We start from the raw sequence: 113,724 nt of genomic DNA, 5'->3' as shown, positions 1-113,724 counted from the left end.
GCCTCGGCGCCGACGAAGCCGTCCTCATGGTGGATCACCGGCGGAAGCCCGCGCGCGAACACCCGCCGCGCCATCACCGCGTCGATCGCGGTCCAGTCGTAGGTGAGAACGAGATCGTGGCCGCGCATCAGCTTCGCCAGCGCCTCGTAGCGCCCGAGCGAGGGTTTGCCGGCGAGCGGCAGCACCTCCTGCGCTATCTCGTATCGAACACCTTTGCCGATACGATGCCGCGCCGTCAGCCGCGTGGCGTCAGCGACCATCAGTCGATGCCGCGCTCGATCGCCGAACGCGGTCATCAACCGCGCCACGCGCGCACCACGTGCGTCGAGATCGAAGCTCGGCAGGACATGCAGAAACGAGAGCGGCTGTGGCATGGTGGCCACATAGCGGCGCGAAAGCACGCGCGCATCATCTTGGCGGCGATTTTCACGCGATTCTCGTGCTTAAGGTAAATGGCGAGAGACCTGGCCCGTGCCGTCGCTCGCGGAACCAAGGGAGTTCTTTCTATGCTGAAGTCGATCATCGCCGCCGGCAGCGCGCTCGCGCTCACCGCGACCCCGGCGCTCGCCGCCGCCAACCCCGCCGCCTCGCTGTCGGTCGCCAAGTCGGCCCGCGCGTCGTCCGCTGGCAAGGGCAAGAGCGAGCTCGCCGGCCCCGGTGCGATCGTCGGCCTGGTGCTGGCCGCCGCGGTCGTGGTCGCCGGCGTGATCATCGCGGTCGATGACGGCGACGATTCGGACAGCAACTGAGCCGTCTGCCGGCACCGCCCCGCGCGGTGCCGGCCACGTCGGCGCGGTCAGCCGATCGCCCGCTTCGGCACGTGCGTGATCCGGCACGCCAGGTCCGCTTCCCCGCTCGCCACCACCCAGTGATCGCCGCCGTCGGCGATGCCCGTGGTGAAGACGACATTGTCCAGGTACATCTGCTCTTTCAGTGGCTCGGTCAGCGCCGGCGCCGGCTCCAGCAGCGCGTCATCGCTGGTGGCGAGCGTGCGCGACGGGTCGTCGCGATCCAGCAGCGTCCAATAGGTGCGGTAGATACCGACGACGCCCGAGGGCTCGACGCCGTGCCACAAGGTCAGCCAGCCCTCCTGACCGTTGACCGTCGTCAGCACCGGCGGCGCCCCTCCCCCCATGCGCGCGGTCGCCATCGTCTTGGCGTGCGGCCGGATACCGGGAGCGTCGAGCGGCTTCCAGTGGAGCGCGTCGGGCGACGTGGCGAGGTTGATCGACGGCCCCGCGCGCCACTCGCTGTCGGGCGGATAAGCGAAGTACAAATCGCCGAGTGGCCGCGTCTGCGCCCAAAACGCACCGCGCACCTTTCCCTCGAAGATCAGCATGTCCTTGTTCTGATGGTCGAGCACGATGCCCTCGAGCTTCCAGTCGAGCGCGTCGTCGCTGGTGTAGAGCGTGGTGCAGTGGCGCTCCGGACTGACCGAGCAGCTCGTCATGTAATAGCGCCCGTCGATGCGGCTGATCCGCGCGTCCTCGACGCCGTAGCATTGGTAGGCGGCGCGCGGCGCGATCGCCCGGTCGTAGTGGACCGTCTGCACGCGCGTGCCGTTCGCGTCGAGCTCGACCGGCAGCAGCCAGGAGAGCGAGGTCAGCGCCATCACCTTCCAGCCGCCGCCGCGCATCATGAACTTGCGCGGGTCGGAGGTGTCGACCAGCGACAGCGGCCAGGCGTCGAGCACGTAGCGGTCGCCGTCCCAGCGGATGGCGTGGATCTGCTGGTCGCGCACGGGATGACGCAGCGCCTCGGCGACTCGCACCATCAGCAGCAGATTGCCGTTGGCCAGCCGCGTCATGCCGGGGTTGAAGGCGCCGAGCACATAGGTCTCGGCGTCGAGATGCCCGGCCAGCGGGGAACGCGACAGGTCAACGTCGCCGGGGCCGAACACCAGGGAGTCGTGAGAGAAGTCGGTGGCCATGGCGGTCAGTCTCCATCCTGCACGCGCGGGCTGATCGTCAGCCGCTGGACCACCGCGCGGCGCGGCTGAGTGAGCAGGTAGTGCACGCCCACCGCGATGTCCTCGGCGCGCAGCATCTTCTCCTCGCCGATCATCTCCCGCTGCTTCTCAGGCGGGATGTCGGGCAGCTGCATGTCCGAGCCGGTGAGGCCCGGCTCGACCAGCGCGACGCGCACGCCCCTGGGTCCGAGCTCGCGCCGCAGCGCGATCGAGAAGCCTTGCAGCCCGCTCTTGATCCCGGCGTAAACGGTGGAGTGCGGCCCGAGCACATAGGCGCTGGTCGAGCCGATCATCACCACGTCGCCCTCCGTCATGTCGCGCGCGGCGCGCTGGGTCAGCAGCAGATAGTGCGTGAAGTTGAGCGCGATCGCGTGTTGCAGCGCGGCCTCGTCCATCTCGGTCACGCCGCTCGCGGCCTCGGCGGCGTTGGCCACGACCAGGTCATAGCCGCCGAGCGCCAGACTCGCGGCGTCCACGGCGCCGCCGACCTGGTCGGGACGACTGAGATCGAACAGGCCGCCGTCGCCCGCGCCGACCTCGCGCACGCGCGCCAGCGCGTCGTCGAGGTGCGCCTGATCGGTGCCGACGAGGTAAACGTGCGCGCCCTCCGCGGCGAGCAGCACGGCAATCGCTCGGCCGATCCCGGTGGTGCCGCCGGTGACGATCGCACGCCGCCCCTTGAGCGTCGTCTGCGCGCAATGCGCGTCACTGATCCCGGTCATGCTGGTCCTCTCGCTCACCCCGACCGAGCGAGACGAACCGCTAGCGCGCGGGTTCCGCGGTCGCGGCGAGCAGTCGATCGATCGCGGGCATGAGCCCCGGCTCGTCGAGCAGCGGGGCGTGTCCCACGCCCGGCACCGTCACCAGCTCGGCGCGCGGCAGCGCCGAGACCATGCGGCGCGCGGTGGCGTCGCTCAGGATGTCGCTGCGCTCCCCGCGCGCGACCACCACGGGTACGTCGCCCAGCGTCGCCCAGGCGCGCCACAGGTCGGGCCCAGCCTCGCCGCCGGGCAGCCGGAACGGCTCGGCGATCTTGAGGTCATAGTCGAGCACGATCCGCCCCGCGCTGTTGAGCCGATAGAGCCGCTTGGCCATTGCCAGCCACTGGTCGATGCGCCAGCCGGGATAGACATCGGCGTTCGCCTCCTGCAGCCCGCGCGCGGCGTGGAGCCAGGTGGGATAAACGCTGGGCCTGCCGACATAGCCGCGGATGCGCGCCAGCCCGCCGGGCTCGATCGCCGGCCCGATGTCGTTGAGCAGCGCGCCGGCGATGCGCCCCGGCAGCATGCCCGCGAGCAGCGTCGTCACGATGCCACCGAGCGACGTTCCCACGGCGACGACGCGCTCCAGCTGCTGGTCGGCGAGCAGCGCCACCACGTCCTGCGCGTAGGTCAGGGGCACATAGGTCATCGGGTCCTTGGCGTAGCCGCTCTCGCCGCGGCCGCGGAACTCGACCGCGAGCACGCGCCGCCGCCCGCCCAGCGCGGCGACCAGCGGCTCGAAGTCGCGGACGTTGCGGGTCAGGCCCGGCAGGCACAGCAGCGGCGGGGCGGCGTCGAACGCCGGGCCGGGATAGTCGCGCGCGTGCAGCCGCAGTCCGTCAGCGGACCACCAGTAGACGTCGCGAAATCCTACCATGCTTGCTTCCCCGCTTCCGCGCCCCCCATATCCACGCATGCCCTTCGACCCGCAAGCATATCGCCCCGAGCGCCGGATCCTGTCGCTCGGCGAGCCCTTCTACGATCCCGTCCGAGCCGCGAATTTCCCGGAGACTCGGCTGCGCTTCCGCAACGATCGCGCCGCGGCCGAAGTCGGGCTAGACGGCCTCGACGACGATGAGTGGATCGCGCATCTCGGCCGCTTCGCGCCGCTGCCGGACAACCTGGAGCAGCCGCTGGCGCTACGCTACCACGGGCACCAGTTCCGCGCGTACAACCCCGATCTCGGCGACGGTCGCGGCTTCACCTTCGCCCAGCTGCGCGACCGCGACGGGCGGCTGCTCGATCTCGGCACCAAGGGATCGGGGCAGACGCCGTGGAGCCGTTTCGGCGACGGCCGGCTGACGCTCAAGGGCGGGGTGCGCGAGGTGCTCGCGAGCGAGATGCTCGAGGCGCTCGGCGTGCCGACGTCGCGCAGCTTCTCGCTGATCGAGACGGGCGAGGCGCTGGAGCGCAACGACGAACCTTCGCCGACGCGCGCGGCGGTGCTGGTGCGGTTGAGCCATGGACATATCCGCATCGGTACCTTCCAGCGGCTCGCCTACCACCACGAGGAGGACGCCATGCGGCGGCTCGTGCGGTACGTGCTGACCGAGCTGTACGATGAATCCGGCGATGACCCTGTGCGGCTGCTCGAACTGGTGGTGGCACGCACCGCGGTGCTGGCGGCGCGCTACATGGCGGCGGGGTTCGTCCACGGCGTGCTCAATTCGGACAACATCAACGTCACCGGCGAGAGCTTCGATTATGGCCCGTGGCGCTTCGCGCCGACGTGGGACCCGGGCTTCACCGCGGCCTATTTCGACCATGGCGGTCTATACGCCTTCGGTCGTCAGCCCGAGGCGATCCTGTGGGACGTGATGCAGCTTGCCTCCTCACTGCGGCTGATCGCGGAGAGCGATCCGCTGGTGGCGGCGCTCGACCTGTTCGCGGAGGCGTATCAGCCCGCGGTGGCGGAGGCGCTGCTGTGGCGGATGGGGCGCGCGCCGCTCGGTCCGGCGAGCGACCGCGCGCTGGTGCAGGCGGTCGAGCGCGCGCTGCGCGCGAGCGGCGTCGGGCTCGACCGCTTCTTCTTCGACGTGTTCGCGCAGGAGCTGCCGGAAAGCTACGGCGCCGAGTGGGACGCGGTGCGCGCGGCGCTGGCGGACCACGCGCCACGCACGTCGCGCGACCATGCGTACTGGCGTGGGGAGCAGTGCGCGGTGCTGATCGACGAGGTCGAGGCGATCTGGGCACCGATCGCCGAGCGCGACGACTGGGGCGCGTTCGCGGCCAAGCTGGCGGCGATACGGCAGATGGCCGAGGCGCTGGGGTGAGACTAGGCGTGGGCGTCGCTTAGTGCTCCCGCATGCGCAGAAACATCGGCCGTACAAGCCCGCCCCGTCCTCGAGCGTCGTCCTGAACTCGTCTCGGAATCCACCAAGCCGCGAACACCGCGTCGTCCGTCCCGGCCGCTCGTGGATTCGGAGACGAGCTCGGGATGACGGCGGCAGAGCAGGGCGTGCGCCTTCCCCGCACCCGATTGGCAAGATACGCAAAGTGCGCGAAGAGAGCGGCATGGCAGAACTGATCTCGTACGAGCCCGCCACCGGCGCCGAGCTCTGGCGCGGCCCGACGAGCGACGTCGATCAGGAGGTCGCCGCGGCGCGCGACGGCTTCGTGCCCTGGGCGGCGCGCTCGCTCTCCTTCCGCATCGAGACGCTCCGCCGCTTCGCCAACGTGGTGCGCCAGCGCGCCGACACCTTCACCGAGGTGATCGCGCGCGAGACCGGCAAGCCTTTGTGGGAGGCGCGTACCGAGGTCGACAGCGTCGTCGCCAAGGTCGACATCTCGGTCACCGCCTACGCCGAGCGCACCGCGCAGCGCCGCATGGACGCGCCGATGAACAGCCGCATGGCGCTGCGCCACAAGCCGCTCGGCGTGCTCGCGGTGCTGGGCCCGTACAATTTCCCGGCGCACCTGCCGAACGGCCACATCGTCCCGGCACTGATCGCGGGCAATGCGGTCGTTTTCAAACCGTCCGAGAAGACCCCGGCGACGGGCCTGTTCCTGATCGAGTGCCTGCACGCCGCGGGCGTGCCGACGGAGACGATGCGCCTGGTGATCGGCGGGCCGGCCGAGGGGCGCGCACTCGCGGCGCATCCCGACATCGACGGGCTGCTGTTCACCGGCTCGGCGCGCACCGGCATCGCGCTTAACCGCGCCTTCGCCGAGAAGCCCGAGAAGATCCTCGCGCTCGAGATGGGCGGCAACAACCCGATCTTGGTGTGGGACACCCCCGACCTGCACACCGCCGCGGTGTTGGTCGCGCAGTCGGCCTTCACCACCGCGGGACAGCGCTGTACCGCGGCACGGCGGCTGATCGTGCAGGACACTCTGTACGACGGCCTGCTCGCGGAGCTGACCAAACTGACCAACCGACTGATCGTCGGCGCGCCGCACGACGAGCCGCAGCCCTTCATGGGCCCCGTGATCGACAATGACACCGCCGATGGGCTGAGCGAGAGTTTCCTCGCGCTGATGATGAAGGGCGGTCGCCCGGTCCGCCATATGGCACGCCCCGATCCCGAGCGACCGTTCCTCACCCCCGGCATCATCGACGTCACCGACGTGGCCGAGCGGCCCGACATGGAGCTGTTCGGCCCGCTGCTCCAGGTCGTCCGCGTCGACGATTTTGACGCCGCGATCGCCGAGGCCAATGCCACGCGTTACGGCCTGTCCGCCTCGCTGATCAGCCAGACGCCTGCACTGTTCGACCGCTTCTGGGCCGGCGCGCGCGCCGGCATCGTCAACTGGAACAAGCCCACCAACGGCGCCTCCTCCTCGGCGCCGTTCGGCGGCATCGGCTGGTCGGGCAACCATCGACCGAGCGCCTATTACGCAGCGGATTACTGCGCCTATCCGGTGGTCTCGAACGAGGCCGAGGCGGCGCGCGCCTCGATCGGCATCGGCCTCGCCGACGGCTGAGCACCCGCCGGCCCTCGACAGTCCCGGGCGCGCCGGGCATCAGCGCGCGCGAACAGGGAGATAGATGATGCCCAGCGGATTGGTCGCGTTGCTCGACGACGTGGCGGGCCTGACCCGGCTCGCCGCCGCCTCGCTCGATGACGTCGGCGCCGCCGCCGCCAAGGCCGGCACCAAGGCGGCGGGCGTGGTCGTCGACGATACCGCGGTGACGCCGCGTTACGTCACCGGCCTGTCCCCGCAGCGCGAGCTGCCGATCATCGGCAAGATCGCGCTGGGGTCCTTGCGCAACAAGATCGTCTTCCTGCTGCCGATCGCGATCGGGCTGAGCGCCTGGGCGCCCTGGGCAATCACGCCGCTGCTGATGCTGGGCGGCGGCTACCTGTGCTTCGAGGGCGCCGAGAAAGTCATCGAGGCGCTCTCGGGCCAGCACCATGACGACACCGCCGACGCCGCGACGGACCCGGCGGAACTCGAGCGTCAGAAGGTCTCGGGCGCGATCCGCACCGACTTCATCCTCTCCGCCGAGATCATGGCGATCGCACTCGGCGAAGTCTCCGACACGCCCCTGCTGACGCAGGCGATCACGCTGGCGGTGGTGGCGGTGGCAATCACCGCCGGCGTCTACGGCGTGGTGGCGCTGATCGTGAAGGCGGACGACGTAGGATTGCACCTCGCTAAGAGCGCGTCCTCGCCGCTGCGCGCGATCGGGCGCGGGCTGGTCAAGGGCGTGCCGGTGCTGATGCGCTGGCTCGCGGTGATCGGCACCGCGGCGATGTTGTGGGTCGGCGGCGGCATCCTGCTCCATGGCGCGGAGACGCTCGGGTGGCGCGCGCCGCAGCACCTCGTCCACCTTCTCGCCGAGCGGGTCGAGCACGGCGCGCCGGCGCTGGGGGCGGTGCTCGGCTGGCTGCTCACCGCGACGCTGTCGGGCGTGGTCGGGCTCGCGGTCGGCGGCGCGATCGCGGGACTGCTCCATCTCTTCCATCGCGGCGACCCGGCGGCGCACTGAGCCGCGCGCGCCGACGCCGACGCCGGCGCTTCACCGTTTCGCCCGGTCGCGCTAAGGCGACCGGCATGACCGACCCCAGCACCCTCCCCTATCGGCCCTGCGCGGGCGTGATGCTGCTTAACCGCGACGGCAACGTGTTCGTCGGGCAGCGGCTCGATAACGTGCTGGAGGCCTGGCAGATGCCGCAAGGCGGGATCGATCCGGGCGAGGACGCGCAGGCCGCGGCGACGCGCGAACTGTGGGAGGAGACCGGCGTCACCGCGGACAAGGTGACGCTGATCGCCGAGGCGCCGCAGGAATTCTATTACGACCTGCCGCCGGAGATGATCGGGAAGGTGTGGAAGGGAAAGTATCGCGGCCAGCGCCAGCGCTGGTTCCTGTTCCGCTTCGACGGCACCGACTCCGACATCCGCATCGACACGCCGCATCCCGAGTTCCGCGCCTGGCGCTGGGCCGAGCCGGCGGACCTGCCGTCGCTCATCGTGCCGTTCAAGCAGCAGCTGTACCGCGACGTGCTGCACGCCTTCGCGGCCCACCTCAATCTGCCGGGCTGACGCCCGGCTGGCCTCGCGCCGCCGACCCCGCTAGGCTGCCCGCCATGGGGGAACTCACGAGAGGGGAGAGCGGCGCGGTCGAGCGGCTCGACGCGGCGCGGATGCTGGCACGGGTCGAGCGCTGGTGCGCGATCAACAGCGGCACGCGCAACCTGGCGGGGTGCTCCGCGATGGCCGAGGCGCTCGCCGACGCCTTCGCCGCGCTGCCGGGCGAGGTGACGCTGGTCGAGCCCGGCGCGGCGGAGAGCGTCGGCGCCGACGGCAGCGTCGCTGCGCTGGCGCACGGCCACCACCTGCGCGCGACGGTGCGACCCGAGGCACCGGTGCGGCTGCTCCTCACTGGCCATCTCGACACCGTCTATCCGGTGGATCATCCGTTTCAGACACTGACCTGGCGCGAGCCGGGCGTGCTCAACGGCCCCGGCGTGGCCGACATGAAGGGCGGCCTCGCGCTGATGCTCGAGGCGCTGCTCGCGGTGGAGGCGGAAGGAGCGCGCTTCGGCTATGACGTGGTGATCAACTCTGACGAGGAGACCGGCTCCTTCTCCTCGGCGGCGCTGCTCGCCGAGGCGGCGCGCGGCAAGGTCGCCGCGCTCACCTACGAGCCGGCGCTGCCCGACGGCACGCTGGCGGGCGCGCGCGGCGGCACCGGCAATTTCTCGATCGTGGTGCGCGGTCGCGCGGCGCACGCCGGACGCAACCCGGCCGACGGGCGCAACGCCGTGGTGGCGGCGAGTGCGCTGGCGCTGCGGCTCCATGCCGAGCGCTCGCCGCGGCTGGCGGTCAACCCGGCGCGGATCGACGGCGGTGGGCCGAACAACGTCGTGCCCGATCTCGCCGTACTGCGCGTCAACTTCCGCCCCGCCGACGCGGGCGAGATCGCGCGCGCGCAGGCGCTGGTCGAGCGGGCCGCGGCGGAGGTGGCGGCGGTGCACGAGGTGTCGGTGGAGGTGCACGGCGGCTTCAACCGTCCGCCCAAGCCGATCGACGCGGGTGCGGCCCGGCTGTTCGAGCTGGTGCGCGCGAGCGGCGCCGACCTCGGCCAGGCGATCGCCTGGCGCGATACCGGCGGCGTGTGCGACGGCAACAACATCGCCGCCTGCGGCGTCCCCGTGGTCGACACGATGGGCGCGCGCGGCGGCGCGATCCACTCGGCGGAGGAATATCTGATCGTCGACAGCCTGAGCGAGCGCGCCGCGCTGTCCGCGGTGACGATGCTGCGGATCGCCGAGGGAGCGCTGGCATGACCTTCGTGATCCGCGCCGCGCAGCCGGGCGACCTACCCCACCTGTACGAGATGGCGAAGCTGACCGGCGGCGGCTTCACCAACCTGCCCCCCGACCGCACCGCGCTGGGCGCCAAGCTGACGCGCTGCGCCGAGGCGTTCGGGCGCGACGATGCGACGCTGCGCGACGAACTGTTCGTCCTGATGCTGGAGAACACCGCCACCGGCGACGTGCGCGGGACGTGCCAGCTGATCACGCACGTCGGGCAGAAGCATCCCTTCTACAGCTATCGCATCGGCACGCTGACGCAGCACAGCCGCGAGCTGGAGCGTACCTTCCGCGCCGAGATGCTGACGCTCACCACCGACCTGGAGGGGGCGAGCGAAGTCGGCGGCCTGTTCCTCCATCCCGGCGAGCGCGCCGGCGGGCTCGGGCTGCTGCTCGCGCGCAGCCGCTACCTCTTCATTCGCGCGCACCGGCAGCGCTTCGCCGAGCGGACGTTGGCCGAGCTGCGCGGCGTGATCGACGAGGCGGGCGGATCGCCGTTCTGGGACGGGCTGGCCGGGCGCTTCTTCGGCATGAGCTTCCAGCAGGCCGACGAGTTCAACGCGATCAACGGCCACCAGTTCATCGCCGACCTGATGCCCAAGCACCCGATCTACACCGCGATGCTGACCGACGGCGCGCGTGCCGCCATCGGCCTGCCCCACCCGTCCGGTCGCGCCGCGATGCGGATGCTCGAGCACGAGGGGTTCGCCTTCGAGAATTACGTCGACATCTTCGACGGCGGGCCGACCATGACGGCGCGTACCGACCAGATCCGCACCGTCCGTGATGCGCGCGACGCCGAACTGGTGACGATCGACGGAGCTGGCGACTCGGCCGCGAGCGGGACGGAGGCGCTGGTCGCGACCGGGCGGCTCGGAGCGTTCCGCTGCGCCTACGGCGCGGTCCGGGAGGTCGAGGGCGGGGTCGCGCTCGATCGCGCATGTGCCGCCGCGCTGGCGATCGAGCCGGGCGCGACGGTGAGCTGGATCGGACGGATATGACGGTGCTGCGCGAGATCAACTTCGACGGCATCGTCGGGCCGAGCCACAATTACGCCGGGCTCAGCCCCGGCAACCTCGCCGCCACCGCCAATGCGGGCGCGGTGGCGCACCCGCGCGCCGCGGCGCTGCAGGGCGTGGCGAAGATGCGCGCCAATCTCGCGCTCGGGCTCATACAGGGCGTGCTGCTGCCGCACCCCCGCCCCGATCACGACTGGCTCGCCGCGCTCCACACCGATTACGCCGCGGCGGCGCCGTTCCTGCGCGCGCGCGCGCTGTCCGCCTCGGCGATGTGGGCCGCCAATGCCGCGACCGTCTCGCCGGCGGCCGACACCGGCGACGGTCGCTGCCATCTCACCGTCGCCAACCTGGTGACGATGCCGCATCGCAGCCACGAGTGGCCCGCGACGCTGGCACAGCTGCGGCTCGCCTTCGCGCACCCGGCCTTCGCGGTGCACGCGCCGATCCCGGCGCCCTTCGGGGACGAGGGCGCCGCCAATCACATGCGGCTGTGCGCCCACCATGGGGCGCCCGGCGTCGAGCTGTTCGTCTACGGCGCCACGGGCGGCCCCTTCCCCGCGCGCCAACACCTGGAGGCGAGCCGCGCGGTGGCGCGCGCGCACCGGCTCGACCCCGCGCGCACCCTGTTCGTCGAGCAGGCCGAGGCGGCGATCGCGGCCGGCGCCTTCCACAACGACGTCGTCGCGGTGGCGAACGAGCGCGTGCTACTGGCGCACGAGCAGGCCTTCGCCGATCGCGCCGGTGTGCAGCGGGCGCTCACCGCGCTGCTGCCCGAGGCGGAGATCGTCGAAGTGCCCGCCGCCGAGGTGACGCTGGAGGACGCGATCGGCTCCTACCTGTTCAACGCGCAGCTGGTGACGCCTCCCGACGGCGCGACGACGCTGGTCGTGCCCGAGGAAGCGCGCGCCAACCCGCGCGTCTGGGGCTGGGTGCAGCGCCATCTCGCCGGCAATGGCGCGATCCGCCGCGTCGAGGTGGTCGACGTCCGCGAGTCGATGGCGAACGGCGGCGGGCCGGCGTGCCTGCGGCTGCGCGTCGCGTGCGATCCAGCGACGGTCGACCCGCGCTTCCTCGTCGACTCGGACCGGCTCGACACGGTCGCGGCGGTGATCGAGCGTTGCTGGCCCGAGTCGATCGCGCCCGACTCGATCGGGGACCCGCGGCTGATCGCGCAGGTCGAGACGGCGCGGCGCGCGTTGCTGGAGGTGCTGGGGCTGGAGGAGCTGGAGTGAGGTGGCCGCCACTCGGCATGCTGCTTGCGCCGTGCCCGGCGACGGCCGGGGCCGAGTCGGGTGGCACCCGTGAGCTTCACCGCCGCCTTGCTAGCTGGGCCCCGACCTTCGCCGGCGCACGATCAGCATATAGGCTATGCACCTTGTCGCCTCATCTTTGCGCTTGATTGACCTTCGACCTTTATGAGCCACGCGTGACCCGCCGCACACCGCCACGATCCCGAAGCGCACCCGCCCGCCCCTCCCTGTGGCGCCGCTTCAAGCGCCTGTTCGCGGTCAAGACCAAGTTCGAAGCCTTTCTCGTGATCTACGCGCTCGCCACCGGGGCGGTAGAGCGCGGCTTCGGCTATGTTCATCGCCTGCCTGGCGCGCGCGGCTGGCTGATGTTTGCCGCTTGCACCGGGGTGGTCTTCATCGCCGGCGGCAAGATACTCGATGCGGTGGAACGCGACGAGCACGACCGCGAAGCCGGTCTTGATATGTTGTAACATTGCGCTAGAGGGGTGGTTATAGTCGGAGTCGTTCATGAAGAAGATCCTCCTCGCCGCGGTCGCGCTTTCGCCGCTCGCCTCTCCCGCCGCCGCTCAGACCAACCCCTTGCCTGCCGCCCCGAGCGAGGCCGATGCGAGCGGCGGTGCCGGTACCACCCGCCAGCGCGATCCGCACCGCTCCGACGACGTGATCGTCACCGCGCCGATCCGCCAGAGCGAGTCGGACGTGCTGCAAGGCACCTCGGTCTTGACCGGCAGGGAGCTGACCCGCGAGCTTCGCCCGACGATCGGCGAGACACTCGCGCGCCTTCCCGGCGTCTCCGCCACCTCCTTCGGCCCGAGCGCCTCGCGCCCGATCCTTCGCGGCTTCCAGGGTGACCGCATCCGCGTGCTGACCGACGGCATCGGCTCGATCGACGTCTCGAACACTTCGGTCGACCATGCCGTTGTGATCGATCCGCTGCTGGCCGAGCGGGTCGAGGTGCTGCGTGGCCCCTCGGCCTTGCTGTACGGCTCGTCGGCGATCGGCGGCGTAGTCAACGTCGTGGACCGTCGCATCCCGCGCGCCATCCCCGAGAACGGCTATCGCGCCGACGCGATTGGCAGCTACGGCAGCGCCGCCGACGAGCGCTCGGTCGGCGCCGCGGCGGACGCGCAGGTCGCCGGGCCGCTCGTGCTCCACGTCGACGGCTCCTACCTGAAGAGCGACGACCTGCGTACCGGGCGCGGCTATCTGCTGTCGCCCCAGGCCCGCGCCGCTGCGCTGAGCCAGGTCGGTCTGCCGCAGGACAGCGACGAGCCGATCGACTTCGCCGCCTCGGCCGGGCTGCGTGACCGGCTCCCCAACTCGGCCGCGGAGACCTGGACCACAGGGGTCGGCGCCTCGATCATCACCGACACGGGCAACTTGGGCGTGTCCTACAGCCACTATGACAGCCTGTACGGCGTGCCGATCCGCTATGCCACCGAGGTCGGCCAGGAGCAGGAGGCGCCGCGGCTCAGCGTCGTCCAGAACCGGGTCGACCTGCGCGGCGAGGTGCAGACCGGCGGCGGCTTCCTCGATCGCATCCGCGTCCGCGTCGGCCACGCCACCTATCGCCACTTCGAGCTGGAGGAGGACGGCAGCGTCGGCACCGCCTTCTACAACAACGGCCTCGAGGGCCGGCTCGAGCTGGTGCAGGCCAATCGCGGCGGCTGGCAAGGCGCCAGCGGCGTGCAGTTTTTCAACCGCCAGTTCAACGTGGCGGGTGATGAGGCCTTCCTGCCGCGCAACGAGACCAACCAGGTCGGCCTCTTCACGCTGCAGCAGGTGTCGCTCGGCGGCTTCCGCGCCGAGGGCGGCCTGCGTTACGAGGCCACCGACCTTGCCGCGCGCGCGCCCGGCGTGGACACGCGCTTCTTCAACGGCACCCGCTCGTTCGACGCGCTGTCCGGGTCGCTCGGCGCCTCCTACGAGGTCGCGCCCGACGTGCGCATCGGGCTCAACGGCTCGCACACCGAGCGCGCCCCCTCCGCCGAGGAGCTGTTCGCCAACGGGCCGCACGCCGGCACCCAGGCCTATGAGCTCGGCAGTCCCGACTTCAGGCTGGAGAAATCCTGGGGCCTGGAGGCGACGCTGCACGCGCACGGCGACGGCTTCAGCCTCGACGCCTCGGCCTATTACAACTGGTTCAGCAACTATATCTCGGAGAACCAGGTCGACCAGTCGGTCTGTCTGGCCCGCTCGGACGATGTCGACCTGCCCTGCTTCCAATATCAGCAGCAGGACGCGCGCTATTACGGCTTCGAGGCGGATGCTTCGCTGCGGCTGGCGCAGGTGGGCGGCTATACAATCAACGCCGACCTGCTCGGCGACTATGTCCGCGCCAATATCGTCGACCAGGGGCCGGTGCCGCGCATCCCGCCCGCGCGCGTGCTCGGCGGCGTCGAGGCGCAGGGCGAGCGGCTCGGCGGACGGGTCGAGGTGGAGCATGTCTTCCCGCAGAACCGCACCGCCGCGTTCGAGACGCGCACCGACGATTACACGATGACGAACGCGTCGCTGTCCTTCCATCCCTTCGGCAGCGCCAGCGACCGCACCAGCATCCTGCTGTCGGCGAACAACATCTTCGACGTACTCGCGCGGCGCCACCCGAGCTTCCTCAAGGACTTCGCCCCGCTCGCCGGACGCGACGTGCGGGTGACGCTCAAGGTCGGGATCTGAGTCGGCGGGCGCGCCGGCGTGCCCCTGCGAAGCCGGGAGCCCAGCGCCACGAGCAACCCGCTTGTGGCCCTGGGCCCCGGCCCGCGTCGATCAACGGGGAAGATCGTCGCGCGGTCGCTCGTTGAGCGCGACCAGTGTCGCGCCGCCGCGCTCGTCGAGTGCCAGCGTCGTCACCGAGCCCGGATCGCAGCCGAGCTGGAACATTCGCTCGAACCCTAGCCCGAGCCAGTGCGCCACCACGCCGCGAATGATGTCGCAGTGGGTGACGCACAGCGTCGTCCCCTCGCCGACAGCGGCGAGGAAACCGGTCGCGCGCGCCACTGCCTCGCCCATCGTCTCGCCGCCGGGGCAACGCGCGCTGCCGCGCTCCGCGTTCCACTGCTGCCAGTCGGGATCGTCTGCCAGCGAGGCGAAGTCACGGCCGGTGAAAGCACCGAAGTCGATCTCGTCGAGCGACGGAGCATGGACCACGTCGATCCCGTGAGACTGCGCCACCGCCGCCGCGGTCTCGACCGTACGTCGGCGCGGGCTGGCGCGAATCGCGCTCACGTCGACGCCAGCGAGGTGACGCGCGAGCGCGGCCGCTTCATCATGTCCGCGCGTGCTCAGCGCGATCTCCGATCGGCCGCTGAGCACATGGCCGACCTCGGCATGGCTACCGTGGCGGGCGAGCAGCAGAAGGCGTGTCATGCCGCACGTCTACCACGACTCGCGCAAACCATAGGAAAATTTCGGTTGCGCAATAAGTTAGGGAACCAAGCTAAGTAGAAGATGTTCCTCTCCCTGTAACCAAGCGGCAACGTGGCCGCTTGTCGTTGATCTCGATCAGTCGGTCCGGGGCGGCCCCGATGATCGAGCGAGTGGGAGGGTGGAAATGGAGACGGTTCTCATCACCGGCGGCGCCGGGTTCATCGGTCGCTTCGTCGCCGACGAACTGCTCGCTCGCGGCAACAAGGTGCGCGTGCTCGACAGCCTGATCGAGCAGGTGCACGGCGATGTCGAACGCCCCCCGCTCCTCAACGACGAGGTCGAGCTGATCCGCGGCGACGTGCGCAACGGCGACGTCGTGACCAAGGCGCTCGACGGGGTCGACAGCGTCATCCATCTCGCCGCCGAGGTGGGCGTCGGCCAGTCGATGTACGAGGTCGAGCGCTATACCTCGACCAACGACGTCGGCACCGCGGTGCTGTTCGAGAAGCTGATCGACCGGCCGGTACGCCGCGTCGTCACGGCGTCGTCGATGTCGATCTACGGCGAGGGGCTGTACCGCGACGCCGACGGTGCGCTGGTGCAGGACGCCGAGCGCAAGGGATTGCGCGACGGGCTCAGCAACTGGGAGCCGGTCGACGCGCAGGGGCGCCCGCTCGCCCCCGTCGCCACCCCCGAGTGGAAGCAGCCGAATCTCGCCTCGATCTACGCGCTCAACAAATACGTCCAGGAGCGCACCACGCACATCATGGCAGCGCCCTACGGCATCGAGGGCGTCTGCCTGCGGCTGTTCAACGTCTACGGCCCCGGTCAGGCGCTCTCCAATCCCTATACCGGCGTGCTCGCGATCTTCGCCTCGCGCCTGCTCAACGGTCAGAAGCCGATGATCTTCGAGGACGGCGAGCAGCGCCGCGACTTCGTCCATGTTTCCGACGTGGCGCGCGCCTTCGCCGACGCGCTGGTGCTGCCACAGGCGGTGGGCGGCACGTTCAACATCGGCTCCGGCCACGACCGCTCGGTCACCGAGGTCGCCACCGAACTGGCACGCGCGATGGGCAAGAACGATCTCACCCCCGAGATCGTCGGCAAGGCGCGCATCGGCGACATTCGACATTGCTTCTGCGACACGTCGCTGGCGCAGGACAAGCTGGGCTTCGCGGCGACGCAGGACTTCACCCAGGGTCTCGCCGAGCTGGCCGAATGGGTCGCGCAACAGACCGCGGTCGACAAGGTCGCGACGATGCGCGCCGAGCTCGAGAAGCGCGGGCTGGTGGCATGACGACGCCGATCCTCGTCACCGGCGGGGCCGGCTTCATCGGCTCCAACCTCGTCGACCGGCTCGCCGACGACGGGCATGACGTCACCGTCTATGACGCACTCGCGCGCGCTGGGGTCGAGCGCAATCTGGCCTGGCTCCAAGAGCGCCACGGCCAGCGCGTCCGCTTCGTCCACGCCGACGTGCGCGACACCGCGCGCCTCGCCGACGAGGTGGCGCGGTCGCGCGCCGTCTTCCATTTCGCGGCGCAGGTGGCGGTGACGACCAGCCTCCACGACCCGGCGGACGATTTCTCGACCAACATCACCGCCACCTTCCAGCTGCTCGAGGCGCTGCGCACGCGAGCGCCGCACGTGCCGCTGATCTTCGCCTCGACCAACAAGGTGTACGGCGATCTCGCCGACCTCGACTTCGCACTCGAGGACCGCGCCTATGTCCCGACCGACGCCGACGTGCGCGCGCACGGCATCGGCGAGGCGCGCGCGCTCGACTTTCATACGCCCTACGGCGTGTCCAAGGGCGCGGCGGACCAATATGTGCTCGATTACGCCCGCAGCTTCGGGCTGAAGACCTGTGTCTTCCGGATGAGCTGCATCTACGGCCAGCGCCAGATGGGCACCGAGGACCAGGGCTGGGTCGCGCATTTCCTGATTCGCGCGCTCAATGGCCAATCGATCACGCTCTATGGCGACGGCCATCAGGTGCGCGACATCCTCGACGTGCGCGACGCGGTGAACGCCTATGTCGCGGCGTGGCAGCGGATCGATCAGGTCGCGGGGCGCGCGTTCAACCTCGGCGGTGGTCCCGCCAACGCGGTCAGTCTGCGCCGGCTGCTCGACCATATCGCCGCGCTGATCGGCCGCCCGGTCGACCTGCGCCTGTCCGACTGGCGGGCGGGCGACCAGCGCTATTTCGTCGCCGACGCGCGCGCCGCGATCGGCGCGCTCGATCTGCCGGCACGGCGCGACTGGCGCGACGGCGTGGCGGCGCTGGCCGACTGGCTCCAGGCGCAGCGCGACGAGAGCGGCGCCAGCGCGCAGCGGATCGAGGTCGCGGCGTGACACGACGATTGCTGATGACCGCGGACGCGGTCGGCGGCGTGTGGCAATATGCGATCGAGCTGGTGCGCGGGCTGGTGCGCGACGGCTGGGCGGTCGACCTTGCCTCGCTCGGGCCGGCCGCGTCGCGCGCGCAGCGGCTCGAGGCCGATCAGGCGGGCGTCACGCTGCTCGACACCGGCCTGCCGCTCGACTGGCTCGCGACCGACGCGCGCGAGGTGATCGCCGCCGCCGACGCGATGGCGCAGCTGGCGCGCGAGCGCGGCGCGGATCTGGTCCAGCTCAACCAGCCGGCGCTGGGCGTGGCGAGCTTCGCCATGCCGGTCATCGCGGTGGTGCACAGCTGCGTCGCGAGCTGGTGGGAGGCGGCGGGCAACGGGCCGCTGCCGCCGAGCCTCCGCTGGCAGACCGATCTGGTCGCACGCGGGCTGGCACGCGCCGACGCCGTCGTGGCGCCGAGCACCGCGCTCGCCGCGACCGTCTACCGCCTCTATCCCGAGGTGCCGATCCCGCTGGCCATCCACAACGGCCGCTCGCTGCCGCCTGCGAGCGGGCCGATGCACGACTTCGCCTTCACCGCCGGCCGTCTGTGGGACCGCGGCAAGAACGTCGCCACGCTCGATCGCGCCGCGGCGCGGCTGGGCATCCCGTTCAAGGCTGCGGGCGCGACCACCGGACCGCACGGCGAGCACGCCCGCGTCGAGCATCTCCACCTGCTCGGCCATGTCGGCGATGAGGTGATCGCGGGGTGCCTCTCGGCGCGCCCGGTGTTCGCATCGGCCGCGGTGTACGAGCCGTTCGGGCTGGCGGTGCTCGAGGCGGCGCTGGCGGGCTGCCCGCTGGTGCTCTCCGACATCCCGACCTTCCGCGAGCTGTGGCAAGGTGTCGCCACCTTCGTGCCGGCGGACGACGCGCTCGGCTTCGCCGCGGCGATCGAGGAGCTGGCCGGCGACGTGCCGCTGCGGGTCGCGCGCGGGGCGCTGGCGCGCCGCCGCGCGCTGACCTACACGCCCGAGCGCAATCGCCGCGCCATGGCGACGCTGTACGACCGGCTGATCGACGGCGGCTCCAAGGTCGCGGCATGAGAATCGTCTACCTCACGCACAGCCTCGACTCCTGCTGGAACCACGGCAACGCGCACTTCCTGCGCGGGGTGCTCTCCGAGCTGATCGCGCGCGGGCACGACGTCCGCGTTCACGAGCCCGCCGACAGCTGGAGTCGCGCCAACCTGGTCGGCGACCATGGCGAGGAGGCGCTCGCCGCCTATCGCACCGCTTATCCGGAACTCTCGTCGTCGCGCTACGCGGCGGAGGTCGACCCCGCCGCGCTGGTCGACGGCGCCGACGTGGTGATCGTCCACGAGTGGAACGACCATGGCTTGGTCGCGGCGCTCGGCAACCTCCGCAAGGCCGGAGCGAGGTACACGCTGCTGTTCCACGACACGCACCACCGCGCGGTCAGCGCGCCCGAGGAGATGCGCGCCTACGACCTGTCCGGCTACGACGGGGTGCTCGCCTTCGGCGAGGCGCTGTCGCGCGTCTATCGCGACTGGGGCTGGGGCGAGCGCGTCTGGACCTGGCACGAGGCCGCCGACACCCGCCGCTTCTTCCCGGTCGAGGGCGAGCGGTCCGGCCTGGTGTGGATCGGAAACTGGGGCGACGGCGAGCGCACCGCCGAGATCGAGCAGTTCCTGCTCGCTCCGGCGCGCGACGCCGCGCTGCCGCTCGATATCTACGGCGTGCGCTACCCCGACGAGGGCAAGGCGATGCTGGCGCGCTACGGCGCGCGCTATCACGGCTGGGCGCCCAACGCCGCCGCGCCCGCCATCTTCGCGCGCGCGCTGGCAACGGTGCATGTGCCGCGGCGCTATTACACCACGATCCTGCCAGGCATCCCGACGATCCGCGTGTTCGAGGCGCTCGCCTGCGGCATCCCGCTCGTCTCCGCGCCGTGGGACGACGCCGAGCATCTGTTCCGCCCCGGCGAGGACTTCCTGTTCGCCGCCGATGGCGCCGCGATGACACGCATGCTGACCGTCCTGCGCGACGATCCCGACCTGCGGGCCGCGCTGGCGCGTTCGGGGCTCGAGACCATCCTCGCCCGCCACACCTGCGCGCACCGCGTCGACGAGCTGCTCGCCATCCTCGATCGCCTCGATGCCCCCTCCCTTTCCGCTGCCCGGAGCACCGCCGCGTGAAGATCGCTTTCTACGGTTCCAGCCTCGTGTCGTCCTATTGGAACGGCGCCGCGACCTATTATCGCGGCATCCTGCGCGCGCTCGCCGAACGCGGCTATGACATCACCTTCTACGAACCCGACGCGTTCGAGCGCCAGCAGCACCGCGACATCGATCCACCGCCCTACGCCAAGTCGGTCGTCTATCCCGCGACGGTCGAGGCGATGCGCGCGGTGGTCGCCGAGGCGGCGGAGGCGGACATCGTCGTGAAGGCGAATGGCGTCGGCGTGTTCGACCGCGAGCTGCTCGAGGGCGTCACCGCCGCGGCGCGGCCGGGCGCGCTGAAGATCTTCTGGGACGTCGACGCCGCCGCGACGCTCGACGAGATGCGCGCCGACGCCGACCATCCGGTGCGCGCCGCGCTGCCGTCGATCGACATGGTGCTCACCTATGGCGGCGGTGCGCCGGTGGTCGACGCCTATCGCGGCTTCGGCGCGGCCGAGTGCGTGCCGGTCTACAACGCGCTCGATCCCACCACGCACCACCCGGTCCCGCGGGACGAACGCTTCGCCTGCGACCTCGCTTTCCTCGGCAACCGCCTGCCAGATCGCGAGGCGCGCGTGGAAGAATTCTTCCTGCGCCCCGCGGCGGCACTGCCCGATCAAAGCTTCCTGATCGGCGGCAACGGCTGGGACAGCAAGGCAATGCCCGCCAACGTGCGTCACCGCGGCCATGTCTTTACCGCGGAGCACAACGCCTTCAATTGCACGCCGCGGGCGGTGCTTAACGTCGCGCGCGACTCGATGGCGCATGTCGGCTTCTCCCCTGCGACGCGGGTGTTCGAGGCGGCGGGGGCGGCAGCGTGCCTGATCACCGACGCGTGGGAGGGGATCGAGCTGTTCCTCGCACCCGACCGCGAGGTGCTGGTGGCGCGGGACGGGCAGGACGTCGCCGACCATCTCGCCGCGCTCACGCCCGATCGCGCCCGCGCGATCGGCAATGCCGCGCTGGAGCGCGTGCTCGCCGAGCACACCTATGACCTGCGCGGCGCCCAGGTCGACGCGCTCTTCCAGGCGCATGCCGCGCGCGAGCGGGTGGCGGCATGAGGCTCGTCGTCCTCGGCCTGTCGCTCAGCTCCTCCTGGGGCAACGGCCACGCCACCACCTTCCGCGCGCTGCTCCAGGCCTATGCCGCGCGCGGCCACCAGATTCTGTTTCTCGAGCGCGACATGCCCTGGTACGCGTCGCACCGGGACGAGCCCGCGCCCGATTACTGCCGGTTGGAGCTGTACGACTCGCTCGAGGCGCTCGCCGACTGGCGCGACGTCATCGCCGAGGCGGACGCGGTGATGGTCGGTTCTTACGTGCCCGACGGCATCGCGGTCGCGCGGCTGGTGCAGGATTGGGCGACCGGTGTCACCGCCTTCTACGACATCGATACGCCGGTGACGCTCGCCAAGGTCGAGGCTGGCACGTGCGACTATGTCTCGCCCGAAGTGATCCCGGGCTATGACGTCTATTGCTCCTTCACCGGCGGTCCGACGCTGCGGCTGATCGAGCACCGCTACGGCAGCCCGGCGGCGCGCGCGCTCTACTGCTCGGTCGACGCCGAGCGCTACCGCCCGACCGGCGCGGCGACGCGGTGGGACCTCTCCTATCTCGGCACCTACAGCATCGATCGCCAGCCGACGCTCGACCGGCTGCTGCTGGAGCCGGCGCGGCGCCACCCGGACATGCGCTTCGTCGTCGCGGGGCCGCAATATCCCGACGACATCGACTGGCCCGCCAACGTCGAGCGGATCGAGCATCTGCCCCCCGCCGACCACCCCAACTTCTACTCGGCGAGCCGCGCCACGCTCAACGTGACCCGCGCCGACATGATCGCGGCGGGCTGGTCGCCCTCGGTGCGGCTGTTCGAGGCGACCGCCTGCGGCACGCCGATCGTCTCGGACCGATGGAAGGGGATCGAGGAGCTGCTGACGCCCGGGCGCGAGATCGTGCTGGCGGACACGCCCGAGGACGTCGAGGCGATGCTGGCACGCGACGATCTCGCCGCAATGGGCGCCGCCGGGCGCGAGCGCGTGCTTGCGGAGCATACCGCGGTCCACCGCGCGGCCGAGCTGGAGGCGCATCTGGAAGAGGCGATGGCGGCGAAGCGGGAGGCGGTCGCGGCGTGATCCCGTGCACTCCTGCGGACGCAGGAGCACGGCCGCGCTCAAGGACGAGGGAGAACCAGCGTCATCCGGCTCGAGGCGACCTTCGGAATGTCGCGGATCGTTCCTCCCCCTCTACCGTCATCCCGAGCTTGTTCCGAGATCCACCGTCCCGCGAACTCATCGGCCGTCATGTGCGCGGAAAAGTGGATCCCGGAACGAGTCCGGAATGACGGAGGGTCGGAAAGTCCCGCTCAGGGCGGGAATGACCGAGAAATCCGCTCCTACGCCACCCACTCCGCCTTTGGCACGCCCTGCGCCCAGAGCAGCGCGGCGAGGTCGCCATGCTCCACCCGCGCCGCCGCGGCCGCGGCGACGATCGGCTTGGCGCGATAGGCGACGCCCAGCCCCGCCACCTCGATCATCGCGAGATCGTTGGCGCCGTCGCCCACCGCCAGCGTCGCGCTATCCGCCAGCCCCAGTGCGGCGCGAGTCTCCAGCAGCGTCGTCCGCTTGGTCGCCGCGCCCACGATCGGGCGGGCCACCGTCCCGGTCAGCACGCCATCCTCCAGCTCGAGCACGTTGGCGATCGCGCGGTGGAAGCCGATCGCGTTCGCCACCGGCTCGGCGAAGCGCGTGAACCCGCCCGACACCAGGACCGCCGTCGCCCCCCACGCGCGCATCGTCCGCACCAGCGTGGTCGCGCCGGGCATCAGCCGCACGCGCTCGTCGAGGCATTCCTGGATCACGCTGCCGCGCAGTCCCTTGAGCAGCCCGACGCGCGCGTCGAGCGCCGCCTCGAAGTCCAGCTCGCCGCGCATCGCGCGCTCGGTGATCGCGGCGATCTGCGGTTTGAGCCCGGCATAATCGGCGAGCTCGTCGATGCACTCGACCGTGATCATGGTCGAGTCCATGTCCGCGACGAGCAGCATCTTGCGCCGGGTCTCGCGCGGCTGGACCACCACGTCGACCGCCTCGAAAAGCCCCTCCAGCCCCGCGCGCGCGTCGGCGGGGGCGAGCTCGAAGTGAAGGTCCGCGGCGTCGCCCTCGTCGATCCAGCCGAGCGTCGTCGGCGCGCAGCCCGCCGCGGCGAGCCGCTCCTGCGCCGCGGCGACGATATTGGGCGTCAGCCGCCCGGCTGCTATCAGCGTCGCCGTGAACATGGGTTCTTCCCCTGAGACTTGTCGGAAACCGCGGGTCGCGCTCATCGCAGGGCCGACCGCGAGCGGCAAGAGCGCGCTGGCGATCGAGCTCGCGGAGCGCGTCGGCGGCGTGGTGATCAACGCCGACGCCAGCCAGGTCTATCGCGACCTGCGGCTGCTCTCCGCCCGGCCGTCCGAGGCGGACGAGGCGCGCGTGCCGCATCGGCTGTTCGGCTATGTCGACGGGGCGGAGGCCTGCTCGGCCGCGCGCTGGGCGGAAGACGCCCGAGCCGCGATCGCCGCTGCGCACGCGGAAGGCCGGCTCCCGGTGCTGGTCGGTGGTACCGGCCTCTACCTGCGCACGCTGCTCGACGGGATCGCACCGGTGCCCGAGATCGACCCGGTCGTTCGCGGCGCGGTTCGCTCGCTGCCAGTGACCGAGGCCCACGCCGCGCTCGGGCGAGAGGACGCGCCCGCCGCCGCTCGGCTCGCGCCGGGCGATTCCGCACGGGTGGCGCGCGCGCTCGAGGTGGTGCGCTCGACCGGCCGCCCGCTCGCCGACTGGCAGCGCGAGCGGACCGGCGGTATCGTCGCCACGATCGATCTCAGCGCGCTGGTGCTGCTGCCGGAGCGCGAGCGACTGGTCGCGCGCTGCGACGCCCGTCTGGAGACGATGTTCGCCGCGGGCGCGATCGACGAGGTGGCCGCGCTGCTTGGGCGCGCCGACGTGCCCGAGGACGCGCCCGTACGGCGCGCGATCGGCGCGCCGGAGATCGCGGCTTACCTGGCCGGGGCGATCACCCGCGACGAGGCGCTCGCCCGTGCGCAGCTCGCAACCAGGCGCTACGCCAAGCGTCAATACACCTGGTTCCGCCATCAGCCACCCGCCCACTGGAACCGAAGCGAAAGCGCTACTTTGGAATTTTATTTCTCGAAAGCGTGTTGACGGGCAACTTTCGATGCCGTAGCGCGCCCCGACTTCAACTGAGGAGACGTGACGTGACCACCGAGAAGAGCGGAGCCGATATCCTCGTCGAGGCGCTGTGCGATCTCGGCGTGGAGGTCGTGTTCGGCTATCCGGGCGGCGCCGTCCTGCCGATCTACGACGCCTTGTTCCGCTCGCAGCGGATTAAGCACATCCTCGTCCGGCACGAGCAGGCCGCGACGCACGCCGCCGAGGGCTATGCGCGCTCGACCGGCAAGCCCGGCGTGGTCCTCGTCACCTCAGGCCCGGGCGCCACCAACGCGGTGACCGGCATCACCGACGCGCTGCTCGACTCGATCCCGATGGTGGTGATCACCGGCCAGGTGCCGACCAACCTGATCGGCAGCGACGCCTTCCAGGAGGCCGACACGGTCGGCATCACGCGCCACTGCACCAAGCACAATTATCTGGTGAAGGACCCGGCGCGGCTCGGCCCGGTGATCCACGAGGCGTTCCACATCGCCACCTCGGGCCGCCCCGGCCCGGTCGTGGTCGACATCCCCAAGAACGTCCAGGTCGCCACCGCCGCCTACGGCGCGCCCGGCCCGATTCAGCACAAGACCTACCGCCCCGCGCTCGCCGCTGACCCGGCGCTGATCGAGCAGGTGGTCGACATGCTCGCCGCCGCCGAGCGCCCGGTGTTCTACACTGGCGGCGGCGTCATCAACGCCGGCCCGCGCGCGTCCGAGCTGCTGGTCGAGCTGGCGCATCTCACCGGCGCGCCGGTGACCTCGACGCTGATGGGCCTGGGCGCCTATCCCGCGACCGGACCGCAGTGGCTCGGCATGCTCGGCATGCACGGCACCTACGAGGCCAATATGGCGATGAACCAGGCCGACCTGGTAGTGAACGTCGGCGCGCGCTTCGACGATCGCGTCACCGGGCGGCTCGACGCCTTCTCGCCCAACAGCCGCAAGGTCCACATCGACATCGACCGGTCGAGCATCAACAAGACCGTGCGGATCGACCTGGCGATCGTCGCCGACGCCGGCCACGCGCTCGCCGACATGGTGCGCGTGTGGCGCGAGCGGCAGCACCCGCGCCCCGATCTCGCCGACTGGTGGCAGCGGGTCGAGTCGTGGCGCGCCAAGAAGTCGCTCAGCTTTCCCGAGAGCCGCAGCGAGATCATGCCGCAGCGCGCCGTCCGCGCGCTGTGGGAGGCGACGCACGCGCGTGCCCCGATCATCACCACCGAGGTCGGCCAGCACCAGATGTGGGCGGCGCAGCATTTCGGCTTCGAGGCGCCGAACAAATGGCTCACCTCGGGCGGGCTCGGCACGATGGGCTACGGCCTGCCCGCGGCGATCGGCGCGCAACTCGGCAATCCCGACGCTTTGGTGATCGACATCGCCGGCGAGGCGTCGATCCAGATGAACATCCAGGAGCTCGCCACCGCCACGCAATATCGCCTGCCGGTCAAGGTCTTCATCCTCAACAACGAATATATGGGGATGGTGCGCCAGTGGCAGGAGCTCACCTATGAGAGCCGCTACTCGGAAAGCTATTCCGACTCGCTGCCCGATTTCGTCAAGCTGGCCGAGGCCTATGGCTGGAAGGGGATCCGTATCGAGCATCCCGATCAGCTCGAGCAGGGCATCGCCGACATGCTCGCGCACGACGGGCCGGTGATGGTCGACTGCATGGTCGCCAAGCTGGCCAACTGCTTCCCGATGATCCCATCGGGCGCGGCGCACACCGACATGATCCTCCAGGCCAACGAGGTCTCGGGGACGATGGACGACGAGGCCAAGGCGCTGGTGTAAACCCTTTCACTCCTCCCCGGAACGGGGAGGGGGACCATGCGGAGCATGGTGGAGGGGGTGCCACGCGAACGCAGCGCTTGTGGAGGCCCCCCTCCACCAGCCTGCGGCTGGTCCCCCTCCCTGTTCCGGGGAGGACTGATGCAGATACGAGAAGAGAAGGCCGAGCGGCACACGCTGGCGGTGATCGTCGACAACGAACCCGGCATCCTCGCACGGATCGCCGGCCTGTTTACCGCCCGCGGCTACAATATCGAGAGCCTCACCGTCAGCGAGATCACGCTCGACAAGGCGGTGAGCCGGATCACCATCGTCACCTCCGCCAGCCCGGCGACGCTCGAGCAGATCGTCGCGCAGCTCGAGCGGCTGGTGCCGGTCCACCAAGTCACCGACCTCACCGCGCGCGGCGCGCACGTCGAGCGTGAGCTGGCGCTGGTGAAGGTGGCAGGCAGCGGCGACCACCGGATCGAGGCCCTGCGCCTCGCCGAGGTGTATCGCGCGCGCGTCGTCGACGCGACGATCGCCTCCTTCGTGTTCGAGGTCACCGGCACGATCGAGAAGATCGACAAGTTCGTCGAGCTGATGGGCGAGGTCGGTCTGGTCGAGGTGGCGCGCACCGGCATCGTCGCGATCGCGCGCGGCGCCGAGGCGGCGTAAGCTATTTTGAACCGTCGCCCCGGCGTAGGCCGGGGCCCAGGTCCACACGCGCCGCCGTCCGCGGTCCTGGATCCCGGCCTGCGCCGGGATGACGACGAGCAGAGGGAAGAAAAGAAATGAAGGTCTACTACGATCGCGACGCCGATCTGAACCTGATCACCGGCAAGAAGATCGCGATCCTCGGCTATGGCTCGCAGGGCCACGCGCACGCGCAGAACCTGCGCGATTCGGGCGTGACGGATATCGCGATCGCGCTCCGCCCGGGCAGCGCGTCGGCGAAGAAGGCGGAGGACGCCGGCTTCAAGGTGCTTGCCAACAAGGAGGCCGCGGCCTGGGCCGACGTGCTGATGATCCTCGCCCCCGACGAGCACCAGGCCGCGATCTGGGAGAGCGACCTCAAGGGCAACATGAAGCCCGGCAGCGCGCTCGCCTTCGCGCACGGGCTTAACGTGCATTTCGGCCTGATCGAGCCGCCCGCTGACATCGACGTCATCATGATCGCGCCCAAGGGCCCGGGCCACACCGTCCGCTCCGAATATGTCCGCGGCGGCGGCGTCCCCTGCCTTATCGCAATCCACCAGGACGCCAGCGGCAACGCGCATGACGTCGCTTTGGCCTATGCCTCGGGCGTGGGCGGCGGCCGCTCGGGCATCATCGAGACCAACTTCCGCGAGGAGTGCGAGACCGATCTGTTCGGCGAGCAGGCGGTGCTGTGCGGCGGCGCGACCGCGCTGGTCCAGGCCGGGTTCGAGACGCTGGTCGAGGCCGGCTACGCCCCCGAGATGGCCTATTTCGAGTGCCTGCACGAGCTCAAGCTGATCGTCGACCTGATGTACGAGGGCGGCATCGCCAACATGCGCTACTCGATCTCGAACACCGCCGAGTACGGCGACATCAAGACCGGCCCGCGCATCATCACCGACGAGACCAAGAAGGAGATGAAGCGAGTGCTGGCCGACATCCAGTCGGGCCGCTTCGTGCGCGACTTCGTGCTCGACAATCGCGCCGGCCAGCCCGAGCTGAAGGCCAGCCGCATCGCCGCCAAGCGCCATCAGATCGAGCAGGTCGGCAGCGAGCTGCGCGCGATGATGCCGTGGATCGGCGCCAACAAGCTGGTCGACAAGGAGCGCAACTGACGCTCGGAGCGCGCGCGGCGGATTGAAGCCGCGCGCGCGCTCCTGTAGGCGCGCGCGATGCGGACGGCGACGTACCGAGACTCGTCGTATCGCACGCGCGCCGACTCCGGCAGCCGCGCCGTCTCCTGGGCGCTCGCGCTCGGCATCGCCGCGCTGCTGCTCTACGCGCTGCTGCGCATGGGCGGCGTGGTGCGCGGCGACTTCGGCGACCATCGCCCCCTCAGCACCTTCGACGTGAGCGCGCAGGGCCAGCGCGCCGAGACCGCCGCGACCAAGCGGACCGAGCGCGCGCGCCAGTCGGGCCGTCAGCGCACCGCCCCGGCCGCGCGCGAGCGCCCGGTCGAGCGCGCTGCCGAGGCGCCGCCCCCGCCGCTGTCCGAGCTGAAGCTACCCGGCGTGATGATCCTCAGCCGCAGCGACTATGCCGCCTCCGACGTCGGCAAGATCAAGGGTACCGCGCCCGCCCCCGGCTCGGGCGCGGAGGGGCAGCAGAGCGCCAGCGCGGGGGCGGGCGACGACACCCCCTCGGTCGGCGCCGGCCCCGGCGGCGAGCCGTTGTATGCCGCGGAATGGTACCGCAGGCCGACGCGCGCGGAGACGAGCCCGTACATGCCGCGCGGTCGCGCCGGCTGGGGCATGATCGCCTGCCGCACCGCGCCGCGCTTCCACGTCGAGGATTGTCGCGAGCTCGGCGAGTCGCCCGGCTCCGGGATCGCGCGTGGGCTGCGCCAGGCGGGATGGCAGTTCCTGGTGCGGCCGCCGCGTCGCGGTGGCCAGCCGCTGATCGGCGCCTGGGTCCGCATCCGCTTCGACATCACCGTCGAGCGCGCGCCGGGCGAAACGTCGCCCGACTCGTCCGGCGGCGAATGAGCGCGCCGAAAACCTCTGTTTCGCCGCGGCCCCTAGCCGCCCGCGCGATACTATGGTGCAAGAGGCGCTTCACAGGAGGAAGCAACATGCGTCATCTTCTCGTCGCCGGCCTGGTCGCCGCGCTCGCCGTTCCCGCCGCCGCGCAGCTCGCCACCGCACCGGGCCAGCCCGGCCAGCCGAGCGCCGCGCGCGTCGCAGCGGGCACCTATCAGGTCGATCCCGCGCACACGCAGGTGACCTGGGAGGTGAACCACCTCGGTTTCTCGATGCTGCAGGGCCAGTTCGGCGCCGCGGGCGGCTCGATCACGATCGATCCCAAGAAGCCCGCCGCTACCAAGGTGGAGGTCACCTTCGCGGTCGATCAGCTCTCGGTCACCTCGCCGCAGTTCGCCAATCACCTCAAGTCGAAGGACTTCTTCGACGCGGCCAACAATCCGACGGCGCGCTTCGTCTCGACGTCGGTGACGCCGCGCGGCGCGAACAAGGCGGTGGTCGCCGGCGAGCTGACGATCAAGGGCAACACCAAGCCGGTCACGCTCGACGTCACCTTCGTCGGCGCGGGCGACAATCCGATGAGCAAGAAGGCGAACTTCGGCTTCGTCGGCACGGGCACGATCAAGCGCAGCGACTTCGGCCTCGGCTATGCCGCGCCGGCAGTGTCGGACACGGTGAAGCTCAACGTCAACGCCGCCTTCACCGCGTAGACGGGGTCCTCTCTCCAACCCTGGCGTCATCCTGAGCTCGTCTCAGGATCCACTGTGCCGCTCATGCTGTTGTTGCGGCACCTGCGGGACGGTGGATCCTGAAACAAGTTCAGGATGACGCCGGAAGTGGGCCGAAAGTGGCTATCACGCCGCGCGCTGCAGCCGCGCGAAGCTGTCGAAGGTCGCGCGCACCGCGGGCGACGCGTTGGCGACGAGGGTAGCGACGCGGCGCGTGAACGCCTCGCCGTCCGAGCCGGGGACGCGCTCGGCCATCGCCCAGTCGCCGAACTCGCGCTGGGCCACCTCCCGCCGCGACAGCACGACCAACGCGCGGTGGCGCGGGTCGGCGCCGATGCGCGCGAAGGCGCGCTCCACCATCGCCGGCTCGCCCTCCAGCGCCTGGAGGAAGCGCCTTCCGTCGCTGAACAGCAGGCCCGAGATCCGATCACGCGTGTTGTTGGCGCGCGATTCCGCCAGGATCGACGCGGTGGCGACGTGACCGACGGCGGTGCTGATATAGACCAGCTGCAACATGATGAACTCCCTCGTACGGCTCCTCTCTCGCCCACAAAGGTTTCTTTTCACTCAAGATATCCCGCGCAGATCGCCGCGCTGGACAAGCCCCGGCGGCGCGCGCTACTCAGGCCAGCGATGACCATGGCCCGCGGCTTCGCCCTGCTGCTTCGACTTACGCGCCCTTAGGCGCGTCACCGCTCGCGCGCCCGTCGCGCCGCGCCTAAGGGCTGGACCGTCTCCCCTTCCGCTCCTGTCGAGAGAGCCACCGTCATGCTGCGCGACCCCGCGACCAAATACCGCCCCTTCCCTCCCGTCGACCTGCCCGACCGGCGCTGGCCATCCGCGACGATCACGCGCGCGCCGCGCTGGCTCTCCACCGACCTGCGCGACGGCAACCAGGCGCTGATCGACCCGATGGACGCCGAGAAGAAGACGCGCTTCTTCGACCTGCTGGTGAAGGTGGGACTGAAGGAGATCGAGGTCGGCTTTCCCTCCGCCGGCGCGACCGAGTTCGACTTTATCTCGGGCCTGATCCGCGACGATCGCGTGCCCGAGGACGTGCAGATCCAGGTGCTCACCCAGTCGCGCCGCGACCTGATCGAGCGCAGCTTCGCCAGCCTGGAGGGCGCGCACAGCGCGATCGTCCACCTCTACAACGCGGTCAGCCCGGCGTGGCGCAAGATCGTCTTCGGCATGTCGCGCGACGAGGTGAAAAGGATCGCGGTCGACGGCGCCAAGGTGCTGCGCGACGAGGCCGCCAAGCGCCCGAACACGCGCTGGCAGTTCGAATATTCGCCCGAGACCTTCTCCACCGCCGAGCTCGATTTCTCGCTCGAGGTCTGCGAGGCGGTCGCCGAGGTGCTGGCGCCGACACCCGAGGCGCCGATCATCTTCAACCTGCCCGCCACGGTGGAGTGCGCGACGCCCAACGTCTATGCCGACCAGATCGAATGGTTCGCGCGCCACCTGCGTCAGCGCGACGCCGCGGTGATCTCGCTCCACACCCACAATGACCGCGGCACCGGCGTCGCCGCGGCGGAGCTCGGCATCATGGCCGGCGCCGACCGGGTCGAGGGCTGCCTGCTCGGCAACGGCGAGCGCACCGGCAACTGCGACCTCGTGACGGTCGCGCTCAACATGTACACACAGGGCGTCGACCCGCGGCTCGACCTCTCCGACATCGACGCGATCGTGAAGACGGTGGAATATGCCACCAACATCCCGGTCCACCCGCGCACGCCCTATGCCGGCGATCTCGTCTTCACCGCTTTCTCGGGCTCGCACCAGGACGCGATCAAGAAGGGCTTCGCCGCACAGGGCGCGCGCAACGACGGGCTGTGGGAAGTCCCCTATCTGCCGATCGACCCGGCCGACCTCGGGCGCAGCTACGAGGCGGTGATCCGCGTCAACTCGCAGTCGGGCAAGGGCGGTGTCGCTTGGGTGATCGAGCAGGACAAGGGGCTGCGTTTGCCCAAGCGGCTCCAGGCCGACTTCAGCCGCCAAGTCCAAGCGCTGGCGGACGAGACCAGCCGCGAGCTCAACGCCGCCGATATCTGGGGCGCGTTCGAGCGCGCCTATCTGCCCGGCGAGAGCGACCGCTTCGTACTGCGCGACTATGACGAGAGCGGCGCCGCGGGCGAGCGCGTCTTCGTCGGCCGCATCGCTATCGACGGCGAGGAGCGCTCGCTGTCGGGCCGCGGCAACGGTCTGATCTCGGGCGTGATCGCCGCGCTGGCCGACAGCACCGGGCCGACGCTCGACGTGGTCGACTATGCCGAGCACGCGATCGGCCACGGTGCCGGTGCGCAGGCGGCGGCCTATCTCGAGTGTCGCACCTCCGACGGACGCACCGTCTGGGGCGTCGGCATCGATAGCGACATCGCCACCGCGAGCGTCCGCGCCGTGCTCTCCGCGGCGAACCGCGCGTGACGCGCCGCTACGCCGCCTTCCTGTTCGACATGGACGGGACGCTGATCAACTCGATCCCCTCGGCGGTGCGCGCTTGGACCGCTTGGGCCGAGCGCCACCGCGTCGACGTCCACGAGCTGATGCGCGTGATGCACGGCGTGAAGGCGATCGAGACGATCCGCCGCTTCGCCCCGCCCGGGGTCGACCCGCAGCGCGAGTTCGAGCTGCTGCTCCAGGCAGAGATCGACGATGTCGCCGACGTGGTCGAGATCGCCGGCGCTGCAGCCTTCACCGCGGCGCTGCCGCCCGAGCGCTGGGCGATCGTCACCTCCGCGCCGCGCTCGCTCGCCGAGGTCCGGCTACGGGCCGCCGGCGTGACCGCGCCGGCGGTGATGGTCACGGCCGACGACGTGGAGCGCGGCAAACCGGCGCCGGACTGCTTCCTGCTCGCCGCCGAGCGGCTCGGAGTCGACGCGCGCGAGTGCCTCGTCTGGGAGGACGCACCCGCGGGTATCGCCGCGGCCGAGGCGGCGGGTGCCGACGTGATGGTGATCTCGGCGACCCACCACGAACCGCTCGACACACGCTGGCGCCAGGTCGGCGGCTATGACGCGCTCACCGCCGCGCTGGAACAGGATCGGCTGGTGCTCGACGGGTTCTGAGGGCGTCCACGCTCAGCGCCCGGGCGTAGCATAAGAAGGCGGGTCGCTCGCTGGAAAGGACTCGTCCGATCCCTCGTCGACCCTGTCCCAGCCGGGCGGCCCGGCATCGGCCATGCTCCCCGGCCCGGCGTCGCGCACCGGCGGCGGCGCGAGTCGGGTTGGCGATGCCACGCCTCGTGGTCGCGTCGCACGGCGGCCCAACAGGAAGCCGAGTGTGCCAGCGAGCAGGAGCGTGCCCCAACCCGGTCCCGCGCTCCGCACCGGCTCCGCCGCGCTCGCGCGTTCGCCCGCGCGGCCGCTCGCCTCGACGAAGCTGACACCCGACTGCTCGTCCAGCGTGAGCACGCGGCCGTCGCTCGACGTCATCTCATGGGTGAGCGATTCATCGCTGCCCTCGGGGATCGCGTTTCCTTCGCCGCGCATCCCGCCTGCCGGCGGCGTCTGGTTGTTCTCGGGATCGGCGGTGCCGTAGAGCCGGAAGCCGTCGCCACCCATCACCCTCGCTCCCGACAGTCGCGGACCACCGCGACGGCGCAACCGATCGCACCGCCGACCAGCGCGAACACCAGCACGTTGTCCGGCCCGCTCGCCGGCGCGACCCGCCATTTGACCGCATAGACGAGGAGCGCGACCAGAACGCCGATGGCGAAGAGCATGGCGGCCCCGCGTGGCTTACCTTCGATCGACTCGATCGGCATGACCTGACCTCCTTCGACACGCACCGTGGAGCACGTGAGCGGGTCAACGTCGCGGCTCGATAAGCGTTCAAAAACAAACGGCTGAAATGGATCACCCCGACGACTGATCTGGCTCATGTGACCGCGCGATGACAGGGTCTCGCCGCGCTGGTAGACAGGGCCGCGACGGTATCAACCGGGCTTGGGGGCAAACGACAGATGGGGTGAGCCCTCGGATCATGGACCGGCTGCCGTATGGCAGCGGGAGAGGGCTCGTCGGCTTGGTGGGCGCGGTGACGCTCTCGCTGGCCGCAGCCGGACTGCGCCTCGCACTCGACGATCTTTTCCCACCCGGCTTTCCCTATCTGACCTTCTTCCCAGCGGTAATCCTCTCGTCGTTCCTCTTCGGCGCGCGCGCGGGGGCGATCGCCGGGCTGCTGTGCGGGCTGCTGGCCTGGTATTATTTCATCCCACCGTATCGCAGCTTCGCCCTCCAGGGCGGGACGTGGGTCGCGCTGTTATTCTATGCCGCCGTGGTTGGGCTGGACGTGCTGCTGATCCTCTGGCTTCAGCGTGCCAATCGTCGCCTGCGCGCCGAGCGCGAGCGCAACGAGGCGCTGGCGGACCGCAGCGAGCTTCTCTTCCGCGAGTTGCAGCATCGCGTCGCCAACAACCTGCAGATGGTCGGCGCCGTGCTCCACCATCACGCGCGGGATGTGAGCGATGCGCTCGCCCGCGCCCCCTTGAGTGAGGCGGCCCACAAGCTCGAGCTGATCGGGCGGATACAGCGCCAGCTCTATGGCAGCGATGGCAGCCCGGTCGCGCTCGATAGCTTCCTCGCCCAGCTGGTGGACGACGTCATGGCCGCGGGCGGCAAGCCGGGGGTTCGCCACCTGTTGCGCGTCGCCCCCGGGATCGTCCTCGCGCCCGACGTGGCCATACCGCTCGCGCTGATCCTCGCCGAGGGGATCGCCAACGCGGTCGAGCACGGCTTCGACGGTCGGACGAGCGGATGCATCGCGGTGACGGTGACCCGCGAGGCGGGTGCGATTGCCCTCGTCATCGCCGACGACGGAGAAGGCCTACCGCCCGATTTCGCGCTCGATGCCGCCTCCAGCCTCGGCCTGCGCGTATCACGCACCTTGGCGCGACAGATCGGTGGCACGCTCAGCCTCTGTGAGCGACCGGGCGGTGCCGCGCTGCGATTGGTGATCCCCGATCGCGTGGGACAGGGGCTCAGTTGACCTGATCGGGGGGCGCCACGGGAAAGAGCAGCGGTGCGATCGGAACTCCCTCCTCCACCAGCTCGCTGACCTCGGCCGCACTCGCCTGACCGTGGATCGCGCGTTCGGGCCGCTCGCCCTCGTGCATCGCGCGCGCCTCGGCGGCGAAGTCGCCGCCGACCCAACGCGACCGGCGCAGCAGCTCGGCCTGAAGCGCCACCAGCTTGCGGAGCGCCTCGGCCTGCGACGCCGGCGGCGCCTCGGCGCGACCGCGATTGCTCTTGGCGCCGACGTTGGGCGCCATCACGGCTTTCTCTACCCCGGTCTCACCGCAGGTCGGACAGGCGACGAGGCGACGCGCGCGCTGCTCTTCATAGGCCGAGGTAGAGGCGAACCACGCCTCGAACACATGCGCCCGCGCGCAGCGAAGGTCGAAGACGATCACGTGCCGCTCAGGCGGCGAGCATCGCGTCGAGCTTGCCCGCGCGCTCCAGCGCGGCGAGATCGTCGGAGCCGCCGACATGGACGCCGTCGATGAAGATCTGCGGCACCGTCGAGCGACCTGACGCGCGCCCGATCATCTCGGCGCGCTTGTCGCGTTGTACCCCAATGTCGGTCTCCTCGACCGACACGCCCTTGCGCGCGAGCAGGTTCATCGCGCGCGAACAATAAGGGCAGAACGCCTTGGTGTAGATCTCGACCCGTGCCATGCCACCTAATTGTGGTCGCGCCCCCGCGCTGTCAATCGGTTCGCGGCAGCACGCGGGCCCAGACCAGCACCGTCACCCGTGCCGCACCGGCGGCGAGCAGCGTCGCGGTACAGGCGTCGGCGGTGGCGCCACTGGTGTAGACGTCGTCGACCAGCACGACATGTGCGCCAGCGACCCGCGCGCGGCGACGCTCGGGCACGCGGAAGGCACCCGCTACGGCGCGATGCCGCTCGCCCGCGCCACGCTCGCGCAGCATCGGCGTGGCGCGGTGGCGCTCGAGCAGTCGCGGATGCCATGCCACGCCGCTAACCCGCGAGACGGCGGCGGCGATCAGCGCGGCCTGGTTGTAGCCGCGTGACCACATCCGCCAGCGATGCAGCGGCACCGGCACCAGCACCGTGGCGTCCGCCGGCACCCAGCGCGCCATCAGCCGCGCCGCGGTGACGGCGTAAGCGGCGCGGCCGCCGTGCTTCAGCCGCAGCGCGAGCGTGCGCGCCACCTCACCATAAGCGACGGCTGCGCGGACCCCGGCATGGCGCGGCGGTGCGGCGCGGCAGTCGTCGCAGCGCGCGCCGGCCCCCGCCGCGGCGGCGAGCGGCAGGTGACACGTCACGCACCAGGGCGGCCCGAGGAAGTGGAGCGTTGCCCAGCACTCGGCGCAGAAGCGCCCCTGCGCCGAGACGATAGCGCCGCAGCCGGGGCAGCGCGGCGGCAGCACCTGATCGATCAGCCGCGTGAGCACGTCGCGCTTGTGGGCGCCGCCGCGAGCGGGCACAAGCCGTCGGGCGACCCATGCAGCCTCCCGAGATCTTCGACCGCGCCGCGCGCCGCCGGCACCGCGACCGTGCCGCCGCCGACTTCGGCGCGCACGATTTCCTCCGTGCCGCGATGCTCGACGGCATCGCCGACCGGCTCGACGCGGTGAAGCGCGACTTCGCCGACGTGCTCGATCTCGGCTGCTTCCGCGGCGATTATACGCCGCCGCCAGGCGCCCGCGTGGCGCGGGTCGATCCCGGCTTCGCCTTCGCGCGCGACGCGGGCGGCGTGCAGGGCGACGAGGACCGCCTGCCCTTCGCCGACGAGTCGTTCGACCTCGTCGTCGCTGCCGGCACGCTCGACGGCGTCAGCGACCTGCCCGGCGCGCTCGCGCTGGCGCGTCGCTCGCTCCGCCCTGACGGGCTGTTCCTCGGCGCCTTCGTCGGCGGGGGCAGCCTGGCGCAGCTACGGGCGGCCTTTCGCGGCGCGGAGGAGCCAGCGGTGGCGCGGCTCCATCCGCTCGTCGACGTGCGTTCGGCAGGCGACCTGCTGATGCGGGCGGGGTTCGCGCTGCCGGTCGCCGACGTCGAGACACTGAGCGTCGGCTATGGCGGGCTCGGCCGGCTGCTCGAGGATCTGCGCGGTATGGCGTCGAGCAACGCGCTGGTCGATCGCCACCCGCTGCGCCGCGACACGCTGGCCCGCGCCGCCGGTGCCTTCGCGGCGCGCGCCGACGTCGACGGCCGCGTGCGCGAGCGTTTCGACCTGGTCTTTCTCACCGGCTGGGCGCCATCACCCGACCAGCCCAAGCCGGCGCGGCGCGGCAGCGCGAGCGCGTCATTGGCTGCGGCGCTGCGCGGTGGTGGCGAACGCGCGCCGGGGGCGTGAGCCGTTCCACTGCTCTCAGGAGCTTCACAAGGATCGCCCAGCTCCTGCCCTAGGCAAGTGGCCGTCGCAGTCGCAGGCGTGTCGCGACGACCGCCTCAGATCAGCTCGTCGTCATCGTCCTCGGCGAGCAGCCGACCCATCGAATCGAACAGGGCGTCCATCGCGACCGGCTTGAAGATCACGTCGTCCGCGCCCGCCTCCAGGCAGCGCTGACGCAGGTCGACGGCGGTGTCCGCGGTGACGACGATGATCGGCAGCCGCGCCTTTATATCATGACGCGCGCGGATGTGGCGGATCGCGGTGATGCCGTCCATGCCCGGCATGCGCAGATCGACCAGGATCACGTCGAAATCGTCGCGGTCGATCAGCTCGAGCCCGAGTTCCGCGCTCTCCGCCTCGACCATGGCGACGCCCGCGACGTCGAGCATGTCGCGCACGACGCGGCGGTTCATCCGGTCGTCCTCGATGAACAAAGCCGTCAGTGCGGTCACTTCCGGATCCCCCTCCCCCTTTGGCAACGCGACCCGGCTTCTCTCACTTGTTGATCCCTATCACATCATGCGGCGTCGCGCACCGTCGCGCGAGGCATCGCCAGCACTGCCGCGACCAGGCTTTTCTTGGCTACCGGTTTCTCGATAACTTGGGTGATTGACGCGGCCCATTCCACGCGCCGCGCGGCGATCTCGGCGGTGGCGAGCAGCGCTATCGGCGCCCCGTCGGCGGCGGCGGCGATCGCGGCCAGCTGCTCGCCCAGATGGCCGGGCGCGAGTGAGGCGGCGTCCACCAGCACGCGTTCCGGGCGCGCCTGCGCCACTGCCGCGGCGGCCGCGTCAGCGTGGCCCTCGGCGAACAGGATAGCACCGCGCCCCTCGAACAGGCTCTTGTACATGGCGCGCGTGATCGGGTTGCGCTCGACGATCACCAGCGCGATCGCCTCGACCGGCTCCTCGACCCCCGCGGCGGCGATACAGGGCAGATCGAGCACGAAGGTCGCCCCGGCATCCAGCGCGCTCGTCACCGTGACGTCGCCGCCCATGGCGCGGGCCAGGTTGCGACAGATCGCGAGCCCGAGGCCGGTGCCCCCGAACTGACGCGTCGTCCCAGCGTCGGCCTGGCGGAACGACTCGAAGATCAGCTCCTGTGCCCCGGCGGCGATGCCGATGCCGCTGTCCGCCACCGTCACGCGCAGCCGCCCGCCCTCGACCGCGACGCGCAGTGCCACATGCCCCGCCGGGGTGAACTTCACCGCGTTGGAGAGCAGGTTGAAGATGATCTGCCGCAGGCGCGCGGGATCTCCCATGATCCAATGCGGCGCGGCGTCGGCGTCGACGTCGAACGCGAGCCCCTTGGCGCGCGCCGGGTCGCGCCACAACCGAGTCGATTCGGCGAGCACCGCGCGCAGGTCGAGCGGCACGGTCTCGATCGTCATCCGACCCGTCTCGATCTTGGCGACGTCGAGGATATCGTCGACCAGCGCGCGCATCGTCACGCCGGCGCCATGCACGATGCCGAGCCGGTCGCGTGTTAGCGGGTCGAGCGTCGCGTCGGCGATCATGACCTGGGTCATGCCGAGGATGCCGTTGAGCGGGGTACGGATCTCGTGGCTGGTGGTGGCAAGGAACTCGGTCTTGGCCCGCAGCGCCTTGGCGAGCTCGCTGTTGCTCGCGGCAAGGTCGGCGTTGGCGGCGCGCACCTCGTTGCGGCTGCGCCGGATCGTGAACAGGCCGATCGCGAGCAGCGCGATGATCAGCAGCGTACCCGCGACGGTGCCGTAGAGCAGCAGCCGCTGGGTGTGCGCGGTCTGGCGCTCGAACGCCACCGACCTGGCGAGATCGGCCGCCTTGAGCCGCGCGATCCGCAGCTCCTGGTTGGCATAATCGAAGCGCGCGGCGGCGAGCGCGGCGCTGTTCGAGCGGGCGATCTCGGTCGCCTGGTCGTCGAGCCGCTTGACCGCGCGCAGCTGCGTCAGCGCGGCGGCGGGATCACCGCTCGCGACGTAGATGCGATAGGCGATGTCGTGCACGTCGCGATCGGCGATCAACGTGCTCTCGGGATCGACGCCGGCGAAGCGCTCCATGATCAGATCGCGCGCACGTGGGAGGTCGCGGGCCTCCAATGCGGCCTCGGCGGCGAGCGCGACGAACTGCGGCCGCTGCACCTCGGCACCGTCCTGCCGGGTCAGCGCGAGCCCGCGCTCGATCGTCTGACGCGCTCGCTCGATCCGCCCCTGCCGCAGCTCGGCCTCGGCGACACCACTGAGCGCCTGCGCGAGCGCGAGCGGACTGCGGAGCGCCGTCGCCGCCCCGACCGTTCGCCGAAACGCCGCCTCCGCCTCCGCATACCGCCCGAGCGCCGTCAGCGATTGGCCGCGGCCATTCTCGACCGCGACGGTCAGCCCCGGATCGTCGGAATAGCGCTCAGACGCTTCGGAGAAGTAGCGCAGCGCCGTGGCATGGTCGTTGGCGCTGCGGTAGAGAAGCGCGATATAGGTCAAAGCCTTGGCCTGGCTTCGCTGATCGTGCAGTTCGACGTAGCGATCGTGCGCGTGTTGCAGCGCCCCGAGTGCCTCGGTGATTTGCCCCGAATCGGTCAGCGCCCCACCCTGCGAGAGCAGGATATCCGCGGCGAGATGCGCGCCGTGATCGGCCTTCTCGACTTGGCGCTGTGCCACCGCGAGCAGCTGCAACGCGCGGCGCGGCTGATCGATTCGCGTATACGCCTCGGCCTCAAGCCAGTTGAGCGTCGCCGAGCGCGTGTAGTCGGCGCGGGTCGCCGCCGACCCGAGCGGTTGCCGCGCCTGCTCCACCAACGCGATCGCACCGCGCGGGTCGACCAGCATCTGCTGCTGGACACGCGCGACGAGCGGGTCCTGGCCGGACGCCGCCGCCGCCCCCGTGACGAGGGCGAACGCCACCGTGACCGCGGCGACGAGCCGCCTCAGGCGCGCTTCCACGTCGCGCTCAGTCGCGTGAACGAGGCGCGCGTGTCGGCCGAGGCGCGGTGATGACGCTCCTCCGCGAGGAAACCCGCGAGCGTCTCCAGCTCGACGGGACGGCTGAGCACATAGCCCTGCACCATGTCACACCCCATCACCGAGAGCAGCGCCAGCGCCGCGTGCGTCTCGACCCCCTCGGCGACCACTTCCATGTCGAGCGCGTGCGCGAGGTCGATAGTGGAGCGGACGATCAGCGGGTCGCGATGCGAGCTGGTGATGCCCGTGATGAACAATTTGTCGATCTTCAGCTCTCGCGCGGGCAGCTGCTTCAGATAGGCCAGGCTCGACAGGCCGGCGCCGTAATCGTCGATCGACACGGTGATGCCGATCGCGGCGAAGCGCTGGAGATTTGTGATCGCGCCCTCGGGGTCGCGGATCACCGCGGTCTCGGTGATCTCGAAGCCCAACCGCGCGTCCGGCGCCGCGGCGAGATAGTGGCACACCGCCTCGGCGAAGGCCGAGTCGGCCAGCACCTGCCCCGATATATTAATGAAGATGCGCACGTCGTGGCCGAGCCGCCGCAGCCGGCGCTGGTCCTGGATCGCGCGGCGCACCGTCCATAACGTGAGCGGGCCGACGCGGCGGCGCTCCTCCGCCAAGGGGATGAAATCGGCGGGCGGGATCAGCCCGCGTGTCGGGTGACGCCAGCGGATCAGTGCCTCTGCGCTCTTGATCACCTGCTGGCGTACGTGGAGCTTGGGCTGGTAGAACAGCTCCATCTCGTCCTCGGCGAGCGCGCGATCGAGCTCGCTGGCCAGATCCTGGCCGGCGACCAGCGCCGCGCCGGCAGACTCGCTCTCGAGGGACGCCAGCGCCTGCACCAAAGCCGCCTCGCTGGTCTCGGCGAGCGTCACGTCGTCGACTTCGGGCGCGGCGATCGCGCTGCCCACCGCCCAGCCGAGACGCGCGGCATCGTCGCACCGCTCGTCCGCCGGATCGAAGAAGGCCCGCACTGCCGCTGAAACATGCTCCACCTCGTCGAGCGCGCCACCGCACCTCACACGTATCACATCTTGCCCTACTGCGAGGACTTGCGCCAGCGGCAGCGTGGCGGCCAGCCGCGCCGCCGCGTCGGACACCAACTCGCCCGCCGCACCCGCCCCGAGCGACCGCCGGACGACGGCGAAGTCACGCAGTCGCGCCAGCAGTTCCCCACGGTGGCGAGCGGTCACCGGCTGACTCCCGGGCGCGGCGCCGTCCGGTACCGACGGCTCAGAGAGGCAAGGCATATCCATTTCGGAGCCACCCTAGGCCTGCCAGCTTAATGAATAGCTTAAGTACGTCCCACTTTGGGTTAACCGCTGGTTAATGCCGTTGAGACGTGGTGAAAAAAGCGTTACCTGCGCGTTACCCTTCGGGGGGGTTGAGCAATAAATAGGGAGAAGACCCATGTTCGCATTCGTTCTCGCGCTGATCGGTTTCGTCGGCACCACCATTCGCCCCTGGTAATCGGGAGTAGATCGATGCTCGCTTTCGTTCTCGCGCTGGTCGGCTTCGTCGGCACCACCATCCGTCCCTGGTAATCGGAGACTCGTGATGTTCGCTTTCATTCTCGCGCTGGTCGGCCTTGTCGGCACCACCATCCGCCCCTGGTAACCGGAGAAGTACGATGCTCGCTTTCGTTCTCGCGCTGGTCGGCTTCGTCGGTACGACGATCCGTCCCTGGTAAGCAGATCATAGGCCCGGCGCGCGCCGCGACTTGGTCGCCGCCACCGGGCCTAAGTATTCGATGACGTGAAATCTATGCCCGGGCGCCGGTATCGGCCGCGGCTAACTCGATTTCCTCGGCAACCGAGCCGAAGCGTAGCGCCAGCACGTCGAGCGCATAATTCTGGTTGAGCCGCCATGGCCTACGGTGCCCCTGGCGCGGCAGCGACGACAGCGCGCGCTGGATATAAGCCGAGCTCAGATCCGCGAACGGCACTTCGGTGACGCTGCCGACCCGCACCCGCGGCGTCGCACTCGCCGCCCCGCGCCGCTGCATCGCGCGGAGCAGCCGGCAGAGATAAGCGGCGACGAGGTCCGCCTTCAGCGTCCACGAGGCGTTGGTATAGCCGAAGGCAAAGCTGAAGTTCGGCACGGCGGACAGCATCATCCCCTTGTACTGAAGCGACCCGGCCGGATCGATGATCGTCCCGTCTCGGGACAAAACGAGCCCGCCGAGTAGCAAAATCTCGAGGCCGGTAGCGGTCACGATGATCTCAGCCGCGATACGGGTGCCGTCGACCAGCAGCAGACCGTCCGGGGTGAGACGCTCGATGGTTCCGGTGGCGACGCTGGCGCGCCCCTCGCGCAGCGCGACGAAGAGATCACCGTCGGGTACGAGGCAGAGCCGCTGATCCCAGGGATCATAGCGCGGGGTGAAATGGGTCGCGACGTCATAGTCCGCGCCGAGTTCCTGACGCACCATCGCGATGAGCCGCCGCGCGACTCCACGCGGCCGCCTTCTCGCCAGCCGATAGAAGAACTGGCCGAGCAGCACGTTCTTCCAGCGCGTCAGGGCATAAGCGGCGCGTTCCGGGAGCAACTTCCGCAGACGGTCGGCGACGCGGTCGCGCGCCGGCCTCGACACGACGTAGCTGGGTGAACGCTGTACCATCGTGACATGCGCCGCCGTCCGCGCCAGCGCGGGCACGAGCGTCACCGCGGTCGCGCCGCTGCCGATCACCGCGACGCGGCGGCCGGCATAGTCGAGCCGCTCGGGCCAGAATTGCGGGTGGACGATCGTGCCCGCGAACTCATCCTCTCCGGCGAATGCGGGTCGATGCGCACGGTCGTAGGCGTAATAGCCGGTGCAGGCGTGGAGCCAGTCGCAGGCTAGCGCGAGCGTCAGCGGCGGTGCGCCCTCCCGCTCGACCGTGAGCGTCCAGCGCGACTCGGCGCTCGACCAATCCGCCGCGGTGACGCGATGACCGAAGCGGATGTGCTCGGCGACGCCCTCCTCGCGCGCGGTGTCCTCGATATAGGTACGGATTGCGGGACCGTCCGCGATCGCCTCGGCGGCGCGCCAGGGGCGAAATGCATAGCCGAGCGTGTGCATGTCCGAATCCGAGCGGATGCCGGGATAGCGGAACAGGTCCCAGGTGCCGCCGATCGCGTGTCGCGCCTCGAGGATCAGGAAACGCCGGTCGGGCAGCCGCCGCCGCAACTGGCAGGCCGCGCCCACCCCCGAGAGGCCGGCGCCGATGATGATGACGTCGTACCGCTCCACCGCGCCTCTCCCGCCCTCTGGCGTCATCCTGAACTCGTTTCAGGATCCCCCGTCTCGCAGGTGTCGCCGCTCCTGCGTGTGCGGCACGGTGGATCCCGAACCAAGTTCGGCGTGGCGGCGGTGAGGGGAGCGGGCGCCCTTTCGAGCCACGCCGCCCGGCCCCACTCGCGCGCGCTAGAAATCGCGCGAGTAGCGCAGCTGCACATTCGACCCGCCGAACGATCCCGCCTGCGACAGCACGCTGATCGCCCGCGTCAGCGCGATGGTCAGCTGCGTCGCGGTGAAGCCGCGCGCGTCGGTGACGATCTCGACGTAAATGTCGTCGGTCAGATACTTGCCCGCGGCCAGCGCCGAGCCGCGCCCACTCGCCTCGTCCGCGCCGAGGATGCGCAGACGGTCGAAGCCGGTGGCCGAGCGCAGCTTGCCGAGCGGGTTGAGCCCGCCGCCCGAGCCGCGCAGCGAGTTGAGCGCGCTGGCCAGCTGGATCGCCTCGGTCGCCGACAGATTCTCCGGGTTGGTCCCGAACAGCAGGCGGCTCAGCACCTCGTCCTGCGGCAGCGAGGGCGTCGAGGTAAAGGCGATCTGCGGGCGTTGGCCGGTGCCGGTGATGGCGATGTTGAAGGTGACATTGTCGTTGGTGGTGGTCGCCAGGATGTTGATGTCCGGGTCGGTCAGCGCGCCGCCGCGGAAGCGCACCTGCCCACGCTCCACCTCGAAGCGCTTGCCCGCGAAGGAGTAGGTACCGCGCACCAGGTCGAGCCCGCCGTTGATCACCGGCGCCGCCGAGGTGCCGCCGACGCGCATGTCCATCTGCCACTCGCTCTCCAGCCCCATCCCCGAGACGTAGAGCTGGTTATCGGCGCGGAGGCGCAGGTCGAGCTTGAACAGGCCCGGCGGTGAGGCGGGAGCGGGCGGCTGGCCAGCCGCCTTCGCCGCGGCCGCGGCGGCCTGCTGGGCGAGGACCTCGCTCTTCTTGCGCACGCCGGTGAGCTCTGGCACTTCTGCGGCGCCCTGACGGATGATCTCGTAACGCGCGTTGGGCACGTTGATCTGGCCGCTGATCAGCCCGCCACTCGCGCTGTTCTGGATGCGAATGTCGCCGCTGGCGGTGGCGCCGAGCGCGTCGGAGCGCGCCAGCTGGGCGTCGCGCATCGCTACGCGCACGTCGAGCGGGAACCCCTGCGCCGCGGCGAGCCCGACGTTGCCCGACGCCTGCACCGTTCCTTGCCCCGCGCGCGCCTGCATCTGCTGCAGTTCGAGCCGGTCGTTGTTGAAGCGCGCCGCGATCTTCATATTGGTCAGGCGCGTGCCATAGGCCTCGTTGTCGTAGGTGAGGTTGTCGGCGCGGATCAGCCCGACCACGCGCGGCGCCGACACGGTGCCGCCGAAGTCCGCCGCGATCGCCATCGGCCCGGTCAGCTGTTGCTGCGCCAGGCCCGCGAAGCTGAACAGCACCCCCGCGGGCCCGTTGTAGCGGATGCCGCCGCCGAGCGGCCCCTGCATCAGCCGGGTCGTCCAGCTGCCGCCGCCGGTGGGGGTGAGCGTCGCCACCAGCCGCCCGACCGGGGTGCCGGCCCGCTTGATCAACGCGCGCCCCTCGCCCGCCGCGCTCGACAGCCGTCCCTGGAAGACGACGTCGACCGGCTCGGACACCGCGACCAGGCTCGATCGGGTGAAGTTGGTGACGTTGAGCCGTGCGTCCGCGCGCGGGAACGCCTCACCCTTGTCCTGGACATAGTCGAGGCTACCGGTCGCCTGACCGTTGACGCCGAGATTGGGCACGAGCGCGCTGATCAGCGACAGGTCGAGCCGGTCGAGCCGCATCTGCGCCTGCGTGGCGCCGCCGCCGAACCGACCGGCGAGCCGCACCGAGCCCTTGTCGAAGTCGAGCCGCGCCGGCTCGAGCCGGTAGCCGCCGCCCGCGGGCACGATCCGTGCCGGCTGCGCGGTGCGGAACGCGACGTTGTTCGCTGCGCCGCTCAGCGCGACGAGATAGAGGCTGGGGGACAGGCGCGAGTTAACCGCGAGGCGGAAGGGCACGCCGTTGGAGCCGGTGAACAGCGCCTGCGCGGTGCCCGCGCCGTCGCGATAGTTCACCTTGACGCGTCCGGTCTGGAGCAGCGTCGCGCCGTAGCGAAGGTTGGCGACCTGCGCGTCGGCGACAATCTGCGGCTTGTCGTAGAGCACCGCGTCGGCGGTGACGATCGCGCGGCCGATGCTGAAGCCGGCCATGCCCGGGATCGTCGCGCCAGCGGCGCGCGCGTCGACGCTGGCGCGCTGATACTTGCCCTGCGCGCCGAGCGCGACATTGCCGTTGAGCCCGTTGCCGGCGAAGCGCACCTGCCCCGCGAATGGCCCGGCGGCGGTCTGGACGACGCGGCCGGCGAAGTCGATGCCGGCGAACAGCACGCGGCGGATGTCGACCGCGAGCTGGTTGCCCGGCGTCACCAGCACGTCGGCGGTGAAGGCGCCGTAGTTGGTGCCGCCGCTGGCGTTGACCTGATAGGCGCCGCCGCGCCCGACCACGCGCGCATCGAGGTTGGCAAGGCCGATCCCCACGCCCGGCCGCGGCGCACGCAGCCGCACGACCGGCGCGGTCGAGGAGCCGGTCACGCGCGCGTAGAGCGGGCCGTACTGGGTCGAGTAGGCGTCGGCGTCGACCAGCAGCGCGCCGTTGGCGGGATCGAAGCGTCCCTGCCCGCGGGTGACGCGGAACTGCGGCGCGTTGAGCGACAGGCTCTGGAACGTCACCACGCCCGTCGGCGAGTAACCGAAGCGCGTGCTCATCACCGCGTTGCCGCCGAGGAAGTTGCGGACGCCGGCGTTGAACAGCTGCTTGGTCTGGAGCGCGACCTTGCCGGTGATGCCGAACCCGCCGTTCGGTCCGGGCACGAGCTTGGCGTCGGTCTGGACGTTGATCACGCCGACGCTGTCGACGCGGAAGTTGTTGACCCGCCCCTGCAAGCCGCCGGTGTAGCGGCCGGTGGCGGTGTTGGCGGCGATGATCGCGGTGGCGTCGATCGTATCCGAACGGATGCGCAGGTTGTCGGACAGGATGTTGGGCATGGCGATCGCGAGGTCGCCGTCGATCCGCGCGTTGGTGGTCAGCCCGCCGAGCGCGGCGTTGAGCCCCGCGATGCGGCGCGCGCGCGCGTGGACGGGCACCAGGATGCGATCGCTGTTCACGCGCGCCAGCCCCTCGGCGTACAGGTCCTGCACCGAGGTCTGCTGGAAGCCGAGCGCGGCGGCGCGGATCTTATAGTCGACCGTCGGGGTCGCGAAGGCGCCGTTGAGCACAACGCGCGCGAGCACATCGCGCCCGCTCACGCCCGGCATGATCGCGCCCGGGGTCAAAAGCTTGGCGTCGACTGCGAAATTGCCGAAGCGGCTGTTGGCGAGATCGAGCAGCCCGCCCGCATCGACCGCGAGCGCCTGAGAGGTGAGCTTGATCCGCGTGTCCGCGCGACGCTCGGCGAGCGTGACGTCGGCGGCGACGGTGAGCGCCGGCGCGGTCAGCCGCTCCACCGGTCCCTCGATATAGAGGCCCGGCCGGGTCGGGCCGCGCACCTCGATATGGCCGTCGCGCGCGGAGATCGCGAGGTTGGCGAGCTCGCCGCCGCCCAGGTTGGCGAGCAGGCGCCCCTGCCACGCTTTCCAGCTGCCTTTGCCGCCGAGCGTGGCGGTGAGCGGCGCCTTCAGGCCGGCGAGCTGCGCCACCGCGCCGTTGGCGGGCGCGGTGAGCCGCACGTCGAGGTCGAGCTTGTCGTCGTCGGGCACCGCGTCGAGCCGCACCCGCGCGACGTCGCCGCCCGCGACGCCGGGGGCGCGCAGCGTCGCGGCGTCGACGACGAGCTGCGCGCGGCGGTCGGCGATGTGCGCCTGCCCATCGAAGCGCGCGACGTGGCGCGCGCCGGCGACCGGCGGCTCCATCACGAAACGGCCGACGTGGAGCCGGTCGATGTCGATGTCGAGATCGGGCAGCAGCGGCGCGTTCTCGTCCTCGGGCGTGGTCGGCGTCGGCTTGAGTTCGGGGTTGCGCCGTAGCGTGATCAGGTCGGCGGAGACGCTGCGCACGTCGACGTGGTTGCGCGCGAAGGCGAACGGCCGCCAGTCGAGGTCGAGCCGCGGCGAAGTCAGGAACACGCCCTTGGGATCGCTGACCCGCACGTCGCTGAGCCGGAGCTGGCCGTACAGCGAGCCGTCGATCCGCCCGACCTTGATGTTGAGGCCCGAGGCGGTGGTGTAGCCGCCGATCTTGTCGGCGACGAAGCGACGGCCGGGATCCGTGTTGATCCCCAGCACGATCGCGACCACGAGCAGCACCAGCGCGGCGAGCGCGATGCCGACCCACTTCAGCACGCGCTGCCAGAGAGGGCGGTGGACGACGACGGTCTCGCCGGCGGTCGGGAGCGTGTCCTCGGCCATCAGAATGCCTGCCCGATCGAGATATAGAGCGCGATCTTGCCGTCCCCTTCGCGCGGGTTGAGCGGGGTCGCGACATCGACGCGCAGCGGCCCGAAATTGGTGTAGAAGCGGCCGCCGATGCCGGCGCCGATGCGCAGGTCGCTGCCCTTGGGCAGGCTGCTCTCATAGGCGTTGCCCGCATCGACGAAGGGCACGATCCCGAAATTGCCGAAGCGGTAGCGCGCCTCGAGCGCGAACTCGTTGATGCTGCGGCCGCCGAGCGGGCGCAGGTCGGCGCGATCGACGTTGCCGCTCGAGTCCGGGGTGAGCGAGGCGACCGGCTCGAGCGGCCCGAGCCGCTGGAAGCCATAGCCGCGCACCGAGCCGCCGCCACCGCCATAATAGCGCCGCGACGGGGCTATGTCGTCACGCGCGATGCCGAAGATGCTGCCCGCGCGCGCGCGGCCCGCGATTACCAGGCTGTCGCTCACGGGATAATAGGCCGTGCCCTCGATCAGCGTGCGCGCATAGGGCTTGGTCTGCCCCGAGACCGACACTTCGGGGCTGACGTTGAGCTTCAGGCGATAGCCGCGGGTGGGATTGAGCAGATCGTCCGAGGTGTCGAACAGCACCTGCCCGGGCAGCGCGAAGACCCCGTAGGTGCGCCGGTCGCGGTCGAACTTGTCGAAGTCGAACACGCTCTCGTTGGTGCCGACCAGCTCGAAGCCATAGGCATAGGTGAATTTCTTCTGCCAGATCGGCGTCGAGTCATAGCTCACCCGGCCCGACAGCGTGCCGGTGAAGGCGTCGAACGCGTCGTAGCTGGAGTGGTTGGCGCTCGCGAGCAGGCTGACGGTGCGGTCGCGCTTGCCTGCGTTCTGGCGGCGCAGCCCGACCGACAGGCCCTGCTGCTGCGTGCCCGCGATCACGCCGAGGATCAGCGCGCCCTCGGGCGGGAAGCGGTTGCGATTGGTGAAATTGGCCTCCGCCTTGACGCCCTCGCCGGTGTTGTAGCCGACCGAGCCCGACAGGCTCTTCGCCGGCCCGCGCGTCTGCCGCACCAGCAGGTCGACCTGCTCGGTGCCGTCCGCCGCGGTGACGCCGGTGCGCACCGGCTCGACCCCGACGCCGTTGAACAGCCCGGTCGCGACCAGCGCCTCGCGCAGGTCGTCGGTAAGGCGCGCGTCGTAGAGCTGCCCCTGGTCGAAGCGCGGGAAGACGTTGAGGTGCTTGAGATCGAACACCGGGTCGCCCTCGGTGCGCAGTACGCCGAAGGAGGAGCGCGGGCCGGTGTCGACCGGCAGCGTGTAGTCGCCCTTGCCGGTCTGCTCGTCGAGCAGCACGTCGCGCTCGCCGACCTTGACGAAGGGATAGCCCTGCTGCGGCAGGCGCAGGCTGACATTGGCCTCGGCACCTTGAATTCGCGCCGCCTCGATCGGGTCGCCAACCTTGAGCGGCAGCTCGCGGCGAACGAGCTCGGGCGGCTGGGTGGCGTCGGCCTTCACCGTGACGCTGCCGAGCTTGTACTGCTGGCCCGGCGAGGCGGTGACCAGCGCGCGCAGTCTCGCCGGCGTGCCCGCGACGGTCTCCACCGTCGCCACCGCGGTGCCGTCATAATAGCCGAGCGACTTCATCAGCCGCAGCGCGAGCTGCTCGTCCTCGCGCGCGCGCGCCGAGACCTGGGTGGCATTGTCCGCCTTGCCGCCGCCCTTCTTGAGCGCGGAGAGCGAGTCGAACTCATCCTTGAGACCGAGCGGGTCGAGCCCCTGCACCTCGCTGGCGTAGCGGACGTCGGGCTGATCGCCGCTCGCCGGGTCGGCGACGGCCTGCAGCGGCGCGGTGTTGAAGGTGGAGAGCGGCTCGAGCGGCTGGGCGAGCTGCGGGTCCTGCGGTGGCGCGGGAGGCAACGTGCCGGGCGTGATCGGCTGCTGCGCCGCCGCCTGAGCGGGAGCCTGAGCGGGGTCGGTCGTGGTCGGCGCCGGCGGGGCAGCGGTGTCGGCGGGCATGGGTTCGAGCGGGGCGTTCAGGTCGCCAGACACCGGCGGCAGCGCGGCGTCGAACTCCGCTTCGGGGACGATCGGTGTGCTGTCGGGAGCCGGCGCGGTGTCGGCCGGCTTGGGCGAGTCGGGACCCTGCGCGGGCGCCGTGCCGGGCTTCTGCATCTGTGCCGGCGCGGCGGCACAGCCCAGCGCCATACCCGCGGTGGCGAGCAGGAGGCGTGAGCGACGAACGGAAAAAGACAAGTACTACGCCCCTTTAGCCGAGGCATGCGGCGTTCCGCTGAGCCCCCGTCACCCTGCAACGAGCCAGCGCGGGATCGGTTTCATAACGCTGCCGCCTCGACCGCTCTCTGATCACCAAAGCCGGTCGGCGGCGTGAAAATTCTGGCACCCTTGCGAAACATTTGCGACAAATTGCGGTTAGGCGCCGGGGCAGCCCGAAGTCTCTCGCGGGGATAAGACTGAGAATGCGTATCGAGGTTCGGCCGGGCCGCCAGGTCATCGGTGGCGCGGCGGCGTCTGCGCTGCTCGCGCTCGCCGCCTGCGGCGGTGGCGGGGGTGACGCGGCCAAGGCCAAGGAGAAGGGCGGCGCGCCGGGCCAGTCGGGCCCGGTCACGGTCGGCTATGTCGTCGTCCAGCCGACGTCGGTGCCGACCACCAGCGAGCTTCCCGGCCGTACCGTCGCCTATCAGAGCTCGGAGGTACGTCCCCAGGTCTCTGGCGTGATCCAGCGCCGCTTCTTCACCGAGGGCGCGATCGTCAAGCGCGGCCAACCGCTCTACCAGATCGATCCCTCGCTCTATCGCGCCAGCGCCAACCAGGCGAGCGCCAACGTCGCCAACGCCCAGGCGACCTACGAGGCCGCCAAGATCCGCGCCGACCGCTACAAGCCGCTCGCGCAGATGGAGGCGATCAGCGCGCAGGATTATACCGACGCGGTGGCGACGCAGCGCCAGGCGGCGGCGACGATCGCGGTCAACCGCGCGCAGCTCGACACCGCGCGCGTGAACCTGCGCTTCACCACCGTGCCCGCGCCGATCACCGGCCGCATCGGCCGCTCGCTCTTCACCGTCGGCGCGCTGGTCAGCTCGACCCAGACTGACCCGCTCGCGACGATCCAGCAGCTCGACCCGATGTTCGTCGACATTCAGCAGTCGAGCGCCAACCTGCTCGCCCTCCGCCGCAGCCTCGCCTCGGGCGGCGCGGTGCCCGCCCGCGCCGAGGTGACGCTGAAGCTCGAGGACGGAAGCGACTATGGCATCAAGGGCGCGGTCGAGTTCGCCGAGGTGGTGGTCGATCCCAGCACCGGCACGGTGACGCTGCGCGCGCGCTTCCCCAACCCCAACGGTCTGCTGCTGCCGGGCATGTTCGTCCGCGCGGTCTTCTCGCAGTCGATCCAGCAGAACGCCTTCCTCGTACCGCAGACGGCGATCACCCGCGATCCCAAGGGCAACGCGACCCTCTACGTCGTCGGCGCGAACAACCGCGCCGAGCAGCGCACCATCACCGCCGAGCGGACGCAGGGCGCCTATTGGGTCGTGATCGACGGGCTCAAGGCCGGCGACAAGGTCATCACCCAGGGCCTCGCTAACGTGAAGCCCAAGACGCCGCTCCAGCCGGTGCCGGCCGACACGCCGCAGAAGGTACAGGCGCCCTCCCCCGAGCAGATGGACAAGATGTCGTCGGCCAAAGGCAAGGCCGGCTAACCGCTCATGTCCCGCATTTTCATCGATCGGCCGATCTTCGCCTGGGTGCTCGCCATCATCGTGATGCTGGCGGGCGTCGGCGCGATCCTGTCGCTGCCGATCGCGCAATATCCAGACGTGGCGCCGCCGCAGGTATCGATCCGCGCGACCTTCCCCGGCGCCAACGCGCAGACGCTGCAGAACAGCGTCACCCAGGTGATCGAGCAGCAGCTCACCGGCATCGACGGGCTGCTCTACTTCCAGTCGAGCTCGTCGAGCCGCGGCTCGGTGACGATCACCGCGACGTTCAACAAGGGCACCGATCCGGACATCGCGCAGGTCCAGGTGCAGAACCAGGTCCAGCAGTCGCTCAGCCGGCTGCCGCAGCAGGTGCAGCAGCAGGGCTTGGTGGTGCGCAAGTCCAACCCGGACTTCCTGCTGATCGTCGGCGTCTATGACGTCACCGACAAGCTGACCAACCAGGACGTCTCGGACTATCTCGTCTCGAACCTCCAGGACCCGCTCGGCCGTATCCAGGGCGTCGGCGACACCAACGTGTTCGGCTCGCAATATGCGATGCGGGTGTGGCTCGATCCGGAGAAGCTCAACAGCTACCAGCTGATGCCCGGCGACGTCGTCACCGCCATCACCAACCAGAACACCGAGGTCGCGGCCGGCGAGATCGGCGGCCAGCCGATGCCGTCGACGCAGATGCTCAACGCGATCGTCACCGCCCAGTCGCGGCTCCAGACGCCCGCCGAGTTCGCCAACATCATCCTTAAGACGCAGAGCAGCGGCGCCACGGTGCGGCTCGCCGACGTGGCGCGGATCGAGCTGGGCGCGGAGAGCTACAACGCGTTCAGCCGCGTCAACCGCCACCCCGGCGCGGGCATCGCGGTGCTGCTCGCCCCCGGCGCTGACGCGCTCAAGACCGCCGAGCTGGTCAAGGCGCAGGTCGCCGCCGCCGCCAAGGGCTTCCCGCCTGGGCTCGAGTACGCCTTCGCCAACGACACCACCGACTTCATCAAGCTGTCGATCGAGGAGGTGGTGAAGACGCTGATCGAGGCGATCATCCTCGTCGTCATCGTCATGTTCGTCTTCCTGCAGAGCTGGCGCGCCACGCTGGTGCCGGCGATCGCGGTGCCGGTGGTGCTTCTGGGCACCTTCGCGGTCTTCTACGTCGCGGGCTTCTCGATCAACACGCTGACGCTGTTCGGCCTCGTCCTCGCGATCGGCCTGCTGGTCGACGACGCGATCGTCGTGGTCGAGAACGTCGAGCGGTTGATGGACGAGAATCCCGGCATGACGCCGCGCGAGGCGACGATCGAGTCGATGAAGGAGATCACCGTCGCGCTGGTCGCAATCGCGCTGGTCCTGTCCGCGGTGTTCATGCCGATGGCCTTCTTCGGCGGCTCGACCGGCGTGATCTATCGCCAGTTCTCGCTGACGATCGTGTCGGCGATGGTGCTCTCGGTGCTGGTCGCGGTGATCCTCTCGCCCGCGCTCACCGCGACCCTGCTCAAGCAGAGCCACGACGAGAACGGCGACCCGATCGAGCAGAGCTGGCTCGGCCGCAAGTTCCCCAAGGTGGCGCACTTCCTCGAGCGCGCGCGCGACAAGTTCAACGACACGTTCGACCGAGGCGTCGCCCGCTACGTCGCCGGCGTGCGCCGGGTGATCGATCGCAAGTGGATCTTCCTGCTGGTCTATGCCGCCACCGTGGCGCTGCTGGCGATCCTGTTCCTGCGCCTGCCGACGGGCTTCCTGCCGACCGAGGACCAGGGCAGCGCACTGGTGCAGTTCCAGCTTCCCGCCGGCGCGACACGCGCGCGCACCGAGGAGGTGCAGCACCGCGTCGAGGACTATCTCGCCGGCAGCGAGGGCAAGAACGTCACCACCATGTTCACCGTCAGTGGCGGCGGCGGCGGCGGCGTCAGCGGGCAGAACACGGGCCAGGGCTTCGTCAACCTGACGAACTGGGACGACCGCAAGGGCAAGGAGAATACCGCCGACGCGATCGTGGCGCGCGCCTCGGCGGCGTTCCGGGGCCTGCGCGACGCGCGCGTCTTCGCGCTGGTGCCGCCCGCGATCCGCGGCCTCGGCCAGTCGAACGGCTTCACCATGGAGCTGCAGAACACCAGCGGGATGACCGCGGAGAAGTTCAACGACGCCAAGGACCGACTGCTCGCACTCGCCAACGCCGACCCCGCGCTCACCTCGGTGCGCCTGACCGAGCTCCCCGACGTCGGCACCCTCAAGATCGACATCGACCAGCAGAAGCTCGCCGCCTTCGGGCTGAGCCAGGCCGACGTCAACACGACGCTGTCGACCGCCTGGGGCGGCCGCTACGTCAACGACTTCGTCGACCGCGGCCGGGTCAAGCGCGTCTACGTCCAGGGCGACGCGCCGTACCGCGCCGCCCCGACCGACCTCAACCAATGGTTCGTGCGCGGCAGTGGCGGGCAGATGGTGCCCTTCTCCGCCTTCGCGCGGATCGGCTGGAGCCAGGCGCCGGTGATCCTGTCACGCTTCAACGGCGTGCCCTCGTTCGAATTCCAGGGCTCGGCCGCGGCCGGCAAGAGCTCGGGCGACGCGATGACGCGGATCCAGGAGCTCGCCGGGCAGATACCGGGCACGAGCGTCTCCTGGGCCGGGCTGTCCTACCAGGAGCGGCTGTCCTCCGGGCAGGCGCCGCTGCTCTACGGCCTGTCGATCCTCGTCGTCTTCCTCTGCCTCGCGGCGCTGTACGAGAGCTGGTCGATCCCCTTCGCGGTGCTGCTGATCATCCCGCTCGGTCTGGTCGGCGCGATCCTGTTCACCACGCTGCGCGGGCTGATCAACGACGTGTACCTCCAGATTGGCCTGCTGACGACGATGGGGCTGGCGGCGAAGAACGCGATCCTGATGATCGAGTTCGCAGAGCAGGAGGAGAAGAAGGGCAAGCGCGTGATCGACGCCGCGCTCTCCGCCGCGCGCATCCGGCTCCGTCCGATCATCATGACCAGCCTCGCCTTCATCTTCGGCGTGCTGCCGCTGGCGATCTCCACCGGCGCGGGGGCGAACAGCCGGATCGCGATCGGCACCTCGGTGATCGGCGGCATGCTGACTGCGACGGTGCTGGCGATCTTCTACATCCCGCTGTTCTTCGTTCTGGTGCGGCGCGGTTTCCGCGACGGCCTCAAGGGCCTTCGCCGCGGCGCCGACCCGAGCCCGGACGAGGGCGAGGACGGGGGCGGCGGTGGTGACGGCCACGGCGGCGGTGGGGCACCCGGCGGCGAGCGCCCGCCGCAGCTGCCGCGCCCGATCGACCACCCCGCGCTGCCCGCGCCGGAGCCTGCCCGATGACCCGCCTCCCCGCGCTCGCCGCGCTCGCCGCCGGCACCGCGCTGGCGGGCTGCTCGCTCGCGCCGACCTACGTCCGCCCTGCCGCGCCGGTGCCGACCTCCTGGCCCGCGGGCGACGCCTATCTCCGCCAGTCCGAGGCGCGGCTGCCGAGCGTCACCTATCGCGACATCTTCCGCGACCCTCGCTTGCAGGCGATCATCGACCAGGCGCTCGCCAACAACCGCGACCTGCGTGTCGCGGTCGCGAACATCGAGGCGACCCGCGCGCAATACCGGATTCAGCGCGCCGACCTCTTTCCCCAGGTCAACGCCACCGGCGCCTACAGCTATCGCGACAGCGGCAGCAGCGGCGTGGTCACCGGTACCAACAGCGGCGGCACCGGGACGGGCGGCACCGGCACCGGCACCGGCGCGGGCGGTACCGGCACTGGGACGGGCGGCACGGGAACGGGCACCGGCGTGACCACCGTCTCCTCGGCGCGGAGTACGTTCCAGGCGCAGCTCGGCGTCACCGCCTTCGAGATCGACCTGTTCGGCCGGGTCCGCTCGCTCACCAGCGCGGCGCTGTCGCGCTATTTCGCGCAGGAGGCGGCGGCGCGTGCCACGCGGCTGACTTTGGTGGGCGACATCGCCAACGCCTGGCTCACCTACGCCGCCGACCGCAGCCTGCTCGCCGTCGCGCAGCAGACCGCCGAGGCGGCGCGCGCGAGCGTGAAGCTGACCGACGCGCGCCTGCGCGGCGGCGTGGCGCCGCGCACCGACCTGCGCCAGGCGCAGCAGATCCTCGCCACCGCCGAGGCCGATCTCGCGCAGCAGACAACGCTGCTCGCACAGGACGTCAATGCGCTCCAGCTGCTCGTCGGCGCGCCGGTCGACCCGGCACTGCTGCCGGGCTCGATCGAGCAGGCGGCGGCGACGATCGGTGAGCTGCCCGCCGGGATCGACTCCGGCGTGCTGCTGCGCCGCCCCGACGTGGTGCAGGCGGAATATGCGCTGCGCGCCTACAACGCCGAGATCGGCGCGGCGCGCGCCGAGCTGTTCCCGCGCATCTCGCTCACCGGGCTGGTCGGCTTCGCCAGCACCGCGCTGCGCACGCTCTTCAACAGCGGCTCGTTCAACTATTCGGTCGCGCCCAACGCGAGCTATCCGATCTTCCGCGCGGGTGCAGGGCGCGCCGGGGTCGCCTATAGCGTGGCGCAGCGCGACGCCGCGCTGGCGAGCTATGAGCAGACGATCCAGACCGCCTTCCAGGAAGTGTCGGACGCGCTGGCGCGGCGCGGCACGATCACCGAGCAGCTCGCCGCCAACCGCCGCTTCTTCGAGGCGGCGCAGGACACGCTCAACCTTACCAACGCGCGCTACCGCGGCGGCATCGATACCTTCCTCTCGTCGCTCGACGCGCAGCGGCAGCTCTATTCCGCGCAGCAGATCCTGGTGCAGACCCAGCTGACCCGCGCGACCAACCTGGTGACGCTGTACCGCACCCTCGGCGGCGACTCGCTGCTCGACGCCACACCGCAGGGCCCGGTCACCGCGACGGGCGGCGAGGCGGATGCGGCCGGCGTCCGCGCGCCGGCCGCGGCGCGGTAGGGATTAGAACCGCACGCCACGCTGGGCCGCGCTCCACTACTCCTCCCGCTTCGGCTCTTCGCTCTTCTCGGCCGGCCGGATGGCCTCACGGCCGAACTGCATGATCAGTTGCCCGATCTCGCGCGCCTGTTCCATCGAGCGCTGGCCCTGTTCGCGAAGGTACTCGCCCTGGATCCGCATCACCTCGGTGAGGTCGCGCGCGCCCGCGGCGGAACGCAGCGCGGCGAAGGCCTCGCGCGCGTTCGCCTCCGCCTGGTCGATGATCGTCGTTCCCAGCGCCGAGCCGTTCTGCGCGACCCGCTCGCCCGAGGCGCGCATCGCCTCGCCCGCACGTCGGGCCGGATCGACGACATGCTCGTTGAAGGCGTCGCGCATCCGCTCGGCACCGCGCCATGCCGCGTCGGGCGAGCCTCCGCCGAGCGAACCGGTGCCGCCCTCGCCTGCTTTGCCCGCGCCGTCCTCGCTCGAGTCGCTCATGCTCGCTCTCCTGTGCCGGCGGCCTCGTACGAGCGTGATCGCACCGTCTCGGGTCGCCTCAATGGCTCAACGCTGGACTCGTGGGCTGGATGCGCGGGCAGCGGGAGCGTAGAGGGAGGCTTCCAATGGAGCCTAGAATGTCCACTGTCTCGCTGCTGATTCCCCTGCTCGTTGCTGCGGCGCCGATCGCGCAGGCGCCAGGGGCGGAGCCGAACACCGATCAGCGCTGCACCGTGACTCGGCCGCCGCTCCCCGCCGGCATGACCGGTTGGGCACGCCGCGCGCCGCTCGCCGCCGGGACGAGTACGCGCAGCGCGCCGGTGATCGTGGTCGGCCACGGCGCCGACCTGCGGCTCGCCCCGGTCGAGCAGGTCACCCCGGCGGTGGCGCCGCAGCGCGAGCCCGACATGGGCGAGACCGCCGGCCTCGCCTTGTTCCAGGTCGCGCGCCCCGGCACCTATCGTGTCGCGCTGGGTGACGCCGCATGGATCGACGTGGTGCGTGCCGGCCGCGCGCTGGCGGCGAGCGCCCACGGGCACGGCCCGGCCTGTTCGGGCATCCGCAAGATGGTCGATTTCCAGCTCGAGCCGGGCCGCTATGTCCTCCAGCTGAGCGGGACCAAGGCGTCATCGCTGCCCGTGATGATCGCGCGCGCGCCGCGGGTGGCGGCATGATCGCCGCGCTGGCGCTGCTGCTCGCCGCGCAGGCCGCGCCGACGACGTCAGCCGGCGCTCCGCCGCAGTCGCCTGCCGCCCCCGCGACGCAGGCGCCTGCTCCGATTCCTGCTCCCGATGCCGCCGCGCTCACCCGCGTGCGCCTCAGCACCGAGGCCGGCGATATCCTCGTCGGCGTCGACACCCAGGCCGCGCCGATCACCGCCGGCAATTTCCTGCGCTACGTCGACCAGCACAAGCTCGACGGCATCGGCTTCTACCGCGCGGTCAAGGTGGCGGACGGCTACGGCCTCGCGCAGTTCGGCACGCGCAACGATCCCAAGCGCACGCTGCCGCCGATCAAGCACGAGCCGACCACGCTCACCAAGCTGAGCCACCGCGACGGCACGCTGTCGATGGCGATGGCCACGCCCGGCACCGCCGCGGGCGACTTCTTCATCACCGTCGGCGACCTGAGCTCGATGGACGCCACCGCCGATAATCCCGGCTTCGCCGCCTTCGGCCGCGTGCTGGAGGGGATGGACGTGGTGCGCCGCATCCTCGTCGCGCCAACCTCGCCGACGCTGGGCGAGGGCGTGATGAAGGGGCAGATGCTCGCGCCCGTGATCAAGATCACCGCGGCGCGACGCGTCGACTAGCGCCGCTCGAGGGACTACATCGGGGCGAGAAGGAGTGTTTCCGATGTCCCCACCGCTCGACTCGCCCACCGACTGGTCCGCGCTCGGCACCGAGCAGCTCGCCGACGTCATCGCGCTGCGCCGTGCCATCCATGCCGAGCCCGAGATGGGGCTGCACTGCCCGCTGACGACCGCCAAGGCCAAGGCGGCGCTCGCCGGCCTGCCGCTCGAGATCCACGACAGCACGCGGACCACCGGCTTCGTCGCGATCCTGCGCGGCGGCCGGAGCGACGGTGGCGCCGGCTCGAACGCGCGCACGGTGCTGCTGCGCGGCGACATGGACGCGCTGCCGATCAGCGAGGAGACCGGCCTGCCCTTCGCCTCGACGCTGCCGGGCACGATGCACGCCTGCGGCCATGACGCGCATACCGCGATGCTGGTCGGCGCCGCCAAGGCGCTGTCGGCGCGACGCGACCAGCTCGTCGGCACGGTCGTCTTCATGTTCCAGCCCGGCGAGGAGGGGCATCACGGCGCGCGCGAGATGATCGCCGATGGGCTGCTCGACCGCGCCCGGCCCGACGCCGCCTTCGCGCTCCACGTCCTGCCCAACGCGCCCGCCGGCGTGTTCATCGGGCGCGAGGGAGCGCTGCTCGCCTCCACCGACACGGTGCGCGCCACGGTCCGCGGCCGCGGCGGCCATGCCGCCATGCCGCACGACGCGATCGACCCGATCCCGGTCGCCTGCGCGATCGTCATCGCGCTCCAGCAGCATGTCGCGCGGCGCGTGCCCGTCGCCGACCCCGCGGTGCTGACGATCACGCAGATCCACGCCGGCGCGTCGCACAACATCATCCCCGACGAGGTCCAGCTCGCCGGCACGCTGCGGACGCTGTCGACGGGCACGCGCGAGGCGATGCGCGCCGCCTTCCACCAGGTCGCGCGCGGCGTGGCGGAGGCACACGGCTGCACCGTCGAGTCGAGCATCGACGAGGGCTATCCCGTGACGATGAACGACCCGCGCGCCACGCGGCTGATGCGCACGCTGGCGCAGGAGATCGGTGGCACGGCCGGCTGGGCGACGATGCCCGCGCCGATCATGGGCGGCGAGGACTTCAGCTACGTGCTGCGCGAGCTACCCGGCGCCATCGCTTTCGTCGGCGCGGCGGCGCCGGGCTCCACGCCCGAGACCAACCCGCCGCTCCACAACCCGCGGATGACGATCGACGAGCAGGTCTTCGCCACCGGCGTGGCGATGCACTGCGCGCTGGCGGAGCGCTTCCTGGAGCGCGGCTTCGACTAGACGGGGTCGACTCTCACGAACTGCTTGTCGTCCTTCTCAGCGAGGGGAGATGGCGGCCCGGAAGGCTGGCGGAGGAGTGTCACAGGTCGCCACTCGAGCTGCCATCGCCGCTGGCGAAACCCTTCGTCGCGCCACGCGCGCCACCTTGCCGCGCAACGGAGGATCGATTGAGTCGATCCAGCCGCCATGCCTTACCTCGCTCTCGGCGTGTCTACATGCCTACAAGGTGGGTAGAGGCACAGTAAGCAAGAGTGAGCGCGTACCCCCTCCCGCTCGACCACCCGGCGACAGGCGGAGCGGCCGGTCAGAGCCAGTCTGGCCTGGGCCGCAGCGGCTGGAGCACGATGTCGGCCAACGCCGAGCTACCGACCTGAAACGCGCGCTGGTAGTCGGGATCGTCGACCATCGCCTTGAAGGCGGCGCGGCGCGGATACTCCACCAGCAGCGCCGCGTCCCATCCGGTGACGTCACCGGTGGTGAGCACGGGCAGTCCCTCGCCACCGACGAGGATCCGCGCGCCAAAGCGCGCCAGGATCGGACGCGCCAGCTCCAGATACGCGGCATAGCGCTCGCGACCACCGTCGGCGGCGAAGCGCAGGAGGTTCAGCATGACGACGGGCGAGTCGTCCTCGTCGGCCAGGAAATGCGCGAACGTGTCGGGGGAGAAGGCTACCATCTGGACTGTCGCTCCGATCGCGCCACCCGATACGGGCGGCCGGTGCGACGGTCCTAAGCAGGCGATGCGTCAGAAATTGTCAGCAGTGAGCGCCAGTCACGGTCCTGTTCGCGCCACCGCGTGAACAAGGCGTGGCGGCGGCCAGGATAGCGCTCTTCCAGTACCGCGCGCACCTCGACCCGGTCGACACGAAAATGGCGGAAGCCGGAGCGCCGCTCGCACCAGGCCGCCAGCACGCGCACCTCGTCAAAATAGACGATGGCGATCGGCCAGATCACACGCTCGGTCGGCTTGCCCTCGGCGTCGCGGTAGGCGATCGCCACCTTGCGCTGACGGCGGATCGCGTGCCGCAGCACCGCCACCTGCTCGGCATCGGCTCGTCGCGACAGCGAGGCCGCGGCGAGCAGCGCGGGCGAGGCGCCGTCCGGCATCGCGCCGCCGCCGCGCGCCCCGTCGATCTTGGCGAGCGCGCTCTCACCGGAGCGGACCAGATCGGGGTCGCCGCGCTGGCGCACCCAGCCGAGGCCGAGCGCCAGCACGTCCAGCTCCTCCTGCGTGAAGGCGAGCTGGGGCAGGAAGAAGCCGGCGCCGAGGCGGTACCCCACGCCCGCCTGCCCCTCCACCGGCGCGCCGAGCGCGCGTAGCGTCTCGATGTCGCGGTAGATGCTGCGCGGCGACACGCCCAGTTCGGCCGAGAGCTCCAGCGCGGTCACCGGCAGCCGTCGCGCGCGCAGCACGCCGATCAGCTCGAACAATCGGCTCGTCCGCGACATCGCCTCCCTCCCGCAAGGGCAGCGCCGCAGCGGCGCTCAGTCGCCTTCGATCGGCGCGGTGAGCAGCGCGCGCGTGCCGGGATCATTGGCCTGGAACTCGACCGTGCCGCCGATGCGCTGCACCACCGCGGTCATCATCCGGCTGCCGAAGCCGCCATCGCCGCCAGCGACCTTGCCGACTCCGCGATCCGCCACGATCAACCGCAGCAGGTGGCCGTGCTGCTCCAGCACCACGTCGATGGCGCCGCCGTTCTGCGCCGGGTAGGCGTATTTGGTCGCGTTGATCACGAGCTCGGCCGCGATCAGCCCGACGCTGACGGCGCGGTCGGTCGGGATCAGCACCGGCGCGAGGTCGAGTGTGAGATGACGTCCCCATTCCTCGCCGAGCGAGGAGCGCAGGTCTTGCATCAGCTCGCCGATGTAGCGGCTGAGATCGATGACCTCGATCTGGTCGTCGCGGTAGAGGCGACGGTGCACCAGCGCCACCGCCGAGAGCCGCGAGCGCGCCTCGAGAAGCTGATCCGCCACTGCGCCCGCACCCGCGTCGCGCGCCTGGATCGCGAGGAAGGACGAGACCAACTGCAGGCTGTTCTGCACCCGGTGATCGACCTCGCGCATCAGCAGGTCCTTCTGCGCGAGCAGCGAGTCCTTCTCCGCGCCGGTGCGCTCCAGCTCGCGGTTGAGCCGGCGCAGCTCGGCCGCGGCACGCGCCTCGCCGAGCAGCCGGCGCAGCCGCGCCGCGCCGTCGACCTGCTCCAGCGTCCAGCGCCGCGCGCGCCCGCGCACCTGCTCGCGCCACGATTCGAACGAGGCGCGCGGACGGAGCGTCGCCTGTGGGTCGTGCGGTACCGCCTTGTGCGGGTTGCCGGCCCACTCAATCTCCTCGATCCGCTCGGCCCGCAGCCACAGCAAGGCGTCACCGTCGCCGAGCGCGAAACCGAGCACGCCGGCGATCGGCGCGACCCGCGCGGCCTCGGCCCAGTCCTTGCCCAGCTCGCGGGTCGCGAGCGGCGCGGTGTCGTCACGTGTGCCGAGCCACCGCGCCAACGCCACCAGCGCGGCCTCGTCGGGCGCGATCCCGACCGTCGTCGCGCGACCGCCGCGCACCAGCGCCAGCCCATCGGCGCCGAAGGCGTGGCGGACGTCCTCGGCGCGTGCCTGCACCACGTCGACCGGCGAGTCGCTGGTGAGCAGCAGGCCGCGCAGCGAGTCCTCCTCGCCGCGCAGCGCCAGCCGCTCGCGATAGGCCTCGGCCTCCTCCTTGGCGCGGAGCTGGCGCGCCAGCCCGCCGGCGAGCGCGGCAGCGGCGGCGCGGGTGGCGCGCGGCAGCAGTCGCGGCGTCGCATGGTGGCATGCCACCAAGCCCCACAGCAGCCCGTCCTTGACGATCGAGATCGACGCCGAGGCGGACACGCCCATGTTGCGGAGATACTCGACGTGGATCGGCGAGACGCTGCGGATCGCGACGTCGCTCAGGTCGGTCAGCTCCAAGCCGGCCGGACGCAGCGGCGCGGGGACATAGTCGATGTCGGGGATCACGCGGGTGCGGTTGCGCACGTACAGCGCGCGCGCCTGGCGCGGAATGTCGCTCGCCGGGAAATGATGGTGGAGGAAGGTGTCGAGTCCCGGCGCGCGATCCTCGGCGACGACGCAGCCCGATTCGTCGTCGAGGAAGCGATAGATCATCACCCGGTCGAAGCCGGTCAGCGCGCGGAACGCCACCGCGGCACGCTCGCACAGCGCCACGAAGGTGGTGGTGCGCTCGAACCCCGCCGCCATGGCGTCAAGCCAGCCAAGCGTCTCGGCCACGCTGCCACCGGCAGTCTCGCCCATCGGCTCCAGCTCGGCGAGCAGCCACTGACCGGTGCGATGAAGCGCGACGTCGTGGCCGTGCACCGGCGCGGCCAGGATCGTCCCGCCCGGGCCGATCGGCACCGCCTCGGCCAGCGCGTTGACGTCCTGCGCCAGCAGATGATCGAGCTGCGCGCCGAGCCAGTCGTCGCCGAACAGCGCCTCGATCGCTCCCGCGCCGGCGACCACCTCGAGCGAGAGCGCGTCCGCGACGAGCAGCAGGCCGTGCGGCATCACCGCGCCGGGAACATGGATCGGCTCGCGGTCGCAGGCCGTCAGGTTGAGCGACTCCGCGGTCGGGTCGCGTTGAACGATGGGACCTGCCATCGCGCGCTTATGGCAGTATTCGCGTGCCAGGCAACTAATCGGCGGCTATTTTATAGCGTTTCTGCGCGATCCCGAGACAGTCGACACGAAGGACTTGCCCCCGCGGCGAGACGATGGAATCGGGTAGCAACCCGTTAGGATACCGGACCTAGAGCTGCCCGCATGTCGACCCCTCCCCGCGAACCGCGCAGCAGCGTGATCCTCTATGCTCTGGTCGACACGGGCACCCAGGCGGTCGAGTGCCGCGTCCGCAACCTCTCGGTCACGGGCGCCTGCGTCGACAACAGTGCCGGGCTGACGCAGGGTGACGAGGTCCGCGTGACGATGGGGACGCTCGAGCAGCTCGCCGCGCGTGTGATGTGGGCCAAGGCGACGCTGGCCGGACTTCACTTCGAGGCGCAGGTCGACATCGCCGCGGCGCGCCGCCCGCGCACGCGCAACACCAGCGTTCAGCCCAGCGCCGGCTGGATGCAGCACATCCGCGACGCCTATCGCGAGCGCGGATGACGCGGCTGACCGTCAACAACGAGGCGATCGAATACCGCCTCCCGGCCGAGACGCCGCTGCTCTGGGCGCTGCGCGACGCGTCCAACCTGACCGGCACCAAATACGGCTGCGGCACGGGCAGCTGCGGCGCCTGCACCGTCGACGTCGACGGGCGCGCGGTGCGCTCGTGCCAGATGACGCTCGCCGCGGCGGAGGGGACCTTCGTCACGACGATCGAGGGCTTGTCGCGCGATCGTACCCACCCCATCCAGCTCGCACTGCTCGCGGAGAATGTGTCGCAATGCGGCTTCTGCATCCCGGGCATCGTCATGGCCGCGGCGGTACTGCTGCGGCGCGACCCGATGCCGTCGGAGGAGGCGATCGCGGCGGCGATCACCAACGTCTGCCGCTGCGGCATCTACCCGCGCCTCACCGCCGCGATCCAGCGCGCCGGTCGCGCGATCCGCGGGGAGGAACGACTGCCCACCGGCGCGCGGCCCGGGATCGAACCCGCCGGCGCCGCGCGACAAGTGCCCGCGCTCGACCCGCGCCAGCGCTGAGGGCGGCTCAGCCCGCGGGCAGCGCCAGCGTGAAGCGCGCGCCCCCGCCGGGGGCGCTGTCAACGGTGAGCGCGCCGCCCATCGCCTCGGCGAGCCGCCGCGCGATATACAGACCGAGCCCGCTGCCGCCCGGCTCGCCGGGATCGACGCGCTCGAACTTGCCGAAGATGCGCGCCTGGTCGGCCGCCGCGATCCCCTTGCCGGCGTCCGCCACGGTCAGCAGCGCGCGCGCGCCCTCGCGCCGAAGCGAGAGCACGATCGCACTGCCGCGCGGCGCATAGCGGACCGCGTTGGCAATCAGATTGACCGCAACCTGCAACATCCGCCGGAACTCGCCGAGTGCGACCAGCTCGCGTCCACACCCCGAGCGGTCGATCGTCACGCCCGCCTCCGCCGCGCGCGTGGCCAGCAGCGCGGCGGCGCGGCGCGCCACGTCGGCGAGGTCGACCGGCCCGCGCTCGGTGGCGAAATCGTCGCGCTCGATCGCCTCCAGGTCGACGAGATCGTCAATCAGCCCGAGCAGGTGACGCCCTGCACCGGCGATGTCGGCGGCATAATCCGCGTAGTGGCTGTCGAGCGGTCCGTCGCCGGCGGCGCTGATCCCGTCGGCGTTGGCGATGATCCGCGCCAGCGCCCCGCGCAACAGCGAGTCGAGCCGGTGGTCGAGCGGGCGGAGCTGCGGGGCAGCGGATGGGGGTGCGGCGGCATAGGCGCCACCGACGAAGCCGCCGAAGCCGCTCCCGGTGTCGAGCCGGACGTGCCCGGCGAGCGTCACGCGCGCGCCGCTGCCGTACAGCCGCGCGGGCTGGTCGGCGAAGTCGCGTCGCTCGGTGAGCGCGTCGAGCAGCGGCATCGCGCCGTCGCGATCGGGTTCGAGCACGAACAGCCGGCTGAGCGGGCGACCCAGCGCGGCTGCCGGATCGAGCCCGAGCCGCGCCGCGGTGTCGGGCGACAGCCGCGTGACGCGCAGCTCCGAGTCGACCTCCCAGGTCCAGTCGGCGTCCTCGGGCGCGATCACCTCCGTTAGCGTGGCGGCGCCGGCGCGGGCGTGCCCGGCGGCACGCTCGCGGAGCAGTGACACGGTCAGCGCCACCCCGGTCTCGTCGGGCGCGGCCTTGACCCAGCAGTCGAGGTCGCGGTCGCCGTCGGCGATCGTCACCGCGCGCGATACCAGGATACGCAGCCGCCGCGCCAGCCGCACCAGCACGGCGACCTGGGGAATGGCAAGCAGCGCGCCGTGGCGCCCGCCCGCGCGCGCGTTGAGCGCGGCGAAAGCGTCATCGGCGCGGGCGAGCCGGTCGTGGCGGTCGACCGCCGCGTGCAGCGTCGCCAGCGCGGTCACGCGCGCGGGCTGCGGGCGAGCGCGCGCACGGCGGCGCGAAAATCGCGGTGCAACGTCAGCGGCGCCACCGCGCGCGCGGCGGTCTCGGGCGCCAGCGTGGCGACCCGGTCGAGCGACTCGGGCAAGGTCTCCACGTCGCGCGCACGATCGGCCTCGCACAGGACGAAGCCGACCTGTGCGATCAGGTGGCGCTCGATCCCGAGCGCGCGCAGCGCCAGCCACAGCCGGTCGCTGTCGGCGTCGAGCGTGAGCCCGCGCGCCTCGGAGAACTCGATCCCGAGAGCGTGCGCCAGCAGCGCGACGAACAGACTGGTGCGCGCCTCGCCGAGCGAGTCGATCATCAGCTGCGGCAGCGTCCCCGCGACGGGGTCGATCGCGGCGACGAGCTGCGCCGCGGCGGCCTCGACCCGCTCGCCGTCGTCATGCGCCGCGATGCTGCGCTGGCTCGCCTCGGACAAGGCGCGGTCGACCTCGGGCGGGACGCCGTGGCCGAGCCGCTCACGCAGCGCCGCCGCCACCCACCAGGCGAGCCGCTCGTGCAGCGCGTCTGGCAGTTCGGCGCGGCGATCGGCGTGCGCCATGCGCCGCCGACTGTCCGCCACCAGATAGGCCACCGCACGGGCACGCACCACGCCGTCGGCGCTCTCCGCGAGCGCGGCGAGCAGCATCGCGGTGCTGCCGGGAGCGCGCTGTGCCGCCAGCGCCTCGTCGATCAGGCCGACCCGCGCCTGCGCGATCATCTCGCCCATCACCCCCGGGTCGCGCATCAGCCCCGACTCGATCAGCCGCGGCAGCGTCATCGCGCGATTGCCGGCGAGCAGCGCGGCGGCGTCGGGAAAGCCGCGCGCCTCGAGCAGCCGCGCGGCGTGACCGGCGATGTCGCGCTCGATCGCGGCGACGGTCGCCTCGGCGAGGCGGTTGATCGCCATCCGGGTGCGCTCGTCGAGCCGGTCGCGCTCGTCGGCGAAGACATCGGCGATCGCGGCGCTCAGCCGTGCCCCCGCGCGGCCGTCGGCCGACGCCGCCTGCGCCGCGAGTCGCGCGGCCAGGTCCGAATCGATCGCCTGAGAGGGTTGGGCGGGCATCTCCCCACCCCTTAGCGAGCGATCCTTAACCACGCTCTAAGTCACTCGCCGCAGCCACTCGACCGCGACCACCAGCGTCAGCGCGGCGTAGACCGCGACCAGGCCGAGGCCGAGGGTCGGCCAGCCGAGCAGTGTCGCCGCGGCCAGGATCGCGAGATAGCCCGGCGCGGTACCCCACCAGACCCGGCGCGGCGCGGCGCCGGCGGCGCGTTCGCCTACGCCGGCCGCGACCAGCGCCCCGATGGCGAGCAGCCGCGCGCTCGCGGTCGCCGCCTCGCGATCGACGACATGCGCCAGCAGCAGCGCCGCGACCGCGGGCACCGCCAGGATCAGCGCGCGGCTGGCGCGCAGCAGCGCGGGCTCGTCGCGGAACAGCGCCAGCGCGGCCGCGATCTCGGCCAGCAGCACCGCCGCGAGAGCCACCAGGATGCCCAGCCCTGGCGCGCCGAGCGCGATCGCGGCGCCGCCGACCAGTCCCGCCGCCCCCGCCGCGACAGTGCAGGTGCCGGTACCGATCGCGCGGCGCGCGATCACCGGGATCACCGCGCGCGCGAGCGGGCGCAGCACCAGCCGCTCGAACCAGCTCGGCCGCACCGCCATCGACGCCGACAGCACCGCGCGGCCGCGCTCCTCCAGTGCGCTGGCCCGCCGCTCGATGCCGTGGCCCAGCTCCATGTCGTCGAGCCGCAGCGAGATGTGGCGAGCGCCCGCCTGGTCGGCGGCGCGCAGCAGCGTCGACTGGAGATCATAGTCATCGGGCAGCCGCGCCGCCTCCGCGATGCGCCGTGCGTCGAGCCGCGCCACGCCCGCCCAGGCCGCGCCGGCGCCGACGCGCTCGAACAGCGGCGAGGCCTGCGCGCCGGGCACCACCAGCAGCGCGTCGCCACCCTCGCCCGCCAGCGCGTGGACGACGCCCTCGGTGGTGACCAGCCCGTCCGCCATCATCACCACGCGCGCGAGCGGGTGCAGCTTGGCCAGCGCCTCCGCGGCGGTGCGGACCACGTCGACCGCGACGCCGCGCCGCCCGATCCGCGCCAGCGCGCCCATCAGCTCGGACGTCTCGCGCGACACCACGACGACGATCTGCGCGGCGTCGCACGCCACCAGCAGCCGCGCCTGATATTCGATCAGCGAGGCCGCGGCGAAGGGCAGCGTGGCCGCGAGCGTCCCCGGTCGGTCCTCTGCCTCATGGATCGCAAACAGGAGCCCGGCCAGCATGGCATGGCTGTTACGGGGTGCCGTGCACCGCGGCAATATCCGTGACGCGGCGCAGCGACGCGGCGGACCGAGCGACTGTGCCCCTCCGAGACGGCTTCCCGATGCGGGCAAACGTGTTAGATGGAGCAGATGACCGGGGGGCCGACTTCACTATCCGATGCACGTGCGACCGAGCCTGGCGCGCGCTGGCCCGATCATTGGCCCGAGAGCTGGCCCGATCCCGCCTCCCTTCCGTCTGCGGAGCCCGCCCCGACCGTGACCGACCCGTTCTTCTCCGACGACGCCCCCGACCGCCCCGCGCTGGGCGGCCCGCGGCCGCTGCTCGGCTGGGTCGCGATCGTTATCGCGGTGCTGTGGGTCGCGGCACTGCTGTGGCTCGCGCGTGACTCGCTCGGCGCGATGACGCCGCTGGCGCTGGCGCAGTTCGGCGCCGCGCTGGCGACCGTGCCGGCGCTCGCCGGCGTGATCTGGCTCGCGACGCTGCGCACCTCCACCGCCGAGGCGCAGCGCTTCGGCGCGACCGCGCGCGCGATGCGCGGCGAGGCGGTGGCGCTGGAGAACACGGTGGCGGTGCTCGGCACCACGATCGAGGAGCAGCGCACGCAGATGGCGGAGCAGGTGCGCCTGCTCACCGCACTGGGCGACGCCGCGACCGCGCGGCTCGCCGATATCGCGGGTACGCTCTCGGGCGAGGTCCAGCGCGTCGACGCGCAAACCGGCGCGCTCTCCGCCACCGCCGGTGCCGCGCACGAGCGGCTCGACGCGCTGCTCGCGGCGCTGCCGCGCGCCGCGGAGGAGACGCGCTCGCTGACCGAGACGATCGATCAGGCCGGGCTGGTCGCCTATGAGCACAGCGCCGGGCTCGACGCGCAGGTCGCGGCGCTGGTGGCGCGTGGGCGCGACGCCGAGGCGATCGCGGGCGGCGCGGCGGAGAAGCTCGCCGCCTACATGCAGCGGATGGAATCGACCAGCCACACCGCCGGGGCGCGGCTCGAGGCGGTCACCTCTGCGGCGGCGGGTGCGGTCGACGCGCTGCTCGACCGCACCGCGCGCGCGATCGACGAGTCGCGCAAGGCGATCGCGGCGCAGGGCGACGCGATGCTGGCGATGGTCAGCACCAACCAGACTGCGCTCGACCATGCCGCGCGCGAGAGCGCCGAGGCACTGGCCGAGCGGATCGGGCTGATCGAGGTGGTGATCGAGCGGATCGCGGCGAGGCTCGATGCGCAGCAGGGCGCAGGGCGCCAGCTGTTCGACTCGCTCGACGACGCGATCCTGCGCGTCGACCAGCGTTTCGTCGCGCTCCATCGCGATGGCAGTGAGCGCACCCAGCAGCTCGCCGCGTCGGTGAGCGCGCTCCACGCCTCGGCCGAGGCGCTGGCGCGCGCGATGGACGCGGGCCACGCCTCGGCGCAGCACACGATCTCGACCACCGAGCACCTGCTTGTCGCGCTTGACGCCGCCGCGCGGGAGATGGACGAGACCATGCCCGAGGCGATCTCGCGGCTGGAGAGCCGCGTCGCCTCGACCAAGCAGGTGATCACCGCGGCGAAGCCCGAGCTGCTCGCGCTCGTCACCGCCGCCGAGAGCACGCATGACGCCATCGAGGCGGTGGCGCAGGTCGTCGCCGAGCAGCGCCAGACGGTGGAGTCGCTCACCAGCCGACTCCACGATGGGCTGGCGCGCGGGCGCAGCCAGGCCGACGAGATCGGCGAGGCGATGGGCGACGCCTCGCGCCAGATCGACGACATGACCGAACAGGCCGCGCCGCGGCTGGTCGAGGCGCTGCTGCGCGTGCGCGAGACTGCCTCGGCCGCGGCCGACCACGCGCGCGAGGCGATCGCGCGCGTCATCCCAGAGGCCGCCGACGCGCTGGAGAGCGCGGGCGCCGCCGCGCTCAGCCGCGCGGTGGAGAGCGGCGTGCAGGGCCAGGTTCGCCAGGTCGCGCAGGTCGCCGAGGCGGCGGTCGCGGCGACCAATCGCGCGGGCGAGCGGCTCCAGCAGCAGCTCGACGGCATCGAGGCGACGATCGCGCTGATCGACCAGCGGCTGGAGGAAGCGCGCGCAGCGGGTGAGGAGAACGAGCGCGACAGCTTCGCGCGGCGCGCCTCGCTGCTGATCGAGTCGCTCAACTCGGCCTCGATCGACCTGACCCGCACCTTCGCGCCCGAGATCTCGGACAGCGCGTGGGCGGCCTATCTGAAGGGTGACCGCGGGGTGTTCACGCGCCGCGCGGTGCGGCTGCTCGACGGCGGCGAGCAGCGCGACGTCGCGCGGCTCTACGACGACGACGGTAATTTCCGCGAGCAGGTCAACCGCTACATCCACGATTTCGAGGCGATGCTGCGCACGATCCTGGCGCAGCGCGACGGCTCGCCGCTGGGGGTGACGTTGCTCTCGTCGGACATGGGCAAGCTGTACGTGGCGCTGGCGCAGGCGATCGAGCGGCTGCGCTAGGGCGAGCCACCGGCCTGTCACACCATTTCATCCGTCATCCGAAGTCCGGGCCGCTGGCTTGAAAGATGGCGACGGCACGATCGAGCATCGTGACGTCGGCAGGGGGTATGACGGCACCTCTGGCCTCATTTCGACTTCGGTCTAAGCGGCGCACCCTCACCAGCTCACCTAACTCTCGGTTAACCAGCGTCTGGCCTGTGGTGCCGCATGCGCGCGCCGTCCCGCTCCCCCGCCCCGCTCTCGCGCTGGCTCCTTCGCTCCCTCGCCGCGCTGCTCGCGTTCGTCACCGCTCCAGCGCTCGCCTGCACGATGCCCGCCAACGCGGCGGTGACGGTCGGTAGCTACTCGCCCGCCGCGATCAAGGCAGGCGCGGTGCCCTATGCGCAGACCGCGTCGGGGTTCGAGTGCACCACGCTCACGGTGCTGACGCTGCTCAGCGCCAATTACCTCAGCGCAACGATCGCCTCGGGCGCGACGCTCAAGCTCACCTCGACCAGCAACGCCGCCGACACGCTGGCCTATCAGCTCTTCGCCAACGCCAGCAGCAGCTATGAGATCAAGCCGGGCACCACGACCTATTACATGAAGAGCGGGCTGGTCACGCTGCTCACCGTCGGCAGCCAGGGCGCCAACGTACCGCTGTTCTTCAAGCTCGCGAGCGGCACGGCGCCCGCGCCCGGCACCTACAAGGGATCGATCACGATCCGCTGGGACTGGAACTTCTGCAACGGCGTCGCGGTGGGCAGCCTGTGCGCGCTCGGCGCTACCGACAGCGGTAGCCAGACGGTAACGCTCGCGGTCACGCTCTACGTCGCGCGGAAGCCGCCGACGGTGGCGCTGGCGCTCGGCGCGGTCACCTGGGACCCGGTCAACGGCACGCTCAACCCCAAGGCCATACCGGGCAGCAAGCGCCGCATGGTGATGACGCTGAGCAACCCCGACCTGGTCGCGACCGAGCTGGACGCGACCACCCTCGTGGTTCCCACCGCGGCGCGCATGGCGATCGCGCTCGACGGCGACGGTACCGGCAGCGGCGCGGTGGTGCAGGTGACCGAGGGGTCCCCGCCGTCCGGCGCGACGATCGCCTACGCCTCACCCGCGAGCACCACCGACCAGATCGACTTCTCGAGCGACGGCGGCGCGACCTGGACCTACGTGCCGGTCCCCGGCGACGCGACCAGCCAGGCGGCGGTGACGAGCGTGCGGATCAAGCCCAAGTCGAGCATGGCGGCGGGCTCGTCGATCAGCGTGTCGGTGCCGTACTCGGTGCGGTGAGCGCTCCCGCGCCAGTCCGATAGCGCGGCTGGCTCTCCCCTCCCCGTCAGGGGACGGGTCGGGGGTGGGGCGCCGCCGCGATCGCGACGCGTGTGGAAGCGCCCCGCCCTACACCGCGTTCGCCGGATCCGCGAAGTCGAGCATCCCCGCGGTCACCCAGCCGAACTCGTAATTCGCCACGAACAGCCCGAACAGCAGGGTCGCGACGATCGTGGTGCGCACCAGCACGCGCTTGAGCGAGAAGCTGTGTGGCGAGCTCTCGGCGGTGCCGGGGACGTGCTCGGCGCCCATCTCGGCCGAGGTGCGCACCCCCCAGGGCAGCACCAGGAACACCGAGAAGGCCCAGAACAGGATGTAGATCGCCAGCAGCGACGTCCAGCGCATCCGCCCCTCCTCAGACCTGGACGATCACCACGTCGATCACCGGCTTCTTGCCGGTCCAGCGCGTGGCGACCTTGCGCACCGCGAGCCGCACGTCCTCGCGCAGCCGCTCGCGGTCGCGCACGCGGCCCTTCATCGCGTCCGCCGCGGCCTCGGCCGCCTCGGCGAGGAAGGGCTCGCGCTCCTCCTCCACCGGCACGCCCTGGATGCGGACCTCGGGGGTGCCGCCGGCGCGGCCGTTGCGGTCCACCGCGATGCCCACCGAGATCTGGCCGTTGACCGCGATGCGGCGCCGGTCGTTGATCGTCCCGCCGTCCGACGGCAGGATCACGTCGCCGTCGAGCACCAGCCGCCCGACCGGCACGTCGCCGATCTTCCTGGGCGCTCCCGGTGCGAGCCGGACGAGATCGCCGTTGCTCTGCACCAGCACGTCGCGGATGCCCTGCGTCTGGCCGTAGCGCGCATGCTCCATCAGATGGCGCATCTCGCCGTGCACCGGCAGCAGCGCGCCGGGGCGGATCCAACCATACATCTGAGCGAGCTCGGGCCGGCCCGGGTGGCCCGAGACGTGGACGTGCGCCTGCTTCTCGGTGACCATCTCGACGCCCTTGGCGGCGAGCTGGTTCTGGATGCGGCCCACCGCCACCTCGTTGCCGGGGATCTGCTTGGCGGAGAAGATCACCATGTCCCCCATGTCGAGCCGCACTGGGTGCGAGCCGTCGGCGATGCGCGCCAGCGCGGCACGCGGCTCGCCCTGGCCGCCGGTGGCGATGATCAGCACCTTGTTGCGCGGCATCCGCATCGCGGCGTCGACGTCGATCGTCTCCGGAAAGTCCTTGAGATAACCGGTGGCCTTGGCGACGCGGATGATCCGGTCGAGCGAGCGGCCGGTGACGCACAGGCGTCGCCCACTCTCCTTGGCGACCTCGGCCAGCGTGTGCAGCCGCGCCGCGTTCGAGGCGAAGGTCGTGACCACCACGCGGCCGCGCGCGCGCGCGACGCTCTCGCTGAGCCCCTGGCGCACGCTCGCCTCGCTGCCCGAGGCCTCGCTGTTGAAGACGTTGGTCGAGTCGCACACCAGCACGTCGATGCCCTGCTCGCCGATCGCGGCGAGCTCGTCGGGGGTGGAGGGCTTGCCGATCACCGGGGTGGGATCGAGCTTCCAGTCGCCGGTGTGGAAGACGCGACCCGCGGGCGTGTCGATCAGCAGCGCGTTGGCCTCCGGGATGGAGTGCGACAGCGGCACCACCTCCACCGAGAAGGGGCCGACCTTGAAAGGCTTGCGCGCGTGGACCAGGCGCACCTTGACGCGTTCCTCGATCCGCTCCTCCTCCAGCTTGCCGCGCACCAGCCCGGCGGTGAACGGCGTCGCGTAGATCGGCACGCCGAGATCCTCGGCGAGATAGGGCAGCGAGCCGATGTGGTCCTCGTGCCCGTGCGTCAGCACGATGCCGACGAGCGAGTCGAGCCGCTCCTCGATGAAGCGCAGATCGGGCAGGATCACGTCGATCCCGGGATAGTGCGAGTCAGCGAAGGTGACGCCGCAGTCGACCATCAGCCATTTGCCGGCATGGCCGTAGAGCGTGACGTTCATGCCGATCTCGCCCGAGCCGCCGAGCGCGCAGAAGAGCAGTTCCTTGTTGTTGGGAGTCATCGAAGTCCTTTGTTGTCCCGCGTGGGGCGCCGGATGCGCCGATGAAGCGGGAGGAAGAGAGATGGGCCGGACTGCGCGCCGGCCTGGCGTTCACTTGGATATATGGGCGCGTTCGTACATGATCGCCAGCCCTTGGATGGTGAGATCGGGCTCGATCGCGTCGAACACGTCGGTGTGACGCTCGAACAAGGTGGCGAGGCCGCCGGTGGCGATCACCTTGACCGGACGCGCGATCTCGCGCCGCATCCGGGCGACCAGCCCCTCGATCATCGCGATATAGCCCCAGTAGATGCCGATGTTCATCTGATCGACGGTGTTGCGCCCGATCACGCTGTCGCTCGCGGGCGCCTCGATCGCGATGCGCGGCAGCTTGGCCGCGGCCATCACCAAAGCGTCGAGCGAGAGGTTGATGCCCGGCGCGATGATCCCGCCCTTGTAGGCGCCGGTATAGTCCGAATGGTCGAAGGTGGTGGCGGTACCGAAGTCGATCACGATCAGGTCGCCGGCGTGGAGCGCGTGCGCCGCGATCGTGTTGACCGCTCGGTCGGCGCCGAGGCTCTTCGGCTCGTCGACGTCGATCGCGATGCCCCAGTCGAGCGGCGCGCGCCCCGCGATCAGCGCGTCGCTGCGAAAATACTTGGCCGCGAGCACCTCGAGATTGTGCAGCGCGCGCGGCACCACGGTGGAGACGATCACCGCGGCGACATCGTCGCGGCTGTAACCCTCGAGCGCGAGCAGCTGGCTCAGCCACACCGCATATTCGTCGGCGGTGCGGCGCGGGTCGGTGGCGATGCGCCAGCGGGCGCGGATCGCGCGGGTCGCGGTATCGACCAGCGCGAAGACCACGTTGGTGTTGCCGGCGTCGACCGCGAGCAGCATCGCACCCTCTCTCACAGCAGGAATATATCGCCCGCGTGCATGACACGCGCGCTCCCGTCCGCCAAGCGCAGGACGAGCGCGCCGCCGGGGTCGAGCGTCTCGTAGCGCCCGTGCCACTCGCTGCCATCGGGCAGGCGCGCGCGCAGCTCGGTGCCGGGCGAGTGCGCGCGCTCGCGCCAGCGCTCGGTGACGGGGCCGAGGCCCTCCGCCTGCCAACGCGCGTGCCACTGCGCCAGCGTCGCGGCGAGCTCGCCCTGGAGCGCGGCGGCGTCGATCGTCGCTCCGGCGGCGCGGAGGCTGGTGGTGGCGCGATCGGCGAGGTCCGGATGGTACGTCACGTTGACGCCGAAGCCGATCACCACCCATTCCCCGACGCGCTCGAGCAGGATCCCCGAGAGCTTGGCCCCGTCCAGCAGCAGGTCGTTAGGCCATTTGATCCGCAGCGCCCCGGCGTTGGGCAGCACCGCGCGCACCGTCTCCTCGAGCGCCACCGCGGCGACCAGCGCGAGCGTCGGCGCGGGCGGGTCACCCGCGGCGAGGCGGACGAGCGTGCTGGCGTAGAGGTTGCCGACCGGCGAGTCCCACGCCCTGCCCTCGCGCCCACGCCCGGCGGTCTGGCGGTCGGCGCGGAGCCAGAGGCCGTGCTCGCCATAGCCGTCGCGCGTGAAGGAGCGCAGGTCGGCGTTGGTCGAGCCGGTCTCGGGTACGTGGAGCGTGCGCGTCAGAACAGGCTCGCGGCCGCCGCCAGCGTCCAGGCCGATAGCGCCGGGATGGCGAGATAGCCGAGCGGCGAGACGATCACCGCCGCCGCGGCGATCAGCCCGCCCTCGAGCCGGTCACCCTCGCCGAACACGCCGACCGGCTCGTCGAAGTACATCGTCTTGACCAGCCGCAGGTAATAATAAGCGCCGATCACGCTGAACACGACGCCGACCACCGCCAGCGGGAACAGCCCCGCCTGCACCGCGGCGTAGAACACCGCGAACTTGGCGTAGAAGCCGAACAGCGGCGGGATGCCGGCGAGCGAGAACATGAAGATCGCCAGCGCCGCGGCGAGGCCGGGCCGCGTGCGCGACAGGCCGGCGAGGCTGGCGATCGTCTCGATCGGCTGCCCGTCGGGGTCGCGCATCTGCAGCACGACAAGGAAGCTGCCGAGCGTCATCGCGATATAGATCGCCATATAGGTCAGCACCGCGGCAACGCCCTCCTGCGTGCCGGCGGCGAGACCGATCAGCGCGAACCCGACGTTGTTGATCGACGAATAAGCGAGCAGCCGCTTGATGTTCTGCTGGCCGATCGCGGCGACCGCGCCGAGCAGGATCGAGGCGAGCGCGGCGAAGATCACGATCTGGCGCCACTGCCCCTCGGCGGGGCCCATCGCCTCGACAGCGACGCGCACGCCCAGCCCGATCGCCGCCACCTTGGGCGCCGAGGCGAAGAAGGCGGTCACCGGCGTCGGCGCGCCCTCGTACACGTCGGGCGTCCACATGTGGAACGGCACCGCCGAGATCTTGAAGGCGATTCCCGCGAACACGAACACCAGCCCGAAGAGCAGGCCGGTCGACTTGGCGTCGCCGGTCAGCGGCGCGGCGGCATAGGCGCCCGCGATCTCGTCGAACAAGGTCGAGCCGGTGAAGCCATAGACCAAGCTGATGCCGTAGAGCAGGATACCGCTCGCCAGCGCGCCGAGGACGAAATACTTGAGCCCCGCCTCGGCCGAGCGCTGGTCCTGCCGCATGAAGCTCGCCAGCACATAAGCGGCGAGGCTCTGCAGCTCGAGGCCGACGTAGAGCGTCAGCAGGTCGGCGGCGGAGACCATCATGCCCATGCCCGCCGCGGAGAGCAGGATCAGCACCGGATATTCCGGGCGGAGGTTGTCGCCCGCGGTGCGGCGGAAGAAGTCGGGCGCCATCACGATCGCTACCGCGGCGGCGATGTAGATCAGCACCTTGGAGAAAGCGGCGAAGCTGTCGGCGCGGTACAGGCCATAGAAGGCCTGGCCGCCCGACGAGGCCGGGCCGATCAGCGCGACACAGGCGCCGGCGAGCACCGCCACCGCGGTCCAGGACACCGCCTTGGTCGAGCCCGGTCCGCCCCAGGCGGCCACCAGCATCAGCGCGATCGCGCCCAGCCCGAGCACCACCTCGGGCAGCGTCATCGCGAGATTAGCGGCATAGTCCATTAGTGCGCGCTCCCTTGCGCGTGAGTTTCGGCATGAGCGGCGGGCACGATTCCCGTCCCCTTGGTCGGCAGCGAGTCACCCGCCGGGCGCGCGCGATCGATCCGCGCGAGCAGGATCTGCGTGTCCTTGCGCATCGGCGCGAGGAAGCTCTCCGGATAGACGCCCATCCACAGCACCGCCGCGGCGATCGGCGCGAGCAGCCACAGCTCGCGCGGGCTGAGGTCCGACATGGCGCGAACCTCCTCCGACTTGATCTCGCCGAACACGACGCGGCGGTACAGGTACAGCATGTACGCCGCGCCGAGGATGATCCCGGTGGTGCACAGCAGAGCGACCGTGGTCGACACCTGATAGGTACCCATCAGGCTGAGGATCTCGCCGACGAAGTTGCTCGTGCCCGGCAGGCCGATCGAGGCCATGGTGAACAGCAGGAAGAGCAGCGCGTAGCGCGGCATGTTGATCGCCAGCCCGCCGTAGCGGCTGATCTCGCGGGTGTGGAGCCGGTCGTAGATCACGCCGACGCACAGGAACAGCGCGCCCGACACCAGGCCGTGGCCCAGCATCACCATCATCGCGCCCTCGATCCCCTGCGCGTTGAACGCGAACAGCCCGATCGTCACGATCGCCATGTGCGCGACCGAGGAATAAGCGATCAGCTTCTTCATGTCCGACTGCACCAGCGCGACCAGGCTGGTGTAGATCACAGCCACCGCGCTCAGCCCGAACACCAGCCACACCAGCTGCGCCGACGCCTCGGGGAACATCGGCAGGCTGAAGCGCAGGAAGCCGTAGCCGCCGAGCTTGAGCAGCACGCCCGCCAGGATCACCGAACCAGCGGTCGGCGCCTGGACGTGCGCGTCGGGCAACCAGGTATGGACCGGCCACATCGGCATCTTCACCGCGAACGAGGCGAAGAAGGCCAGCCACAGCCAGGTCTGCACCTGCGGCGGGAAGTCGTAGTTCATCAGCGCCGGGATGCTGGTCGTCGCCGCGGTAATGCTCATGTAGAGCATCGCGATGAACATCAGCAGCGAGCCGAGCAACGTGTACAGGAAGAACTTGTACGAGGCGTAGATCCGGTTCGCGCCGCCCCAGATGCCGATGATCAGGAACATCGGGATCAGGCCGGCCTCGAAGAAGATGTAGAAGAGGAACAGGTCCTGCGCCGCGAAGGTGCCGATCATCAGCACCTCGGTGAACAGGAACGCGCTCATGTACTCCGGCACGCGCTTCTCGATCGCCTGCCAGCTGGCGCCGATGCAGATCGGCATCAGGAACACCGACAGCACGATCAGCAGCAGCGCATAGCCGTCAATGCCGAGCGCCCAGCCGAAGCGGCCGAACAGCGGCGCATATTCGACGAACTGCCATTGCGCGCCGCCGATATCGTACGACAGCCACAGCACCACACCGAGCGCCAGATTCACCAGCGTCGCCGTCAGCGCGGTCCAGCGCGCCGTCGAGGCGGAGAGGAAGAGGCACGCGACCGCCGCGGCGGCCGGGATCGCGAGCATCAGCGAGAGGATCGGGAACGACACGTGATGGAGCCCCTCAGCCCGCGATCGCCCAGGTGATCGCGGCGGTGAGCCCGATCAGCATGACGAACGCGTAGGTATAGACATAGCCGGTCTGGAGCCGCCCGGCGGCGCGACTGCCGAGTTGCACCACCCAGGCCGAGCCGTTCGGCCCGAAGCGGTCGATCGTCCCCTCGTCGCCGCGGTGCCACAGCAGGCGACCGATCGCGAAGGCTGGGCGGACGAACAGGAAATGGTACAGCTCGTCGAAATACCATTTCCGCAGCAGGAACTGGTAGAGCGGCTGGAAGGTGTCGGCGAATTTCGCCGGCAGCTCGGGCGATCGGATGTACGTCAGGTACGCGATCACGAACCCGCTGATCATCACGATCGTCGCGGCCAGCTGCACCAGCAGCGGTACCTGGTGCATCGCGTGCATGAGATGCTCGTTGAAGTAGAGTGCGCCCTTCCAGAAGCCGCCGGCCGTCTCCGGATCGATGAACCAGTGATGGAAGACGAAGCCCGCCGCGACCGCGCCGATCGACAGCACGATCAGCGGGATCAGCATCGGCAGCGGGCTCTCGTGCGGGTGATAGCCGCCGGTGCCCTTCGGGATTTCGTTGAACCCGCGTGACTCCACCGCCGGCGCGTGGCCCGAATCCTCGCCCGCGGGATCGGGGTGGTGCGCGTCGTCATGGCCGTGCGCGTGCGCGCTGCCGTGCTCGGCCGCGTGCGCCTCATGCCCGTGCGCGTCCTGCGCATGGTCGTGGTGCGCGTCATGCGCATGGTCGTGGCCGTGCGCGTCGTGGAGCGCGTGCTGGATATGCTCGGAGGCGGCCCAGCGCGGCTCACCCCAGAAGGTGAGGAACATCAGGCGCCACGAGTAGAAGCTCGTCAGCAGCGCGGCGAACACGCCCACCATCGACGCCACCGGCGAACCGGCCGCCCAGGCCACCTCGATGATCGCGTCCTTGGAGTGATAGCCCGCGAAGCCCCCGATCCCGTAGAGGCCGACCCCGGTGATCGCCAGCGTGCCGAGCAGCATGCCCCAGAAGGTGATCGGGATCGCCTTCCGCAATCCGCCGTAATAGCGCATGTCCTGCTCGTGGTGCATCGCGTGGATCACCGAGCCCGCGCCGAGGAACAGCAGCGCCTTGAAGAAGGCGTGCGTGAACAGGTGGAACATCGCCGCGCCATAGGCGCCGACGCCCGCGGCGAAGAACATGTAGCCCAGCTGCGAGCAGGTCGAATAGGCGATCACGCGCTTGATGTCGGTCTGCGTCGTGCCGACGGTCGCGGCGAACAGGCAGGTCGCGGCGCCAATGAAGGTCACGAAGCCCATCGCGGTCGGCGAGGTCTGGAACATGGGCGACAGGCGGCACACCATGAACACGCCCGCGGTCACCATCGTCGCGGCGTGGATCAGCGCCGACACCGGGGTCGGGCCCTCCATCGCGTCGGGGAGCCAGGTGTGCAGGCCGAGCTGCGCCGACTTGCCCATCGCGCCGACGAACAGCAGCAGGCACAGCACCGTCATCGTGTCGGCGCGGAACCACAGGAAGCCGATCGTCGAGCCCGCCATCGACGGCGCCGCGGCGAGGATTGCGGGGATCGAGACGGTGTTGAAGACCAGATAGGTGCCGAAGATGCCGAGCATGAAGCCGAGGTCGCCGACGCGGTTGACGACGAACGCCTTGATCGCCGCGGCATTGGCGCTCGGCTTGCGGAACCAGAAGCCGATCAGCAGGTAGCTCGCGAGGCCCACGCCCTCCCAGCCGAAGAACATCTGGATGAGGTTGTCCGCGGTCACCAGCATCAGCATCGCGAAGGTGAACAGCGACAGATAGGCGAAGAAGCGCGGCTGGTCCGGGTCCTCCGCCATATAGCCCCAGCTATACAGGTGCACGAGTGCCGAGACGCTGGTGATCACCACCAGCATCACCGCGGTCAGCGCGTCGACGCGCAGCGCCCAGGACACGTCGAACGTGCCCGAATGGATGAAGTGCAGCACCGGCGTCACCGTCGCTTCGTTCGCGCCGGTGAGGAAGCCGATGAAGATCGGCCACGACAAGGCGCTCGCGAGGAACAGCCCGCCCGTGGTGATCGCCTTGGGCAGCGTCGCGCCGAACGACTTGTTGGCGAAGCCGGCGACGATCGCCGCGACCAGCGGCACGAAGACGATGAAGAGGATCGACGTCACGGGCGGATTACCCCTTCATCCGGCTGGGATCGTCGACCGAGATCGAGCCGCGGCCGCGGAAGAAGATCACGAGGATGGCGAGACCGATCGCGGCCTCGCCCGCCGCGACGGTCAGCACGAACATCGCGAACACCTGGCCGACCAGGTCGCTGAGCGCCGCCGAGAAAGCGACGAGGTTGATGTTCACCGCCAGCAGGATCAGCTCGATCGCCATCAGGATGACGATGATGTTCTTGCGGTTCAGGAAGATGCCCAGCACCCCCATGGTGAACAGCAGCGCCGCCACCACCAGATAGTGGATCAGGCCGACCCCGCCCGACATGGCTCCGCTCACAGCTGTACCCCCTGGCCGATCTCCGGCCGCATGTTGCGCGTCGCGTCCTGCGGACGCCGCGCGTTCTGGCGCGCGATATTCTGGTAGCGCGAGCCCGAGCGCTCGCGATGGGTCAGCACGATCGCGCCGATCATCGCCACCAGCAGGACCAGCCCTGCGCCCTCGAAGATGAAGAGGTAGCGCGTGTACAGCAGCTCGCCGATCTGGACGATGTTCGACTTGGCCGCGACGGTCGGCGCCGCGCGCCGCGCGAGATCGATCCCGCCCGCGCTCCACGCGCCGACGCCGATCAGGATCTCCGCCACCAGCGCCACCGCCAGCACCAGCCCGATGCCGAAATAGCGCACGAAGCCCGCGCGCAGCTCGGCGAAATCGATATCGAGCATCATGACCACGAAGAGGAACAGCACCGCGACCGCGCCGACGTAGACGATCACCAACAGCATCGCGATGAACTCGGCGCCGACCAGCACCATCAGCCCCGCGGCGTTGAAGAAGGCGAGGATCAGCCACAGCACCGAGTGGACCGGGTTGCGCGACGAGATCGTCATCGCGCCCGAGACCAGCACGACGATAGCGAAGAGATAGAAGGCGATGGCCTGGATCATCTCACGCTGCCCCCAATTCGGCACCGCGGCGGCGCGCGGTCGAGAAAACCGCGGCCGTGGCCGCGGTGGTGTCCGTCAGAATCATGTCGACCCCTGAAATCACGCGAGCGCCTACCGGTACGGCGCGTCGGCGGCAAGGTTGGCCGCGATCGCGCGCTCCCAGCGGTCGCCGTTGTCGAGCAGCTTGGCCTTGTCGTAGATCAGCTCCTCGCGCGTCTCGGTGGCGAACTCGAAGTTCGGCCCCTCGACCACCGCGTCGACCGGGCACGCCTCGGCGCACAGGCCGCAGTAGATGCACTTGGTCATGTCGATGTCGTAGCGCGTGGTGCGGCGGCTGCCGTCGTCGCGCGGCTCGGCCTCGATCGTGATCGCCTGCGCCGGGCACACCGCCTCGCACAGCTTGCACGCGATGCAGCGCTCCTCGCCGTTGGGATAGCGGCGCAGCGCGTGCTCGCCGCGGAAGCGCGGCGACAGCGGGTTCTTCTCGAAGGGATAGTTGATCGTCGCCTTCGGCTTGAAGAAATACTTCAGCGTCAGCGCGTGCGCCTTCACGAACTCGTAGAGCGTGAACGCCTTGATCGTCTGCGCGATACCCATCTCAAACTCCCACGCGCATGAACATCAGCACGCCCGACACCAGGAACACCCAGAACAGCGACAGCGGCAGGAACACCTTCCACCCCAGCCGCATCAGCTGGTCGTAGCGGTAGCGCGGCACCGTCGCCTTGATCCACGAGAACACGAAGAAGAAGAACAGGATCTTGGCGAACAGCCAGATGATCCCCGGCACCGCGTAGAGTGGCGCCCAGTCGAGCGGCGGCAGGTAGCCGCCCCAGAACAGCGTCGCGTTCAGCGTGCACATCAGCAGCACGTTGGCGTACTCGCCGAGCCAGTAGAGCGCGAACGCCATCGAGCTATATTCGGTCTGGTAGCCCGCGACGAGCTCGCTTTCCGCCTCGGTGAGATCGAACGGCGCGCGTTGCGTCTCCGCCAGCGACGAGATCAGGAACACGACGCTCATCGGGAACAGCAGCGGGTTGAACCCGAAGCCGTTGATGAAGCCGTACAGCCCCTTCTGCGCCTCGACGATCGCGGTCAGGTTGAACGACCCTGCCCACATCACCACCGAGATCAGCACGAAGCCGATCGCGACCTCGTAGCTCACCATCTGCGCCGCGGCGCGGATCGCCGAGAAGAACGGATATTTCGAGTTGGACGACCAGCCCGCGAGGATGATGCCGTACACGCCCAGCGACGAGGCCGCGAGCACGTAGAGCAGCCCGACGTTGATGTCGGCGAGCACCACGCTCGGCTGGAACGGCACCACCGCCCAGACGATCAGCGCGACCGTGAAGGTGATGATCGGCGCGAGCAGGAACAGCCCCCGGTTCGCCGCCGAGGGGACGATCGTCTCCTGCAGGAACACCTTGAGCCCGTCCGCGAACGACTGAAGCAGCCCGAACGGGCCGACCACGTTGGGACCGCGGCGCAGCGCCATCGCCGCCCAGATCTTGCGATCGGCGTAGATGATCATCGCCACCGACAGCATCAGCGGCAGCGCGATCGCGAGGATGCCCACGATCGTCGCCAGGAACCACGCCCAGCCATAGGGCAGGCCCAGCGAATTGTTGAAGAAGCTGGTCACTCCGCCGCCTCCGCGAAACTCTCACCATGGACCAGTTCGGCCGAGCAGCGCTGCATCGTCGGCGACGCGCGGCAGATCGCATTGGTGAGGTAGAAGTCCTTGATCGGATAGCCGTCGAGCACGCCCTCGGCGGTGCCGCCGAGCGCCGGCGGGTTCCACGCGAAGGTCTTGAGACCCAGCGTCGCCAGCTCGGGGCAGTCGAGCGCCATCGCCGCGCGCAGCTCGTCGATCGTGTCGAACGGCAGCGTCTGGCCCAGCCGCTCGCTCAACGCGCGGAAGATCGTCCAGTCCTCGCGCGCGTCGCCGGGCGGGAACACCGCGCGCTCGCCGCGCTGCACGCGCCCCTCGAGATTGACGTAGGTGCCCGACTTTTCGGCATAGCTCGCCGCCGGCAGGATCACGTCGGCGTGGTGCGCGCCGCGGTCGCCGTGATGACCGACATAGACCTTGAAGCCGGTGAAGCGCGCGTGATCGCACTCGTCGGCGCCGAGGAAGAAGCTCAACTTGGCGTCGTACAGCGCTGAGATGCCGGCCCTCTGCGCGTAGCCGAGCATCAGCCCGCCCATCCGGCTGGCGGCCATGTGGACGACGTTGAAGCCGTTCCAGCCCTCTTTGACGAGGCCCAGCGTCTCGACCAGCCCGAGCGCCGCGCCGTGCGCGCCCTTGAGCGCCGCACCGCCGACGATCACCATCGGCTTGGCCGCCTTGCCGAACGCCTCGGTGACGCGCTCCGGCAGGCGGCCGAGCACCGCCAGGTCGGCGCCGAGCCACTCCACCTTGTAGGTCAGCTCGGTCTCGGGGCCGATCGCGAAGACCTTGGCGCCCTTCTTGATCGCCTTGCGGATGCGCGTGTTCACCAGCGGCGCTTCCCAGCGCAGGTTGGTGCCCACCAGCAGGATCGCGTCCGCCTCCTCGGTGCCCGCGATCGTGGTGTTGAAGTTCACCGCGGCGAGGCTCGACGTGTCATAGTCCATGCCGGTCTGCCGCCCCTCGAGCAGCGACGAGCCGAGCTCCTTGAGCAGCGCCTTGGCCGCGAACATCGTCTCGCAGTCGACCAGGTCACCCGCGACCGCCGCGACCGAGCCGCCGTGGTCGACCGAAGCGATCGCGGCGAACGCCTCGTCCCAGGTCACCGGATGGAGCTTGCCGTCGCGCCGCACATAGGGGCGATCGAGCCGCTTGCGCACCAAGCCGTCGACGGCGTGGCGCGTCTTGTCGGTCGCCCACTCCTCGTTGACCTCGTCGTTGACGCGCGGCACACAGCGCAGCACCTGCCGCCCGCGGCTGTCGAGCCGGATGTTGGTGCCGACCGCGTCCATCACGTCGATGGTCAGCGTCTTGCGCAGCTCCCACGGGCGCGCCTCGAAGGCGTAGGGCTTGCTGGTCAGCGCGCCGACCGGGCAGAGGTCGACGACGTTGCCCGACAGCTCGCTCGACACCGCCTCCTCGAGATAGGAGGTGATCTGCATGTTTTCGCCGCGGTAGATCGCGCCGATCTCCTCGACCCCGGCGACCTCCTCGGCGAAGCGGACGCAGCGCGTGCACTGGATGCAGCGGGTCATGATCGTCTTGACGATCGGGCCCATATACTTCTCGGTCACCGCGCGCTTGTTCTCGGCATAGCGCGAGTGGCCGCGGCCGTAGGCGACCGACTGGTCCTGCAGGTCGCACTCGCCGCCCTGATCGCAGATCGGGCAGTCGAGCGGGTGGTTGATCAGCAGGAATTCCATGATGCCCTCGCGGGCATGCTTCACCATCGGCGTGGTGGTGAAGATCTCCTGGTTCTCCGCGGCGGGCAGCGCGCACGAGGCCTGCGGCTTGGGCGGCCCCGGCTTCACCTCGACGAGGCACATCCGGCAGTTGCCCGCGATCGACAGCCGCTCGTGATAGCAGAAGCGCGGGATCTCCTTGCCGGCGAGCTCGCACGCCTGCAGCACGGTGGCGCCCTGCGGCACCTCGATCTCGACTCCGTCGACTTTGACCTTTGGCATTACTCGGCAGCTTCCTGCATCGGGGCCAGGTCGCCCCCGTTTCCGTTGCGGTCGTTGATGCGGCGTTCCAGCTCGGGGCGGAAGTGGCGGATCAGCCCCTGGATCGGCCAGGCCGCGGCGTCGCCGAGCGCGCAGATCGAGTGGCCCTCGACTTGCTTGGTGACCTGCTGGAGCATGTCGATCTCGGAGATGTCGGCGTCGCCGGTGCGCAGCCGCTCCATCACGCGCCACATCCAGCCGGTGCCCTCGCGGCACGGCGTGCACTGGCCGCAGCTCTCGTGCTTGTAGAAGTAGGACAGCCGGCTGATCGCGCGGACCACGTCGGTCGACTTGTCCATCACGATCACCGCCGCGGTGCCGAGCCCGGAGCCGACCGCCTTGAGGCCGTCGAAGTCCATCGGCGCGTCCATGATGTCCTTGGCGGGCACCAAAGGCACCGACGAGCCGCCCGGGATCACCGCGAGGAGGTTGTCCCAGCCGCCGCGGATGCCGCCGCAATGCTTCTCGATCAGTTCGCGGAACGGGATGCTCATCGCTTCCTCAACCACGCACGGCGTGTTCACGTGGCCCGAGATCTGGAAGAGCTTGGTGCCGCGGTTGTTCTCCGCGCCGAAGCTGGAGAACCACTCGGCGCCGCGGCGCAGGATCGTCGGCGCTACCGCGATCGACTCGACGTTGTTCACCGTCGTGGGGCAACCGTACAGGCCCGCACCCGCCGGGAACGGCGGCTTGAGCCGCGGCTGGCCCTTCTTGCCCTCGAGGCTCTCGAGCATCGCGGTTTCTTCGCCGCAGATATAGGCGCCCGCGCCGCGGTGGACGAAGACGTCGAAGTCGTAGCCCGACCCGCAAGCGTTCTTGCCGACCAGCCCCTTGTCATAGGCCTCGGCGACCGCTGCGAAGAGCGTCTCGGCCTCGCGGATATATTCCCCGCGGATGTAGATGTACGCCGCCCGCGCGCGCATCGCGAAGCCCGCGACCAGCGCGCCCTCGATCAGCTTGTGCGGATCGTGGCGGATGATCTCGCGGTCCTTACACGAGCCCGGCTCGGACTCGTCGGCGTTGATCACCAGGAAGTTCGGCCGGTCGGGCTTGGGCTCCTTGGGCATGAACGACCATTTGGTGCCGGTCGGGAACCCTGCCCCGCCGCGCCCGCGCAGCCCCGACGCCTTGATGACGTCGATGATCTTGTCCTGCCCCAGTTCGAGCAGCGCCTTGGTATTGTCCCAGTCGCCGCGCGCCATCGCGGCGTCGAGCCGCCACGACTGATAGCCGTAGACGTTGGTGAAGATGCGGTCCTTGTCGGCGAGCATCAGCGTGCATCCGTCAGATCGAGGCGGCGTTCGACCCGGCCGAGGCGCTCCTCGACGCGGTCGAGCCGCGAGTTAAGTCCTGCGACCGACATCATGATGCCGCCCAGATGCTCGTCGATCGACGACAGACGCATCTTGGTCTCGACATCCTCGACGTCCTTCCTGTCGAAGCGTGCGTTCAGCCGGCGGAACTGCTCGCCGATGAAGTTGAGGATGTCCGCTTCCGCAGCCATCACGCCCACTCCCCACGATAATCGTGGTTCTCGGTCACCATTGCGGTCAGCGAGGTAGGACCGCCCTTGGGCTCCACCGTGTGGCGGCCGGGCTCCTGCGTGCCGGGCTTGGGCGTCTGGCCGTGGGCGAGCGCCTCGATGATCGCGACGGTGCGGTCGTAGTCGAGGTCCTCGTAATTGTCGTCGTTGATCTGGACCATCGGCGCCGAGGCGCAATTGCCCATACATTCCACCTCGGTCAGCGTGAACAGGCCGTCGGGCGTGGTCTTGCCCTTGATCAACCCCTTGTTCTTGCATGCCGCGAGCACGTCGTCCGAGCCGCGCAGCATGCACGGCGTGGTGCCGCACACCTGGACGTGGAAGCGGCCGACCGGCGCGAGGTTGAACATCGTGTAGAAGGTCGCGACCTCGTACACGCGCATATACGGCACGCCGATCTCGCGCGCGACGAACTCGATGACGGGCACGGGCAGCCAGCCCTGCGTCTGCGTCTCGGCGCCGACCTGGCGCTGCGCGAGGTCGAGCAGCGGGATCGACGCCGACTGCTCGCGGCCCTTGGGATAGCGCGCGAGGATCGCGTCGCGCTTGGCGCGGCTGTCGTCGTTCCACTGGAACGCGCCCCAGCGCGCGCGGGTCTCGGCCTCGTCGGGAATGGTAGGTGCGTCGGCCATTACTCTCCACCCCGCAGGTCCATGCGACGCTCGACGCGGGTCAGCCCCTCGTCGAAGCGATCCATGCGCGCGTTCAACCCCGAAATCGACAACACCATATTGCCCAGATGCTCCTCGACGACCGTCACGCGCAGCTTCAGATCGCGCACGTCGCCCTCGATATTCGACAATCGGTCATCGATGTGGCGCAGCCGCTCGAGGATCAGATTCTCGACGTTTTCCGTCACCGATCGCACTCGCCGAACACGATATCCATCGCGCCCAGGATCGCGGTGGTGTCCGCGAGCATGTGGCCGCGGCTCATGAAGTCCATCGCCTGGAGGTGCGAGAAAGCGGTCGGGCGGATCTTGCAGCGATAGGGCTTGTTCGAGCCGTCGCTCACCAGATACACGCCGAACTCGCCCTTGGGGCTCTCGGTCGCGACATAGACCTCGCCCGCGGGGACGTGATAGCCCTCGGTGTAGAGCTTGAAGTGGTGGATCAGCGCCTCCATCGAGCGCTTCATCTCGGCGCGCTTGGGCGGCACCACCTTTCGGTCGGTCGAGGCGATCGGCCCCTCCGGCATCTCGGCGAGGCACTGTTTCATGATCCGCGCCGACTGGCGGACCTCCTCGACGCGCACCATGAAGCGGTCGTAGCAGTCGCCGCGCGTGCCCACCGGCACGTCGAAGTCCATGCGGTCGTAGACGTCATAGGGCTGCGACTTGCGCAGGTCCCAAGGGATGCCTGCGGCGCGGATCATCGGCCCCGAGAAGCCCCAGCGGATCGCGTCCTCGCGGCTCACCGTCGCGATGTCGACGTTGCGCTGCTTGAAGATGCGATTGTCCGCAACCAGGCTGATCGCGTCCTCGAACAGCCGCGGCAGCCGCGTGTCGAGCCAGTCGGCGATGTCGGTCAGCAGCTTGAGCGGCACGTCCTGATGGACACCGCCCGGCCGGAAGTAATTATGGTGCATCCGCGCGCCGGTGGCGCGCTCGAGGAAGCCGTAGCAATCCTCGCGGATCTCGAACAGCCACAGGTTCGGCGTCATCGCGCCGACGTCCATGACGTGCGAGCCGAGGTTCAGCATGTGGTTCGAGATGCGCGTCAGCTCGGCGAAGAACACGCGGAGGTATTGCGCACGGAGTGGCACCTCGAGATCGAGCAGTTTCTCGATCGCGAGCACGAAGGTGTGCTCCATGCACGCGGGCGAACAGTAATCGAGCCGGTCAAAATAAGGGATCGCCTGCGCGTACGTCTTGTACTCGATCAGCTTCTCGGTGCCGCGGTGGAGCAGCCCGACGTGCGGGTCGATCCGCTCGATGATCTCGCCGTCCAACTCCATCACGAGACGGAGCACGCCGTGCGCCGCCGGATGCTGCGGGCCGAAGTTGATCGTGTAGTTCTGGATCGCGACGTCACCCTCGCTCGGGTGCGAGGCGTCGGTGGCGTGAAGGATCTTCTCCAGCGCGGGATCGACCTCGCGGTCGACCGCCTGATCCTTCTCGACGAGCATGTCGGTCATTGGTTCTGCCCTCCGCCCTTCGTCGGCACGACGTCAGGTTCGGCCGGCTTGGGCGCGCCGGCGGATTCGCTCCGACCCGCGCCCGTCTCGGCGGTGCTGGTCGCGTCCTTCTTGGCGTACGGCTCGCTCGAGCCGCCGCCAGCCTGCTTCGGCGTCTCGGTCGCGCCGGCCTTCTGGATCTCGGTCGCGGTCGCCGGCGTCTGCGCGCCCTTGGCCTCGGGCAGCTTCGCCTTCTCGTCGCCCGGGAGCACGTACTCGGCACCCTCCCACGGGCTCATGAAGTCGAAGGTCCGGAAGTCCTGCGCGAGCTTCACCGGCTCGTACACGACGCGCTTCTGCTCCTCGGAATAGCGCATCTCGACGAAGCCGCTGAGCGGGAAGTCCTTGCGGAACGGGTGGCCGCGGAAACCGTAGTCGGTGAGGATACGGCGGAGGTCGCGATTGCCCGCGAACAGCACGCCGAACATGTCGTACACCTCGCGCTCGAGCCACCCCGCGACCGGCCACAGCTCGGTCACCGACGGCACCGGCGTGTCCTCGGTCGCGCCGACATGGACGTGCAGCCGATGGTTGCGCGTCAGCGACAGCAGGCAATAGACCACCTCGAACCGCTCCGCGCGATCCGGATAGTCGACCCCCGCGATCTCCATCAGCTGCTGATACTCGAGCCCGGGCGTGTCGCGCAGCGCGGTCAGCGCGGGCACCAGTGCCTCGCGCGTGACGTGCAGCTGCACCTCGCCCGCGATCTCGACCGCGTCGAGCAGGCCGGCGCCGATCGCACCGCGCGCGGCCTCGATCGTCGCGTCGTTCAGATTGGCCGCGTAAGCGGGAGCGGGCGCCCTCACCGTTCGATGCTCCCGGCGCGACGGATCTTCCGCTGCAGCTGCATCACGCCGTACAGCAGTGCCTCCGCCGTGGGCGGGCAGCCGGGCACGTAGATGTCGACCGGCACGACCCGGTCGCAGCCGCGCACGACGCTGTAGCTATAGTGATAATAGCCCCCGCCGTTGGCGCAGGAGCCCATCGAGATGACGTACTTGGGCTCCGACATCTGATCGTAGACCTTGCGCAGCGCCGGCGCCATCTTGTTGCACAGCGTGCCCGCGACGATCATCACGTCCGACTGGCGCGGCGACGCGCGCGGCGCCGCGCCGAAGCGCTCCATGTCGTAGCGCGGCATGTTGACGTGGATCATCTCCACCGCGCAGCACGCCAGCCCGAAGGTCATCCACCAGAGCGAGCCGGTGCGCGCCCATTGAAACAGCTCCTCGGTCGAGGTGACCAGGAAGCCCTTGTCGTTGAGCTCGCCGTTGAGGCCGTCGAAGAAGCCCTGGTCGGGCGCGACGAGGCCGCCGGCGGGCTCGGGATTGTTGACGAGCCCGATCGGCCCGGAATGCGCCTCTACTCCCACTCCAGCGCTCCCTTCTTCCATGCGTATACCAGGCCGAGAGCGAGTTCGGCGATGAAGATCATCATCGAGATCCATGCGGTCCATCCGAGCGAGAAAACGCTTACCGCCCAAGGATATAGGAACGCCGCCTCGAGATCGAAGATGATGAACAGGATGGCAACGAGATAAAAACGAACATCGAACTGCGAGCGGCTGTCCTCGAACGCGGGGAAACCGCACTCATATTCGGACAGCTTCTCGGGCGTCGGCTTGGCGGTGCCGGTCAGCTTGGCGACCGCCATCGGCAGGAACACGAACGCGCTCGACAGCAGGAGCGCCACTCCCAGGAATAGGAGGATCGGCAGATATTGCGACAGATCGACCACTATGTCTCTCTCGCCTCTCTCGCAGGTGCGAATGGAATGCGGACGCTCTAGACCCCTGCCCCAAGAGGGGCAAGGCCACGGGCGCTGAGAATGAATCGCAGGTGAACTGGCGGCGCGCCGGTGCACGGCGCGCGCGTCCGGCGGCTCAGCGCAGCGCCTGCGCCACCATCTTGTGGAGCTTGGAGTGCAGCCCGTCGTTGGCGGCGAGGAACTCGTTGCGCTCGATCGGCTTGTCGCCGCCGCGGAAGTCGGTGACGAAGCCGCCCGCCTCCTTCACCAGCAGCATGCCGGCGGCGACGTCCCACAGCTTGAGGTCGCTCTCCCAATAGGCGTCGAACCGTCCCGCGGCGACCCAGGCGAGGTCGAGCGCGGCGGCACCGAGCCGGCGGATGCCCGCGACCTGCGGCGCCACCGCGCCGAAGATCCGCGTCCATTGCACGAAGTCGCCGTGACCCATGAAGGGGATGCCGGTCGCGATCAGCGCCTCGGACGGTTCGCGCCGCGACGACACGCGCAGCCGCTGGTCCTGCAGCCAGGCGCCGCGGCCCTTCTCGGCCCAGAAGCTCTCGTCGGTGAGCGGCTGGTAGACCAGCGCCGTGGTGATCTCGCGCTTGCCGTTGGCGAGCGGCTCCTCGACCGCGATCGAGATACAGAAATGCGGCACGCCGTGAAGGAAGTTGCTGGTGCCGTCGAGCGGATCGATGATGAAGCGCGGCTTGCTCGGATCGCCCTCGATCGTGCCGCCCTCCTCCATCACGAAGCCCCAGTCGGGCCGCGCCTTGGAGAGTTCGTCGTACAGCGTCCGCTCGGCGCGCTGGTCGGCCTGGCTCACGAAGTCGGCGGGGCCCTTGCGGCTCACCTGGAGGTGCTGGACCTCGTTGAAGTCGCGCCGCAGCCGCGGCGCCGCCTTGCGCGCGGCGCGCTCGATGACCGTGAACAGGCCGGAATGGGAAGGCATGCGATCATTCTCCGCCCCCTGCCCCGGAGAGGATGCCGGGCCGGAGGAACATGGGGCGGTACTAGCTGGGGCCGCCCCCCACCCCGCCCGCCCTCATCGAGAGCGGAACGTCGCACCTCAATCGGCGCGGCGGACGTAGGTCTGTTCGTAGACGTCGACAACGATGCGCGTGCCGCTGCTGATGTGCGGCGGCACCATCACGCGCACGCCATTGTCGAGGATCGCGGGCTTGTAGCTCGACGAGGCGGTCTGCCCCTTCACCACCGCGTCGGCCTCGACGATTGTCGCCTCGATCGTGTCGGGCAGCTGCACGCTGATCGGCTCCTCGTCATAGAGCTCCATCACCACGTCCATCCCGTCCTGCAGGAAGGCGGCGGCGTCGCCGAGCAGGTCGCGCGGCAGCGTCACCTGATCGTAGGTGTCCTTGTCCATGAACACCAGCCCCTCGCCCTCGGCGAAGAGGAACTGGAAATCCTTGGTGTCGAGGCGGACGCGCTCCACCGTCTCGGCCGAGCGGAAGCGGACGTTGTTCTTGCGGCCGTCGCGCAGGTTCTTGAGCTCGACCTGCATGTACGCCCCGCCCTTGCCGGGCTGGGTGTGCTGGATCTTGACCGCGCGCCAGATGCCGCCTTCGTACTCGATGATATTGCCGGGACGGATGTCCACGCCGCTGATCTTCATGGGGCTGTGCCTATGTCAACAGAATCGGGGCACCGCCGCTGGTCAGCGGGGCGCCGGAAGGCGCGGCTCTAGCGGCTGGCGGGGCTTACGGCAAGGTAAGGATAGGGATCGAGCGGCTCGCCCTGCCACCAGCGCGCGCCCGCGGGCATCCGGCTGAGGCCGAAATGCAGGTGGTAATTGCCCGGCCCAGCGTCGCCGGTGTCGCCGACGAACGCGATCACCTGGCCGGCGCGCACCGCCTGCCCCTCGGCCAGCCCGGGGGCGTAGCCGGAGAGATGCGCGTAATAGAATTCCCACCTGCCGTCCGCGGAGCGCTGGTAGACTGTGGTGCCGCCGAGCCCACTCTGGAACAGCTTCTCGACGCGCCCGTCCGCCGCGGCGAGCACCGGCGTGCCGGCGGGCGCCATGATGTCGAGCCCCTGATGCCCGCGCGTGCCGCCGCCGCGCGCGTCGCCCCAGGAGGAGTGCAGCGCCGCGCGCGCCATCCCCGCGACGGGGACGAGCAACTTGCCCGGCACCGCCGCCACCGGCGTCGGCGCCGCGGTGGGCGTGGCGGAGACCGCCGGCGCTCCGCCGCCGCCACTCGCCCGCCCGGGCCGATGCGGCTCGAGCAGCGACACGAACCCCGCGACCGCGACGACGATCAGCGCCAAGATGCCCCAGCCGAGCTTCGTCACGCGCGCCTCACGCCTGGAACACCGCCTTGGCGCCGTTGCCGATCATCAGCGTCAGCCGCGCCACGTCCCAATTCGCCATGCGGATGCAGCCGTGGCTCTCGCTGCGCCCGATCGTCGACGGCTCGGGCGTACCGTGGATGCCGTAATGCGGCTTGGAGAGATCGATCCACACCACCCCGACAGGCCCGTTCGGCCCCGGCGGCAGCATCGCCTTCTGGTCGTTCTTCTTGGCATCCCAGAACAGCGCCGGATTGTAGTGGAACTTGGGGTTATAGTCCTTGCCCTGGATCTTCCACGTGCCGAGCGGCAGCGGGTCGTGCTGGCTGCCGGTCGTCACCGGGAATTGCGCGATCAGCTTGCCCGCCTTGTCGAGCACGCGCAGCGACCCTTCCGACTTGTCGACGACGATGCTGTCGCCCTGCGGCGAGGCGGCGTCGACGTTGAGCATGGTCAGCGTCTGGCGCCACTCCGGCTTGAGGTCGCCGGGGTAGTTGCGCGAGGTCGGCAGCGCGTTGGGGAAGGTCACCGTCGCGCCCTGCGCGATCCGCGTCGCGGGCGAGTTGAGCGCCATCAGCACCGCGGGGGTGGTATGGAACATCTCGGCCAGCTTCTCCATCGGCGAGCGGTAACCGAGCGTCGGCAGCTCGGCCTGCTTATTATAGTCGTGCGGGATCGCGCCGAGGAACGGACCGCGCACCATATCGGGGGTCAGCTTGATCGTGACGGTCGGGCGCGCGGCACGATAGGGATAGAGCGCCCGCATCGTCGCGGCGTCGGGCTTGCCCGTCTTGGGCAGACCGCGGCTCTCCTGGAACCCGCGCAGCGCGAGCTCGAGCGACTGCCCGCCGCGCCCGTCGAGGATGCCCGGGGCGAAGCCGAGATGGTCGAGGATCACCTGGACGTGGAGGATGTTGCGGTCGAGCGGCGACGCGGCAGTGGGCGCCTGCGCGGCGGCCGCGACCGGAAGGAGGGCCGCGGCCGCGGCGATCAGAAGGAACTTGGAACGCATCGGCACCACCTCTCACGGAACGTGTGAGAGGCGTAACGACTCAGCGGCTTCCCGGCTCCAGTACCGCGGCGAAGGCGCGCACCGCCGCCGCCTCGTCGCCGCTCCACACCGCGCCCGACACCGCGAGGAAGTCGGCGCCCGCGGCGACCAGCGGCGCGGCGTTGGCGGGCGTGATCCCGCCGATCGCCACCGCCGGCAGCTCGAACACCGCCGACCACCACGACAGGATCACCGGCTCGGGGCGGTGCTTCACCTCCTTGGTGGTGGTGGGATAGAAGCTGCCGAACGCGACATAATCAGCCCCCGCCTCGCCCGCCTCCATCGCGAGGTGGCGGCTGTCGTGGCAGGTCACGCCGATCTGGACCGAGGGGCCGAGGATCGCGCGCGCCTCGCGCGGGTCGCCATCCTCCTGCCCGAGATGGACACCGTCGGCGCCGAGCCGCTTGGCGAGGCTGACGCTGTCGTTGACGATGAAGGCGACGTCGCGCTCGGCGCAGAGGCGCTGGAGCGGCTCGGCCAGCCGCGCCGCCTGGTGCTGGTCCACGTCCTTGACGCGGAACTGGAAGGCCGCGACCGGGCCGGCGTCGAGCGCGCGCGCGAGCCGGTCGGGGAAGCCACCGGTCACGTCGAGCGGGGAGATCAGGTAGAGCTGGCACGGCGGCCGGCGATCGTCGCGCTGGAAGTTGACGGCGAAATCAGGGTCGAGCGGGCCGAGCGGGTCGTCTGTCATGTGCGTCGGTTAGCGGGTCGGCGTGGCGGGGGGAAGGTCAGAGATCCACCAAGCACCGTGTTCGCGCATCGAGAGGCGATACGAGCGTAGATAAGAGTTATCTTCTTCACGGAGCCTGAAGCAAGATCCGACTCGCCAGAAGCACAGATCAATTTTTCCTTGCGAGAACAAGCTCCAACGCAATATTCATAAAGAGGAAGATGAGGATCGTTGCAACAACAGCCGCAACGTTTGCCCTGCCGCGATTGATAATAAGTGTTCCAGCCACGCCGACAACCGAAAACACAGCCACTCGGACGGCGACGCGGCTCACCCGCCGTCCAATGGTCACATTGGTTCGTTCAGTCGACATAGACGTGCAGATGCTGGCCGACATAGTCGGCTAAGCCGCCACCTAGAGCGCCAAGGCCGGCGCCGGCCCAGCCACCGCCCGCCCCGGCGATCGCTCCGCCGACCGTCCATGCTCCGACCTCACCCCAATTCGTGGGCTCGTGGCTCCAATATCCGTGTATTCCACCTGCAACCATACTGATTTCAGACGGCGTTAAAGCGATAACCGGGCCATTCAGACACTTGTTCATGCCAAACTTACCCTTTGAGCAGACTCGCCACGCGGTATAGCGAGCTTCTCTAGCAAGCAAGGCTAGGTCAAGAGAGGCAGATCGTCACTCACATCTAAGCGAGCATTAGTAAACCAGCCATTTAAACGAGCGATTGACATAGCTTAGGCGGAATAGGATTGCGGGCCCCTCTCGCACATTCCCCCAACACGGGTCGTCAGTACGTTCGTGCGACTGATCCTGAATGATGCGACGGAACAACATTCAGCTCATCTGCTCGAATCTGTGATCGCTCGCGTGTCGCCAGCAGCAGCAGTCGATGGACCGGGGCTAGTGGCGAGAAGCGAATCTCAACATTCCTTTACCTCACCCCTCACCCCTCGCCGCGGTAGATCGACACCAGCCTCTCGAGCATCGCCAGCGCCTCGCCGCGCTCGCGCTGGAAGGTGTTGCGCCCGATGATCGAGCCGTTGCCGCCACCGGCGAGGATGTCGCGCGCGTCCTGATAAACCGCGTCGATCCCCTTCGCCGCGCCGCCCGAGAACACCACGATGCGCCGCCCCGCGAAGCTCGACTGGACGACGTGGCGGACGCGATCGGCCTGGTTCGACCAGTCGGTCCCCTCATAGACCTTCTGCGCCTCGGGCTGCTCGATATGCGCGGTCGGCAGCTTGACCTTGATGATGTGCGCGCCGAGCAGCGCCGCCATGTGCGCGGCATAGGCGCTGACGTCGAGCGCCAGCTCGCCGTCCTTGCTCAGCTTGCCGCCGCGCGGGTAGCTCCAGATCACGGTCGCGAGGCCCGCCGCGGCGGCCTCTTCGCGCAGCCCGCGGATCTGCTCCATCGACTCGAAGATGTCGTCCGAGCCGGGATAGATGGTGAAGCCGATCGCGGCGCAGCCGAGCCGCAGCGCGTCCTCGACGCTGCCGGTCTGCGCCTGCGCGTTGCGGGTGGCCCAGCTGTTCGAGCTGTTGAGCTTGAGGATAGTCGGGATGCGCCCGGCGAACGTGTCCGCGCCGGCCTCGAGCGAGCCCAACGGCGCGGCATAGGCCGACAGGCCGGCGTCGATCGCGAGCTGATAGTGATAGTGCGGGTCGTACGCCGGCGGATTGACGGCGAAGCTGCGCGCCGGGCCGTGCTCGAAGCCCTGATCGACCGGCAGGATGATCAATTTGCCCGTGCCGCCCAGCTTGCCGTGCATCAGGATGCGCGCGAGATTGGCCTTGATCGCCGGGCTGGTGGCCTCGTACTTGTCGAGGATGGACTTCACGATCGGGGTCATATTCCGTCCCTATCCAGTTGTACTTAAAGCGCTAACCAGCGGCGCAATGCCTGATCGACCTGCTCCATGCGGGTCGCCGAGGCATGGCCGATCACCTTGACGATGCGATGACGCCGCACCGAGGTGATGCGGTCCACCTGCACCTCGCACTCGACCGTCAGGCCGGTATGCTCCTGCGGCGAGATCGCCACGCGGAACAGCGACTCCCCGCCCACCACCGCGGTGAGCGGACACAGCGTGACGGTGGCGTGGGTCTCGTTGAACAGATCGGCCTGGACCACGACGCACACGCGCGGGCCGCCGGTCGCCGCCTCGGGTGCGGCGAGCTCGACGATGGCGCCGTGCGTGATCGCGGGCACGGTGTCGGCCGCGCCGGTCGCCTGCTCAGCCGGCGTCACCGCCATGCCGAGTCCTCCGCCTCGATCGTCTCCCAGAAGGCATAGTCCTGCTGCGTGTCGCGGCGCGACGCGCGCTGCGACTGGCGCCGCGCCTCGCGCCGGAACGCCTCGTCGTGCAGCTCGACATAGCGCCGCACCGCCTCGCGCGCGATGTCGCTCTTGCTACGGCCCTGCGTACGCGCGACCGCGGCGAGCCGCTCCTCCAGTTCCGTGTCGAGCCTGACGCCGAGCAACCGCACCTCCGTTTAACGCGTTAAACGATAGGGCGTGGATGAGCGCTTGGCAAGTCTCGTCTGTCCTATGCGGCGAGACCATGCGAGGATCGCGCCGCTTTTTCTCACCGTCGATATAGCGGACGCGTGCGTCTGATCGCGGCGATGTTGAGCCATGCTGCGCCGGTGACTCAACTTTCTCAACATTCGCGCGGCATGGGGAGCGGAATGCGTGAAAGCGCAACGGGTTGCGACTGGCAGGTCCACGGCGACACACGGGCGCCAGATCCTCCACGCTCGTGGGGAGGAACTAGGATTGCCTCACCCTCTGCCCCAGATACCGCACCAGCGCCGCCACATCCGGCAGGTCCGCCACCAGCAGCGCCTCCCGCTCCACCTCACGGAACAGCCCGAGCCGCGCCGCCGCGTCGAGCGCCACGTCCTCCACCTCTCCCCGGTCGAGCTTGAGGAAGCGACGCAGCGTGTCCTCCGGCCGCGGCTCCACGCCCACGCCATAAAGCGGCGCCAACGCATCCCGCACCGCCGGCGCGACGCGCGGGTCGAGCTCAGGGAAACAGGCGTCGAAGTCCGCCGCTGTCCAGACCGCGCGCGCCGCCACCGCGCCGCGCACCCGGCGCACCATCAGCCAATTGGCCCAGAGCGCGCCGATCACGTACAGCGCGGTGAGCGCGCCGACCTTCTCCCAGCCGGTCACGCCCGCGTCAGGCGCGCGCGATCGCGCCCGCCTCGTTGTAGCGCAGCGCGGTCAGCACGGTGCGCACGATCGCGTCGGCATCGAGCCCCGCCTCGGCATATTGCACGTCGGGCTTGTCCTGGTCCTGGAACAGGTCGGGCAGCCGCATCGTGCGGATGCGCAGGCCGGCGTCGGTCAGCCCCTCGTCGGAGGCCAGCGTCAGCACGTGCGCGCCGAGCCCGCCGATCGCGCCCTCCTCGATCGTCACCGCCACCTCGTGCGACGTGAGCAGGCGGCGGATCAGCGCCTCGTCGAGCGGCTTGGCGAAGCGCAGGTCCGCCACCGTGGTCGATAGCCCCTTGGCGTCGAGCGCGTCGGCCGCCTTGAGCGCCTCGCCCAGCCGCGTGCCGAGCGACAGGATCGTCACCTTCTTGCCCTCGCGCACGATCCGGCCCTTGCCGATCTCGAGCGCCTTCGGCTCGGCGGGTATTGCCACGCCGGTACCGTTGCCGCGCGGGTAGCGCACCGCGATCGGCCCAGAATCATGCTCGACGCAGGTCTGCACCATATGCGCCAGCTCGGCCTCGTCCGCCGCCGCCATCACCACCATGTTGGGCAAGGTGGCGAGATACGTGACGTCGAAGCTGCCCGCGTGGGTGGCGCCGTCGGCGCCGACCAGCCCGGCGCGGTCGATCGCGAAGCGCACCGGCAGGTTCTGGATCGCGACGTCGTGCACCACCTGGTCGTAGGCGCGCTGCAGGAAGGTCGAGTAGATCGCGCAGAACGGCCGCATTCCCTGCGCCGCGAGCCCGGCGGCGAAGGTCACCGCGTGCTGCTCGGCGATGCCGACGTCGAAGAAACGCTCCGGATGCGCGTTGGCGAACAGGTCGAGCCCGGTACCCGAGGGCATCGCCGCGGTGATCGCGCAGATTCGCTGGTCCTTGTCCGCCGCGGCGCTGAGCACCTGGCCGAAGACGTTCTGATAGGCCGGCGGCCCCGGCGGCGCCTTGGCCTGGGTGCCGGTGATCACGTCGAACTTCTGCACGCCGTGGTATTTGTCCGCGGCATTCTCGGCGGGCGCGTAGCCCTTGCCCTTCTTGGTGACGACGTGGACGAGGATCGGCCCCTCCGCCGCGTCGCGCACGTTCTCCAGCACGGGGATGAGATGGTCGAGATTGTGGCCGTCGATCGGCCCGACATAGTAGAAGCCCAGCTCCTCGAACAGCGTGCCGCCCATCGTCATGCCGCGGGCATATTCGTCGGTCTTGCGCAGCGAGGTGTGGAACGGCCGCGGCAGCCGGCGCGCGAGCCGCTTGGCCAGCTCGCGCACGCTGAGGAACTCGCGGCTCGACACCATGCGCGACAGATAGGCCGACAGTCCGCCGACCGGCGGCGCGATCGACATGTCATTGTCGTTGAGGATCACCACCAGCCGGTTGCCCGCGGTCTCGGCGTTGTTCATCGCCTCATAGGCCATGCCCGCGGACATCGCGCCGTCGCCGATCACCGCGATCGCCTTGCCGGGCGCGCCGCTCAGCTTGTTGGCGGTGGCGAAGCCAAGCGCGGCCGAGATCGAGGTGGAACTGTGCGCCGCGCCGAACGGATCATATTCGCTCTCGCTGCGCCTGGTAAAGCCCGAAAGCCCGCCGCCCTGCCGCAGCGTGCGGATACGATCGCGCCGCCCGGTCAGGATCTTGTGCGGATAGCATTGGTGACCGACGTCCCAGATCAACCGGTCGCGCGGGGTGTCGAAGACATAGTGGATCGCCACGGTCAGCTCGACCACGCCCAGGCCGGAGCCGAGGTGGCCGCCAGTGTGGCCCACGGCGGAGATCGTCTCCTGGCGCAGCTCGTCGGCGAGCTGGCGGAGCTGGTCGGGCTTCAGGGTGCGGAGCGCGTCGGGCGTCTCGACCGTGTCGAGCAGCGGGGTATCGGGGGCATCAGCCATCTACGCGGAATAGCTGAGCGACATCAGCCTGTCGATTACCGGAATCGGCGGTTCAGTGCGTGGCGGCGGCACAGTCGCGGCAGCGCCCGCGCAGCTCGATCACCGGCCGCTCGGCGGCGAAGCCCGAGGCCGCGGCGGCGTCGCGCAGCCCGCGCGTGAGCGAGTCGTCGTCGAGGTGGGTGGTGGTGCCGCAACCGTCGCATACCAGGAAGATACAGTCGTGGCGGCAGCCCGGATGCGCGTTGGCGACGTAGGCGTTGGCGCTCTCGACTCGCTGCGCCAGGTTGGCGGTGACGAACAGGTCGAGGATGCGGTACACGCTATTGGCCGCGATCCGCCGCCCCTGGCTGCGCGACACTTCCTCCGCGATATCATAGGCAGAGGCGGGCTTGGCGAAGCCGCTCAGCGCCGCGTAGACGCTCTCGCGCATCGCGGTCCACTGCTCACCCGATCGCTCGAGCGTGCTGCGCGCGGCGGCCAGCAGGTCCGCGCCCTCGGGTTCGTGGTGACGATGCGACATGGTCGATCCAAATTAAGCGCGCTATGGCCGCGCAGCAAGCGCCGGCTCAGCCGTGGGCGCGGCGATTGACCGTATGCCCCGCCGCCAGCAGCACGACCCCGGCGATGGTCAGCAACGACTCGACCACGTGCGAGTCCCCGTGCGGCACGACGATCGCCGCCGCCATCAGCGCCAGCCCGCCGCCGCCGAGCACGATCGGCAGTAGTCGCCGGTGCGCCAGCACGCCGCGCCCGAAGGCGAGCAGTCCGAGCGCGAGCGCGAGTACCAGCCCGACCTCGTGGATCAGCGGACTGCCGAGCAGCCCGCCCGCGGTCGACAGCAGCGCCACCGCGGCGGTGGTGGCGAGGCAATGGACGACGCACGCCGCCGACAGCCAGATCGCCCAGCGATCGATCCGACCGGGGTGTTCGCTGCTAGGGACGGGCGAGGACGACATGCGGCGTCAATTAGGTGATGCGTCACGATGTTACAATGTTTCATCCGCGAATTTTCTTACCTGCTTCGCGGCGCGTGACTTGCCCCTGCGGCGTGCGGTAGGAGCTTCGCGATGCGTCACGTACTCGATGTCGAGCGCTCGATCCTGGGCCAGCCCTGGCACTGGCGCGCGCTGGCGGCCGACCAGCGCGAGCGGTTCGTGCCTGACGACCTCCTCACCCAGTTGCTGCTCGCGCGCGGTTGCCCGCGCGACGGGCTCGAGGCGCACAAGGCGCCGTCGATCCGCGGCTTCATGCCCGACCCCTCGATCTTCCGCGACATGGATGCCGCCGCCGAGCGGCTCGCCGACGCGGTGGTGGCGGGCGAGCAGGTTGCGGTGTTCGGCGACTATGACGTCGACGGCGCGACCTCATCGGCGCTGCTGGCGCGGCTGCTTGGCGCGCTCGGGCGCGACCCCCGCGTCTACATCCCCGACCGGCTGACCGAAGGCTATGGGCCCAGCGTGGCGGCGATGGAGCGGCTCGCTGCCGAGGGCGCGACGCTGATCGTGACGGTCGACTGCGGCGCACAGGCGTTCGAGGCGCTCGCCGCGGCGCGCGCCGACGTCATCGTGGTCGATCACCACCAATGCGCCACCGAGCTGCCGCGCGCGCACGCCGTGGTGAACCCTAACCGGCGCGACGAGACCGACGGCGCCGCGCACGGCCATCTCGCCGCGGTGGGGGTCGCCTTCCTGCTCGGCGCGGCGCTGCTGCGCGTGCTGCGCGTGCGCGGTCATTTCGCCGCGCGCACCGAGCCCAAGCTGCTCGAGCTGCTCGACCTCGTCGCGCTCGGCACCGTCGCCGACGTGGCGCAGCTGCGCGGGCTCAACCGCGCCTTCGTCGCGCAAGGCCTCAAGGTGATGGCGCAGCGCCGCAACATCGGCCTAGCGGCGCTGGCCGACGCGGCACGGCTGACGCGCGCGCCGACCGCGACCGATCTCGGCTTCGCGCTGGGACCGCGGATCAACGCCGGCGGCCGCGTGGGCCGCGCCGACCTCGGCGTACGGCTGCTGACCACGAGCGACCCGGTCGAGGCGCGCGCGCTCGCCGCCGAACTCGACCGCCTCAACGAGGAACGCCGCGCGATCGAGGCGATGGTGCAGGAGGCCGCCGAGGCGCTGCTCCACCAGGACCGTGCGGTCGGCGTCGTCGCCGGCAGCGGCTGGCACCCCGGCGTGATCGGGATCGTCGCGGGCCGGCTCAAGGAGAAGACCGGCCGCCCCGCGATCGTCATCGCGCTCGACGAGAGCGGCGTCGGCAAGGGCTCGGGCCGCTCGATCACCGGCGTCGACCTCGGCGCCGCGGTGCTGGCCGCGCGCGAGCAGGGGCTGCTGCTGGCCGGAGGTGGCCACGCGATGGCGGCGGGGCTGACGATCGCCGTCGATCAGGTCCCCGCCTTCGCCGACTGGATCGAGGCCCGGCTGGCCGACACCGTCGCCACGGCACAGGCCGGCCGTGCGCTGCTGGTCGACTCGGTCTTGGCGCCGGGCGGGGTCACCGCGGCGCTGGTCGAGACGCTCGAGGCCGGCGGCCCGTACGGCAGCGGCTGGCCGGCGCCGCGCGTCGCGGTCGGGCCGGTGCGCACGATCAAGGTCGACGTGGTCGGCAGCGGCCATGTCCGCGCGATCGTCGCGGGCGACGACGGGCGCAGCCTCAAGGCGATGGCGTTCCGCGCCGCCGACACCGCACTAGGACAGGCACTGCTCGCCGCGGGCCCGTCACGCCGGCTGTGGCTGGCCGGGCGCGCGCGGATCGACGAGTGGAGCGGCCGCGGTGCCGCCGAGCTCCACCTCGACGATGCTGCCTGGGCAGTGTGAGGCGCACGGCGGCGAACCGGCTTGACCGCCCCGCGCTTTGCCCGTAACCGACCAGCCGCCCTAGTGGCCCCTTCGTCTAGTGGTTAGGACGCGGCCCTTTCACGGCTGAAACACGGGTTCGAGCCCCGTAGGGGTCACCATCGCAGAAAACCGCGGTCACAGGGTCAGCGAAGTGTCGGCGGCACCTCCGGCCAATGGGCCGGATCACCTGCCCTACCTACGACTGCTACAACGGGCTAGGCTGGTCGCTCCCTCATAGAGGCTTGGCCTAGACATCAGCTCGAGGACCTCCTCACTTCAGAGTATAGAGGTAAGCGGTGATATCACGCGCGTCGCTCCTCGTTACGCCCTGCTCGGGCATGCCGTTCCGCGGCGTGACGGCCTGCGGATGGCGCAGCCAGAGCGCCATCGCCTCCGCATCGTTCGGCAGGCGCCCTGCGATGGACGCCCGCACCGCCACTTTCGCCAGCGACGGGCCGACCGAACCGCTCGCGCCCGCGACGCCGGGAATGGCGTGACAGCTGCCGCAGCCATAGCGCGCGATCGCGGCGCGGCCCGCCGTGACCGTCCAGCCGCTCACCTGCTCCGCCATCACGCGGGTACGCGCGCGCGTCTCGGCGTACATCACCGCGCCGGCCGCCATCGCCGCCAGGACACTGGCCGCGAGCAGCAGCGCGAGCCACTTCAGGCTAGCCGGCATGGCGTGCTTTCGGTGCAGCGTCAGTGAGCAGCCGCCGCATCAGCACCAGCGCGGCACCGGCATGGACCAGCCCGCCCGGCACCCACATCAGCAACCCGGCGAGCTGCTGATCTTCCGCCGGGGTCAGACCGAACGGCGCCATGCCGAGGCTGGCGTAGCCGACGTACCAGGGGGTGGTGGCGAAGGCCATCAGCGCGCCGAGCGCGCCCGACACGATCGCGGTGACGACGAGGCACAGCGCCGCCATGCCGCCCGGTGTGCGCCGGTGCAGCATCGCGGTCCAGAACAGCAGCGCGGTGACGAGGAAGGAAAGATGCTGCGCCACATGCCAGCCCTCGCTCGCCAGCGCGCGATCGAACAGGACGGGAGCGTGCCACAGCCACAGGGCAACGGCCTGGAGCCGCTCTGTGGCGGGGTCGGCGACAGAGGTTCTGGAGATAGAGCAGGCTGCGGAAGTCGGGCGTGTCGAAGCGCAGGTACAGCAGTCCGCCGTTGACCCCGCGCTGCGCCGCCTCGACCCTACCCTTGGCGTCCAGCGGATCGTCGTCGCCGTCGAGCACGTAGAGATCGCGCGGGTGGAACGGCACCAGCAGCGGCACGCGCCCGGTGAGCCACGCCTGGAGCTGGAGCCGGTGCAGGTCGGCATGGGTCAGCCGTAGCGCGACGACATGGCGGCCGATCACGCTCTCCGCCCCAACCGCAGCGCCGCACCCGGCTCGGGCGTGACGAGCCACGCGTCGAAGCCGCCGTCCGCTGCGTAAGCGGCACGGAGCGCGACGCCGCCGCGGACCTTGCCGCGTCGTACCCGCAGCCAGATCGAGTTCTTGCCCTCGAGCAGCTCGACCGCGCCGGTTAACGGAAGACGCTTCGATCACGCTGCGGGAGCGGGCGCGGCGAGCCGATCGAGATACTGCTGATGCGTCGGTAGCGCGGCCACCTGCCGCGTCACGTCGCGGCCGAGTTCGGCGAGCGTCGCGGCGAGCCGCCCCGGCGGCATCAGGCGCGCGACCCGATTGTGCGCTTCGGGCAAGAGCCGCTGGCCGAGCAGCACCTGGACCCAGGAGGTGACGGTGAACAGCTCGTCGCTGGCCTGGAAGGCCTGGGCGCCCTCTCGGAACAGCGCCAGCCGCGCCGCCAGGCTGTCCGGCAGCGACATGTCGCGCAGCCGCTGCCAGAACGGCTCGTCGCGCTGGTTGACGTGATAATGGAGGATGATGAAGTCGCGCACGCCCTCGATCTCGCGACGCGCCATGTCGTTGAAGCGCGCCGCCAAGGACTCGGTCACCCCGTCATAGGGGAAGAGCTGGAGCAACCGCGTCAGCGCGATCATGATCAGGTGGATGCTGGTCGACTCGAGCGGCTCGACGAAGCCGCCGGCGAGGCTCAGCGCGACGCAGTTGCGCTCCCACGCGCGCTCACGCCGCCCGGTACGGAAACGGATCAGCCGCGGCTCGATCAGCACCTCGCCCTCGATCGTGCCGAGCAGCCGCGCGCGCGCCGCGTCGTCGGAGAGGTAGGCGCTGCTGTAGACGATGCCGTTGCCGATGCGGTGCTGCAGCGGGATGCGCCACTGCCAGCCGGCGTCGTGCGCGATCGCGCGGGTAAACGGCACCGCCGGTCCGACCGCGGCGGTCTGCACCGCGATGGCGCGGTCAGTCGGCAGCCAGTCGGTCCAGTCCTCGTAGCCGACCCCGAGCGTCTCGCCGATGAGCAGCGCGCGGAAGCCGGTGCAGTCGAGGAAGAAGTCACCCTCCACCCGACGACCGTCGGCCATCACCAGCGCGGCGATGTCACCGCTGGCGTCGCGCTCGGCGCGCTCGATCCGTCCCTCGACGCGGAGGAGGCCGTCGCTCTCGCAACGCTCGCGCAGATAGCGGGCATAACGCGCGGCATCGAAGTGGAAGGCGTAATTGAGCGAGGCCGCGGGCGGCCCGGCGAAGCGCCCGGCACGCGCCGCCTCATGCTCGACGCAATAGGCGCCGATCTCCTCGGCGACGCCCTGCGCGCGCGCCTCGAGCCAGAAATGGTGGAAGTCCGCCATCCAGGTCGACCGGCCCAGCGTGCCGAACGAGTGGAGGTAGCGCTCGTCGGGCCGCGACCAGCCCTCGAACGAGATGCCGAGCTTGTAGCTGGCGCCGGTGGCGAGGACGAAATCCTGCTCGTCGATGCCGATCAGCTGGTGGAAGGCGCGCACCGTCGGGATCGTCGATTCGCCAACGCCGACCGTGCCGATCTCCTCCGATTCGACCAACGTGACCTCGATCAGCGCGCCGAGCTGGCGCGTCAGGATCGCGGCGGCGAGCCAGCCCGCGGTGCCGCCCCCGGCAATGACGACACGGCGCACCGGCCTCACCGGTTGAGCTTCCGCAGCAGCTCGGCGCGGAGCCGCCGCGCGCCGAGCTCGTCGAGCCGCGCCAGCGCGCCGCGCGCGTGCGCGGGCAGATGCGCCGCGGGTCGCTCGGCATCGCCGAACACGTAATAGTCGAACATCGCGCGCCAGGCCGCCTTCTCGCCGGCGGGGCGATCGCGCAGGCTGAGCAAAGCATGGAGCAGCGTGTTCATGGGCGTGTCCATGAAGCCCGGCGCCTCGTTCCACCAGTAGTTGACGAGGACGTTGAACGAGTCGAGCGCCTCGACCTGGTGCCACCACAGCGCGGGATAGACCACGGCGTCGCCCGGCTCGAGCTCGGCCACCTGCGCCGCCGCGACCGCCTCGGCGAAGCGCGGGTAGCGATCGAGGTCGGGGTCGCGGAAGTCGACCATCGAGACCACCTGCCCGCCCGGCGTGGGCGCGAGCGGGCCGGGGTAGAGGTTGGCGACCTGGTCGGGCGGAAAGAGCGTGAAGCGGCGGCGCCCGGCGCCGACCACCGCGACGTTGTTCGACATGTCGTGGTGCGCCACCGCGGTGGTGCGGTTGCCGATCCAGATGCTCCGCAGCGCGCGGTCGAACCCCGCCTCGGGCAGCGGGTTGGCCTCGGCGAGACCGGGGAAGAACAGGTCCAGGTCGGTCGAGCCGACGTAGAAGGACTCGGCGTCCTCGCGGTCACGCGCGACGAGCAGGCGCGCGAGATAGTCGTCGAGGCGGATGCGCTCGCCCTCGAAGTCGAGCCGGGTCAGCTCGGCGTCGTAGAAGTAGCGGCCGCCCAGCTCGGCACGCGCGGTATAGCCCACCACCGGATGGCCGTTGTAGAAGTCGAGCAGATAGTCGGCCACCGCGCGCGGCCCCTTCCGCCCCGCCGCAACCAGCGGCCAGTCCGCGACGAGCCCGCGCACCACCACCGGCTCGCCCGCCGCGACCAGCGCGGCGAGGTCGTGTGCCGCGGGATCGTCCGCCGCGATCTCGCGCGCGCGCCGATCGGTGATCGGCGTCGCGGTCACGCCGCCGCCCGCCGCTTGTTCTTGAGCTCGATGAGCCGCGACACGTTCGCCAGCGACGCCGCCGCCATGGTCGCGAGCCGCAGCAATCCGGCGCGGTGGAGCCGCACCACGTCGGCGTCGGGCAGTGCGGCGAGCGCGCCCTCATCGACCGCGAGCACGCCCGGCACGTTGTAGCCGCCCTCCTCGCCGAGATCGATCTCGAGCACGACATCGCGCAGCAGCCCCGCCGTGGCGAGCTGAGCGTTGATCGCGCGCGCCTGCTGCGCGCCCTCGTAGATGGTGCGCAGCGCCGCCGAGACATGCTGGAGGTACGGCGCATCGCCGCCGTGCGGCAGGAAGAGCGGCAGGCCGGCGTCGTCGCCGACGCGCGGGTCATCGAGGTCGACGTGGACCATCGGCTCGCCCGTCTCGTCGCCACCCGCGTCGTGCGCCAGCGCGATCGAGAAGGGGCCGCGACGCTGGATGGCCGGGACGTAACGGCTGGTCCAGCCCTGCTCACCGAGGAAGAGGTTCTCGTCCGAGTCGAGGCCGAGCAACACGATCGCGTCGATCGAGTCACCGTCGCGGCGGAACAGGATCGGGAAGTCGCGCTGTGCCTGTTCGAACTCGGCAGGATAGATCGGGAGCTGGTTGGCGCGGTCACCGAACTCGGCACCGACGCGCGGCGCCACGCGCAGCTCGGCGTGATCGACGTTGTTGAGCAGGACTCGATTCATGCGATTCTCTCGACGCGGCGACGCCGCTCTCTCCCGGGCCGTTGTGCACCAGCGCATTTCAGCACGAAAGCGACGATTTGCACCGTCGTACCGACGTAGAAACGGCCGTCATCCCGAACTCGTCTCGGGATCCACCGTGCCGCCCACTCGAACGGTGAGGCTCTCGTATCACGGTGGATCCTGGAACAAGTCCAGGATGACGGAAGACAGAGGAAGGCGGTCGCTTCCCAAGAAAGAGAAGGGGACCGCCACGGGCGGCGGCCCCTCCCCTCACCGTCAGAACTTGTAGCGCGCGCCCAGAAGGAAGCGCGGCTTCAGCTCTTGCGCCAGCACCAGGTTGCGCTCGGTACGGCCATAGGTCTTGACGCTCTCGCTGGTCAGATTGATCCCCTCCAGCGTCACCGCGATCGTGTCGTTGACGTCGTAGCTGATGTTGACGTCGAGCGTGCCGAACGGCGCCACGAACAGCGGGTTGCGGTTGCCGCCCTGGTTGGTCGCGGCGAGGTACTTGTCGCGCCAGTTATAGGCGAGACGCGCCGAGATGCCGTTCTTGTCGTAGATCGCAGTGGCGTTGGCACTGTTGCCCAGGCCGGTCAGCGCGAAGATGTTGACGGTCGGGTCGGCATAAGGATCGACGTTCACGTCCCCGCTCACCTTGGTGAACGAACCGGCGAAGCCGAAGCCCGTGTTGCCGAAGAAGTTGGTCCACGCCAGCTCGAAGCCGTGGATCTTGCCCTCGCGATTGTTGATCGGCTGCGACACCGAGAAGTTGAACAGCGGATCGTTCGCGTCGGACGAGATGTCGATCTGCGACAGCACCTGGTCGACAAAGGTCTGCTGCAGGCCGCGGCCGGCGACATAATTGGCGTTGAACTGCGTGGTCGCCGCCGTCTGGTTGCCGCCGTTCTGCACGAGCAGCGCGGTGTAGGTGAACAGGTTGACGTCGCTCAGGTCATAGCCGCTGGAACGGAGGAACGCCGCCGCGGTGCCCGACCGCGAACCCGCCGCGCCCGAGCTGGGATCGCGCAGACCGAACAGGTTCTGATTGATCACGCCGGTGCCGAGGAAGTTGGCGACGCGCTTGTCGAAGAAGCCGACCGACACGAAGCTCGACGGCTTGTAATACCATTCCAGCGACACGTCGAAGTTGTCCGACAGCAGCGGCAGCAGGTTGGCGTTGCCGGTGCTGCCGGTCGGAATACCGCCGAGCAGCGTCGGGCGACCCGGCGCGCCCGCCGAGGCGGTGGCGAACAGGTTGCCGTAATCGGGCCGCGCCAGCGTCCGACTGAACGAGACACGCGCCTTGACGTTCGTGATCGGCTCGATGCTGAAGTCGACCGCGGGCAGCAGGTTCTCGTACTTGCCGCGCTGCCGAATCGCGGTGAACACGCCGCTGGCATCGCCACGGAAGTCGTTATCCGCGGTCCAGACGATGTTGTTGTACGTCTGCACCGCGTCAGAGACGACGCGGGTCTGCTCGTAGCGCGCGCCGATCACGAGGTTGGCGGGACGGTTGGCGACCTCGCCATTCCAGGTGAACTGGCCGAACACCGCCCAGATCTTCTCCTGTACCGTGTCGTCCGCGGGCGCCGAGGGCGCCGGCGGCTGGCCGAGACCCGTATAATAGGGGCTCAGCACGTTATAGAGGTCGATGGCGTTGCCGCGGAAGGCGATCAGCGACGAGCCTTCGGACGCCGGGTTGAAGTGGTCGAACTTGCAGGTCAGGCAATATTGCTGGACCAGATCGGGCGCCAGCTGCTGGATGATGCCCGGGTTCTGCAGGCCCCAGTCGCCCAGCGTCTGCTGGGTCTGTGTCTGCGTCGAGTGCATCTTCGAGTCGGTGTACGACGCGCCCGCGTCGAAGCGGCTGCCGCCGCCGAGATCCCAGCCCAGCCGCGCCTGGATCTGGTCGATCCGCTGCGTCTGGCGCGAGATGATCGTGCGCGCCGGCGCCGCGCCGAGATCGCCGATGTCGAGCACGCCGTTGCAATTGCCCTTCGGCGCGTCGGCCGGGGTGGCGCGGTAGCAGTCGTTGATTATCTGCGCCTGCTGCGGGAAGCCGGTGCTGAAGTCGAGCGAGTGACCCGCGATCACCGGCGCGCCGAGCGCGACCGTGGTGGCAGTGGTGCCGTTGGGATTGTCCGGCGACGACTTAGACTCGGAGTGATGCCCGTCGAGCGTCAGCGTGAAGTTGGGCGCGAAGTCCCACTTCACGTTGAGACCGACTGAGGCCAGCCGCGCCTTGGTAGCCGCCTGCTGCTGCTCGAAGCCCTCGTCCTTCGGGCTGGTGGGCAGATAGTCGCGCAGGAAGATCGCGGTCGCCATGTTCGGGTTGTCGTCGAAGCGGACCTCGCTGAACGGGCGGTTGAACCAGTTGGTCTGCTCGCTGCGCTGCTCGCGCAGGCGGTTCTGCGCGAACAGGCTGTCGACCGTGAACTCGAGTGTGTCGGTCGGGCGGAATTGCAGCACGCCCTGAAAGTTGATGCGCTCGCGGCGGTTCTCGGAGAACTGGTAGCGGCTGTCGTTGGGCACCAGCACGTACGGCGCCGTCGGCTTGTTGCCGTCGAGCACCGTGGTCGAGTTGATGAACGTGCCCGGGTTGAAGAAGTCCGCGGTCGGAATGACGTTCCAATAGTTCGGATTCGACTGCGCCGATGCCGAGTAGCGCAGCTGGTAGCTGCCGAACACCGCGGCGCCGAACGTGCCCTCCTCGTTCTTGTAGTTGAGCACGCCCGAGACCTCGGGCGTGACGCGGTGCTTGTCGCCGACCGCCTTCTCCACCGAGGTGTCGTACAGCGCCTTGGCGCCGATCGAGCCGGTGACGCCGGTCTCGCGTGAGTCGAGCGGCTTGCGCGTGTTGATGTTGATCGTCGCGCCGATGCCGCCGGTCGGCACCGCGGCGCGGCCGGTCTTATAGACCTCCAGCCCGCTTACGCCTTCCGACGCGATGTTCTGGAAGTCGAACGAGCGGCCCGCGCCGCGCGCGAACAGATTGCCGCCGCTGGTGTCGATGTTGGTCGCGGGCAGCTGACGGCCGTTGATCGTCACGAGGTTGAAGCCGCCCGAGAAGCCGCGGACCGAGACCTGCGAGCCCTCACCGTTGACGCGGTTGATCGACACGCCCGTGATACGCTGGAGCGACTCCGCGAGGTTGGTGTCAGGGAATTTGCCGATGTCCTCGGCCGAGATCGCGTCGACGACACCCGGCGAGTCGCGCTTGATCGCGATCGCGCGATCGAGGCTGGCACGGACGCCGGTGACGACGATGTCGTCGACCGCGCCATTCTCCTGATCCGCGACGGTGCCCGACCGCGCGGTGTCGCTGTCAACGGCCTGGCCCCCGCCAGGCTGGGCGTTGGTCGCCGACGGCTCACCGCCGGTGGCCTGCGCGAATGCGGGCGCGGCGGCGATCGCCAGCGCCCCCAGCGACGTGGACAGAGCAAGCTTCGAAAAGACGTTAAGGCGCTTCATCATCCCCCCCTGGTGCGCTGCTGCGGAACCTTCCGCAGGCACGGCCGGTGCCCCTGTGAGGTCACCAGATGTGATAACGCTATCAAGTAGAACCGCGCTGTCAACTCGGCCTGCGGTATAATCTCATCGCCGATTGATCAGACAATCTCCTCCGACAAAGCGATTTAATTCAATCATTTTCTTTATTCTTCTGCACTGCTGCTTTCTGTTTTTACCGGCCCCGGGCTGTGAACCGTAGGTATTCAAGCCACTTGCGCCTACGAGACAGGGCGTCGCTTGTAGGATAACGCGAGAACGCGCCCGCTCTTTCGAGCAGACGCGTCCACAGGCGGCGGCATTGCGGGTCAGACGAGCGCGGGCAGCTGCGACAGATGTTTGTCGAGTGTGACCGGATAGTCACGCACGCGGACACCGGTGGCGTTGTAGATCGCGTTCGCCACCGCGGCGCCGACCCCGCACAGGCCGAGTTCGCCGACTCCCTTCGCCTTCATCGGGTTGGCCTTGTCGTCGGCCTCGTCGAGGAAGACGACCTCCTGGTGCGGGATGTCGGCGTGGACCGGCACCTCATAGGTGGCGAGGTCGTGATTGATGAACAGACCGAATCGCGTGTCGACCGCCAGTTCCTCCATTAGCGCCGAGCCGACGCCCATCGTCATCGCGCCGATCACCTGGCTGCGCGCCGACTTGGGATTGATGATCCGCCCGGCGGCGCACACCGCCAGCATGCGCCGCAGCCGCGTCGCGCCGGTATAGGCATCGACACCCACCTCGACGAAATGCGCGCCGAAGGTGGAGAGCTGCCAACTCTTGTCGAGCCCGCCATATTCGATCTTGTCCTCGCCGGTCAGCTCGCCCTGCGCCGCCGCCTCTGCGAGCGGCACGGAGTGATTGCCTGAGAACACCTTGCCGTCCGCGAAGCGCGCGTCTGCGGAGTTCACCCCGACGCGCTGCGCCACCGCCTCGCGCAGCTTCACACAGGCGGCGTAGACCCCGGCGGTGGCATTGGCGGCGCCGAACTGGCCACCCGATCCGGCGGAGACCGGGAAAGCGGAATCGCCCAGCTTCACGCTGACATGCTCGATCGGCACGCCCATCATCTCGGCCGCGGTTTGGGCGATGATCGTGTAGCTGCCGGTGCCGATGTCGGTCATGTCGGTCTCAACCGTCACGCGACCGTCGCGCCCGAGCCGCACGCGCGCGCCCGAGGGATAGTTGATGTGGTTGCGGAAGGCCGAGGCCACGCCCATCCCCACCAGCCAGCGGCCGTCGCGCACCTGCGCCGGCGTGGCCTCGCGCCGCGACCAGCCGAAGCGCTGGGCGCCCTCGCGCAGGCAGCGCACCAGCTGACGCTCGGAGAAGCGCCGCTCGGGCTTCTCGGGATCGACCATCGTGTCGTTGCGGACGCGGAAGTCGACGGGGTCGAGCTTGAGCTGCTCGGCCATCTCGTCGATCGCGATCTCCAGCGCCATCATGCCCGGCGCCTCTCCCGGCGCGCGCATCGCATTGCCCTCGGGCAGGTCGAGCACCGCCAGCCGCATCGCCGTCAGCCGGTTCTTGCCGGCGTACAGCAGCTTGGTCTGGTTGACAGCGGTCTCGGGGCCGCCGCCGGGTTGGTCGCCCGAGCCGCTCTCGTGCGCGATCGCGGTGATCGTGCCGTCCGGCGTGGCGCCGATGCGGATGCGCTGGCGCGTCGCGGGGCGGTGGGTGGCGTTGTTCGCCATCTGCGGGCGGGTGAGCGCGACCTTGACCGGCCGCCCCGCCGCGCGCGCGCCGAGCGCCGCCAGCACCGCGTCGGCGCGCAGGAACAGCTTACCGCCGAACCCGCCGCCGACATAGGGCGAGATCAGCCGCACCTTCTCCTTGGGCATGTTGAGCGTGGTCGCGAGATCGCCGCGGCCCCAGTCGATCATCTGGTTGGAGGTGAATACCGTCAGCTCATCGCCCGCCCACATCGCCAGTGAGGCGAAGGGCTCCATCATGGCGTGGCTGTGATCCGGCGTGGTGTAGCGCTGGTCGAGCTTGACCGGCGCCGCGGCGAAGGCCTGCTCGAACGCGCCGGTGCGATCGACCGGCGGGGCGCCGCTGCCCTCATCGCTGTCGCCGCCGGTGAGCGGCGCGGTCTTGAGCGCGCTGTCGAGGTCGAAGCGACCTTTGGTGCGCGCGTAATCGACCCGCACCAGCGCGGCGGCGGCGCGCGCCTGCTCGAACGTCTCGGCCACCACCAGCGCGATCGCCTGATGATAATGGTCGACGTCGGGGCCGCCGAACAGCTTGACCGTGTTGTACTTGCCCTTGCCGAGCTTGCCCGCGTCGGCGGCAGTCACCACCGCGATCACGCCCGGCGCCGCCTTAGCGGCGGCGGTGTCGAGCGTGCGGATCCGGCCCTTTGCCACCGCCGCGCCGACGACATAACCATAGGCTTGATTGGCGGCGACCTCGTGATGCTCATAGGCATAGGGGGCACGGCCACTCGTCTTGAGCGGGCCGTCGATGCGATCGTGCGCGCGGCCCACCACCTTCATCGCGTCGATCGGGTTGGTGCCGGCTGGCGTGTCGAACTTCATGGCCTCAACCCTTCTTCTGCGCGGGCGTGCTCGCCTGGGCGAGCACCGCGGCGAGCGCGCGCGTCGCCAGCGGCAGCTTGAACGCATTGTCCTTCGTCGGCGTGGCGCCCTGGAAGGCGCGTGCGGTCACCGCCGCGGCGCCCTGTGGGAGCAGCGCCTCCGCTTCCTCCACACGCCACGGCTTGGGCGCGACGCCGCCGAACGCGACCCGGCCGCTGCCGTCACGCTGGATCACCGCCGCGACCGACACCAGCGCGTAGGCGTAGGAGGCACGATCGCGCACCTTCTCGTAGAAATGCTCCCCGCCGAGTGGCTTGGGCAGCACCACCGCGGTGATCAGCTCGCCGGCGCGCAACGTCGTATCTTGTTCGGGATGATCGCCCCACAGACGGTGGAAGTCGGCGATGGGGATGCTTCTGCGCTGGCCGTTCGCGTCGACCGTCTCCACCACCGCGTCGAGCACGCGCATCGCCACCGCCATGTCGCCGGGGAAGGTGGCGATGCACGACGAGCTCACCCCGATCACGCCGAGCTGGCGCGAATAGCCGCCGATCGCAGCGCAGCCGTCGCCGGGCTTGCGCTTGTTGCACGCCATGTTGGTGTCGTAAAAGTACGGGCAGCGCGTGCGCTGGAGCAGGTTGCCCGCGGTCGAAGCCTTGTTGCGCAGCTGGCCCGAGGCCCCCGCGAGGATCGCGCGGCTGAGCACGCCATAGTCGCGTCGCACGCGCGCGTCGGCGGCGAGGTCGGTGTTGGTCACCAGCGCGCCGATGCGCAGACCGCCGTCACCGATCTTTTCGATCTTGTCGAAACCGAGGTCCTGCACGTCGACGAGATGCGTCGGCGTCTCGATCTCCAGCTTCATCAGATCGAGCAGGTTGGTGCCGCCGGCCAGGAACTTGGCGCCGGGCCGCTGCGCCACCGCGCGCGCCGCGGCGACGGCGTCCGTGGCGCGCTCGTACGTGAAGCTCCTCATGCGCGCTCTCCCGCCGCCTCGGCCACCGCCTCGGCGATATTAGAATAGGCACCACAGCGGCAGATGTTGCCGCTCATCCGCTCGCGCAGCTCCATGTTGCTGAAGCGCGCCCTGGCGGTGAGGTCGCCCTGGACATGGCTGGGCACGTCGCGCTTGATCTCGTCGAGCACCGCCACCGCCGAGCAGATCTGCCCGGGCGTGCAATAGCCGCACTGGAAGCCGTCGTGCTTCACGAAGGCGGCCTGCATCGGGTGGAGCTTGTCGGGTGTTCCCAGCCCCTCGATGGTGGTGATCTCGTCGCCGTCGTGCTGGAGCGCGAGGCTGAGGCACG

General features: G+C 70.1%; 105 protein-coding genes and 1 tRNA gene (2 of these 106 running past the window's edge). 39 read left to right on the top strand and 67 right to left on the bottom strand.

The window, feature by feature from the left end:
* Positions 1-374, bottom strand: partial view of a glycosyltransferase gene (locus FHY02_RS01055; RefSeq protein WP_183919673.1) — the 5' end (the start) only. It extends 763 nt beyond the left edge of the window; only the first 374 of its 1,137 coding nucleotides appear in the window; it begins with the start codon at positions 372-374; the stop codon falls past the left edge of the window.
* Between the two features lie 132 nt (positions 375-506).
* Between FHY02_RS01055 and FHY02_RS01050 the strand changes: the two genes are divergently transcribed.
* Positions 507-749: a hypothetical protein gene (locus FHY02_RS01050; protein WP_183919671.1), complete on the top strand. Its 243-nt coding sequence runs from the start codon at positions 507-509 to the stop codon at positions 747-749.
* A gap of 47 nt (positions 750-796) precedes the next feature.
* Here FHY02_RS01050 and FHY02_RS01045 read toward each other — a convergent pair whose 3' ends face one another.
* Genes FHY02_RS01045 through FHY02_RS01035 form a run of 3 tightly spaced genes read right to left on the bottom strand, consistent with a single transcriptional unit; the run spans position 797 to position 3,607 of the window.
* Entirely contained in the window at positions 797-1,930 is a 1,134-nt protein-coding gene (locus FHY02_RS01045; RefSeq protein WP_183919668.1) for a glycosidase, read from the bottom strand.
* Positions 1,931-1,935: 5 nt separating this feature from the next.
* Complete coding sequence (locus FHY02_RS01040) at positions 1,936-2,691, bottom strand: SDR family oxidoreductase (protein ID WP_183919666.1); 756 nt, start codon at positions 2,689-2,691, stop codon at positions 1,936-1,938.
* Positions 2,692-2,731: 40 nt separating this feature from the next.
* Positions 2,732-3,607 carry an alpha/beta fold hydrolase gene (locus FHY02_RS01035; RefSeq protein ID WP_183919664.1) on the bottom strand — a complete coding sequence of 292 codons (876 nt, stop codon included), beginning with the start codon at positions 3,605-3,607 and terminating at the stop codon, positions 2,732-2,734.
* Positions 3,608-3,644: 37 nt separating this feature from the next.
* Here FHY02_RS01035 and FHY02_RS01030 point away from each other — a divergent pair, with 37 nt between their 5' ends.
* The 9 genes from FHY02_RS01030 to FHY02_RS00990 all read left to right on the top strand — a co-directional run bounded on the left by FHY02_RS01030 (position 3,645) and on the right by FHY02_RS00990 (position 14,436).
* On the top strand, positions 3,645-5,003 hold the full coding sequence (locus FHY02_RS01030) for a protein adenylyltransferase SelO family protein (protein WP_183919662.1): 1,359 nt from the start codon (positions 3,645-3,647) through the stop codon (positions 5,001-5,003).
* 241 nt (positions 5,004-5,244) lie between these two features.
* On the top strand, positions 5,245-6,654 hold the full coding sequence (gene astD / locus FHY02_RS01025; RefSeq protein ID WP_183919660.1) for a succinylglutamate-semialdehyde dehydrogenase: 1,410 nt from the start codon (positions 5,245-5,247) through the stop codon (positions 6,652-6,654).
* A 67-nt stretch (positions 6,655-6,721) separates the two neighbouring features.
* Positions 6,722-7,663 (top strand): DUF808 domain-containing protein, encoded by a 942-nt coding sequence (locus FHY02_RS01020; protein WP_183919659.1) that lies wholly within the window; start codon positions 6,722-6,724, stop codon positions 7,661-7,663.
* Positions 7,664-7,728: 65 nt separating this feature from the next.
* On the top strand, positions 7,729-8,217 hold the full coding sequence (locus FHY02_RS01015; protein ID WP_183919657.1) for an RNA pyrophosphohydrolase: 489 nt from the start codon (positions 7,729-7,731) through the stop codon (positions 8,215-8,217).
* A 44-nt stretch (positions 8,218-8,261) separates the two neighbouring features.
* The gene (locus tag FHY02_RS01010) at positions 8,262-9,464 is read left to right on the top strand and encodes a hydrolase (RefSeq protein WP_183919655.1); all 1,203 of its coding nucleotides are present in this window, start codon (positions 8,262-8,264) and stop codon (positions 9,462-9,464) included.
* Positions 9,461-10,492, top strand: coding sequence for an arginine N-succinyltransferase (locus tag FHY02_RS01005; protein WP_183919653.1), 1,032 nt, complete (start codon positions 9,461-9,463; stop codon positions 10,490-10,492). The genes FHY02_RS01010 and FHY02_RS01005 overlap by 4 nt, the downstream gene beginning before the upstream one ends.
* The gene (locus FHY02_RS01000) at positions 10,489-11,742 is read left to right on the top strand and encodes an N-succinylarginine dihydrolase (protein WP_183919651.1); all 1,254 of its coding nucleotides are present in this window, start codon (positions 10,489-10,491) and stop codon (positions 11,740-11,742) included. The genes FHY02_RS01005 and FHY02_RS01000 overlap by 4 nt, the downstream gene beginning before the upstream one ends.
* Positions 11,743-11,987: 245 nt before the next feature.
* Positions 11,988-12,230: a hypothetical protein gene (locus FHY02_RS00995; protein WP_183921363.1), complete on the top strand. Its 243-nt coding sequence runs from the start codon at positions 11,988-11,990 to the stop codon at positions 12,228-12,230.
* A 37-nt stretch (positions 12,231-12,267) separates the two neighbouring features.
* Complete coding sequence (locus tag FHY02_RS00990) at positions 12,268-14,436, top strand: TonB-dependent receptor (RefSeq protein WP_183919650.1); 2,169 nt, start codon at positions 12,268-12,270, stop codon at positions 14,434-14,436.
* Between the two features lie 90 nt (positions 14,437-14,526).
* Here FHY02_RS00990 and FHY02_RS00985 read toward each other — a convergent pair whose 3' ends face one another.
* Entirely contained in the window at positions 14,527-15,126 is a 600-nt protein-coding gene (locus tag FHY02_RS00985) for a histidine phosphatase family protein (RefSeq protein ID WP_183919648.1), read from the bottom strand.
* 184 nt (positions 15,127-15,310) lie between these two features.
* Here FHY02_RS00985 and FHY02_RS00980 point away from each other — a divergent pair, with 184 nt between their 5' ends.
* The 6 genes from FHY02_RS00980 to FHY02_RS00955 are packed head-to-tail and all read left to right on the top strand — an operon-like array spanning position 15,311 to position 21,830.
* A complete protein-coding gene (locus FHY02_RS00980; protein WP_183919646.1) occupies positions 15,311-16,423 on the top strand; it encodes an NAD-dependent epimerase/dehydratase family protein in 1,113 nt (370 codons plus the stop codon).
* Positions 16,420-17,481 (top strand): SDR family NAD(P)-dependent oxidoreductase, encoded by a 1,062-nt coding sequence (locus FHY02_RS00975; protein WP_183919644.1) that lies wholly within the window; start codon positions 16,420-16,422, stop codon positions 17,479-17,481. Before FHY02_RS00980 ends, FHY02_RS00975 begins: the two co-directional genes overlap by 4 nt.
* Positions 17,482-17,495: 14 nt before the next feature.
* Complete coding sequence (locus FHY02_RS00970; protein ID WP_183919642.1) at positions 17,496-18,563, top strand: glycosyltransferase family 4 protein; 1,068 nt, start codon at positions 17,496-17,498, stop codon at positions 18,561-18,563.
* Positions 18,560-19,675 carry a glycosyltransferase gene (locus FHY02_RS00965; RefSeq protein WP_183919641.1) on the top strand — a complete coding sequence of 372 codons (1,116 nt, stop codon included), beginning with the start codon at positions 18,560-18,562 and terminating at the stop codon, positions 19,673-19,675. The genes FHY02_RS00970 and FHY02_RS00965 overlap by 4 nt, the downstream gene beginning before the upstream one ends.
* On the top strand, positions 19,672-20,760 hold the full coding sequence (locus tag FHY02_RS23250) for a glycosyltransferase (RefSeq protein ID WP_183919639.1): 1,089 nt from the start codon (positions 19,672-19,674) through the stop codon (positions 20,758-20,760). The genes FHY02_RS00965 and FHY02_RS23250 overlap by 4 nt, the downstream gene beginning before the upstream one ends.
* Positions 20,757-21,830, top strand: coding sequence for a glycosyltransferase (locus tag FHY02_RS00955; RefSeq protein WP_183919637.1), 1,074 nt, complete (start codon positions 20,757-20,759; stop codon positions 21,828-21,830). The genes FHY02_RS23250 and FHY02_RS00955 overlap by 4 nt, the downstream gene beginning before the upstream one ends.
* Positions 21,831-22,090: 260 nt before the next feature.
* On the opposite strand, the gene serB is transcribed toward FHY02_RS00955, so the two are convergent.
* Complete coding sequence (gene serB, locus FHY02_RS00950; protein WP_183919635.1) at positions 22,091-22,969, bottom strand: phosphoserine phosphatase SerB; 879 nt, start codon at positions 22,967-22,969, stop codon at positions 22,091-22,093.
* Between serB and miaA the strand changes: the two genes are divergently transcribed.
* The 6 genes from miaA to FHY02_RS00920 all read left to right on the top strand — a co-directional run bounded on the left by miaA (position 22,968) and on the right by FHY02_RS00920 (position 29,060).
* Positions 22,968-23,894, top strand: coding sequence for a tRNA (adenosine(37)-N6)-dimethylallyltransferase MiaA (miaA, locus tag FHY02_RS00945; protein ID WP_183919632.1), 927 nt, complete (start codon positions 22,968-22,970; stop codon positions 23,892-23,894). The genes serB and miaA overlap by 2 nt on opposite strands.
* A gap of 53 nt (positions 23,895-23,947) precedes the next feature.
* Positions 23,948-25,696 carry an acetolactate synthase 3 large subunit gene (locus tag FHY02_RS00940; RefSeq protein ID WP_183919630.1) on the top strand — a complete coding sequence of 583 codons (1,749 nt, stop codon included), beginning with the start codon at positions 23,948-23,950 and terminating at the stop codon, positions 25,694-25,696.
* A 138-nt stretch (positions 25,697-25,834) separates the two neighbouring features.
* Positions 25,835-26,350, top strand: coding sequence for an acetolactate synthase small subunit (ilvN, locus tag FHY02_RS00935; protein ID WP_183919628.1), 516 nt, complete (start codon positions 25,835-25,837; stop codon positions 26,348-26,350).
* Positions 26,351-26,466: 116 nt separating this feature from the next.
* Positions 26,467-27,486: a ketol-acid reductoisomerase gene (ilvC, locus tag FHY02_RS00930; protein WP_183919626.1), complete on the top strand. Its 1,020-nt coding sequence runs from the start codon at positions 26,467-26,469 to the stop codon at positions 27,484-27,486.
* A 57-nt stretch (positions 27,487-27,543) separates the two neighbouring features.
* A complete protein-coding gene (locus FHY02_RS00925; RefSeq protein ID WP_183919624.1) occupies positions 27,544-28,356 on the top strand; it encodes a hypothetical protein in 813 nt (270 codons plus the stop codon).
* 86 nt (positions 28,357-28,442) lie between these two features.
* On the top strand, positions 28,443-29,060 hold the full coding sequence (locus tag FHY02_RS00920; RefSeq protein WP_183919622.1) for a YceI family protein: 618 nt from the start codon (positions 28,443-28,445) through the stop codon (positions 29,058-29,060).
* 144 nt (positions 29,061-29,204) lie between these two features.
* On the opposite strand, the gene FHY02_RS00915 is transcribed toward FHY02_RS00920, so the two are convergent.
* A complete protein-coding gene (locus FHY02_RS00915; RefSeq protein ID WP_183919620.1) occupies positions 29,205-29,594 on the bottom strand; it encodes a BLUF domain-containing protein in 390 nt (129 codons plus the stop codon).
* A gap of 252 nt (positions 29,595-29,846) precedes the next feature.
* On the opposite strand from FHY02_RS00915, the gene leuA reads away from it, so the two are divergent.
* Positions 29,847-31,505, top strand: coding sequence for a 2-isopropylmalate synthase (gene leuA / locus FHY02_RS00910; protein WP_183919618.1), 1,659 nt, complete (start codon positions 29,847-29,849; stop codon positions 31,503-31,505).
* Positions 31,502-32,146, top strand: a complete 645-nt coding sequence (locus tag FHY02_RS00905; protein ID WP_311721762.1) for an HAD-IA family hydrolase — start codon at positions 31,502-31,504, stop codon at positions 32,144-32,146. The genes leuA and FHY02_RS00905 overlap by 4 nt, the downstream gene beginning before the upstream one ends.
* Before the next feature lie 12 nt (positions 32,147-32,158).
* Here FHY02_RS00905 and FHY02_RS22785 read toward each other — a convergent pair whose 3' ends face one another.
* The gene (locus FHY02_RS22785; RefSeq protein ID WP_260172543.1) at positions 32,159-32,641 is read right to left on the bottom strand and encodes a hypothetical protein; all 483 of its coding nucleotides are present in this window, start codon (positions 32,639-32,641) and stop codon (positions 32,159-32,161) included.
* The gene (locus FHY02_RS00895) at positions 32,641-32,961 is read right to left on the bottom strand and encodes a hypothetical protein (protein ID WP_183919616.1); all 321 of its coding nucleotides are present in this window, start codon (positions 32,959-32,961) and stop codon (positions 32,641-32,643) included. Before FHY02_RS00895 ends, FHY02_RS22785 begins: the two co-directional genes overlap by 1 nt.
* Before the next feature lie 101 nt (positions 32,962-33,062).
* Here FHY02_RS00895 and FHY02_RS00890 point away from each other — a divergent pair, with 101 nt between their 5' ends.
* Positions 33,063-34,067, top strand: coding sequence for a sensor histidine kinase (locus tag FHY02_RS00890; RefSeq protein WP_260159061.1), 1,005 nt, complete (start codon positions 33,063-33,065; stop codon positions 34,065-34,067).
* On the opposite strand, the gene FHY02_RS00885 is transcribed toward FHY02_RS00890, so the two are convergent.
* Genes FHY02_RS00885 through FHY02_RS00875 form a run of 3 tightly spaced genes read right to left on the bottom strand, consistent with a single transcriptional unit; the run spans position 34,060 to position 35,498 of the window.
* Complete coding sequence (locus FHY02_RS00885; RefSeq protein WP_183919614.1) at positions 34,060-34,491, bottom strand: DUF1178 family protein; 432 nt, start codon at positions 34,489-34,491, stop codon at positions 34,060-34,062. The genes FHY02_RS00890 and FHY02_RS00885 overlap by 8 nt on opposite strands.
* A 7-nt stretch (positions 34,492-34,498) precedes the next feature.
* Positions 34,499-34,756, bottom strand: a complete 258-nt coding sequence (grxC, locus tag FHY02_RS00880; RefSeq protein ID WP_183919612.1) for a glutaredoxin 3 — start codon at positions 34,754-34,756, stop codon at positions 34,499-34,501.
* A 31-nt stretch (positions 34,757-34,787) separates the two neighbouring features.
* Positions 34,788-35,498, bottom strand: a complete 711-nt coding sequence (locus FHY02_RS00875) for a ComF family protein (protein WP_183919609.1) — start codon at positions 35,496-35,498, stop codon at positions 34,788-34,790.
* Positions 35,499-35,548: 50 nt separating this feature from the next.
* On the opposite strand from FHY02_RS00875, the gene FHY02_RS00870 reads away from it, so the two are divergent.
* The gene (locus FHY02_RS00870) at positions 35,549-36,400 is read left to right on the top strand and encodes a class I SAM-dependent methyltransferase (protein ID WP_183919607.1); all 852 of its coding nucleotides are present in this window, start codon (positions 35,549-35,551) and stop codon (positions 36,398-36,400) included.
* 95 nt (positions 36,401-36,495) lie between these two features.
* On the opposite strand, the gene FHY02_RS00865 is transcribed toward FHY02_RS00870, so the two are convergent.
* The 6 genes from FHY02_RS00865 to FHY02_RS00840 all read right to left on the bottom strand — a co-directional run bounded on the left by FHY02_RS00865 (position 36,496) and on the right by FHY02_RS00840 (position 49,172).
* Positions 36,496-36,882: a response regulator gene (locus tag FHY02_RS00865; RefSeq protein WP_183921357.1), complete on the bottom strand. Its 387-nt coding sequence runs from the start codon at positions 36,880-36,882 to the stop codon at positions 36,496-36,498.
* Between the two features lie 74 nt (positions 36,883-36,956).
* Entirely contained in the window at positions 36,957-39,353 is a 2,397-nt protein-coding gene (locus tag FHY02_RS23245; protein WP_183919605.1) for an ATP-binding protein, read from the bottom strand.
* Entirely contained in the window at positions 39,338-40,567 is a 1,230-nt protein-coding gene (locus FHY02_RS00855; RefSeq protein ID WP_311731658.1) for an EAL domain-containing protein, read from the bottom strand. The genes FHY02_RS23245 and FHY02_RS00855 overlap by 16 nt, the downstream gene beginning before the upstream one ends.
* Positions 40,568-41,136: 569 nt before the next feature.
* Positions 41,137-42,633, bottom strand: a complete 1,497-nt coding sequence (locus FHY02_RS00850) for an NAD(P)/FAD-dependent oxidoreductase (RefSeq protein WP_183919603.1) — start codon at positions 42,631-42,633, stop codon at positions 41,137-41,139.
* 147 nt (positions 42,634-42,780) lie between these two features.
* Positions 42,781-47,031, bottom strand: a complete 4,251-nt coding sequence (locus tag FHY02_RS00845; protein ID WP_183919601.1) for a translocation/assembly module TamB domain-containing protein — start codon at positions 47,029-47,031, stop codon at positions 42,781-42,783.
* On the bottom strand, positions 47,031-49,172 hold the full coding sequence (locus FHY02_RS00840; protein WP_183921355.1) for a BamA/TamA family outer membrane protein: 2,142 nt from the start codon (positions 49,170-49,172) through the stop codon (positions 47,031-47,033). The genes FHY02_RS00845 and FHY02_RS00840 overlap by 1 nt, the downstream gene beginning before the upstream one ends.
* A 305-nt stretch (positions 49,173-49,477) precedes the next feature.
* Between FHY02_RS00840 and FHY02_RS00835 the strand changes: the two genes are divergently transcribed.
* Genes FHY02_RS00835 through FHY02_RS00825 form a run of 3 tightly spaced genes read left to right on the top strand, consistent with a single transcriptional unit; the run spans position 49,478 to position 55,629 of the window.
* The gene (locus FHY02_RS00835) at positions 49,478-50,716 is read left to right on the top strand and encodes an efflux RND transporter periplasmic adaptor subunit (protein ID WP_183919600.1); all 1,239 of its coding nucleotides are present in this window, start codon (positions 49,478-49,480) and stop codon (positions 50,714-50,716) included.
* A gap of 6 nt (positions 50,717-50,722) precedes the next feature.
* Positions 50,723-54,040 (top strand): efflux RND transporter permease subunit, encoded by a 3,318-nt coding sequence (locus tag FHY02_RS00830; RefSeq protein ID WP_183919598.1) that lies wholly within the window; start codon positions 50,723-50,725, stop codon positions 54,038-54,040.
* Entirely contained in the window at positions 54,037-55,629 is a 1,593-nt protein-coding gene (locus FHY02_RS00825; protein WP_183919595.1) for an efflux transporter outer membrane subunit, read from the top strand. Before FHY02_RS00830 ends, FHY02_RS00825 begins: the two co-directional genes overlap by 4 nt.
* A 36-nt stretch (positions 55,630-55,665) precedes the next feature.
* Here FHY02_RS00825 and FHY02_RS00820 read toward each other — a convergent pair whose 3' ends face one another.
* Complete coding sequence (locus FHY02_RS00820; protein ID WP_183919593.1) at positions 55,666-56,106, bottom strand: phasin family protein; 441 nt, start codon at positions 56,104-56,106, stop codon at positions 55,666-55,668.
* 137 nt (positions 56,107-56,243) lie between these two features.
* On the opposite strand from FHY02_RS00820, the gene FHY02_RS00815 reads away from it, so the two are divergent.
* The 3 genes from FHY02_RS00815 to FHY02_RS00805 are packed head-to-tail and all read left to right on the top strand — an operon-like array spanning position 56,244 to position 58,697.
* On the top strand, positions 56,244-56,780 hold the full coding sequence (locus FHY02_RS00815) for a hypothetical protein (RefSeq protein WP_260172540.1): 537 nt from the start codon (positions 56,244-56,246) through the stop codon (positions 56,778-56,780).
* Positions 56,777-57,418, top strand: a complete 642-nt coding sequence (locus FHY02_RS00810) for a peptidylprolyl isomerase (protein ID WP_183919591.1) — start codon at positions 56,777-56,779, stop codon at positions 57,416-57,418. The genes FHY02_RS00815 and FHY02_RS00810 overlap by 4 nt, the downstream gene beginning before the upstream one ends.
* A 43-nt stretch (positions 57,419-57,461) precedes the next feature.
* Complete coding sequence (locus FHY02_RS00805; protein WP_183919590.1) at positions 57,462-58,697, top strand: M20 family metallopeptidase; 1,236 nt, start codon at positions 57,462-57,464, stop codon at positions 58,695-58,697.
* 304 nt (positions 58,698-59,001) lie between these two features.
* Here the strand turns inward: FHY02_RS00805 and FHY02_RS00800 are convergent, their stop codons facing one another.
* Genes FHY02_RS00800 through FHY02_RS00790 form a run of 3 tightly spaced genes read right to left on the bottom strand, consistent with a single transcriptional unit; the run spans position 59,002 to position 62,324 of the window.
* On the bottom strand, positions 59,002-59,373 hold the full coding sequence (locus tag FHY02_RS00800) for a DUF1330 domain-containing protein (protein WP_183919588.1): 372 nt from the start codon (positions 59,371-59,373) through the stop codon (positions 59,002-59,004).
* 53 nt (positions 59,374-59,426) lie between these two features.
* A complete protein-coding gene (locus FHY02_RS00795; RefSeq protein WP_183919586.1) occupies positions 59,427-60,146 on the bottom strand; it encodes a YafY family protein in 720 nt (239 codons plus the stop codon).
* Positions 60,147-60,182: 36 nt separating this feature from the next.
* A complete protein-coding gene (locus FHY02_RS00790) occupies positions 60,183-62,324 on the bottom strand; it encodes a histidine kinase dimerization/phosphoacceptor domain -containing protein (RefSeq protein ID WP_183919584.1) in 2,142 nt (713 codons plus the stop codon).
* A gap of 162 nt (positions 62,325-62,486) precedes the next feature.
* Here FHY02_RS00790 and FHY02_RS00785 point away from each other — a divergent pair, with 162 nt between their 5' ends.
* Together FHY02_RS00785 and FHY02_RS00780 are read left to right on the top strand one after the other, a co-directional pair.
* The gene (locus tag FHY02_RS00785) at positions 62,487-62,831 is read left to right on the top strand and encodes a PilZ domain-containing protein (RefSeq protein WP_183919582.1); all 345 of its coding nucleotides are present in this window, start codon (positions 62,487-62,489) and stop codon (positions 62,829-62,831) included.
* Positions 62,828-63,370: a (2Fe-2S)-binding protein gene (locus FHY02_RS00780; RefSeq protein ID WP_183919581.1), complete on the top strand. Its 543-nt coding sequence runs from the start codon at positions 62,828-62,830 to the stop codon at positions 63,368-63,370. Before FHY02_RS00785 ends, FHY02_RS00780 begins: the two co-directional genes overlap by 4 nt.
* A 7-nt stretch (positions 63,371-63,377) precedes the next feature.
* Here FHY02_RS00780 and FHY02_RS00775 read toward each other — a convergent pair whose 3' ends face one another.
* From FHY02_RS00775 to FHY02_RS00765, 3 genes are read right to left on the bottom strand one after another with little or no spacing between them, the layout of a single operon-like run.
* The gene (locus FHY02_RS00775; protein WP_183919580.1) at positions 63,378-64,712 is read right to left on the bottom strand and encodes an ATP-binding protein; all 1,335 of its coding nucleotides are present in this window, start codon (positions 64,710-64,712) and stop codon (positions 63,378-63,380) included.
* Positions 64,709-65,797 (bottom strand): DUF2336 domain-containing protein, encoded by a 1,089-nt coding sequence (locus FHY02_RS00770; protein WP_183919579.1) that lies wholly within the window; start codon positions 65,795-65,797, stop codon positions 64,709-64,711. Before FHY02_RS00770 ends, FHY02_RS00775 begins: the two co-directional genes overlap by 4 nt.
* A gap of 36 nt (positions 65,798-65,833) precedes the next feature.
* Positions 65,834-67,015: a hypothetical protein gene (locus FHY02_RS00765; protein ID WP_183919578.1), complete on the bottom strand. Its 1,182-nt coding sequence runs from the start codon at positions 67,013-67,015 to the stop codon at positions 65,834-65,836.
* Between the two features lie 255 nt (positions 67,016-67,270).
* On the opposite strand from FHY02_RS00765, the gene FHY02_RS00760 reads away from it, so the two are divergent.
* Both FHY02_RS00760 and FHY02_RS00755 read left to right on the top strand, forming a co-directional pair.
* On the top strand, positions 67,271-69,472 hold the full coding sequence (locus FHY02_RS00760; protein ID WP_311721777.1) for a hypothetical protein: 2,202 nt from the start codon (positions 67,271-67,273) through the stop codon (positions 69,470-69,472).
* A gap of 207 nt (positions 69,473-69,679) precedes the next feature.
* Positions 69,680-70,747 carry a spore coat protein U domain-containing protein gene (locus FHY02_RS00755; protein WP_183919576.1) on the top strand — a complete coding sequence of 356 codons (1,068 nt, stop codon included), beginning with the start codon at positions 69,680-69,682 and terminating at the stop codon, positions 70,745-70,747.
* A 108-nt stretch (positions 70,748-70,855) separates the two neighbouring features.
* Here the strand turns inward: FHY02_RS00755 and FHY02_RS00750 are convergent, their stop codons facing one another.
* The 33 genes from FHY02_RS00750 to FHY02_RS00590 all read right to left on the bottom strand — a co-directional run bounded on the left by FHY02_RS00750 (position 70,856) and on the right by FHY02_RS00590 (position 99,734).
* Positions 70,856-71,131, bottom strand: a complete 276-nt coding sequence (locus FHY02_RS00750) for a DUF1467 family protein (RefSeq protein ID WP_183919574.1) — start codon at positions 71,129-71,131, stop codon at positions 70,856-70,858.
* Positions 71,132-71,141: 10 nt separating this feature from the next.
* Positions 71,142-72,782 (bottom strand): ribonuclease J, encoded by a 1,641-nt coding sequence (locus FHY02_RS00745; protein ID WP_183919572.1) that lies wholly within the window; start codon positions 72,780-72,782, stop codon positions 71,142-71,144.
* A gap of 90 nt (positions 72,783-72,872) precedes the next feature.
* Positions 72,873-73,661, bottom strand: coding sequence for a type III pantothenate kinase (locus FHY02_RS00740; protein ID WP_183921353.1), 789 nt, complete (start codon positions 73,659-73,661; stop codon positions 72,873-72,875).
* A gap of 11 nt (positions 73,662-73,672) precedes the next feature.
* Entirely contained in the window at positions 73,673-74,386 is a 714-nt protein-coding gene (locus tag FHY02_RS00735) for a biotin--[acetyl-CoA-carboxylase] ligase (RefSeq protein ID WP_183921352.1), read from the bottom strand.
* Entirely contained in the window at positions 74,383-75,843 is a 1,461-nt protein-coding gene (gene nuoN / locus FHY02_RS00730; protein ID WP_183919571.1) for an NADH-quinone oxidoreductase subunit NuoN, read from the bottom strand. Before nuoN ends, FHY02_RS00735 begins: the two co-directional genes overlap by 4 nt.
* Positions 75,843-77,381, bottom strand: coding sequence for an NADH-quinone oxidoreductase subunit M (locus FHY02_RS00725; protein WP_311721782.1), 1,539 nt, complete (start codon positions 77,379-77,381; stop codon positions 75,843-75,845). The genes nuoN and FHY02_RS00725 overlap by 1 nt, the downstream gene beginning before the upstream one ends.
* A 13-nt stretch (positions 77,382-77,394) precedes the next feature.
* On the bottom strand, positions 77,395-79,557 hold the full coding sequence (gene nuoL / locus FHY02_RS00720) for an NADH-quinone oxidoreductase subunit L (protein ID WP_183919569.1): 2,163 nt from the start codon (positions 79,555-79,557) through the stop codon (positions 77,395-77,397).
* Positions 79,558-79,564: 7 nt separating this feature from the next.
* A complete protein-coding gene (gene nuoK / locus FHY02_RS00715; RefSeq protein WP_183919567.1) occupies positions 79,565-79,879 on the bottom strand; it encodes an NADH-quinone oxidoreductase subunit NuoK in 315 nt (104 codons plus the stop codon).
* An 8-nt stretch (positions 79,880-79,887) separates the two neighbouring features.
* On the bottom strand, positions 79,888-80,499 hold the full coding sequence (locus FHY02_RS00710; protein ID WP_132910443.1) for an NADH-quinone oxidoreductase subunit J: 612 nt from the start codon (positions 80,497-80,499) through the stop codon (positions 79,888-79,890).
* 111 nt (positions 80,500-80,610) lie between these two features.
* Positions 80,611-81,096, bottom strand: a complete 486-nt coding sequence (gene nuoI, locus FHY02_RS00705) for an NADH-quinone oxidoreductase subunit NuoI (protein ID WP_183919565.1) — start codon at positions 81,094-81,096, stop codon at positions 80,611-80,613.
* A gap of 1 nt (position 81,097) precedes the next feature.
* The gene (gene nuoH, locus FHY02_RS00700) at positions 81,098-82,144 is read right to left on the bottom strand and encodes an NADH-quinone oxidoreductase subunit NuoH (protein WP_183919563.1); all 1,047 of its coding nucleotides are present in this window, start codon (positions 82,142-82,144) and stop codon (positions 81,098-81,100) included.
* Positions 82,141-84,135, bottom strand: coding sequence for an NADH-quinone oxidoreductase subunit NuoG (gene nuoG / locus FHY02_RS00695; RefSeq protein ID WP_183919561.1), 1,995 nt, complete (start codon positions 84,133-84,135; stop codon positions 82,141-82,143). Before nuoG ends, nuoH begins: the two co-directional genes overlap by 4 nt.
* Positions 84,135-85,445: an NADH-quinone oxidoreductase subunit NuoF gene (nuoF, locus tag FHY02_RS00690; protein WP_183919559.1), complete on the bottom strand. Its 1,311-nt coding sequence runs from the start codon at positions 85,443-85,445 to the stop codon at positions 84,135-84,137. Before nuoF ends, nuoG begins: the two co-directional genes overlap by 1 nt.
* The gene (locus FHY02_RS00685) at positions 85,445-85,687 is read right to left on the bottom strand and encodes a hypothetical protein (protein WP_183919557.1); all 243 of its coding nucleotides are present in this window, start codon (positions 85,685-85,687) and stop codon (positions 85,445-85,447) included. The genes nuoF and FHY02_RS00685 overlap by 1 nt, the downstream gene beginning before the upstream one ends.
* On the bottom strand, positions 85,678-86,349 hold the full coding sequence (locus FHY02_RS00680; RefSeq protein WP_183919555.1) for an NAD(P)H-dependent oxidoreductase subunit E: 672 nt from the start codon (positions 86,347-86,349) through the stop codon (positions 85,678-85,680). The genes FHY02_RS00685 and FHY02_RS00680 overlap by 10 nt, the downstream gene beginning before the upstream one ends.
* Entirely contained in the window at positions 86,349-86,585 is a 237-nt protein-coding gene (locus tag FHY02_RS00675; RefSeq protein WP_183919553.1) for a hypothetical protein, read from the bottom strand. Before FHY02_RS00675 ends, FHY02_RS00680 begins: the two co-directional genes overlap by 1 nt.
* Entirely contained in the window at positions 86,573-87,853 is a 1,281-nt protein-coding gene (locus FHY02_RS00670; protein ID WP_260159109.1) for an NADH-quinone oxidoreductase subunit D, read from the bottom strand. Before FHY02_RS00670 ends, FHY02_RS00675 begins: the two co-directional genes overlap by 13 nt.
* Positions 87,850-88,698 (bottom strand): NADH-quinone oxidoreductase subunit C, encoded by an 849-nt coding sequence (locus tag FHY02_RS00665; protein WP_183919551.1) that lies wholly within the window; start codon positions 88,696-88,698, stop codon positions 87,850-87,852. The genes FHY02_RS00670 and FHY02_RS00665 overlap by 4 nt, the downstream gene beginning before the upstream one ends.
* Positions 88,695-89,285, bottom strand: a complete 591-nt coding sequence (locus tag FHY02_RS00660) for an NADH-quinone oxidoreductase subunit B family protein (RefSeq protein WP_221190218.1) — start codon at positions 89,283-89,285, stop codon at positions 88,695-88,697. The genes FHY02_RS00665 and FHY02_RS00660 overlap by 4 nt, the downstream gene beginning before the upstream one ends.
* Entirely contained in the window at positions 89,255-89,629 is a 375-nt protein-coding gene (ndhC, locus tag FHY02_RS00655; protein ID WP_183919549.1) for an NADH-quinone oxidoreductase subunit A, read from the bottom strand. Before ndhC ends, FHY02_RS00660 begins: the two co-directional genes overlap by 31 nt.
* A 145-nt stretch (positions 89,630-89,774) precedes the next feature.
* Positions 89,775-90,587, bottom strand: a complete 813-nt coding sequence (locus FHY02_RS00650; RefSeq protein WP_183919548.1) for an inositol monophosphatase family protein — start codon at positions 90,585-90,587, stop codon at positions 89,775-89,777.
* Between the two features lie 117 nt (positions 90,588-90,704).
* Complete coding sequence (gene efp / locus FHY02_RS00645; RefSeq protein WP_183919546.1) at positions 90,705-91,268, bottom strand: elongation factor P; 564 nt, start codon at positions 91,266-91,268, stop codon at positions 90,705-90,707.
* A 68-nt stretch (positions 91,269-91,336) separates the two neighbouring features.
* Positions 91,337-91,945: a M23 family metallopeptidase gene (locus tag FHY02_RS00640; protein WP_183919544.1), complete on the bottom strand. Its 609-nt coding sequence runs from the start codon at positions 91,943-91,945 to the stop codon at positions 91,337-91,339.
* 7 nt (positions 91,946-91,952) lie between these two features.
* Entirely contained in the window at positions 91,953-92,954 is a 1,002-nt protein-coding gene (locus FHY02_RS00635; RefSeq protein WP_183919542.1) for a L,D-transpeptidase family protein, read from the bottom strand.
* A gap of 40 nt (positions 92,955-92,994) precedes the next feature.
* Positions 92,995-93,684 carry a thiamine phosphate synthase gene (gene thiE / locus FHY02_RS00630; protein ID WP_183919540.1) on the bottom strand — a complete coding sequence of 230 codons (690 nt, stop codon included), beginning with the start codon at positions 93,682-93,684 and terminating at the stop codon, positions 92,995-92,997.
* Positions 93,685-93,832: 148 nt separating this feature from the next.
* A complete protein-coding gene (locus tag FHY02_RS00625; protein ID WP_183919537.1) occupies positions 93,833-94,036 on the bottom strand; it encodes a hypothetical protein in 204 nt (67 codons plus the stop codon).
* Between the two features lie 581 nt (positions 94,037-94,617).
* On the bottom strand, positions 94,618-95,526 hold the full coding sequence (locus tag FHY02_RS00620) for a class I fructose-bisphosphate aldolase (RefSeq protein WP_183919535.1): 909 nt from the start codon (positions 95,524-95,526) through the stop codon (positions 94,618-94,620).
* Between the two features lie 23 nt (positions 95,527-95,549).
* Positions 95,550-95,930 carry a type II toxin-antitoxin system PemK/MazF family toxin gene (locus tag FHY02_RS00615; RefSeq protein WP_183919533.1) on the bottom strand — a complete coding sequence of 127 codons (381 nt, stop codon included), beginning with the start codon at positions 95,928-95,930 and terminating at the stop codon, positions 95,550-95,552.
* Positions 95,921-96,163 carry a ribbon-helix-helix protein, CopG family gene (locus tag FHY02_RS00610; protein ID WP_219749456.1) on the bottom strand — a complete coding sequence of 81 codons (243 nt, stop codon included), beginning with the start codon at positions 96,161-96,163 and terminating at the stop codon, positions 95,921-95,923. Before FHY02_RS00610 ends, FHY02_RS00615 begins: the two co-directional genes overlap by 10 nt.
* A gap of 283 nt (positions 96,164-96,446) precedes the next feature.
* Positions 96,447-96,851: a hypothetical protein gene (locus FHY02_RS00605; protein WP_183919529.1), complete on the bottom strand. Its 405-nt coding sequence runs from the start codon at positions 96,849-96,851 to the stop codon at positions 96,447-96,449.
* 7 nt (positions 96,852-96,858) lie between these two features.
* Complete coding sequence (gene dxs / locus FHY02_RS00600) at positions 96,859-98,778, bottom strand: 1-deoxy-D-xylulose-5-phosphate synthase (RefSeq protein WP_183919527.1); 1,920 nt, start codon at positions 98,776-98,778, stop codon at positions 96,859-96,861.
* 52 nt (positions 98,779-98,830) lie between these two features.
* Positions 98,831-99,298, bottom strand: coding sequence for a Fur family transcriptional regulator (locus FHY02_RS00595; protein WP_183919525.1), 468 nt, complete (start codon positions 99,296-99,298; stop codon positions 98,831-98,833).
* Between the two features lie 46 nt (positions 99,299-99,344).
* Positions 99,345-99,734: a MerC domain-containing protein gene (locus tag FHY02_RS00590; protein ID WP_183919523.1), complete on the bottom strand. Its 390-nt coding sequence runs from the start codon at positions 99,732-99,734 to the stop codon at positions 99,345-99,347.
* 111 nt (positions 99,735-99,845) lie between these two features.
* Here FHY02_RS00590 and recJ point away from each other — a divergent pair, with 111 nt between their 5' ends.
* Entirely contained in the window at positions 99,846-101,591 is a 1,746-nt protein-coding gene (recJ, locus tag FHY02_RS00585; protein ID WP_183919521.1) for a single-stranded-DNA-specific exonuclease RecJ, read from the top strand.
* A 65-nt stretch (positions 101,592-101,656) separates the two neighbouring features.
* Positions 101,657-101,731: transfer RNA gene (locus FHY02_RS00580), tRNA-Glu, on the top strand.
* Positions 101,732-101,883: 152 nt separating this feature from the next.
* On the opposite strand, the gene FHY02_RS00575 is transcribed toward FHY02_RS00580, so the two are convergent.
* Positions 101,884-102,291, bottom strand: coding sequence for a cytochrome c family protein (locus tag FHY02_RS00575; protein WP_183919519.1), 408 nt, complete (start codon positions 102,289-102,291; stop codon positions 101,884-101,886).
* Positions 102,281-102,730 carry a cytochrome c oxidase assembly protein gene (locus FHY02_RS00570; RefSeq protein WP_311731801.1) on the bottom strand — a complete coding sequence of 150 codons (450 nt, stop codon included), beginning with the start codon at positions 102,728-102,730 and terminating at the stop codon, positions 102,281-102,283. The genes FHY02_RS00575 and FHY02_RS00570 overlap by 11 nt, the downstream gene beginning before the upstream one ends.
* Between FHY02_RS00570 and FHY02_RS23240 the strand changes: the two genes are divergently transcribed.
* Complete coding sequence (locus FHY02_RS23240) at positions 102,699-102,950, top strand: hypothetical protein (protein WP_183931518.1); 252 nt, start codon at positions 102,699-102,701, stop codon at positions 102,948-102,950. The genes FHY02_RS00570 and FHY02_RS23240 overlap by 32 nt on opposite strands.
* Before the next feature lie 212 nt (positions 102,951-103,162).
* Here FHY02_RS23240 and FHY02_RS00565 read toward each other — a convergent pair whose 3' ends face one another.
* The 7 genes from FHY02_RS00565 to paoA form a co-directional block, all read right to left on the bottom strand.
* Positions 103,163-104,644: a tryptophan halogenase family protein gene (locus tag FHY02_RS00565; RefSeq protein WP_183919515.1), complete on the bottom strand. Its 1,482-nt coding sequence runs from the start codon at positions 104,642-104,644 to the stop codon at positions 103,163-103,165.
* Positions 104,641-105,669, bottom strand: a complete 1,029-nt coding sequence (locus FHY02_RS00560) for a cupin-like domain-containing protein (protein ID WP_311731638.1) — start codon at positions 105,667-105,669, stop codon at positions 104,641-104,643. The genes FHY02_RS00565 and FHY02_RS00560 overlap by 4 nt, the downstream gene beginning before the upstream one ends.
* Positions 105,666-106,385 carry a SapC family protein gene (locus FHY02_RS00555; RefSeq protein WP_183919513.1) on the bottom strand — a complete coding sequence of 240 codons (720 nt, stop codon included), beginning with the start codon at positions 106,383-106,385 and terminating at the stop codon, positions 105,666-105,668. The genes FHY02_RS00560 and FHY02_RS00555 overlap by 4 nt, the downstream gene beginning before the upstream one ends.
* Positions 106,386-106,661: 276 nt before the next feature.
* A complete protein-coding gene (locus tag FHY02_RS00550; RefSeq protein ID WP_260172531.1) occupies positions 106,662-109,856 on the bottom strand; it encodes a TonB-dependent receptor in 3,195 nt (1,064 codons plus the stop codon).
* A 344-nt stretch (positions 109,857-110,200) separates the two neighbouring features.
* Positions 110,201-112,420 (bottom strand): aldehyde oxidoreductase molybdenum-binding subunit PaoC, encoded by a 2,220-nt coding sequence (paoC, locus tag FHY02_RS00545; protein WP_183919509.1) that lies wholly within the window; start codon positions 112,418-112,420, stop codon positions 110,201-110,203.
* A gap of 4 nt (positions 112,421-112,424) precedes the next feature.
* Positions 112,425-113,393 carry a xanthine dehydrogenase family protein subunit M gene (locus FHY02_RS00540; RefSeq protein ID WP_183919507.1) on the bottom strand — a complete coding sequence of 323 codons (969 nt, stop codon included), beginning with the start codon at positions 113,391-113,393 and terminating at the stop codon, positions 112,425-112,427.
* Positions 113,390-113,724 carry the 3' portion of an aldehyde dehydrogenase iron-sulfur subunit PaoA gene (gene paoA / locus FHY02_RS00535; RefSeq protein WP_183919505.1) on the bottom strand. Its footprint extends 301 nt past the window's final position, so the window shows 335 of its 636 coding nt (coding positions 302-636); its start codon lies beyond the right edge, outside the window; its stop codon occupies positions 113,390-113,392. The genes FHY02_RS00540 and paoA overlap by 4 nt, the downstream gene beginning before the upstream one ends.

The organism is Sphingomonas sp. BK069, assembly GCF_014193405.1.
GTDB lineage: Bacteria > Pseudomonadota > Alphaproteobacteria > Sphingomonadales > Sphingomonadaceae > Sphingomonas.
The sequence above is the reverse complement of the archived record's forward strand: the minus strand, read 5'-3'. Positions and strand labels throughout refer to the sequence as shown.

Excerpts from the sequence above, each read along its gene's own strand:
- FHY02_RS01050 (WP_183919671.1), top strand. The coding sequence starts at position 507 with ATGCTGAAGTCGATCATCGCCGCCGGCAGCGCGCTCGCGCTCACCGCG.
- FHY02_RS01045 (WP_183919668.1), bottom strand. The coding sequence starts at position 1,930 with ATGGCCACCGACTTCTCTCACGACTCCCTGGTGTTCGGCCCCGGCGAC.
- FHY02_RS01040 (WP_183919666.1), bottom strand. The coding sequence starts at position 2,691 with ATGACCGGGATCAGTGACGCGCATTGCGCGCAGACGACGCTCAAGGGG.
- FHY02_RS01035 (WP_183919664.1), bottom strand. The coding sequence starts at position 3,607 with ATGGTAGGATTTCGCGACGTCTACTGGTGGTCCGCTGACGGACTGCGG.
- FHY02_RS01030 (WP_183919662.1), top strand. The coding sequence starts at position 3,645 with ATGCCCTTCGACCCGCAAGCATATCGCCCCGAGCGCCGGATCCTGTCG.
- astD (WP_183919660.1), top strand. The coding sequence starts at position 5,245 with ATGGCAGAACTGATCTCGTACGAGCCCGCCACCGGCGCCGAGCTCTGG.
- FHY02_RS01020 (WP_183919659.1), top strand. The coding sequence starts at position 6,722 with ATGCCCAGCGGATTGGTCGCGTTGCTCGACGACGTGGCGGGCCTGACC.
- FHY02_RS01015 (WP_183919657.1), top strand. The coding sequence starts at position 7,729 with ATGACCGACCCCAGCACCCTCCCCTATCGGCCCTGCGCGGGCGTGATG.
- FHY02_RS01010 (WP_183919655.1), top strand. The coding sequence starts at position 8,262 with ATGGGGGAACTCACGAGAGGGGAGAGCGGCGCGGTCGAGCGGCTCGAC.
- FHY02_RS01005 (WP_183919653.1), top strand. The coding sequence starts at position 9,461 with ATGACCTTCGTGATCCGCGCCGCGCAGCCGGGCGACCTACCCCACCTG.
- FHY02_RS01000 (WP_183919651.1), top strand. The coding sequence starts at position 10,489 with ATGACGGTGCTGCGCGAGATCAACTTCGACGGCATCGTCGGGCCGAGC.
- FHY02_RS00990 (WP_183919650.1), top strand. The coding sequence starts at position 12,268 with ATGAAGAAGATCCTCCTCGCCGCGGTCGCGCTTTCGCCGCTCGCCTCT.
- FHY02_RS00985 (WP_183919648.1), bottom strand. The coding sequence starts at position 15,126 with ATGACACGCCTTCTGCTGCTCGCCCGCCACGGTAGCCATGCCGAGGTC.
- FHY02_RS00980 (WP_183919646.1), top strand. The coding sequence starts at position 15,311 with ATGGAGACGGTTCTCATCACCGGCGGCGCCGGGTTCATCGGTCGCTTC.
- FHY02_RS00975 (WP_183919644.1), top strand. The coding sequence starts at position 16,420 with ATGACGACGCCGATCCTCGTCACCGGCGGGGCCGGCTTCATCGGCTCC.
- FHY02_RS00970 (WP_183919642.1), top strand. The coding sequence starts at position 17,496 with ATGACCGCGGACGCGGTCGGCGGCGTGTGGCAATATGCGATCGAGCTG.
- FHY02_RS00965 (WP_183919641.1), top strand. The coding sequence starts at position 18,560 with ATGAGAATCGTCTACCTCACGCACAGCCTCGACTCCTGCTGGAACCAC.
- FHY02_RS00955 (WP_183919637.1), top strand. The coding sequence starts at position 20,757 with ATGAGGCTCGTCGTCCTCGGCCTGTCGCTCAGCTCCTCCTGGGGCAAC.
- miaA (WP_183919632.1), top strand. The coding sequence starts at position 22,968 with ATGGGTTCTTCCCCTGAGACTTGTCGGAAACCGCGGGTCGCGCTCATC.
- serB (WP_183919635.1), bottom strand. The coding sequence starts at position 22,969 with ATGTTCACGGCGACGCTGATAGCAGCCGGGCGGCTGACGCCCAATATC.
- ilvN (WP_183919628.1), top strand. The coding sequence starts at position 25,835 with ATGCAGATACGAGAAGAGAAGGCCGAGCGGCACACGCTGGCGGTGATC.
- ilvC (WP_183919626.1), top strand. The coding sequence starts at position 26,467 with ATGAAGGTCTACTACGATCGCGACGCCGATCTGAACCTGATCACCGGC.
- FHY02_RS00925 (WP_183919624.1), top strand. The coding sequence starts at position 27,544 with ATGCGGACGGCGACGTACCGAGACTCGTCGTATCGCACGCGCGCCGAC.
- FHY02_RS00920 (WP_183919622.1), top strand. The coding sequence starts at position 28,443 with ATGCGTCATCTTCTCGTCGCCGGCCTGGTCGCCGCGCTCGCCGTTCCC.
- FHY02_RS00915 (WP_183919620.1), bottom strand. The coding sequence starts at position 29,594 with ATGTTGCAGCTGGTCTATATCAGCACCGCCGTCGGTCACGTCGCCACC.
- leuA (WP_183919618.1), top strand. The coding sequence starts at position 29,847 with ATGCTGCGCGACCCCGCGACCAAATACCGCCCCTTCCCTCCCGTCGAC.
- FHY02_RS22785 (WP_260172543.1), bottom strand. The coding sequence starts at position 32,641 with ATGGGTGGCGACGGCTTCCGGCTCTACGGCACCGCCGATCCCGAGAAC.
- FHY02_RS00895 (WP_183919616.1), bottom strand. The coding sequence starts at position 32,961 with ATGAGCCAGATCAGTCGTCGGGGTGATCCATTTCAGCCGTTTGTTTTT.
- FHY02_RS00890 (WP_260159061.1), top strand. The coding sequence starts at position 33,063 with ATGGACCGGCTGCCGTATGGCAGCGGGAGAGGGCTCGTCGGCTTGGTG.
- grxC (WP_183919612.1), bottom strand. The coding sequence starts at position 34,756 with ATGGCACGGGTCGAGATCTACACCAAGGCGTTCTGCCCTTATTGTTCG.
- FHY02_RS00870 (WP_183919607.1), top strand. The coding sequence starts at position 35,549 with ATGCAGCCTCCCGAGATCTTCGACCGCGCCGCGCGCCGCCGGCACCGC.
- FHY02_RS00850 (WP_183919603.1), bottom strand. The coding sequence starts at position 42,633 with ATGACGCCAGAGGGCGGGAGAGGCGCGGTGGAGCGGTACGACGTCATC.
- FHY02_RS00845 (WP_183919601.1), bottom strand. The coding sequence starts at position 47,031 with ATGGCCGAGGACACGCTCCCGACCGCCGGCGAGACCGTCGTCGTCCAC.
- FHY02_RS00840 (WP_183921355.1), bottom strand. The coding sequence starts at position 49,172 with ATGCAGAAGCCCGGCACGGCGCCCGCGCAGGGTCCCGACTCGCCCAAG.
- FHY02_RS00835 (WP_183919600.1), top strand. The coding sequence starts at position 49,478 with ATGCGTATCGAGGTTCGGCCGGGCCGCCAGGTCATCGGTGGCGCGGCG.
- FHY02_RS00830 (WP_183919598.1), top strand. The coding sequence starts at position 50,723 with ATGTCCCGCATTTTCATCGATCGGCCGATCTTCGCCTGGGTGCTCGCC.
- FHY02_RS00825 (WP_183919595.1), top strand. The coding sequence starts at position 54,037 with ATGACCCGCCTCCCCGCGCTCGCCGCGCTCGCCGCCGGCACCGCGCTG.
- FHY02_RS00820 (WP_183919593.1), bottom strand. The coding sequence starts at position 56,106 with ATGAGCGACTCGAGCGAGGACGGCGCGGGCAAAGCAGGCGAGGGCGGC.
- FHY02_RS00815 (WP_260172540.1), top strand. The coding sequence starts at position 56,244 with ATGTCCACTGTCTCGCTGCTGATTCCCCTGCTCGTTGCTGCGGCGCCG.
- FHY02_RS00810 (WP_183919591.1), top strand. The coding sequence starts at position 56,777 with ATGATCGCCGCGCTGGCGCTGCTGCTCGCCGCGCAGGCCGCGCCGACG.
- FHY02_RS00805 (WP_183919590.1), top strand. The coding sequence starts at position 57,462 with ATGTCCCCACCGCTCGACTCGCCCACCGACTGGTCCGCGCTCGGCACC.
- FHY02_RS00800 (WP_183919588.1), bottom strand. The coding sequence starts at position 59,373 with ATGGTAGCCTTCTCCCCCGACACGTTCGCGCATTTCCTGGCCGACGAG.
- FHY02_RS00795 (WP_183919586.1), bottom strand. The coding sequence starts at position 60,146 with ATGTCGCGGACGAGCCGATTGTTCGAGCTGATCGGCGTGCTGCGCGCG.
- FHY02_RS00790 (WP_183919584.1), bottom strand. The coding sequence starts at position 62,324 with ATGGCAGGTCCCATCGTTCAACGCGACCCGACCGCGGAGTCGCTCAAC.
- FHY02_RS00785 (WP_183919582.1), top strand. The coding sequence starts at position 62,487 with ATGTCGACCCCTCCCCGCGAACCGCGCAGCAGCGTGATCCTCTATGCT.
- FHY02_RS00780 (WP_183919581.1), top strand. The coding sequence starts at position 62,828 with ATGACGCGGCTGACCGTCAACAACGAGGCGATCGAATACCGCCTCCCG.
- FHY02_RS00770 (WP_183919579.1), bottom strand. The coding sequence starts at position 65,797 with ATGCCCGCCCAACCCTCTCAGGCGATCGATTCGGACCTGGCCGCGCGA.
- FHY02_RS00765 (WP_183919578.1), bottom strand. The coding sequence starts at position 67,015 with ATGCTGGCCGGGCTCCTGTTTGCGATCCATGAGGCAGAGGACCGACCG.
- FHY02_RS00755 (WP_183919576.1), top strand. The coding sequence starts at position 69,680 with ATGCGCGCGCCGTCCCGCTCCCCCGCCCCGCTCTCGCGCTGGCTCCTT.
- FHY02_RS00750 (WP_183919574.1), bottom strand. The coding sequence starts at position 71,131 with ATGCGCTGGACGTCGCTGCTGGCGATCTACATCCTGTTCTGGGCCTTC.
- FHY02_RS00745 (WP_183919572.1), bottom strand. The coding sequence starts at position 72,782 with ATGACTCCCAACAACAAGGAACTGCTCTTCTGCGCGCTCGGCGGCTCG.
- FHY02_RS00740 (WP_183921353.1), bottom strand. The coding sequence starts at position 73,661 with ATGCTGCTCGCGGTCGACGCCGGCAACACCAACGTGGTCTTCGCGCTG.
- nuoN (WP_183919571.1), bottom strand. The coding sequence starts at position 75,843 with ATGGACTATGCCGCTAATCTCGCGATGACGCTGCCCGAGGTGGTGCTC.
- nuoK (WP_183919567.1), bottom strand. The coding sequence starts at position 79,879 with ATGTCGGGCGGGGTCGGCCTGATCCACTATCTGGTGGTGGCGGCGCTG.
- FHY02_RS00710 (WP_132910443.1), bottom strand. The coding sequence starts at position 80,499 with ATGATCCAGGCCATCGCCTTCTATCTCTTCGCTATCGTCGTGCTGGTC.
- nuoI (WP_183919565.1), bottom strand. The coding sequence starts at position 81,096 with ATGGGTATCGCGCAGACGATCAAGGCGTTCACGCTCTACGAGTTCGTG.
- nuoG (WP_183919561.1), bottom strand. The coding sequence starts at position 84,135 with ATGCCAAAGGTCAAAGTCGACGGAGTCGAGATCGAGGTGCCGCAGGGC.
- nuoF (WP_183919559.1), bottom strand. The coding sequence starts at position 85,445 with ATGCTCGCCGACAAGGACCGCATCTTCACCAACGTCTACGGCTATCAG.
- FHY02_RS00680 (WP_183919555.1), bottom strand. The coding sequence starts at position 86,349 with ATGGCCGACGCACCTACCATTCCCGACGAGGCCGAGACCCGCGCGCGC.
- FHY02_RS00670 (WP_260159109.1), bottom strand. The coding sequence starts at position 87,853 with ATGACCGACATGCTCGTCGAGAAGGATCAGGCGGTCGACCGCGAGGTC.
- FHY02_RS00660 (WP_221190218.1), bottom strand. The coding sequence starts at position 89,285 with ATGGAAGAAGGGAGCGCTGGAGTGGGAGTAGAGGCGCATTCCGGGCCG.
- FHY02_RS00650 (WP_183919548.1), bottom strand. The coding sequence starts at position 90,587 with ATGCCTTCCCATTCCGGCCTGTTCACGGTCATCGAGCGCGCCGCGCGC.
- efp (WP_183919546.1), bottom strand. The coding sequence starts at position 91,268 with ATGAAGATCAGCGGCGTGGACATCCGTCCCGGCAATATCATCGAGTAC.
- FHY02_RS00635 (WP_183919542.1), bottom strand. The coding sequence starts at position 92,954 with ATGCGTTCCAAGTTCCTTCTGATCGCCGCGGCCGCGGCCCTCCTTCCG.
- thiE (WP_183919540.1), bottom strand. The coding sequence starts at position 93,684 with ATGACAGACGACCCGCTCGGCCCGCTCGACCCTGATTTCGCCGTCAAC.
- FHY02_RS00625 (WP_183919537.1), bottom strand. The coding sequence starts at position 94,036 with ATGTCGACTGAACGAACCAATGTGACCATTGGACGGCGGGTGAGCCGC.
- FHY02_RS00620 (WP_183919535.1), bottom strand. The coding sequence starts at position 95,526 with ATGACCCCGATCGTGAAGTCCATCCTCGACAAGTACGAGGCCACCAGC.
- FHY02_RS00615 (WP_183919533.1), bottom strand. The coding sequence starts at position 95,930 with ATGGCGGTGACGCCGGCTGAGCAGGCGACCGGCGCGGCCGACACCGTG.
- dxs (WP_183919527.1), bottom strand. The coding sequence starts at position 98,778 with ATGGCTGATGCCCCCGATACCCCGCTGCTCGACACGGTCGAGACGCCC.
- FHY02_RS00595 (WP_183919525.1), bottom strand. The coding sequence starts at position 99,298 with ATGTCGCATCGTCACCACGAACCCGAGGGCGCGGACCTGCTGGCCGCC.
- FHY02_RS00590 (WP_183919523.1), bottom strand. The coding sequence starts at position 99,734 with ATGTCGTCCTCGCCCGTCCCTAGCAGCGAACACCCCGGTCGGATCGAT.
- recJ (WP_183919521.1), top strand. The coding sequence starts at position 99,846 with ATGCGTCACGTACTCGATGTCGAGCGCTCGATCCTGGGCCAGCCCTGG.
- FHY02_RS00575 (WP_183919519.1), bottom strand. The coding sequence starts at position 102,291 with ATGCCGGCTAGCCTGAAGTGGCTCGCGCTGCTGCTCGCGGCCAGTGTC.
- FHY02_RS00555 (WP_183919513.1), bottom strand. The coding sequence starts at position 106,385 with ATGAATCGAGTCCTGCTCAACAACGTCGATCACGCCGAGCTGCGCGTG.
- FHY02_RS00550 (WP_260172531.1), bottom strand. The coding sequence starts at position 109,856 with ATGAAGCGCCTTAACGTCTTTTCGAAGCTTGCTCTGTCCACGTCGCTG.
- paoC (WP_183919509.1), bottom strand. The coding sequence starts at position 112,420 with ATGAAGTTCGACACGCCAGCCGGCACCAACCCGATCGACGCGATGAAG.
- FHY02_RS00540 (WP_183919507.1), bottom strand. The coding sequence starts at position 113,393 with ATGAGGAGCTTCACGTACGAGCGCGCCACGGACGCCGTCGCCGCGGCG.